The sequence below is a fragment of the Flavobacterium terrisoli genome (assembly GCF_030167905.1).
Lineage (GTDB): Bacteria > Bacteroidota > Bacteroidia > Flavobacteriales > Flavobacteriaceae > Flavobacterium > Flavobacterium terrisoli.
Genome location: NZ_JARGNA010000003.1, coordinates 1 through 115,343 on the forward strand (window position 1 = coordinate 1; position 115,343 = coordinate 115,343).

Genomic DNA, 115,343 nt, shown 5'->3' on the forward strand with positions numbered 1-115,343 from the left:
CAACCATTACTGACATGGGAGTTGCCAGACCCAGAGCACAAGGACAGGCTATGATTAATACAGCAATTGCATTTATAAAACCATAGACTAAGGCCGGTTCGGGACCAAATTTTGTCCAAACAAAAAAGGTTATTACTGATATGATAACCACAATTGGCACAAAGTATTTGGATATACTATCTGCTAACTTTTGAATTGGTGCTCTGGAACGTGAAGCATCATTAACCATTTGCACGATTTGAGAAAGCAGGGTTTCTGAACCCACTTTTTCGGCAACCATTACAAAAGATTTGTTTCCGTTTATTGTTCCGGAAATTACGTTATCGCCTTTCTTTTTATCAACCGGTATTGGCTCACCAGTAATCATGGCTTCATCTATACTGCTTTCCCCATCGGTTATTTTTCCGTCAACCGGAATTTTATCTCCGGGTTTTACCCTCAATAAATCGCCTTTTTTGATATCGTGGATAGAAATTACTTTATCGCCGCCATCAACTACTAAAGTAGCTTCGGTTGGTGCGAGTTTTAATAATTCTTTAATTGCGCCGCTCGTTTGACTGTGTGCCCTTGCTTCGAGTAATTGTCCTAACAAAACTAAAGTCAGAATAACTGTTGTAGCTTCGAAGTATAATAATACCGTTCCGTGTTCTGTTTTGAATTCACTTGGAAAAATATCCGGAAAAAACATTCCGACTAAACTAAATAGAAAAGCCACTCCTGTACCGATTCCGATAAGGGTAAACATATTCAAATTCCAAGTGATTATTGATTTCCAGGCGCGAACAAAGAATATCCAACAGGCATAAAAAACAACAGGAAGCGATAATAGTAATTGTACCCAATTCCATTTTGAAGCAGCCATTAATTGCAATAGAGGATTGTTGTGTGCCATTTCAATCATGGCAATGGCGAAAATGGGAACCGTGAACAACACTGCAATTTTCATTTTTTTTACCAAATCTTTATACGTTTTTTGGTCTTCGCTTTCGCTTGGTTCCATTGGTACTAAATCCATTCCACAAATAGGACATGAACCCGGAGTTTCGCTGATTACTTCGGGATGCATGGGACATGTATATAGAGTTTTAGCAGTAGTTAGCTCAGGTGCTTTGACTAAATCCATTCCACAAACGGGACAATCGCCTGCTTTATCATAAACTTTTTCACCTTCGCAATGCATTGGGCAATAGTATTTCCCTTGAGCATTACCTGGTATATTAGCCTCTTTTTTATGATCATGATTATGAGAGGAACAACATGACTTTACAGCGGATTCTTTAGTTGTAGTATCTATTATTGTTTTTCCATTACTCATTTCTATGGTATATTTTCCAACGGCGGTTAGTGCTTCCTGCAACTGTGTTGTTGGAACGTGCTTTTCCATAGTTATTGTGGCTATCGGTGGATTCAATGAAACTTTTGCCTCAATACCTTCAATAGTATTCAATGCTTTTTCGACTTTAGAGCGACAACCATCGCAAGTCATTCCGGTAATGCTGTAAGTATGTATCATCTTTTATATTATTTTAATACAAATTTCTATCATAACTGTTTTATGCATTTGCACAATTTTGGGTTTGATTTGCAAGATTTATAGATCTTCAATTTGCTTTCGTTTGATGGTTTTTATGTTCTTGAAGTGAGTTGGTGAAAAGCCGGTCACTTTTTTGAATTGGTTACTTAAATGCGATACGCTACTATAATTTAATGAATAGGCTATTTGACTCAGCGATAATTCATCATACATAATCAACTCTTTTACTTTTTCAATTTTTTGATTGATGAAGTATTTTTCAATTGTTGTGTTTTCTACTTCGGAAAAGAGATTGCTTAGGGTATTATAATCTTGATGAAGATGTTGGAACAGAAACTCTGACAGGTTCGTTTTTAAATCATTATTTTTATTTTGGACCAAATCAATAATCAATGTTTTAATCTTATCGATTGTTTTACTTTTCCTGTCATCAATCAAATCAAAGCCAACAGCACGAAGATTTTTTAGCAATTCGTTTTTTTGACTTTCATCAATATCATTTTTCAATTCGACTTCACCCAATTCAACTGCAATAGGATTAATGCCCATATTTTCAAATACAGATTTCACTACCATCTTGCAGCGGCTGCATACCATATTTTTAATGTGTAGCTTCATCATTGAGTTATTAAATTGTTTTTGCTATTTTATCCATGATCGAATGGTCTGTACCGAATTTGCAAATTGCATCACAATTGGCCCTTAATTCTGAAAAAAGGATGTACTTAATATTCATTTTTGAATTTTTTATAACAGGTCTGTTAAGTTGTTGAATAACATCTTTTTCGCGATTGTCAGGGATTATGATATAAAAAACTTCATCACCATCAGAAATACTGAAATAAAGGTCGGAAAGGCGTAAAATACCTGAGTAAATACTGGTGCTTTTTTCAACTTCAAATGCCCCAATAATATTGTTTGTTCCTTTTTCAAACCATAATACATCTATGAGTTTAATGGTGTTTTGCGTGTCTTTATCACAGGGCAATTCAGGAAATTTATTTATAGCCATAAAAGAAAAACTTTGACCATTGAAGGCTTTGCTTTTATCATTACTTGCCGGGGTAACATCGAATCCTAATGACGCTCCAATTTTCAATAAATGGTATTGCATCTCACTATGCAGATTATCTTCCTTTTTTTCTTCTATAATTTCTTTTTGGCGTTTTACTATGTTTTTTTCAAATTTATAACGCTCTTCTTCACTCAAATAGTCATCATTTCCTATGAGCATTTTTTGAGTGCCAATTTCAAAACACAAGCCTGCGATTGCACCTAAATCATTGGACAGTTCCGATTTGAATTTGGAATTTGTTTCCAGTAATGTCTCTCTAATTTTTAAGTATTCACTCCAGCTTCCGAGTTTTTTTTTGTCCTTGAACAAGAAATTAAAACCGTTTACAATTGCCGTGTTGAAAGGCGGAAACCAGGTTGGGTGCAAGAAATACAAAATACTGGCAACGGCCGGACCAAGTCCCTTAATTTTAAGTTCGTCGAGTTTTACAATTTCCCTAAGCACCTGTTCTTCGTTTTTTGCATTAATGCAATTTTCCAAGAATTGGCCAAAAGCAATTTTATTGGTTTGATTTTCATAGATGTCAGGAATTCGGAGTTTTGGTTTCCAATAAAAAGGATGTGAAACCCCTACAAATACCTGTTTTTGCTCGGCAATACAATTGAGCACAAATTCTAAGCTGCTGTTTTTAAAATCATTTGGAAATGATTTGTTTTTTATATCTTCAACAACCTGAATAATGCCTCGACGGATAGTTCTGAACGCTTTTAACCGTTGGTCATTATCCACAAACCAAGTATTATAAACACTTTCTGAATCGTTTTTGTATTGCTGTATTATTTGATTAAAATTGTTCATCCTTACTGTTTAAATTACATTTTCATGCCTTCCATCGGGTCGCTGCCTTTGCGGAATTTATATTCGCTATTGATGGCATAGGCTCCTGTTATCACTACTTTTTGACCATTGGCAATTTTTGTTTTGATTTCTATCAGTCCATTAGTTTCAATTCCTGTTTCTACCATTAGATTTTCATAAACTCCCGGTTTTTTTTCTACCCAGATGTAGGATGCGTTTTCTTCTCTAATTACTGCATCGGTAGGAATGTAGATTCCTTTACCGCCGGAAATCATCAATTTTGCAATGGCCTGCATTCCCGGTTTTAAGATTAGATTTTGATTTGGGACTTCAAATCGAATCAATAGTAAACGGGTTTCCGGGTTTATTTCGGGATTGATAAATGAGACTTTAGCACTTATAGATTTATCGGGAAAATCGGCAAAAGTTATGGTAGCATTTTGACCTATTTTAAGACTATTGAAATAGTTGATATTTACTTGTGTTTCGAGCCAAAGTTTACTTAAATCGGTTACTTTAATTATTGGAGTTCCTTCCATGACATAACTCCCTTCAACGGCAGTTATTTCAGAAATTGTACCACCGACAGTGCTGTAAAATGTGGTATAGGGCGAAACATCTTTGTTGCTTTTTATATTCTCAATTTGAGTGTTGGACAAACCATAGAAGAGAAGCTTTTGTTTGGCCGCATTCATTATGCTTTTTGCATTTTTTCCAAAATCACCGGGCATCTCCAATTGTTTAAAGGCAGTATAATAGTCTTGTTTTGCTATTGCAATATCTTCACTGTACAATTGATATATTGGCTTGTTCTTGGATAGGTAATCACCCGTTGATTTGAAATACAATTTTTCAATTCTGCCCATTGCTTTTGAAGAAATGGTTTTTGATTCTTCCTGATTGAATGTTAAAACACCGGTGTACTTTTGTTCTACATTATTTTGGGTTTGTTCGATAACCTGAGTTGTGATATTACCAAGTTTAATTTGCTGTTTGCTCAAACTTATTTGATTAACCTCATTATCATCCTGTTTTATGGGTGTTAACTCCATGTGGCAAATAGGACATTTCCCGGGTTTGTCTTCTTTTACTTGAGGATCCATAGAACAGGTATAAAAAGTTGTTTCTTTCTTATCATGTTGTGAGTGGTCTTCTTCTTTTTTACCATGCTGAGAATGGTCTTCTTTTTTAGGAGAATTACAAGCGGTAAGTACCATGACAAGCAATAAAAAGAAGCCTATTTGATTTAATTTTTTCATACTTACTCGGTTTTAATAAAGCTTTCGCTATCGATTAAATATTGGGCATTTTTTGCAATGGTGTCTCTAACTGAAATACCTTCAATGATTTGAATATAGCCGTTCATTTCAAATCCTGTTTTTACCGGTATTGCTTTAAAGCCATTTTGAGATTTGATAAAAGCGATTTTTTTATTACCAGTGCTTACCAATGCGTCTTTTTGAACCCAAATGCCGCGTATAGACTGCGTTTTTATAATACCCTGCAATCTCAATCCTATTGGCAATTTGAGTGTGCTATTGTTTAAATAAACCCTAATTCTATTGGTTTTGTCGGCGGCATTAAATTGTGTTTCAATAAAATTGATTTTGGCCTCTATTGATTCCTCCTCATTGAGTTCAGACGTTATTTTAATGGCTTGGTTAACTTTAATCAGACTGCTGCTTTCTTGTGTTATGTTGAATATTCCCCAAACTTTATCGGTATTTACTAATTTAAAGATAACTTCTCCTTTTTTGACATAGCTGCCTTCTTTTAAGTCAAGCTTTTCAGTACTGCTGTTTATACTTTGCATCCCGGAGTTTGATGATGTATCCATTGTTTCTGTTCCCATGACAATCCCATTGGAAGGACTATAGACAGTTATTTTAGGGTTGGCCTTTTTTGAACTAACCAGAGCGCTTATTTGATTTTGAGTCATACCGTAAAGCAACAGCTTTTGTTTTGAGGCCTCAATAATTGAACGGTTATCACTATCATTTGAAACTAAATAAATAAAGTTTTCCTGCTCTGTTAAAAGTTCAGGGCTGTATAAATCAAATAATTTTTGCCCTTTGTTAATTCGTTGGTATTTAAAATTCACATATATCTTTTCTATTCGGCCACTTATTTTTGCCGCAATATTTACAGCTGAATTTGGGTCATAAGCAACAATGCCTGGAAGATTGATTTCACCGCTTAAAGTTGAGTCTACTGCTGTTGTAGTTTGAAACTTGCCCACGATAAAGTTATCTGTTGGTTTGATGACATTATCAATATTATGGTCTTCATTGGCATGATTGTCTGTTATTTTTTTTACTAAAGTCATTCCGCAAATAGGGCAGTTTCCCGGTTTATCCCTAATAATTTGGGGATGCATGGAGCAGGTATAGACAACTGCCTGATGAGAACCTGCTGAATGATCTTCATATTTAACTACAAAGAAATAAATAGCAGAACCAATTATGGCTGTTACGCCTAAAATCAAACCATATTTTATATACTTATTCATAGTTGCTTAATTTCGAGTTGTTTTTCGATTTCTACCTGAGTGCTAAGTATGGACTGCAATTTGTTGAGCGCATCCATTTGGGCCATGTTCAAAGCTTCCCAAGCATCTAAGACCAGGAATAAATCACCGGTATTGTTTTGCCATGCCAATACTGAGGTATCATAATTTTTACGCAATGAAGGAATAATACTTTTTTCGGAGATGGTGTATTGTTTTTTGAGGTTTGAAAGTTCTGTATTCATGCCCGAAATCATCCCAACGGTTTCATTTAAAATCATTTGTTTTTGCCAATTCAGGCTTTCGTTTTTAATTTGAAAACTACTGATGTTGGCTTTGTTCATTTTAGTTGACCAAGGCATAGGTATAGTCATCATACCCATTAGTGAGAATTGCTGTGGCTGTTGTCCAAAAGCAAACATGTGGTCATATTTAACTCCAAATTCGGGTAGAAATTTTGATTTTTCTGCATCAATTTTCAGTTGGTTTACTTCCATGGTTCTTTTGATGGCATTTATATCACTTCTGTTTTTGGAAATTGATGAGGTGTCCAATAGTTGTGAATTGTATTCCTTTAGTTCGAATGCTTCTTCAATTTCAAACACCATATTTTTATCTCTTGACATTAGAGTGTTGAGCATAATTCTTTTTTGTGAAATATCATTCTGAAGCATTATAATCATACTTTCTAACTCATTATATTGAGATTTTGCTTTATAATAAGTGGGGAGTTTATCCATATTGTACTGGTATCTTATTTCCATGCTTTTTATCATGTATTTTAAGAGTAGTAAGTTATCATTGGCCACTTTGACTTTTTTGTTTAGTACAAGCCATTGATAATAATTTGTCTTGGCTATAGCATAAAGCTGATTTAAAGTGTAATTTTTGTTTTCTTTTTCAACAGATGACATTGCGTTCATATACTTGTATTCGGCATTTTGTTTTTTTGAATTGGGAATCATTTGTGAGACTCCAATCATATAACTGCCCATGCCAGGACTCATATCATCTGCTTTCCACATTTTGGTATTGTAGGGCGTCATAAAAAAACCGGTTTCTACTTGAGGTGCCATCCAGCTTTTAGCCCCTTTTGCAGCAGCATCCATACTTTGGATATCGGCATCATACATTTTTAGCTGCGGATTATCGGTTTTGATTGTGCTCAAGATATTATCCAGTGAAACAATCTGTGCATTAGCAATTGTAAAGCTTAAAATCAAAAAGCTTATAACGATATAATATTTATTCTTTAACATCTATAAGTTCTATTTTGCCTTTAGTTTTTAATTCGTGAAGTTTCACCATTTCAAAAACAATAGGAGTTACTAATAATACATAAATTGTAGAAGTAATTGTCCCACCAATAAGCGGAACTGTGATAGGTAGCATCACATCGGCACCAGTCCCCGTTGCCCAAAGTATTGGGATAAGACCAAACAAAGAAACCGAAACCGTCATTAATTTTGGTCTTAACCTTTTGGCTGAGCCATCGACAATATATTGTTTTAATATGTCTTCAGTAATAGTTTGTGAACTGTTCCCATGTTTTTCGACCATTTTGTTCATCGATTCATTTAAATAGATAGTCATTAACATGGCTGTTTCAATGGCCATTCCGAAGAGGGCAATAAAACCAACTGCAACTGCAACAGATAAATTAATTCCATAAAAGTAGACCATAAAAACACCACCAATTAAAGCAAAAGGTACTGTTATCATAGTAATTAGAGATTCTTTCATGGAGTGGTAAGTAAAATATAAAATAAGGAAGATAATTATCACCACAATTGGTAGTATGATGCTTAGCGTTTTATTGGCTCTCAACTGATTTTCCCACTGGCCACTCCATTCAATGTAATATCCTTTTGGCATTTTAGACATCATTGAATTTAATTTTTTCTGAGCTTCTTTCACAGTACTACCTAAATCTCGATCACGTACATTAAACAGCACACTTCCCCGAAGCATGGCATTTTCGCTATTTATCATAGGCGGCCCATCGCTTATTTTTACCTCTGCAATGGTTTCTAAAGGAATTGGGCCATATTGCATCGTTTGGACTTGCAATTTTTTCAGTGCATCAATACTGTTTCTATATTCTTGTGCATATCTGGCATTTACAGAGAAGCGTTGTCGTCCTTCAATTGTAGTTGTCAGTTTCATTCCTCCGATAGCTGCTTCAACAACTGCATTAATATCGTCAATTGAAAGGCCGTATCGTCCCAACATTTCCCTTTTGGCTTCAATATCGATGTATCTTCCGCCGGTAATTGGCTCTGCATATAAATCTTTTACACCCGAAGTACCTTCGAGTGCTTTTTTGATTTTTTGAGATAGTGCATTAATAGTATCTAAACTTTCTCCGTAAACCTTAATCCCAACATCGGTTCGGATACCGGTAGAAAGCATGTTTATTCTGTTAATGATAGGTTGTGTAAAGCCGTTGGTTACTCCAGGAATTTGAAGTTTATTGTTTATTTCGGTAATGATGTCATTCTTCGTTTTTCCTTCTCTCCATTCACTTTGAGGTTTTAATAAAATGATGGTTTCAATCATGCTGATAGGGCTGTTATCTGTAGCTGTATTTGCTCTACCGGCTTTTCCTAACACATGGTCTACTTCGGGAATTGATTTTATGAGTTTGTCTTGAACCTGCAATATTCTTTTTACTTCCGAGTTGGAAACATCGGGCAAAGTAACCGGCATGAAAAGTACAGAGCCTTCATCCAACGGTGGCATAAACTCGGAACCTAAGCGAGTAAACATCACTAAACCAATTAGTAAAGCGACTATATTAATTCCTAAAACCGTTTTCCTCCATTTCAAACAAAAAACTAAAATTGGAGTATATATACTTTCCAGTTTTCTGTTGATTGGATTTTTATTCTCAGGGCGAAGTTTGCCTTTTAATAAAAAGCTTATAAGCACCGGTGTGAGTGTGATGGCTAAAAATGCATCAACGATAAGAATGAAAGATTTAGTCCAAGCCAAAGGGCTAAACAACTTTCCTTCCATACCTGTGAGTAAAAAAACCGGTAGAAAAGAAGCAATTACGATTAGTGTTGAGTAAAAAACACCCGGACCTACTAACTTTGATGACTTTTCAATTAGTTGAAGTTTTTCATCAGAGGATAAAGGGTCGTGTTCCTTTTTGAATAAATTTTTAATTTTTTCTATCATCATACCAATTTACTTGTTATCAATCATTTCTTCTTGTTTCTCTGAGATTGTCCTGTAGGCGTTTTCAACCATTACAATTCCATCATCCACAACAACTCCAATAGCGAGTGCAATACCGGTTAATGACATAATATTAGATGAAATACCAAATGCTTCAAGCAATATGAAGCCAATTGCTACGGATATAGGAAGTTGAATTAAGATTATAAGGGCGCTTCTCCAATGGAACAGAAAAATTAAGATAACGAGTGAAACTGCTATCATTTCTTCTATAAGTGTTCCCTTGACAGATTCAATAGCTTTTTCGATTAACTCGCTTCTGTCATAGGAAGTTTTAAATTTCACTCCTTCGGGCAATCCTTTTTCAACTTCTTTCATCTTTGCTTTAACCGCTTTGATGACTTCATCGGCATTTTCGCCATAACGCATTACTACTATGCCACCCACTACTTCGCCGGTTCCGTTTTGGTCAAAAATACCAAGTCGTAAGTCTCCGCCCATTTGGACAGAACCTATGTCTTTTACTTTTACCGGAATAGAATTGTAATTTTTAATGGAAATATCCTCTACATCCTTACTGTTCTTTATGTAACCCAAACCTCTTATGATATATGACATATTACTCATTTCGAACTTTCGGCCGCCTACATCATTGTTATTAGCCTTAACCGCATTCATAACTTCCATCATACTGACGTTATAATATTGCATTTTTAGTGGGTCTAAAACCAATTGGTATTGCTTTTCAAAACCTCCGAATGAAGCAACTTCTGCTACACCGGGAACTGTTTGCAGTGCAAATTTCACATACCAGTCCTGTAAGGCTCTTTGCTCTCCCAAGTCCATTCCATTGGCTTCTAAATGATACCAAAAAATGTGGCCTACTCCTGTACCATCAGGACCTAAGGTTGGAACAACATTTTGTGGAAGTAAACGTTGGGCATAATTTAATCGTTCCAACACACGGGTTCTTGCCCAGTAGGTATCTACATTGTCTTCAAAAATGATATAGACAAAGCTCATCCCAAACATGGAGGCTCCCCGTATATTTTTAACTTTTGGTATCCCTTGAAGATTAGAAACCAAAGGATAAGTTACTTGCGCTTCGATTACCTGTGGGCTTCTACCCATCCACTCGGTAAATACAATAACCTGATTTTCTGATAAATCAGGGATAGCATCTATAGGATTTTGTTTCACGCTATAGATTCCCCACACAAATAAACAAGCCGAAACCAGTAGCACAATTGCTCTGTTTCTAAGTGAGAATGTAATTAGTTTTTCTACCATTTTTGTCTTTTTTCTTCCTTTTAAATAAAATTAATCAATTGAGTCCTTTTACATTATGATATATATCACATATTCAAAATATAGGAGAGCACTTAATTTTCCGACAAACTGTTGTTTTCATTTATTGAATTAATCCAGGTAATTATTTCCTGTTTTTGCGCCTCATTAAGTATTGCATCATGATGTAATAGCGTGTAGGAACTTAAAGGCATATCACCCGATTTAATTTGTTTGCTTATTGCTTCTAACTCACTTTGCTGCTTTCGATTTGAATAACTGCCAAACTCATTAAAATTTAACTCTTTTTTCCCATCAGTAATATGTGTTTCTACAAACATTCTAGCTGGTTGAATGTAATCATACCAGAGATACTGGGTGTTATTACTATGGCAATCGTAACAAGATGTCTTTATTAGTTTTGAAATATTTGTTGGTGCATCGGTCGTGACCAGAAAATCATTTGTATAATCCTGCCCTGGATTTTGATTCAGGGCAGGCTGATAGAATTGTATTGCTATCAATACCAAAAAAAGTACTATACCTACTTTCTTTAATCTTCTTTTCATTTTATAACGTTTTTTTCAAACTACCACAAGTAAGCATCTTAGAGCCATAATATGGATTTTTGATTTCTTTGGATTCGCTGATCCAAATAGCGCCTTTACCGTCGTCATACATTGGACAATGGTCCTGATATAATTTTTTATTTGAACCCAAAAGTTTTATTAAATCATTGATGTCCTTACTTAGTATGGCAAAATGTTCTCTTTGATGGTCAATTTTACCTGCATTGTCGCCAATATGCTCTGCGTGTTCTTTAGCATCATCAGCAATGTCTAAGTACTCTTTTTTCTGATTTGCAGTAAGCGTATTGGTGTCGAATTGGTTGAATGATACCAATAATGCTTTTCCTTTATCTGCAGCACCTTTAGAATCATCGCTTACCAGTTTGTTTTTTAGGTTTATATAACTAATAATAATATCATTAACATAATCTGATGTAGCCACCGGAGAATCAGTGTCAAGGACTCCGACTTTTTCCGATGGATTATTCTGACTTGGTTCTTGGGTATTTTTATCAGGTTTAGATTGAGCGACAGGTTCTGTTAATTCCATACCACACTTGGAGCATTTTTCTCCTTTTTTTCCTGTTACTTCCGGATGCATTGGACAGGCGAATAATTCATTAGAACTTTCTTTGTTCTCTGTTGAGTTGGTTTCTGTTTCTTTAGCCTTGTTGTTACATGATACTATTGTTATCGCTAAAAAAGCTGTTAAAAAAAGTGTTTTCATAATATATTATTTTTAGTTATTAATTAATTTTCTCTGCTTTATAGTAAGAATAAGTGCCTATTGATGTATTGATATAGTCTACTTCCTGAACGTTTTTGAATCCTGCATCAGTAATGTATTTTATCATTAATCCATTTACATTATCAGTAGTAGTTTTGAAACCGTCTAATAATTGAACTAAGTAAAAAGAAAACCGCATCCATTTTGTTTTTGCTTTACCCCAATCTCCAATGATTAATTCTCCATTTGATTTTAGTATCCTATTGATCTCAAGCAAGCATTTTAATTTTGTAATCCTATCTAACTGATGAAAAACAAGAGAACTATAAATCTTGTCAAATGAGTTGTCTTCAAAGGGTAACTTATCTCCATCATATAAAAAAAGTGACGCTTCAATTCCTGCCTTATTTAATTTGTATTCAGCAATGGTTTTAATCTTGGGGTCGATGTCAATTCCTTGTATGTTACAATCAGGAAAGCGCTGTTTTAGAATGATGATGTTTTGCGCGGTTCCAAAACCAAACTCTAGTATTTTCTCGTTCTCTCGAGGATTGACAAAATCTACCAGCTTGTTTCTGAATTTTTTCTCAGGCATAGTTAATTTGATTGCCAAATCGTAGTAATCACTCAAAAAATCATAACCCAATGCCGGAATAAATTTTGTTGTACTCATCTTGGTTTTATTTTGTTAAATCGAAAAAAGTATAGTACAGATTGAAATAAAAACCGTTTGGTGCTGAACGTACCATTGAACTAATTAGTTCTTGACGGTATGCTAAATCTAATCGCGCCTGACTGTTGAAAATAAATTGTATTGCCGGCACAACGTCTAGATATGACTTCCCATTTTCATTGATAGTTTGCCCAACAAATTCCACCATTAGATTAATATTAGTTTGTTTGAAACTGGTATATTTTTTTGGATACATCAATTTGCCAAATGATAAGGTGTAATTTGTAGCATTGTCGCCCATATTATCGGGAAACGGATAATCGGGTTTGTTGTCGAAGGCTTTTTCAAAACTTACAGATGAACTTATTGCCAGTTTTTTAATCAACTTAGTGGCTACAAATCCTCCTTCAAAACCTGTGTTGTGTCCTAAGATTTCTATTTGTTCCTGGTGAATGTCAGCATTATTGAAACTATATCTTCCAAATGCTGCCATCCGGAAGTGACTGTTCAAATCATCGGAGGAATAAAAACGATACTTTGTATAAAAACTGCCTCCCTCAGTAACGAGGTTATTACTACGGTTACTTATAAAGGCAGAAGCCCGGAACATGATGTTCTTGTTAAGTCCATAAGTTACTTCGGGCATGAAATGGTAATTATAGCCTGATTTCATTTCCTCTTTGAAAAGCGACTGCATCACATTAACTGCCAAAGAATTTGCCGGAACATTACTGGCCGGATCAGTTACCACGAATAACTCCTGACTAGTAATGTTTTGGCTGCTTATTGCAATTAAAAATAAAATAATCTTTCTCATTAATTCAGAATTTTAATGTGGAAATCATCTTCATTGTTTGAAGCATACGTTTCAACATTCTTGTATGATTTGGATAATTTTTTGAATTCCTTTTCAGTCACATAGCCTTTGTCAACTACCTGAAATTGTATTTCGGAGCCTTTGGCTGTGCTGTCATTAACCAAGATGTAAGGACTTTGGGTTATGGTTTCAGGTTTTGCTGTTAATACCAATGTCCCGATAAAAAAACCTGCTTTTTCCACTTTCTCCTTAAATACTTTTGGGGTTAATGTATTGCCTTCAGTCAGCGTTACCGTAAACGTATTGGTGTTTAAATCGGTCTCTACTTTAACTACTTCCGGAAGTGTTTTTAACTGTTTGTTTATGGCATTGGAGCACATAGAACAAGTTAAACCAGTAGCCCTGATTTCGGCTTTCACAATTTGGGCGTTACTCTTTATTGAGAACATCAAAACGATTGATGCTACAATTACACGCACTTTATTTATTTTATTTATTTTATTCATCTGTATTTAATATTTGTTTTTTAATTGAAGATGGAACGCCTACTAAATCTCCTTTATATCTAAATAATGTTAATGGGCGTTTCATTTTACTCTTTTATTAATTTCATTATTTCTTCTTCTGTTGGATTCTTCGCTATTAGGACACCTTCGGGATTAAATAGGTATTTTGACGGTAATTCATCTACTCCGAAAACTAAGGCTGCATTAGCATCAAATCCCTTTGGGTCTATCAATTGAGTGAATTTGATTTTATCTTTTTCAATTGCTTTTAGCCATTTATTGACATCTATGTCGATTGATATTCCAATTATTTCTATTTTATCAGGGCTAACCTCATTATGAAGCTTTACTAATTTTTTATTACCCAATCGGCAAGGCGCACACCAAGATGCCCAAAAATCGACAAGCACATATTTTCCTTTAAAAGATGAGGTGATTACCTCGCTGTTAGTATTGCTTTTTAGTGTAATTGATGGTATAGAATCACCCACTTTAATCTGTGCTTTCGTTGAAAACGTGAAGATTATAAATAGTGTGATGAAGTATTTTACTTGATTTTTGATTAACATAATAGTACCATTGTTTTTTATAAAACTAAGCCCTATGCCGACATAAGGCCTAGTCTGTTAAAGTGTTACATTTTTATAACAATCCCGTTTGGCTTTCTTCCAACGTTGATTGTTTTTGCTACTGAATGATTGGTGGTGTTGACTACTGAAACTGTATTAGCCGTTTGATTAGTCACATAAGCAGTGTTACCGTCTGTTGTGAATGCTATTGCATGTGCACCGGCACCCGTATTAAAAGAACTTCCATGCATCCACATATTCATTCCTGCATCCCAAGTCCAATAATGCACTTTTCCAGCCATTGGATCTGAAACCCATAATTCATTTTTAGGACCGTTATATGATGCTATTCCCGGCATGAAACCTAAAGTAATTGTTTCATCTACTGAGTTTGTTGCTACATCAATTACAGAAATAGTTTGTCCGTCTTCATTGTCTACATACATTTTACCATTGCTTCCAGTCCAAGCACCAACTGGGTTATCTCCAACGGCAATAGTTGTGATTATCGCTTTGGTTGCCGTGTTTATTACTGTTATGCTATCATCATCACCATTTGCCACATAGGCTTTTGTGCCATCTGAAGAAAATGTTAGTTCAGCTGCCATCATTCCGACATCGATTGTATTTAATAGGGCATTGGTAGTAGCATCATATACTAAGACTTTACTATTCATTTCATCCATTTGAGGCACCCAAATTTCATTTCCGTTAGGTGAATAAATAGAATTATGGTTCATTAATGGCAGGTTGATGTTCTTTACAATTGAACCATTCATAGCATCAATTACTAACAATTTTCCTGTCATCCCTGCTGTCATTAATCCTGAATGTCCTGCACTCAAATCCATTCCCGGAACACCAATAGCTAAATGATTTTGATGTGATGAAATGTGATGTGGCCACATAATCATATCTGAACCGCTTCCCATTAATTCTATGGTTCCGGTTACTTCATTATTACTTAACTTGACTACTGAAACTGAGCCGTCTTCTCCGTTTACAATGTATGCCGCAGGATAATCGACATTTAATGTCATATCCATGTTGTCATCGTTGTTATTACAAGAGGTTAAAAATATTGCTCCAATAAATGAAGCTATCATTGATAAATTTTTCATTTCTATTTTTTTTAGGTTATTTAATAGTTTCTACTGTTTTTCCACAGTTTAACATCATTGACCCATAGTATGGGTTCTTTACTGCATTTTCTTTGCTCAACCAATTAGCGCCTTTACCATCGTTGTACATTGGACAGAATTGAAAGTAAACTGGTACTTCGTATTTTGCTGTTTTAATTAATGTGTATATGTCTTTTGACAATGAGGTAAAGTGATCACGTTGGTGTTTTACATCTTTTGTATCAGCTATGTGTTCTGCATCTTCTTTAATTGGGTTTACAACTTTCATCCAAACCATGTGCACTTCCATATCAAGCTTGTCCATTTTGACGTTATTTACAGCTGTTAAAAGTTCTTTTGAAGCTGCTGCAGCTTTTGTCCCATCAGAAGTAATCAAAGCATCTTTCAATGAGAAATAATTATCAAATACTGCTTTTAATTGATTTTCATTTTGAATTACGGCAGTAGTTGTTTGAGAATGGTTCCCGTGATTGGAATGTCCATCGTTGCCGGCAGTAGTTGTGTTTTCTTCTTTTACTGGAACTTTTGCTACTCTATCGTATTGACAACAGCCGTGAAGATTGTTGTAAACCTCATCAGGGGCAAGAAATTTATCACTGTCGTAGCCTGCTAACGCAATTCTTTTAAGTATTTCATCCTGATTTGTTACACTAGCATCATAAGTTAATGTTGCCATTTGGGTTTCCTGGTTCCAATCTACTTTAGCAATTTTTTTAATACTTCCTGCTTTTTCGATTGTAGTTTCGCACATTCCACAGTTACCATAGACTTTAACTGTTTCGGTTTTTGCATTTTTTATTTGTGCGTTGATAGAAGTTGATAGCAACATTACAGCTGCTACCATTATTTTTATAAATGAGCTTTTCATTTTAAATACTGTTTAAGTAATCAAAGTAGCTTACCTTGATTGATTTGATAAAATAATTTTGAATAAATAACAGTTGTGAAAGAAATGGTATTACAACCCAAATAATGGTGTAGCAAAAGGTATTCTAAAACTGTTGTGAATTGGATAGCAAAACGCTATGGATTTGACACACTTATGGCTGTCAAAAATTGGATTTAGCTTATTTTAGGGATTAGCCAAATGGAATAAAAACCATCGGAGATTGATGGTGTAGTATATAAAAAATTGATTTTTTCGAATAGAGGAAAGTTAAAGGCAGTCAGCTGAAAACTAATTTCGGGTACGAAGCTTACCAATGAAGTGGGGCAAGTTGATGAACAACCGCAACCGGAATGCCCGCATTTGCCGCCACAACCCTTGTTGTCTTTATCTTTTGTATTTTCATCAGCGCAACAGCTCTTTTTTTCTGCTTTATTGGATGAAATTTCTTTTTTGCAAGAACGCTTTTCTGAACCTTTACCACATGCAAAAGCATTATTAGGCATGAGGAACATGCCTAGTAAAACTACAAGTATGATGTGGTATCTATTCATATAAATATTAAAACAATACAAAACTAACTAAAAATTATTGCTTTATGTTAAAATTGATGTTAAAAATAGTTAAGTCAATAAGGCCATTCAACATGTGTAGAGAATTGTAGTTTATTGTATTTGAACCGAATATAGTATTTTTATTAGTATCCTCTTGATTGGTTGTCTTGAATTTAATTAGAAACTCTACAGAGTTAGAGAAGTCTGTTTGAATGATTGCAAATAGTTATTAACTAAAAAAAAATGCAGTAACCAAGAAAGCTTACTGCAATTTATATAGCCCTGATGGGAGTGGCACGAAGTAGAACGGACAGCAGGAATATGGATTCCTGATATAGCCCGAGCCATTCGCTCATAATAAAAAAAACTACGCTGTAGATTGTAGAATAGTAATTGTGCTATAGTTGTATTCTGGATTAGGTTCCGGTTCTGCATCTGTGGTCAATTTTATTCTTGTAAATTCGTCGAGAAATTCAGATTCACCTTTTGGCATTAATTGTAGTGCGAGTTCTATAATGTTTGCGAAATCAATATTAGGATTACCTACTGTATCTGAAAGATAGGGTTCTTCTGTTTGCCAAGCCACACAACATAATTTCATTAGGTCTGAAACTGTAGCATATAGCGACGAGTAACTTGAAAAGTTAACCGTAATTTGCCAGATATCGTCTCGCTTAGGATGTTGCTTCATGGAATTCAACAACCAATCAGAATTTTTAAGGAGTTTTTCAAATTCAGCTTTCATATGTTTAGATTTTAAATTGCTATTAGCAGTTTGCTAACTGTGAAGGAAGAGATAGATAAATGTTCTCCTCGATAAAATCCGATGGGATTGAACTTGCTTCCACCGGTTGTAATACTGATTCTCTAATGTAATCCAATAAATCAGCTTCTTCGTAAGGTATAAGGTCTAATATAACACCTAAGACACCTGCTATATTGGTTGAAGGTTCCGGTATGTGTGCGGTGCCTCCATGTTCGCCAGCTTCTAAAGCTAAAATTGAAACTTTAACTATATCGGCAATAAGAAACATTACATCTGAATAGCCAGACAGGTTCAATTGAATAGTATCCCGTTTCTTTTTTACATTTTGAGATTCTAAAAGGACAAAGTACTTCGCTGCTAAATCACGCAAGTCAGGCGGCAGTGTTGAGAATTTTGTTGTCATAGTATAATAGTTTTAGTGTTTTCTAATCGTTCAAGTTCTTGGATTGCTATAGTAGTGGCTTGTTTGTAAAAATTTTGGCAAGCATTAAGAATCCACAAAAAATCTTCTTCCTCAGCATTGAGCCGGTACCAATATCTTAGCATGGATGGTGGAGCACATAACATTTTATATCGCTTTATTTCAAGTTCAGATTGATTAGAAAAGATTTCGGAAGGCAACTTTGTAAAATGGCCACATAATAGAAGAAGATATTTTAAACTAAACTCATTTGGCGTATATCCCATAAAAACACGGATTAACCCAAGTGCTAGTTCCTCAATAGCAATGTGAAGATTTGCAATATTGCAAAGTGCTATTTCTGGGTTGGTGGATACGGAACCTGATTGTATATAATAGTCAGCTACGGCGTTACATTTATGCCAGTAATCTCTATCTATGTTTATATCCCGATAAAGAATACCATTAGACTTAATATAAGGAGGAGCCGAAGGATCAATACAAAGGCGCTGCCCTTTTCTGAATACTTTATCAAAAAACAGTTGTTGATTTAATTGATTAGAAGCTAAAACAGCAGCCTTATGTATCAGTAGTGATACTGAAATAGTTTTTGCTGAACGTTCTGCTATTAAATTAGCTATATCATTAGCACAGTTAGGGTATGCGTTTTCTGAAATAATTACTATATCAAAATGATGATTGGCCGAACTACCTTCTATTTGAGATTGAAGAATTGTATTAGCTGCCGTTGTACTATTTCTATAACCAAAAACAAATACTGTACAAAGATTTAGTCTTTTGGTAATTAAATCCAGGACTAACTGGATTTCGGTGGGAGGTAAAATCGTTGTTTCCATCTTGCATGTAATTTTCATGCAAGTTAGTGACGCTCAAAAGGGTATTAAACAAAATAGATTTGTATATGACAAATTATAATTGTTAATTACAAAACATAATTTAATGAGTTTTAAAACTATTCCATTTAGACTTTAATTTACCGGCAATATAAACTTCCATGAAATACAAATCGTAGTCTAGTTCTTCCGGGATTACAATTACTCTGTAATCTTTAATTTTCACCTGTTGAATTTTTAATAATTCAGGTGGTAATTCATTTCGTAAACCTTTATGACCTGAAAAATGTTTTGCTTTTAAATATGAAAAACTAGTTTCATTGTGTTTAGTACCCCAAGCATGTTGATATAATCTTCTAAATACTGTTCGAGAGATACCAACATAAATTGGAACTATAATATTGTTTTCCTGTAATTCACCAAATACATACAGACCTTTTAGTTCATCTAGTTTATTACTTTTTTTACCTAGTTTAGAATTACAAGTTACTTGAAGTTTAGTTAGGAAGTCCTTTTGTTTATGACCTTTTTCGCTATGGTAAAGTTCTTTTACAGATAGACAATCTAGATTAGAAAAATGAGTATTAATGTTTTCGATTACCCTTTCACATTTCATAATTAAGTGTGCAAAATCATCAGGAAACTTCTCTTTGTTGTAATTCATTACTCGACAATCTTAGAGTCTATTTTATTTACGATAGTATCAAAGCTTTTGAAACTTTCACTTTTTGTATCAAAATATTCAACAAAATAATGTTTTATATTGTCTGCATACTGAATAGAATACATTTCTATTTCATATATTTTCTTTCTAATATCTGACGCTATTACAACTAAATTTTCACTACCATATTCATCAAATCCTTCTTTTTCTCTTATTACCATTGCAATTTTTAAAAATGTCAAAAAGAAATTATCTGAGAGGAATCTAAAATCTGTTTGCTTTTGTTGTGTTGCGCATTCATCTGCGTAAGTATAATAAGCGGGAACAAAGTCATTATATGCATTTGGCCAACTATGGTTTAAATAGTTATCTGGACCGAACTTACTTCTGTATTTTTCCATCAACTCCCCACCAATTTTCAAGAACTCTCTACATAATTCACTAACTTCTTTTTGCCTAGCAACTTTATCTTCAATATGGCCTTGATATTTAACTTTATGCTCATCTAACGAAGCTGAATAAAAATCAACATAATTATACATGTTGATATACATTTTCTCCCAGTCAGCATCATCTTTAAAAAAATGTTCAATTGTTTTATAGTTTATAAGACTGTCCAACTCTAAAATCCTTTTAAAACTATTATTTGCTGAAAAATAAGTAACATTAGATTGTGCAGGATTTTTAAGTTCAGCAGTGTAAAATATTTCCATGCGCTCACCTTGAAGTTTTATTTCAGCAAGCATATTGATTAAAAGACTTTTTATTAATTTTAATCTACTATTGTATTCCTGAAATGTTATTAATTTTTGTTCTTCCTTTTCATCTTTGAGTTGTTCTCTTTGATCTGCTAAACTAAAAATTACAAATAGTATTGCTAAAAAAGAAAGTAATCCACTTATTAACGTTCCATAATTTGATACTTTTTGATTATCAAAATCTATATCAAACCAAGCCCAATTTGGTTCGTCATTAATGATATCACAAGTAAATATTATCAGCAAGATTAAAGAAACAATACTTACTACTATAACAGCCCATTTTATAACTTTATACTTATCTATTACCATTGCTAATACTTGTGCATTTATATAAAAATTATTTTAAAATAATATCTTGTAATTTAGAGTCATAACGATAATTTACAATCGACTCAACTATAATTAAATCAATTACTTTGTTAATAATGGGAAGCGGGACAACAAACCATTCCCGAGGTGTGATTCGTCTACCATTATCATCATGGATATCTACATTTAAACATACCTCAGCAAAAAAACGATGTAACAATTGCTCAAATTTATGTGGATTAATGTTATAGCATTTAATTGCTGAAACAATATGTACATCTGCCATGAGATAGGTTGGCTCTTTTTTGGCATTCTTTACTCTCTCTTTGACATCTACTTTAGAGAAACCAATTTTATAGAGGTCTTTTATTGCCGCAATTTCTTTATGTGTAGACTTCGATTTAAGAATATATATCCATCCTGTTTCCGTATCGTCTTCGTTTACAATATTTGCGTTCTTGAATAATTCATTTTCTACATTGCTATCAGTTTCAGTAACAATTTTACCATTGTTCAATAGTTGTTTACCCAACGAACGGTAAAGCATATTACTTTCGGTTCCATTTTCAAAAATAATCCTTGTTCTACCATCTTTTCTAATTCTATTTCCGGATGGAATAACTCTTTCTTTTTCTTCAATTTCAACTTTTTCAAGAAGTAACAAAATGCCGTCTAAAATATAATATTTACCTTCTTCTAAATTAGTCTCAGTACTATCAAAGGATCTTAGTTTTCTTTTTCCTTCTCTAATTTCCTGATGAACTTTTTTGAATAATGGTTCATAATTTATAAAGTCTTTTTCTTTGATTGGCTTTCTTCTCGCTACAAAGTCAGCCTCCTCTCTGTCTTTTGAACTAGGAACATTTTTGAGTTTGAATATTTCAAGAGTATCAGTCGTATCAAGTAATCCAAAATCATCATCGTTCATTATATCTTCGATAGAATTAATTTCAACAACATTACTACCAAGTAGATTATGAATATCGTATGGTTTTAAAATTTCACTATTTTTTTTATTCGTTCTAAGTTCTTTAAGTCGCACACCTAAAGTCCTTTCAGAAACAACATATACATCCGGCTTTGGTTCTCTTTTATTTTTTTCAAAAAAGGCATTGATTTCCTGAAATGAATCGATTAAACGATCATCCTCAGACTTGATGTTTGATACTTTAGGTTTTGAATCTAAAATACCAAATTCATCATCGTTAAAAATGTCCTCTAATGTTTTCTTCTTATTCATTTGCCATTGCTTTACGCTTTTGCTCTCGTAAAAATATAATTGCTTCTGCTAACCTTTTTTCTTGTGGGTCAAATGACTGTAAACTTGGTTCGACACCCGTTCTAATTTTCCAGTTCTTAATTTTAGGCCATAAAAGAATTGCTTCTTCTTCCGTCATTTGAATGCGGGTGGCATCTATAGTTTCTTGAATTGCTTTGAACACTGATGCAGTAACTGATTTAGATAATATTTCAAAAGCCTTTTGGAAAGGATTAATTGTATCTATCAAATCAATATTTATATCATCAATATTTACAAAACTGTCAGCCATTCTGATAAATCGCTTATCACCCTGCGTTTCAATATGACCATTCTTTATTACGGAATCCACAACTACATGCTGACGAACTTCTTCAACTTCCTCTTCTGTTAAGTCAGGATAGGTTTCTCTAATGATTTTAGGAATAAGTACTTTGTTTATTACTTCCGGGTCCACATTACCGGGTAAAGCTTTTATCATTACATCATCCTGTAAGATATTAGCTTTTAAGTCATTGATGTCGGATTCAATTATATCCTTAACTCTTGTTGATGATGGTTTTTTGAATCCATTAATTCGAATGGTATTTTCATCATCTTCACTATCATCCTCTGGAAATTTAGGTTTGAATTTGAAGTTTGGCGCTAATACTTGTTCCATTAACAATGAAGCTGTAATAGCTTTTAGCATATTGTTTACTGATAATTTAACTTCACCATCTTCGGCATCAGGTTGGGCAATTAAGTTTGTAAATTGCGCATGTGTTTTATTTTCACTATCCCTAGTACAACGTCCAATGATTTGAATAATTTCGGTTAGTGAGCCACGATAACCAACCGTTAATGCATGTTCACAATATGGCCAATCAAATCCTTCTTTAGCCATACCTAATGCAATTATAATATCAATATCGTCTGGATTATTTGAAACTCTTAAATACTCTTGAATTCTATCTCTATCCTTTTGATTGTCATGAACTAAATCGGCAACTTTTAAAAGATTACCAGTTTTTTTACTTCGAACGAATAGTACACCGGTATCAGGGTCTTGATATTCTAATTCTCCTAAACTGTCAATAATTTTGTTGACTTCTTCGTATTTTTCTTTGGTAGATTCTCCTGAATTTACACTTGGAATATGGACAATAGTTTTCTTGGTTTCATCTAAAATTTCGTCAATTGCTGAGGTATATCTTCCTTGATAAAAATGATAACCAATACCTAATGATTTTAAGTGTTCGTAACCATTTAACTGCTCGTAATAATTGTAAGTTACTTTAATAAATTGTTGTTCTGATTCAGGTAATAATACCGGTACACTATCACCTCTGAAATAGGAACCTGTCATAGCTACTATGTGTGCAGTAGATTTTGCCATAATTGACCTTAGCACTTCACCCAATCTATTGTTTCCATCTGCAGAAACATGATGGAATTCATCGATAGCAATAACCACTTCATTAAATGCTTTTTCATCAATTCCTTCACATGCAAAGCGTAAAGTGGCATGTGTACATATTAAGAGCTTTTCATCATTAGCCAAGAAATTATTAAATGCTTTTACCTTACTTGAATCTCCTCCTGGTGTACATAAATTGTAAATTGGATTAGGTTCCCAATCAGCAAAAAAACCATACTTGGTAAGTGCTGTTTTCCCAAAAGAACTTCCGATAGAACGTTCCGGGACTGCAACAATAACTTTTTTTAATCCTTGATTGATTAATTTATCTAAACCAATAAACATTAAAGCACGAGATTTACCGGATGCCGGAGGTGCTTTAATTAGTAAATACTGAGCCGAACGAGCCTCAAAAGCACGTTCCTGCATTTCTCTCATGCCTAACTCGTTAGTACTTTTACTTTTGCCGGTTTGACCGTACTCTACGTGGACTATATCTGGCATACTTTATTTTAATTTATTTTAAACCAAAAAAATAAAAAACACTTATAAACAAAGGGATTACATCTTTTATTTCTCGTTTTATTTTTAATTTATTTTTTTTTAGAAATCATATAAGTTCTATTCTTTTTTGCACCCTCAGGAATGATATCATTATTATTGACCATTTTGTAAATCAACTTTTTTATATCTTCTTTTGGGACTTCTGGCAATCTTTTCTGAATATCAGATAATTTACATCTGCCATTATGCCTTAAATCTTCCATGATTAGCAATTCTAATTTATATGGTTCTAATGTTTTTAATGAAGGCTTAATCCCTAATTTAGCTTGAGAAAACAGTTCAGGGTTTAACAAAAATTCTCTAGCTTTTTTTTCCCCTCTAGTTATTAATATTTCTCTTTCAACTAATGTTCCAATCCATGACGCTGTTTTATCTTCTTGGCTTAATTGCAATTTTAGGGCTAATTGAGTTGATAAGATTTTCTTTTCAGAGGCTACAATTCCTAAAGTGATATATTCTTTTTGCGTTAGTTGAAAATGATTGTCAATGTAATCTAAAATAGAAATCACTTCTTCATCAACAGCTCCCGAGAAAACAGTAACTGATACTTTTGTAAAATCATTATTGATTACCGGGAGCGGTTTAGCATCGCGAACTAGTTTCTCATAAATCAAATCAAACCCAGAACCTTCGCCTTCCATCAATTTTAAATCACTTAAGGTTTGTATCAAATGAGGGTTGCGTCTGTGTCTTTCATGTAAAATATTATCTTTTGTTATGCCTAGAGGTAAACTACCAGGATTAGTAATTACCATTCTGTCTACAAAAACTTCAATAAAAATATCTCCTGAAATTGTATATTTTTTATGTGCTACAGCATTAATTAATAATTCCCTTATCACTTCTCTAGGATATTGCCTAACTGTTTTTCTGAACAAACCATCGGGTAACTCTGTGCTGTATGTTAGCTCAACAGCTTCTTTTTCTATATCTTGAACTAACTCTTTTGGACTTTGTAAATGAAAATGCCATTCCTTTTTTCGAATTTTTTCTTCTCGCTCATTATAAACTATATATTGAACGGTTATAGGATAGCTTAATCTAGCCCTTTGTGCAGGTGTTCCGAGCCAAAGAACACCCAAATTAGTTAAATAGTTTTCTGGACTTATCATTTGATAAAATGACAATATTTCTATATCATCACGCTGTTTTATAAATTCAGATACTTTGTCTGACTTCTTTATGTCCTCAATAAATTGAATTACTTGTTTTGTGTCTGCTTGCTCTAAAGTAATCTTTTGTGGAGCAATTATTTCCCATTGAAAAGCAGTTTTTTCAGCTGCTAGATTAGTTAACTCTGTACTGTCAACAGGAAAGCAATTATCTGAAATTCTTATCAATACTTTACCAGATGAAGTAGTTGCAATAACTCTTGTAGATGGCAGCACTCTTACTATAAAATACTCACCTCCATTTTCATGAGTAATAATTTCAGGATTAACTAAACCCACACCATCAGTTAAGCTTCGGAGTCTTTTTACGACTTCATTCATGTCCGTAACAGAAACTTTTTGGGTAGTAGGAGGTAATTTATCTTTATCTTCAATTCCAATTATTAATTGTCCTCCCTGAGCATTTGCAAAGCAAACGCAAGTTTCAGCTAATGACGCTAAATCAGATTTTGAACCAATAGCTTTTTTTAAACTTTTGTAATCTTTATTTTTATCTTCGACATTCATTTTTAGCTATTTTTATTTTTTGCTTTCTTTTCCTTTTGAAACAAATTATTTTTTACGGTCATTTCTTCGTACATCTTAAATAAATACTCTAATCTCTCTGTATCGCTTTCAAAAGGCTTTAAACGGTAACATCTTTCAATAGCTAAATCTAACTGGTGATGTGCTTCTTTCAATCCTTTTGGCATTTTATCAGGATCATATAATTGTGCTAAAGTTTTTTCAGGATATTTTGCTCTTTCATCTAATACTTCAAACACATGTAAAGTAATTTGCTCTTTTTGTTTATCAGTTATTTTTGGGAAAGGAAATGTATTGTAACACAAACCAGCAGAATATCTATAATCAGTTTTTAATTTACCACCTACGGCACTAACCCAAACCATATGTATTGCAGAGGAAATTACGCCAAATATCCATGGATGAACATTATAAATTGCAAGAGCTGAATCAGATATAATATAATTTTCATCAAGAAAGTCAACTGGTATATATTTTCTGTTTTCAGATGATACCCTCGGTACTATTATTGAATTTGTTTCTTGATGTCTTATTTCAGCAAATTTATGAGGAATTGATGCTAATTCACGCGTTGACTCTCTCTTACTTTTATTCCTAATATTAAAAGTTTCATTGATGCGTTTTTTTATATCGGGAATAGAATAAGCTAGTTCTTTGTTATCATCTGTTATCCAAAGGCAATATCTTTCTTTTCCTCTTATTAATTCTAATGATCCAATAAGGTTTTTAATCAAAGGTAAAGCTTCAGGATTTTTTAATATAATTTTCTCTCTATCCTCTTTTGATAAAATCAAATAACCACCATCATTTGCCATGCTACCAAAATTTATCTCAGGTAAATTTGAAATACTTTTACTTTTTTTGGAGATAATTAATGGATTTCCTTCAACAAGATATGGGCTAATATTATCAACTTTCTTTTCAAAATTATCTATATAAATATACTTCTGTTTATTTGATACATTTCTAAGACAAACTATAATAACATATACACCTGCATTACCTTTTGCATTATTAGTCCATTTAAATGATTGAACAGCGAATCCAATTTCAATAGTTTCGGATATAATGTTTGGCCATATTAAGGCAACTTGTTCACCTTGACAAATTGAGTTGGTAGAAACGAATGCACATTTAGCATTATTACCATCTATAAACTTCTTTCCTAGATAAAACCAACAGGCAATGTAGTCCATGTTGTTGTAGCCATTTATATTGTTAAAAACAATACTCATGTCTTTCTTTTGCTCTTCATCTTGAAGTCTTGCCCCGAGGTAAGGTGGATTTCCCAAAATGTAAATCTCATCATTACTATCCTTCACTGGGCAAACCAAATTCCAGTCTACTCTTGTAGCATTACCTTGTTTGATATGTCCAGCTTCCTTAAGTGGTAGAATCGGTCTAGCTCTACCAAAATCAAATAATTCATCAATAAATACCTTATTCATTTGATGCTCAGCTAACCAAAGCGACAAAATTGCCATTTCATGGGCAAAATCATCTAACTCAATACCATAGAATTGAGAAAGTTTTATTTCGGTGTAAACTGTTTCTGTTTGATACGGAAGTTTACTTTCTTGTTTCAGTAAATCAATCTGTTTCCAAATTTCAATCTCAAGTTTACGTAACTCTTTGTATGCAATAATTAAAAAATTACCGCTACCACATGCCGGGTCAAATATCTTTATTTTAGATAGTCTAAAAATTAGTTTTCTTAGTTTATTGGAATTGTCTTTGCTTTTTTCGAACTCTTCATATAAATCATTTAGAAACAATGGCTCGATAACTTTCATAATATTTGGCACTGAGGTGTAGTGCATTCCTAATCCGCTGCGGTATTCTTCGTTTACAACAGCTTGTATCATGGAACCAAAAATATCCGGATTGATTTCACTCCAGTTTAAATTACCACATTCCAATATAATCTTACGTGCTTTAGAGGAAAATTTTGGAGAATGAATAGTATCACGGAATAAGCCACCGTTAACATAAGGGAAAGCTTTTAAATAATCAGGTTCCGAACTATTATCTTTAGTATTTAATATTTTGAAAAGTCTGTCTAAGAAAGTATGTACATCACTGCCATCTAATTTTGTATGCTGTGCCAATGTATTAGTGAAGATTCCTTCTTCTTCAAAAATTCCAGTATCCTCGGCAAAAAAGCAAAATAAAATTCTGGATAAAAAGATATTTAGATTGTGACCTCCATCATCGTAGATATTTGGATTTTCATGAACCAATATATCATATAATTTGGCCATTTCATATGAAGCATCTCTGTCAGCTTGATTGTCATTTTTTTGTAGATACTTTTCTTGTCCCGCCCATGGCAAAAAGAAATCGAACCTTTTATTGATTTCTGTTATCTGCGTGTCAAGGGTAAAACCTGTCCTAGTATCTTTTGCTAATAAAGTTTTATAATCGGTCACTATTACAAAACGAGGGTTGTGTTTTAAATCCTCTTCGCTTTTAGATAAATAATCAATAGTAGTAAGTAATTTATCTGAGGCAACTTCTTTGAAAAGCACCTTCTTTTTGTATAATACCTCGCCTTCTTTTTTAGAAAAATTAAAATCACCTTTTTTTAATCGTGTAATAGAAGTTTTTGATATTCCATATGCCATTAAAAGATCATAGATAAAATTCTCTTTATCAATTGATTTTACAAGTTCATTGAGGTTTTTTTCTATTTCAGAAGTCTTCATTTTTTATCAAAATCAAATTTCTCAAACTTAGTAATAATCTTCCAAATAGGCATTCATTATTATGGCAATTTTGATTAAATGAGTATAAAATTAAATAGACTAGTAATTAATAAAAAAACCTCCGTTATAGGAGGTTTTTATACAAACTGATAAAAATTTAATTGTGGTATCTATTTGTTATTCAGTAGTTTTTCTAGATAGGCAACTTTATCTTTTTCTGCCTGGAGCAAGCGCTCATAAAGTTGTTTGTTTTCTTCGTAGGATTCTATTAGTTTATCCAACGGATTGAAAGTACAATTATTGTTTATACTAGGTCCAGAATTTATGACTGCTCCTTCATAGTTATTTTGAATGTTATTAAAAACAGCTTCATCACTATAATTTTTAATAGCTTCGACACTAACACCCAACTCTTTTGCAATTAAATTCAATCTTTCTTCATCAACTGTTTCACTTCCTTCTAAATTTGAGATTGTTTGCTGAGTAACACCAATAGCAATAGCTAAAGCTTCTTGTTTCATGCCACGAAGCTCGCGGATTCTACTGATGTTGCGTCCTATATGTTTTGGTTTTGTTGTAGTATTCATATTTCAAAAGTAGTAAATTTTTATATACAATGTATTTGTAAAGTACCGGTTGATTAATAAATGTGCTGCATGGAATAGGATATCTAAATTTTAGTTACTGATTTCGATTTATAATGTCAAAATTTAATTGTCTCCTAGTAACATTTGGATCAACTGTTGATTTAATAGTTTCCAGTTGATTTATATAATCTAGAGGCAACTGTTCTTTAATTGCACCGGTTAAGATGAATTCGCGATACCAATCATAGGGGAGTAATTGATTGTTGAGATATTTATCATCAGTTGCTATGTATACATGAGCATTATGCGAATGACCTGTAGTGTCAACAAAAGTAAGTACCTTTTCATCATAACCTTTTCCGAGTCCTTCTAGTTTGTCTAAATCGGTTTTCTGTAAATCATCAATTACAAATAACACACCCCAAACAATATCATCATCAGTACCTGTTTCAATTATATTTGCTTTGGCAGACCCATCTTTACTACTTATTTTATTGCAAATTAGTTGATACCCTTTCAAAAAGGCTGTGGATAATTTTGATGCGGATGGAACCCTCTCCTGTAATCTGTTTATGTTCATATTTGAACCATATGCGAATATTAGCATTTCATTTTTTTGATTAATAATTATGTGACCATAAATATATTGGATTTATTTTAATGATTATATTTGTACTTCCCTTGAAATTAAAATTCAGGTTGTTTGGGTTCTTATGAATCACTGCATTTGCATGAAGTGCTTGTTGTTCTTCTGTCAGAAATCGTTTTTAGTAACCTTATTAAATCAGAGAGTATGAAAGAGTTCACTTTAAAAGTCACTATACACTTATTTTTGTCGTTTATTTTAACACAATTAGAATGTTTAGCCTTTCTCGTTGTCGGACAGACCATCACCATCGACAGATTCTTGTGCAACTTGGTATAAATGCTGTAGTAAAACAAATGGCCACTCTGGGATGGCGGGGTTCGAATCCCTGGTCTGTCACAAAAACCGCATTAATGCGGTTTTTTTTTATTTATTGCGAGAGCTTTCATTATTAATTTCATCTAAGTATAACTGCAAATCATACAAGTAAATCAATTCATCATCTTCTTGTTCTGGCAGTTGCGCTAACTCTACAAAGTTGATGTTCTGATGTAATAGTTTTTCACCAATTATATCTTGCATGATGATGTAAATCACTTGAAGTAAATTTTGATTGTGGGATAGGACGGTAAAGTTTTTTAGGTATACAATCATGTCGATTTTAATTTCATTTTCATATTGGAATGGCATGAATTTGAGTTCGCTAGCTTTGAGTGTGATGTCCTTGAAAACATAAGGTTTGTCTAGTCCGGCTTCCATTTCCTCGATGTTTTCCGAAGGTTGGATAAAAGCAATGAATTTCCACTTTTTTAATGTTGGAGCTGCTTCAACTAAAGTGGTTACTTTATTAAAATATTCCGGGTCGCCATTGGCAGAAATAACGAGCTGCACAGGTTCGTTTTCATTAACCGGAAACATCAGAATGCTTTCTAGATTTTCGCAGTAGTTATGTAAATGTCTGTCGAGCCAAAAAAGAAACATCTTTTGGACTTTAGGTTTTTCGTTTCTTAGGTTCCTTAATGTTTGTTCGTTGTATTGGATCCATTCCCAAAATAAAGTTATTCTTCTCATGATGTAATTATTAGCGTTTATCAATAGTGTTTTTGTCATAGGTGATTAAGTTGACCATTTGACGGAGTCGGCTTCTTACGCGTAAACCGTAATGGGTTTCGATTTCAGAAGCCGAAAGATTTGTTGTTAAGTGTGTTGGGATTCTCTTGCTGATGAAAATATCATAACGACTCAGTAATATTTCTGCCATCACGTTACATTCATTGCCAAAATACTTGAGGTTGTTTTCGGTACCTAAATCGTCAAAGCATATTATTTTAGGGTCTGCATGATATAATTTGCCATTGCTGTATTTATGAATGGTTTGATATCCATCCTGGATAAATTCGAAACTAATATCGCGACATGGTTTTACATAGTATTTGTGTTCTGTTTTTGAAATGAACTTCATTAAATTCATTATTGCTGTTTTACCACAACCAATAGGACCGGAAAGCAAAATACCTTTATTGATATCAACCCCAAAGTTTGAGCATGCTTGTTCGTCTCGGAGGTAATAGGCAATTAGCTTATAAATCACCGGATAGTCTATTTCATGAATTTTGAAATTGGACCAATATATTTCGCGACCTTTTATTTCTAACCAATTGATTACTTCTTCATAACTATAAAGGCTCTGAATAGTCTTTTCCTGCGGTGGTGTCGAATTGTTTTGTACTGTCGGCTCTTCCATGGGTTATGAATTTAGGTGCGTTTAACATCCAGTTTTTTGCTGCAGCTTGCCAATCAGCCATTGGAGTTTTACCGCCAATTAACCAACCGTTGCTTTTGAAATAGTTGTAAAACTTATTTGCTTCGAGTTCCGGAAAACTATGCTCTGAAAAAAAGGATATAATTTCTTCAAGTTGTGGAATCTTTTCTTTTTCTTTTTTCGCGGAACTTTTTTCTTTTTCTTCTTCAAAATCACTTTTAAAAAAATGAATTTTATTTTCATTTTTTTCTGTGAGCTCGCTCAAGTTTTCACTGTTTAAATCGTCTTTATTGTTTATACTGTTTGTATTGTTTATATAAGGTACTAATGCTATTTCATTAACCTGTTCATTACCTGTTTCAGAACCAGTATGAGACTTGTTTAGTACTTGTTCATTAGCTTGATTAAAAATTGGTTTTGTTTTAGCTTCCTTAGGCGTTGGTTTTAGGTCGTCTGAAAAATTAAATAAGTACACATGACTGCCTTTATACGGATTAAAGGAAGGCTCATATTTTATGTAGCCAAGGGCATGTAAATTCTTTAGGCATTTATGGTAAGTGGCCATAGAACTGATTTTGCTGATACGCATTATTTCGTCTCTGGAAATGCTTATTGGATTTCGGAACCGGTTTATGTTCCAAAACTGGAACAAAGCGATGTACAAACTTACATGCGTTGGATTGAGCATTTTATCCTTGGCCACTTTATCAAAGAAGCCAGTGAGGTGTTTGATGTAATTCATGATGCGAATTACTTGGCATTAAACAAATTTTGCTCGGAGTTGACCTTGTTTCTTTCTAACACTTTTTCTATATCCTGAAAGGCATAGTAAATAGTGCCTCCAATTTTGGTATAGGAGAGTGTTTTGTTGATTCGCAATGTTTGTAAAGTGCCGGGAGAAATGTTCAGTAGTTTTCTAACCTCTGCAGATTTTAACCATTGTTTGGTTTGCTGAGGTTTTAATAACAACACTTCTTTAAGTTCTTTAAGCAATAAAACTCTGAACTCATTAAGATCATCTTTTGTAATAACTTCAATAGCCATAATGTGAGGTTTTAAATTGTTATGGCACAAAATTGTTGCTATTGACTTACTTTATTACAGAAGTTGAATTGAAGTTCAGGATTATTTTTTTTGAAAAAGGAACAATTTACTGTTTGGAATCCTGCTTTTTTAATTCCTTGATAAAGTACAAAGGTGTTAAGTCTGTTGCCTTAGTAAAGGCTTCTTTAAATTTTTGAGGTGATTTGAAACCGGCTTCCTCAGTTAATGCTTTGATAGTATAGTTTCTGTACTTAGAATCATTTTTCAACTTCTCAATGATAAACTCAATTCGTAAATCATCAACATATTCAATATACTTTTTATTCCGGGTTTCGGATATTATCCTTGATGTATAACGTGTATTGCAATCCACAAAGGCTGCCATTTTACTGAGATTAAAATCTTTGTCGAGATAGAGATTACTTTCTTCAAATTTTTCTAATTTTTTGGAGACTGCAGAGATAATTTCGGGCTTGATAATTTGTTCCCCATCAATGATTTTGTCTTTAACTTCAATGGATTTATTCCTCTTTTCTTTTTGTGCAATCAGTTTCTTAAAACGCTGTTTTCGCAATTTACGGCGCTGGTATTGTTTGCAAAAGATGTATGTAAATATTGCAGTAATTAAAAGAAATATGATGCCGAAAATTATATCCATTTTATTTCTAAAGAAAAGGTGGCTTTTTAATTCTTCGGTTTCATCAGCAATTTTTTTGAGGTCATAATCCCTGTACATGTTTTTAGAAAGGTATCTGTAGTTTTTACTAACAAAAGTCTCGGCTTCTAAAAGACCGTGTAAATATTTAAGTTGCTCAGTTGTATCTCCTCTAGATTCGTAATACTGAGCCAATAGGTAATAAGCTTCAATCAAATCTTCTTTCATGAACTTATCTTTTTTGAAAGTTTCATCCACCTTCTTGAAGTATGGTACAGCTTTTTCTTTATTGCCTAATTCCCAATAACTTCGACCTAAATACAAGTTTGTAGTTGAGGTATTTGCTATATCATTACTTTGAATGAAATGAGGTAATGATTTATTTAATTTGGAGATTGCATTTTTATAGTTTTTCTTGAAAAATTCGTTTCTTCCCTCGGCATTAGTAAAATATGGGATAATAGTTAGTTCGTCAAGGTTAATGGCTTCACGGTACCCTAAGTCAATTGTAGCTGCAGCCAAGTTGTATTGTTTGGTTTTTATATAACATAAGCTAAGTAAATGGAGTGAAAGTAACCTTGGATTACAAGGTTCATGAACCCTAAAATATTCTTCGCATTCTTTTAATAGAGAAATAGATTCATCGTAGAAACCGAGATAATATTTTATTGAGGCAATAGAATATTTGGTTTTGTGAATCAAATATTGATTGTGAGTTTTAGAAATGAATTGGTCCGCAAGGATGTAATTATCCAAAGCTTTTGATTCCTGCTTGAAATGATAGTAAACAATACCCTTTGTTAAATAGGCTGAACCAATTAGTTCGTTATTCCTTGATTTTACAGCTACTGACATTATACTGTCACAGTAATTTAACCACGTCTTCTTATTAGATTTATACATTACAATTTTGTATGCTTCAATCACTTTTTCCGGATTATTATCGGCTTTAGCTTTTGACAATATCGAATGACCATAAATTGAATCCAATTTCTGAGAATCACTATCATTTGAAAGGCGCTCTTTTAAATACTCAATATTTTTACTTTTAAGTGAATCCGGGATAATGAATTGATTTTTTTGAGCAAAACATTTACTAGTTAAAAAGAATACTACTGCAACTGTAATTTGTAAGATTTTCATTTTTAGTTATGTAGGTTAGTAGCTGATTAAAATGAGTGAATATTAAGCATTGTTTATTGAGATTAGAAAAATAGCAAATTAAAGACGAGTGTCAAATAGAAAAATAACCCTACAATGTTAAATGTTTAGATTTCAAGCGTAAGAGATTTAACAACAGTGATTTGTGTACGTTTTTGTAATGAATGATTAATTAATCCTTTCGTTGTTTATCATTTAACATTGTTGAATGGTTGTAACATAGAGTTGGAAATCAGAAGTTCTGATTTTAGATTTGGTTTGAACAAATTGGATTAAATTATTAACCGCTATTAATGACAATACCCGGATGAAGGAAACTGCTCTAAGATTACTGGAAGATTTAGAAATCCAATTAAAAGAAATAGAATTGGCCAAAAAAGAAACTATTGAGCATGTTGAGGATTCAATCCGCAAAACTATAAGTGTACTTGAAACTTTAAAAACCAATTTTGTAAAGTATAAGTTTGAAAGTAAGAAAGATGAAATTTCCTTTTTCAGGGACATTAAGCCACAGTTTGTATGCAAGTTGATCTATTACAACGAGATTTATAATATCATAACTAATAAACCCTTTGGCGGTAACAAGGCACTAAAAAAATACTATACCGGTGAACTTGCTAAACTGAAAAGCTTTTACACTGAAAATGTGGAGTTTTTTAAATATTACCGGAATGGAAACACTTATCTTGACAATAAATACTTTGTCCGGGGTAGGTATGATATCAAGTTAACCTTGGATAGTTTTTATTTTCAAGCTGACAGCAGGTTCTCAACTTCCCACGATTTTAAAGTGGCCAAGATAATGGCGAATGATTTAATACAAAATTATTTGGAAAGTGAAATTGCCAAAATAGAAAACAAGGCTCCGTTATTTAATCTAACTGAACGGCAAGTACAGAAATGGACCGGAACAAAAATTGCGCTTATTGAGTTAGTATATGCGCTGCATGCCGAAGGCGTTTTTAATAATGGCGCCAGCGACTTGAAAGAAACGGCAAAATTCTTTGAAGAAGTTTTTGATGTTGATTTGGGACAGTTTCACAGAACCTTCTTCGAAATGAGAGCACGTAAGGCTGATAGGACTAAGTTTTTGAATTCACTTCGCGATACATTGGTGCGGAGGATGGATGAGGTGGATGAATAATAAAAGTTGGCTGCATTATGCAGCCAACTTATTTTTAAAATCAAAATATTAGCTATTTGCTTGAAGCAGGGTTGAAGGTTGAGAAAATTTGAGCCTTAATACTTGCATATCCTCACTTACTTTCTTGTCTAGAACTCTAGCGTAATGCTGTGTTGTTTGGATGTTTTTGTGGCCTAGCATTTTGCTTACGCTTTCAATTGGAACTCCATTAGATAAAGTTACGGATGTTGCGAATGTGTGTCTGGCCATGTGGAAAGTTATTTCTTTTGTAATTTCACACAAGTCGCCAATTTCTTTTAAGTATCCGTTCATTTTTTGATTACTAAGAACCGGTAATACACTTTCTTCATTCAAACATTTGGGATTGTTTGCATACTTCTTAATTATCTCCTCGGCAATCGGTAGTAAAGGTATCTTAGATTTTGTATCAGTCTTTTGACGATTTTTGAAAATCCATTTTTGGCCATCGATGCCAATGCCAATATGATCATGTTTCAATCCTTTTACATCTACATAAGCTAATCCGGTAAAACAGCAGAAGATGAATATGTCTCGAACTAATTCTAATCTCTGCGTTCTGAATACTTTGTTATAGATACTTTGAATTTCTTCCTCAGTTAAGAATTCTGTTTCTACTTCTTTCATTTTACCATCATATTTTACGAAAGGGTCTTTTTCGAGCCAGTCATTACTTAGACAGATCTTAATAATCTTCCGGAAATTACGAACATATTTTACTGCAGTATTGTTGCTGCAGTTTTTTACACTTCTCAGGTAAAATTCAAAATCAGTAATCAAAGCAAAGTCGACTCTGTCAATAGCAATATCCTTAACTCCAAGTTTCCAAACTAGAAACTCTTCTAGATGTTTCAATGAAATTTTAAAACGCTCTAAAGTGCCGAAAGCATATCCATTGCCTAAAAGACTTTCAATTCTATTGTTATGGTCTTTATAAATAGGAATCAACATTCTTTGACTGTCGTTTTCTCCAAATAAGCGTTTTCTGAAACTCGCTATATTGATAGGTTCTTTTTTATGAGCAAGAGATAATTGTATGTCAATAATATCAGATTTTACAGAATCCAGATAGTTATTAATTGAACGGGCTTCCTCTGAGTTGCCTTTCATTTTGGATAGATCATCGGACCATTTTGATTTTTCGATAAACTTTTTAGAGCTATATTCTAAACGTTCACCATTTATGGTAAGTCGAATATACAATGGTAATAGTCCGGTGGAAATGGCTTTTTTACTTCTCAAGTAAAAATGCAAAGTGATTTTTTCTTTCATGGTGGTGACCTTTAAATTATTATTCAATTTATAATTCTCAACAAAGTCAAACAAGATGTACAAAATTTAATCAAGCTATTGAATAGGTTGTTAGTACGGTCTGTTTGCGCGGTCTTATGAAATTTTGCGATGCCCTTTTTCTTGATTTTTAGCAGGGCATCGCTTTTGTTTCCTAAGATTTGAGATTGAATGAATAATTTGGTACACGTATAAAAGCAAGAAACCCACAAATCCTGAGATTTGTGGGTTTTTAAAACTGATTGTAATCAATTTGGTGGGCGATGAGGGATTCGAACCCCCGACCCTCTCGGTGTAAACGAGATGCTCTGAACCAACTGAGCTAATCGCCCGTCTTGCGCTTGATTGCGAGTGCAAATATAGACCGTTTTTTTGATTCTGCAAATTAAAATGAAAAAAAATTACAAAATTTCTGCAACGACAAAAGTACTTCCGCCTACGTAAATGAAGTCTTTCGACGCTGCATTTTTTGTAGCAGTCGCATAAGCATTTGAAACAGAATTATATATTTGACCATTAAGTCCGAACTGAGCGGCTTTTTCCTTTAGAATTTCAGCCTCCAATCCGCGTGGGATATTGGGTTTGCAAAAATAATATTTGGCGTTTTTTGGAAACAATGGCAGGATTTCCTCCAAATTTTTGTCATTTACAACTCCCAAAACAATATGAAGATTATCAAATTTTTCCTTTTTCAACTGATTTAGGACAATCGATAAGCCATGCGCATTGTGAGCGGTGTCACAAATTATTTTTGGAGATGAACCTAATTGCTGCCAACGACCTTGAAGATTGGTGTTTGTAACCACATTCAAAAAACCTCTTTTGATAGCATCCTCAGAAACGGAAAGCAGTTGTTTTTCCTGCAATACTTTTAAGGTTTGTAAAACGGTTTTTTTATTATGAAACTGATAATCTCCCAGCAAGGCTGATGGATAATCTTCCTGAACCAAATCTGAGGCAAAATAAATTTCAGAATGAGTTTCCCGGGCTTTGGCTTCAAAAACCGGTTTGGTTTCGGCTACATATTCGCCAATCACTACCGGAATATTGGGCTTGATGATGCCGGCTTTTTCAAAAGCAATGGCTCCCAGAGTTTCTCCTAAGAACTGTGTATGGTCTAAACCTATATTGGTAATCACGGAAATCAATGGCGTGATGATGTTGGTGGAATCCAATCTTCCGCCCATCCCAACTTCAATGATATTAATATCAGTCTTTTCTCTGACAAAATAGTCAAAAGCCAATCCGACACTCATTTCAAAAAAACTCAACTGATTCTCTTCGAAAAAAGGTTTGTTCTTGTTGATAAAGTCACAAACATACGCTTCCGATATGGGTTTTCCATTGATGCTGATTCGTTCGCGATAATCTTTTAGATGAGGCGAAGTGTACAACCCAACTGTATAACCCGCTTCCTGTAAAACCGAAGCAAGAAGGTGAGAAGTTGAACCTTTTCCGTTGGTTCCCGCGACATGGATGCATTTTAAATGCTTTTCGGGATTGCCTAAATGATTGGCTAACAAAACCGTATTGGTGATGTCTTTTCGGTAAGCCGTGGCACCTTGCGTTTGGTACATTGGCAATTTGTTAAACATCCAATCCAGCGTTTCTTTGTAGTTCATAATTTTAGGAAAAAATAAGTTTTGATATACTTTTTTAATTTTTTTTTCGTTGTATATTGTGATGCCTATTAGGTCAATACAAATTTGAAATTATTTTCAGAATTAATAGCCCAAAAAATTAATAAATATGATTAGTACATTTTTACAGTTACAAGCTGATACCTTAGCGCAAGCTATTCCAACCGCCGACACGGCCAATGCAGCTTTAACCAATGAAGTTTCTGTTTTAGAGTTTATTTTTAAAGGAGGACTTTTTTTAATACCAATTGCCATTTTGCTTTTTTATACTTTATACCTCATTTTTGAGCGCTATCTGTATATTCATAAAGCAGCTAAAATTGACAATCGCCTGATGTCTGATGTACGCAATCATTTGAACAATGCGAATATTGACATGGCAGTAATGGCAGCGGAAAGACCAGGAACATCACAAGGTAATATTTTAAAAGAAGGTGTGCTTACCATAGGAAGACACATCAACGAGATAGAATCGAATATGGAACGCGCAGCCAATATCGAAATTGGTTATATGGAGAAAAAGTTAGGTCAACTGGGATTGATTGCCGGTATTGCACCAACACTCGGATTTATCGGAACGATTTCTGGGGTAATTAAAATTTTCTACAGCATTTCTGTAACCGAAGACATCAGTATCGGGAATATATCCGGAGGTTTATATGAAAAAATGATCAGTAGTGGTGCCGGACTTATTGTTGGTATTATTGCTTATAGTGCCTATCACTTGTTCAATGGGAAAATTGATAACTTCTCCTTGAATATCCAAAAACAAGTATTAGAATTTGTAAATATCATTCAAAGACCAAGTCATGGCAATAAAGCGAAATAAACGATTTCATGCAGAAGTCGCCACTTCCTCTTTGAGCGACATTATGTTTTTCTTATTGTTGTTTTTCTTAATCATCTCGACTTTGGCGAATCCCAATGTTATCCGAATGACATTGCCGAAATCCAAGACGAATGAAAAGACCAACAAGCAATTGATCACGCTTTCCGTGACCGAAGACAAACGCTTCTTTGTAGATAAGGAAGAAGTTGATTTTGGGCAGTTGGAAGACCGATTATTGTCACAAATTGACCCTACAAAGCAACAAACCGTTGTGATTAGAATTCCGTTTAACTTACAAGTCCAGGACTTAGTCGATGTATTGCAAATAGGCGTAAAGAACAAACTTAAGTTCGTTATCGCCACGAGTCCCAAGTAAAAATTAAATGATTTAAAATGAAAGCAAAAGCGTTACTGTTGATGGCATTTATATCAGCCTCAACATTTGCCCAAGACACCCAATTCAAGTTTTCCAAAGAAGGTTTAACCGACTATATCGTTACGACCTATGAAGGTTCGGCTAAGGATACCTATAATTTGGCATTAGCATGGGTAAAAGAAAATAGCAAAAAAGGTTATAAAATCGTTTCTTCAGTAGAAGGAGAAAAAATGACCGTTGAAGGCGGAAAAGAAAATTTCCTTTGTAGTAAAGCCGGTGGAACAAATGTTTGTACCTATGGTACTTTTACCATTGAAATTAGTTTTAAGGAAGGCAAATTCAAGTTTGAAGCTGTTGGTTTGAGCGAGAAGCCAAACAATGCAACAACCGTTGTAACTCACGACCTAAATGACTTTTCCGAATATTATAACAAAGACGGAAGTTTGAAAAAATACAAAGACGATGTTCCTGCTGCTTATGAAACACTGTTTAATGAGCTAAACAAAAGTTTGGTGACTTTTATGGATAAGAAAAAGAAAGCAGACGGTTGGTAAAATCATTAACAGCATAAAATAAAAAATCCCATTCATTCGAATGGGATTTTTTTATGTTTAGTTCAAACTGAAAGTATAAATAATCTTTCCGACTTGTTTTTCAGGCGCATTACTGTCTGCTTGCCATTTGGTGTTTTGGGCTGCAATCCTGGCCTGGTCGAGTAAACATTTGGCTGTATTGGTTGTGCCCTGAACTCCTGCGGTTACGCTTACGGTATTTCCATTTCGGTCAACCGTAACCTGAACAGCCACTCTTCCTTGTTCCTGGCAGGTATAATCCGGTTGTGGTTTGCTCAAAGCTTTTCGGTTTCCTAAAGAATAACCCGAACCACTTCCGTTGCCACCACCGCTTCCGCTTCCTGATCCGCCACCGGTTCCCGAACCTGAACCAATTCCGGTTCCTGATCCGTTTCCGCCGCCGGTACCTGTTCCGCTTCCGCTTCCATAGTAACCACCGGAATTTAAATTCCCGTTAGGTCCGCCTTTATTACCTCCTTTTTTATCATCACCATCGCCACCTTTGTTTCCTAAGATACTTGACAAAGCGTCATTGGCATTTTTAGAAACTTTTGGTTTTTCCGGAGCCGGTTTTGGTGGGTCTTTTTTCGGAATTACCGGAGTTGGTGTTTTTTTGATGTCTTTCTTCGGGATAGCCACATTGGTTTCGTCATCGTCATTGTCATCCGAAATCACATTGTCTTCAGGAGTAGAAGCTGTAGGTGCTACTTTGGCTTGGTCCTTTACATTCAGGACTTCACTTTTGTAATTGTCACCCATACCATAATCGCTGTCGCCAAAGTTCATTTCGATGCCGCCACCACCGCCGCCGCCCATGATTTTCATGTCATGCGGAGGCCAAAAACGCAATAAGAAAAGTAAAAGAATCAGCAAAGCATACACTACAGTAGTGATGCCTAAAGATTTTTTGTCGTCATCTGATAGTTCAAAACTCATAACTATTCTTTTGTTCGTTTAACTTTATAACGCTTAAAAGTAATAAATATTGTGTAAACCCGGCTGTTAATTATTTACTAAACTAATTGTTTCAGAGCAATTTCAAAGGCTGTAGCGCTAATATTCTTCTTGTCAGAATGCAAAGCGTGTGCTTTATCCAATGCTTTTTTAATGGTTTCCGAAATATCATAGAAGATCGCTTCGTCTGTCATTTGCACTTTTTTCTCCATGAAATAAGCAAATACTCTTGCCATACCACAATTCGAAATAAAATCCGGAATCAAACTTACTTTACTGTCTGTCTCCTCCATAATCGAGCCAAAAAATATTTCCTTGTCGGCAAACGGTACATTCGCACCACAAGAAATCACATCCAGTCCGTTAGCAATTAAGTTGTCGATTTGGTCTTTGGTTACCAATCTTGAAGCCGCACATGGTGCAAAAATATCAGCACCTAAGGTCCAGATTCTTTCGTTGATTTCGGCAAACGGAATCATGTTTTGGGCCACTAATTTGTTGCCGTCTTTATTTAAAAATAATCTTCTGATTTCGTCAAAAGAAAAACCTTCTTCATTAATCACACCACCATCGCGGTCAATAATACCAACCACTTTGGCGCCCATTTCTGCCAAATAAAAAGCAGCAGCTGAACCTACATTTCCAAATCCCTGAACAATGGCTTTTTTGCCAACCACATCGCCACCATAAATATTATAGTAATGACGCACGGCTTCGGCAACACCAAAACCGGTAATCATATCGGCAACGGTATATTTGCGCAATACATCCGGAGAGAATTTAGGGTTTTCGATTACTTTGATAACACCTTGGCGCAATTGCCCAATTCTGTTGATTTTATCGGCTTCTGTCGGTTTGAAATGTCCGTTGAAAACACCTTCCTGCGGATGCCAAACACCACATTCTTCCGTAAACGGGATTACTTCATGGATTTCGTCGACATTCAAATCGCCACCAGTGCCGTAATAACTTTTTAATAAAGGAGAAACCGCTTTGTACCAACGTTGCAAAACACCTTTTTTGCGTGGATCATTTGGGTCAAAGTTGATTCCTGATTTGGCACCACCGATTGCCGGACCGGAAACAGAGAATTTTACTTCCATCGTTTTGGCCAAAGACAATACTTCATTCATGTCTAATCCTTTTCTCATTCGGGTTCCACCACCGGCAGCACCGCCGCGAAGTGAATTAATTACTGTCCATCCTTCAGCATCAGTTTCGTTATCTTTCCAGTGAAATACGATTTCAGGTTGTTTGTTTTCGAATTTTTTTAATAAGTCTTTCATTGTTTTGTTTAATCTGTTCCGAACGTTCGGAATATTTCAGATTCTGTTTTAGTTAGATTCTATTTTAGTTTGTGGTGCAAATATAGTAATTATGAACTATGAGTTAGAAGTTATGAGTTGGGAATTATTCATAAAAACGTACAAAGGATTGTTTAATCAACCAGATATAAAAATGTGTAAGTTTGTTATTCATCAAATAAATTTAAATGGATTTAAAAATCGACATAAAACTGTTAATCTATTTGATACTGGGATTTATTTTGGCCACTGTCATCGGTACTGTTTCCCATGAGTACGGTCATTATTTTGTTGCCAAAGCTTATGGATTGGATGCTGAGATTCATTATGGTTATGCGACTTGGCACAGACCCGAATCGATGCCGCCTTTGACTACTGTAAAGCGTTTTTGGATTGTCTTTGGCGGTCCGTTGCAGACAATTCTGGTTGGAATTATAGGTTTGTTTTTGATTTATAAATTAAGAGCCTCATTTCAAAATGCGACTTCACTTACCTTAAAACAATGGGTTGTGATTTTTCTTTCGTTGTTTTGGCTACGGTTTTCGTTCAATTTTCTACAATCCGTTCCGCGTTGGATTCAAAAAGGGAAATTAACCGGAAGAAGTGATGAAATCAGAATGGCCCGATTTTTAGAGTGGCCGACTTGGTCGGTGACTTTATTTTTTGCCACCATAGGATTCTTGGTTTTAGCATTTGTAATTTACCGGATTGTTCCTAAAAAGCAAAGGCTCACTTTTATACTCTCGGGTTTAATCGGAGGCATTTCAGGATTTATTTTTTGGTTGGATTGGTTTGGCAAAATTGTGATGCCTTAGTCATATCAGGTTGTAATGATTGTCTTTACAAATTCGCGAAATCGTGTATCAAGAAAGTGATTTGCGTTCGGTGAATTGGTTTAAATGCTTTATTTTTGTTACTTATCCCGTATTATGCAAAAGCTTTCAGTTTTTATTATGGTTTTTCTACTCAGTTCAACCCTTTTGTTTTCACAAAAAGGGGAAGAAACTAATGAATTGATTCAGAAGGCAAAAAAGGAATTATTTGTAAATCCGGAACAGAGCTTAAAAATTACAGAATACATTCTTCGCAATTATAATTCCAATGCGGTTTTGGTTCAATCCAATTCGATATTGGCTAACTATTACTTCATTACAGGAAAGTACCCGCAAGCTGTCGATAATATTATGCTCGCCATAAAACGGTTACCACAAATTGAAGACAAAACCATTCAGGTTGAAACATTACTCCAGGCTGTTGAGATTTTTAATTTTTTAAATTTATATGAAGCTTCCCGTGAATATCTCAACATGGCTAAAAGAGCCGCTATAGGCAATATGGGATTGGAAAATAAACTTAAAAATCACGAACTTCTATATTCGAAAAAAACTCCGGACTTTGACAACTTCAGAAGGATATTAAAAGAAATCGCTCCAAATAAACTAAGCGAATATGCGTCCTTAACAAAAGGAACCGTAGCCACCCAAATGACCCAGAAATTTCTTGATGAGGAAGTGTTGGACTCAGCTTCTTTTTATGCTGCTAAAAATATCTCCGATCTTGAACATAATGATTCTGGTGTTTATTGGCGAATGATTGCCGAAATACAATATGCTGAAATCTATTTTAAAAACAAGGATTATCAGAATGCCACTAAAATATTGGATATTGCACTCGAAAAAGAAAATCTATTTAAAAGCGCTTATTTTCAAGGAATAATTTACGAAAGGCTGGCCAGGAATCATCTGGTGCTTAAAAACAAGGAAAAGTACCGTGAGTTCAGCCAAATGTCTTCAGCTGCCGCTAATGTATTAAACATTGAAAAAACCTTAGCGGTCAATAGTGCTTTTGACAAATTTCAAAATCAGAAAACTTCAACTGTAACAGCATTACAGGAAAAAGAAAATCGTTTGCTGTGGATTTTGGGAATCGTGGCTTTGGCAATAGCCGGGATAGGGTTGTTTGTCAGATGGTACTACAATACGCGAATTGAATATGCTTCTAACATTGTCAATTATATTAAGCTGATTAAAAAAGCAGAGCTTAAACCGGAAACGCCGGCCAAACTTATTTTAAAAAGTAATCAGAGACCTAAAGAAACTGACGAATTGCTGCTGAGTAAATTGGCCGAATTTGAAAACGGGAATACCTATTTAAGCAACGATATTTCGTTGGCACAATTGGCGTTCCAATTGGATACCAATACCAAATACCTTTCGGAAGTCATCAACCAATATAAAGAGAAGAATTTCAATGTTTATATCAACGAATTGCGTATTCATTACATTGTAAACAAACTCAAAACAGATCCAATTTATCTTTCCTATAAAGTGAGTTATCTGGCGGAAGAATGTGGTTTTTCAACACACAGTAGCTTTTCGGCAGTATTCAAAAACATTACCGGAATCACCCCAAATGTCTTTATTCAGTTTTTGACAAAGGACAAAATTGAAGAGGAAAATCTCATGAGCCTAAATTAAGCGATATGAAAAGTAAAATAAATAACCATCTTCTTTTCTTGCTGATATTTTTTAGCCTGTCCGGTCATGCCCAGAAGGAAATTGACAGCCTGTTGGAAATAGTTACCTATGACTTATATAGAAACCCTGACAAAGTTATAACCCAGTCAGAGAAAATTATCCAACGTGACAATATTACCATAGAGAACAAAATACAATTCTCAATACTGATTTCTACGGCCTATTCCTCAAAAAGGAATTATACCAAATCACTCTATTATGCTACCGATGCATTGAAATTACTGCCTAAAGTAAAAGATGATTTCTTTAAGATAAGGATATATAATCGCGTCGGTTTGCAGTACCAACAACTAAAATTATATGATAAGTCATTGACTTATCTCGATAAAGGATTGCAAATCGCTACCAAATCCAAACAAAAGAAATCCTTTGATAAATTACTCGGATTCAATTATGCCTCAAGGGCTTTTATTTATCGGGAGCAAATGAGTTGTGATATTGCGCAGGATTATTTCAATAAGGCGCTTTATTATTATAAGAAAACACAGGATGATCCTTTAATTAATGCCAATCTGAGTGTCATCTGTAGCAATAAGGCCAATTGTTTTGCCAATTCCGCTCAGTTGGATTCCGCAAGAATATGTTACAATCAAGCTATTACGTATGGTAAAATAATTGACGCCAAAACCTGTATAGCCTATGCCTATAAAGGACTGGCCGAAGTCAATATACTCGAAGGCAACTATGATGCTTCCATCGCTCAACTGAATGAAGCTTTGAAAACTTCCGCCAATAGCAATGACCTGTTTTTGAATCAGGGCATTTATCAGGGATTGTCCGATATTTATTTGGCACAAAACAACAGTGAAAAGCATAGTTTGTATACGGCCAAATATCAGGAAACGAGTAACGCCATTAAGACAAACGAGAGTCAATCGGTAAATAATTTGCTTTCCCAAATCAAAAAAGATGAAGAGACGGCAATGGATCAAATAATGAAAAAGGCAATTTATTATAAAATTGCATTTATAGGACTCATATTATTGCTTCTTTCAGTCCTGTTTTTTAAAACCAGAACCCTTCATTTTAAACTCAGAAAACTCAAAATTGAGAAGAAAGAGCTGGAGCATATTGAGGAGTAATCTCTTTTTCTTAAAATCAGAGAATCAATTAATAGTTTGATTTTAAGGCTCTACCATTTTTTTATACTGTCGGATTTCGTGAATTTGAACAGACTTGCCCTTTTTTTGAAGTGTTATATAAGATAAGTTTGTGGCACAAATTTACCATTAACACAACCATGAAAAAAATTACTTTTATTACCCTTTTAGGTGCTTTCCTTTTCACCAATTGTTTGTCTGCCCAATGGCAGAGAAATGTCTTATCCAGTTATCAATATATCTTTAGAGGTATGGCTTTTCCAGATAACCAAAACCTGATTGGATTTGCTGCCGGTGAACAATATACTTATAACGGAAACGGTATTGTCCTCAAAACTGTTGACGGTGGAACTACCTGGACGCAGATTTGGTCAGACACTACGCACAGAGGCATTGAAGCGATGAGTTTTGTCAATTCTGCTACAGGTTATGTTTGTGGCTGGAATCAGTATTGTGCCAAAACCACCGATGCGGGCGTGACCTGGACTACTTTGGATCCGGGAGGCAATAATCCCGTTTACATTTACACCAGCATAGATTTTATAGACGAAAACCACGGAGTGGTTGGCGCGCAGTTAGATGAGACTACAGCGATTTATGTAACAGCCGATGGCGGAGCAACATGGACTGCCGCCACAGGAGTAACAGATATTCCATATAAAATTACCCACACTGCAAATGGTATGTATTATGCGATTTCAAATGGTGGAAAAATCATGAAATCAACTGATGCTGGATTGACATGGACAACCATTTATAACAGTCCGGCTAATTTATTGGTAGGCATCAATTTTTATGATAACATGACGGGTATTGTAACCTGTGAAACCAATATCCTTAAAACAACTGACGGTGGTGTAACATGGACATCATCAAGTGTATCGCCAGTCGCTGAAGGCGCTATTTGGAGAGATGTTGTTTGGACATCTGCCAACAATCTTGTGATTGTAGGTACGCCCGATTTAATATTTGAATCAAATGATGGCGGTGCAACCTGGAGTTGGGGCAATGAATCACTATTTAACGGAGAACCTGCATTGTATGATGCAGTAGTTGCTGGTTCAAAAATCCATGTTTGTGGTTCTCAGGGTAATTTTTATACAAAAACAATTGCGTTAGGCATAAACAATCCTACAGCAGCACAGGTCAATGTGTATCCAAATCCTGTTCAGGATATTTTAAACTTGTCTTCTGTTGAACCAATTATTTCGGTCGCGGTTTATGCGATAAGTGGTCAGTTGGTTTTTACTGAAAAATCAGAAAACATTCAACAAATAGATATGTCAACATTAAGCAGTGGTGTTTATTTTGTAAAAGCATCGACTGCAGATGGAGATAAGACAATAAAGTTAGTAAAGGGTGATTAAGATTGGATTTTTTTTAAGATTGGGAACTCTGAAGTTATGCTTCGGAGTTCTCTTTTTTTAAGCGAAACCCAAAACAAATTTAATTTGACTTGCGAAAATGTTTTGCAACCGCCCAAATAAAGAAACTTACGCCCAGAACCAATGTGGTGTAATATAATGGTGTATTCTTTTCGACAGTAGTTGAAATGCCACTGAAGATGCCTGAGATGATGTACAAATAAACGGGTTTGATGTTTTTCATATTTGGTTTTGTTGAATTAAATGTTGAATATCACTCCTGAAGAATGGTCTTTTTTGGCACCGGTAACACTACTCAATACATTGATTTCCTTGCGCAATTTTAATACGCCAAGCAAGGCGAAAATCAACGCTTCCTTGTATTCCAGCGTTTTGGCATCTGGAACCACAAGTGATAGCTCGGGTAAATAATTCTGCATGCTTTCCAGTAAAAAAGTATTATAGGCACCGCCGCCGGTCACAAGCATATCGCCTCGTCTGTCGGGTAATGCAAAAGCTGTTTGCTTCGCAATGTGTTTGATAAAAGTGTGCATTTTGTCTTCAATACTGAGGTCATAGCTTTCCATCAACGGCAGGACAACGGTTTTGACAAATTCAAAGCCTAAAGATTTTGGATAGGGTTTTTGATAATAAGACAAGCTGTCCAATTCTTCCAATAAAGTCATATCAGTTTCGCCCGAGCGAGCGATATTGCCTTTGTCGTCATAAGCTAGGCCCAATTTGTTAGCATAAAAATTCAAAACGGTGTTCACCGGCGAAATGTCAAACGCAATTCGTTTGCCTTCGTGCTCAAATGACACATTCGAAAAGCCACCCAGATTCAAGCAGTAATCATAATCGGAAAACAGGATTCGGTCGCCAATCGGTACCAATGGAGCGCCTTGACCGCCATACTTCACATCCTGAACCCGAAAATCACAAACGATGGTTTCGCCAACAATGGTAGCAATTTCCTTCAGGTTTCCAATCTGCAACGTAAAACCGTTTTGCGGTTGGTGTAAAATCGTATGGCCATGGCTGCAAACGGCATCCAGTTTTTTGATTTTGTGTTTTTTGATAAAGGTTTTGATGATATTGCCCAAAAGAGCCGTATAGTCTTTATTGAGTTGGGTCAATTCTGCCTTCGAAAAATCAACCGCTGTTTGCAATTTGTTTAACCAATCGGCGTTATAAGAAACAGTCTCACTTTCAAGGATTTCGTATTGCCATTTGCCTTCAATTACCCTAAAATGAATATGTGCCAAATCAACGCCGTCCAACGATGTGCCCGACATGACGCCGATAACGGTATAACTTTCTTTCAACATTGGCTAAATTTACGAAAACGTTTGAAATTTTAACTTTTAAATCCTATTTTTGCACACCAAAATTAAAGAAACAACAAACATAATCGTTACAATTTATGGATTTTAATTTAACCGAAGAACAGTTAATGATTCAACAAGCAGCGAGAGATTTTGCTCAAGCGGAATTGTTGCCTGGCGTAATAGAAAGAGACGAACACTCAAAGTTTCCAACCGAGCAAGTCAAAATGATGGCGGAATTGGGATTCTTGGGAATGATGGTAGATCCAAAATATGGTGGCGCCGGATTAGACAGTGTTTCTTATGTTTTGGCGATGACCGAAATCGCAAAAGTTGACGCGTCTGCAGCGGTAATCATGTCAGTGAACAACTCACTAGTGTGTGCCGGAATGGAAAAATACTGTTCGGAAGAACAAAAAATGAAATATTTAGTGCCTTTGGCCAAAGGTGAAGTGATCGGTGCTTTCTGTTTGTCAGAACCGGAAGCCGGAAGTGATGCTTCTTCGCAAAAAACAACTGCCAAAGACATGGGCGATTACTATTTGTTAAACGGTACTAAAAACTGGATCACCAATGGTGGAACCGCTTCAACTTATCTTGTAATGGCACAAACCGATGTGGAAAAAGGACACAAAGGCATCAATGCTTTTATTGTGGAAAAAGGTTGGGCTGGTTTTGAAATCGGGCCAAAAGAAAAGAAAATGGGCATCCGCGGAAGCGATACACATTCGTTGATGTTTAGCGATGTAAAGGTTCCAAAAGAAAACAGAATCGGCGCTGACGGTTTCGGATTCAACTTTGCGATGAACGTTTTGAACGGCGGAAGAATCGGGATTGCGTCTCAGGCTTTGGGAATTGCCACCGGTGCTTACGAATTGGCGTTGAAATATTCACACGACCGTAAAGCTTTTGGCAAAGAAATCTTCAAACACCAGGCGATTGCGTTCAAATTGGCCGATATGTTTGTGAAAATCACGGCAGCCAAATTGTTAATCATGAAAGCTGCTGCTGAAAAAGACGAAGGAAAAGACATTGCGCATTCTGGTGCCATGGCCAAATTATATGCTTCCGAAATCGCTTTGGAAGTGGCCAATGAAGCAGTTCAAATCCACGGTGGAAACGGTTATGTAGCCGAATACCATGTAGAACGTATGATGCGTGATTCAAAAATCACCCAGATTTACGAAGGAACTTCAGAAATCCAACGAATTGTAATTTCAAGAGGTTTGGTTTCATAGAAATGCATCGTCACTTCGAGTGTCACGATCTAATCGGGATGTATAGAGAAGTCGTTTATAACCAAAAAGCCCTTTCAGCAACGAAAGGGTTTTTTATTGGATAAAATGTATACTTTTACAATATGTATGAAGAATTAAAATATTGGTACCTACGCGATCACAAGTTGTTTTGGACATTGAGCATGAACCAAATCAAGCAGTTGTGTATCATCACTGGTTTTAAGAAAGCCAAAAAAGGCGACATCATTTATTTTTCTTCTTCAGATTTACCACGTGTTTTTTTACTCAAAAAAGGGAATATCAAGATTGTCTCAGTCGATGAAGAAGGTAACGAAACCATCAAGGACATTATCGAAAAAGGTGATTTGTTTGGCGAACTCGAACTCGACAGTGACCGAAATTCCAATGAATATGCCAAAGCCTTAACCGATGACATCATCATCTGCAGTTTTCTCTTATCCGATTTTGAGGATTTGTTGTTGCGCAATCCAAGCCTGGCGCTGTCCTATACCAAGTTTGTCGGGCTCAAATTAAAGCGCATCAAAAACAATTATGCCAACCTGGTTTCCAAAGATGCCAAGACTCGATTGCTCACGTTTATCAAGGATTGGGCAGCACGTGATGGTAAAAGGGAAGGCAACAGGGTTACCATTCAAAACTACCTGACGCAAAACGACATTGCCCAAATCATCTGTACCTCACGCCAAACCGCTACGGTTTTACTCAATGAACTGGAAGAAAACGGCCTGATGTATTATGGCAGGAAAGAGATTATTATTGAGGATATTTCGAAGCTTTAGAATTATTTCACCCCAATTGTAAACTACCCGACAAAACTACTTTTCATTGCGCTTTACTTTTGCTTTATCAAATCAGATAATTTAAAAACTAAACATCATGAACAAGCAAATTTTAATCCTGTTAATCGCTTTTATTTCAGCAACAGGTTTCGCTCAAACTTCAAGAGCAGCTCATTTCAATCTGGACAAAAAAGTAGCCATTCAGGGTTATGATCCTGTGGCCTATTTTACGCAGAAAAAAGCTGTAAAAGGCAAAAAAGAAATTGCGTCAACCTATGAAGGCGTAACCTATTATTTTTCTTCTCAAGCCAACAAAGATGCTTTTGCCAAAAATCCTTTGGGCTACGAACCACAATATGGAGGTTGGTGTGCTTATGCCATGGGCGCCAACGGCGAAAAAGTAGAAATCAACCCGGAAACGTTCAAAGTTTTAGACGGCAAACTCTATTTGTTTTACAACGCCTATTTCAACAATACCTTGAAAAGTTGGAACAAAGACGAATCCAATCTGAAGAAAAAAGCCGATGCCAACTGGAAGAAAATCAGCGCAAAGTAATTATTCCAAGAAGTCTAACGATCTAAAAATCTAGAATGAAAAACCCAATTATACTCTGGATTGTCAAGCTGGTAGCTGTGGTAATCCTAGTCCAAACTTTATATTTCAAATTCACCGGTGCCGAGGAAAGTGTGTATATTTTCCAAACTTTAGGCATTGAACCTTTTGGCCGAATTGGCTCAGGCGTGGTCGAATTAATCGCTTCCATTTTGATTTTAATTCCGAGAACAACACTGCTTGGCGCACTTTTAGGAATGGGTACGATGTTAGGTGCGATTTTTTCTCATATATTTGTGTTAGGAATCGAAGTGCAAAATGATGGTGGAACGTTATTTATTTTGGCTGTAATCACTTTGGCAAGCTGTTTGCTGCTGGTGTTTGCGGAACGAAATAGAATTCCGGATTTATTGCGATTTAAACTGTAGAAAACTGTTTTCTGGCAGAAATCGTAACTATAACAATAAACAAACAGAACTATATATGCTCATTCCGGCCATTCACAAAACCCTCAACGAGTTATCCGATTTAGTATCGAAACTCTCCGATGACGACTATTGTTGTCCCTGTCACGACTTGAGTAATGCCACTATCGGCGAACATACCCGACACATTATTGAGATGTTTCAATGTCTCGAAAATCAGTATGAAAATGGCGTGGTCAATTATGACAACCGCAAACGGGATTATGCGATTCAGACCAATACGGCTTTCGCCAAAGAATGTATCGATACCATCATGAGCCAGGTAGACAAACCCAATAAAAATCTGCAATTGCAACAAATTGTCGATGGCGAAGAATTGCTGATTGAAAGCAATTACCACCGTGAGTTGTTGTACAATCTGGAACATTGCATCCACCATCAGGCGTTGATCAAAGTGGCGATTATCCAATCCAAAACGATTGATGTTGATGCCGATTTTGGCGTGGCGCGTTCTACCATAGAATACCGAAAACAATGTGCACAGTAAGTTTTGTCAATGCCAATGGTAAAATCATCATTACGTCCAATCGTGATGAAAAGATTTTAAGACCTAATGCTATTGAGCCTAAAAATTATCTCATCAATAACAAGAAAGTCATTTTTCCCAAAGACAACAAAGCCGGTGGCACTTGGTATGCCATCGACGAACATTCCAATGTTTTAGTCTTATTAAATGGTGCCGAAGAAAAACATGTCTTAAAAGACGGTTACCGAAAAAGCCGCGGTTTGATTGTGCTTGATTTAATCAGCAGCGAATCACCATTTCAGGCTTGGCAGGAAACTGATTTAAGCGATATCGAACCGTTTACTTTAGTGTTATTCGAAAACCAAAAACTCTATCAGCTGCGCTGGAATGAATTGGAGAAAAGTACTTTGGAATTGAATACCAATGAAAGTCATATTTGGTCGTCATCGACTTTATATCCGGCGGCAATCAGAGAAAAAAGAGCCAACTGGTTTTATACTTTTCTCGATACCAAGCCCGAAGTCAATGAAGAAGAATTGTTCAATTTTCACCGCTATACCGAAGAAGGCAACACCGAACATGGTTTGGTTATCAACCGAAATGATATTTTAAAAACACTGAGTATCACGCAAACGGTCATCGAAATGAATAAAGTTACCATTCATTACAATGATTTGATTGCCGAACGGGATTTTTCCAATATCTTTATTTCGGTATAACAACTTTTAACTCATCATTCTTGAGACTATTTTTCCACAAATTATTCCACTGGGAATATTGGCCATTCCAGATTGTATATATTCCTATTTATTTCCTGTGGGCGTATTATGCGTTGAAAGCAAGAACGATTTTCTTTTTCAATGCCTGTAATCCAACGATGCGCAACGGCGGATTCATCATGGACAGCAAAATTGAAATCTATGATTTGATTCCGCAGCATTTTTATCCCAAAACCAAATTTGTCAAAGAGAAACAGCCTTTTGAAGAGGTTGAAAATATACTCAATAATTCTAAAATCGATTTTCCGTTTATCGCGAAGCCCGATATCGGCCTGCGTGGTTCGGCAGTCAAAAAAATCAATAATCTTGACGATTTAAAAAGCTATCACAGCAAAGCCAATTTCGATTATTTAGTGCAGGATTTGATTCCGTTTCCCAATGAAGTCGGGATTTTTTATGTGCGTTATCCTCATGAAAAGCACGGCAGGATTACCGGAATTGTAGCCAAAGAATTCCTGATTGTTGAAGGCGATGGTTGTTCAACTGTTGAGGAATTATTGAAGGCCAATCCGCGTTATGAGTTTCAGTTGAAAGCGTTGCAAAGAGAATATGGTAATAAGCTCAAGGATATTTTAGCCAAAGGCGAAAAACGCAATTTGGTTCCCTATGGCAATCATGCGCGTGGCGCCAAATTTTTGGATTACAGCCATTTGATTTCGCCACAATTGACCAAAATCATTGACGATATGTGCTTGCAAATCGATGAGTTTTATTTTGGGAGAATGGATTTGATGTACAATACCTGGGAAGAATTGGAACAAGGGAAAAACTTCTCGGTTGTTGAATTGAATGGTGCAGCGAGTGAACCAACGCACATTTACGATCCAAAACATTCACTCTTTTTTGCGTGGAAGGAATTGGCACGGCATATTACTTATATGTTCGAAATCAGTGTGGCCAACCACAAACGCGGATTTGCTTATTTGCCACATAAAATCGGGATGGAACAATACAACCTGCATTTGGAGCAATCCAACAAAATAGTCCACTTTTGATGCAAAATCTCAAAAACATAGTCGTTGGTTTTCTGGTGAGTTTCATCGGGTCGATTCCTTTGGGCTATTTGAATGTCGTTGGTTTTCAGGTGTATCAAAAGTCGGGTTTAATGCCCACGATGTTGTATTTATTGGGCGTTATCCTCATTGAGTTTTTTGTGATTTATTTCACCTTGATTTTTGCCAATAAACTGGCGGCCAATGTAAAACTGACCAAGTACATCGAAGGTTTTTCCATTGTGTTTATGTTTTTGTTGGCGTATGTTTTTTATTCGAGTGCCAAATCCAAAAGTGATTTTACCACTTCATTTGATTATGTACCATTTGTTTTGGGAATCGTATTGAGCTGCCTCAATTTTATCCAGATTCCGTTTTGGACCGGTTGGAATCTGTATTTGCTGAATGGAAAACACATAGAGATTTCAGGCGCGAGAAAATATGTTTTTGTCGTTGGAACCATAGCCGGTACTTTTTGTGGCATGCTGACGCTGATTTTGGCATTGCATTATTTCTCCTCGAATGTTGATTTTTTGGCCAAATATTTAATGCAAATCATTATTCCGCTGGTGTTTGTGGGATTTGGAATTCTGCAATCGATAAAGTTTTACCGAAAGCATATCAACTGATTTCATTTCCTAAGTTTTGCTATATTTACCATATAAAAACACACAATGAAGAACATTATTATTACTGGAACTTCAAGAGGAATTGGTTACGAATTGGCGTTGCAATTTGCCAAAGCCGGACACCAAGTCTTAGCCATTTCCAGAAAAACACCTCAAGCCCTAATTGAAAACGAAAACATCACTTGTCTTTCCGTTGATTTGGGTAAAGAAGAAGAATTAGCCGAAGTCGAAAAATTTCTTTCCAGTGCTTGGAAACATGTCGATATCATCATTCACAACGCCGGAAGTTTGGTGAACAGACCTTTTTCGCAAACTTCACAATCTGATTTTGAAAGTGTTTACCGGGTTAATGTTTTTGGTGTGGCCAATTTGACGCGTGTTTGCTTGCCGTATTTGGAAAAAGGGAGCCATGTGGTTTCCATCAGTTCGATGGGCGGCATTCAGGGCAGCATGAAATTCGCCGGATTGGCAGCGTACAGTTCGAGCAAAGGTGCCGTGATTACGCTTTCAGAATTGTTGGCGGAAGAATACAAAGAGCAAGGCATTGCGTTTAATGTTTTGGCACTAGGCGCGGTAAATACCGAAATGCTTCAGGAAGCTTTTCCGGGATATGAAGCCCAGATTTCGGCAGCAGAAATGGCCGATTATATTTTTAATTTTGCTCTGACAGGAAACAAATACCACAATGGGAAAGTAATCCAAGTTTCATCATCAACGCCATAACTCATAATTTATAACTCATAATTCTTTGAGCGAAGTCCTTCAAAAATACCTTCCCGAACATTCTGTTCAGCCTTGCTTTGAGTTAATCAAAAGCAACAATGTGCATTTGAAAATCGTCAACGAGCGCCAAACGCGTCATGGTGATTATCGCAGAGCCGTAGGAGGAAAGCATGAAATTACGGTGAATGCCAATTTGAATAAATACCGATTTTTAATCACATTGGTACACGAAATTGCCCATTTGGTAGCGTATGAAAAATTCGGAAGATTGATCAAACCGCATGGCAATGAATGGAAGCATACGTTTCAAAAATTGATGCTGCCGTTTATTCGGCCGGAGATTTTTCCACATTCGGTGTTGCCTTTGGTAGCCAATCATTTTAGGAATCCAACGGCGAGTAGTGATACCGATGCCCGATTGGCTTTTGCCCTAAAACAATTTGACGAGCGCAAACCCGATATCCATTTTGTACACGAAGTGCCCAGCGGTAGCTATTTCCGAATCAAAAATGGCAGGATTTTCCAGAAAAAAGGCTTGCGTGTTAAGCGCTATGAATGCTTGGAAGTCAAAACCGGAAGACTGTATTTGTTTAATGCCAACGCTGAAGTTGAACTCATTCCGGGATAATATGATCAAGAGAAAGCCTTATTTGCTGTTGTTTACAGAAGTATTAGTATTGTTGAGTTATTTTATTGTCGGTAATAATGATGATGATAATTTTGCTGTAAATGTTCATGATACTTATTTTGTAATGTCAAAAAATGACATGATTTTGTTTTTGATTGTTCTTTTATCCTTTTCGGGGATTATTTATTGGATGATGACCAAATTTAAAGTTGCAGTCAATATGGTTTTAGCTAACAGTCATATTTTCGGAACACTTTTTTTGACTGCATTACTATTCTATTTTAACTATCAGGATTCATTACAATTGTTTACTAATGTGAATAATATTGATGATTTGTTGAATCCTACAGATTATAATTTCTATATCATTATAACATTGATGTTGATTGCATTGCTTCAAGTCTTGTTTATTATAAATATATTTGTAGCCATAATCAAAAAACTTTGCAACTCTGCTACTAAGTAACTTTGCAACTCAAAAGAAATGAACAACAATTATTACGCAATATTAATGGCCGGCGGTGTTGGTTCCCGATTTTGGCCGGTAAGTACCACTGATTTTCCAAAACAGTTTCACGACATGTTGGGCTCGGGAGAAACCTTGATTCAAAAAACCTTTAGTCGTTTGTCGAAGTTGATTCCGGTGGAAAATATACTTATTCTAACCAACGAGCGCTACAATGATTTGGTTTTGGAACAATTGCCTATGGTAAAACAGGAGCAGGTTTTATTGGAACCAGCCATGCGTAATACGGCGCCGTGTATTTTATATGCTTCGCTAAAAATTCAAAAACAAAATCCCAATGCGGTAATGGTAGTCGCGCCAAGCGATCACTGGATAGAAGATGAAGATGAGTTTGCCAATAATCTACAGCAGTGTTTTGATTTTTGCCAAAAAGAAAATGCCTTGATGACTTTGGGAATCCAACCGACCTTCCCGAATACCGGTTTTGGTTATATAGAATTTGATAAAAATGACAATAACCCAATCAAAAAAGTAAACCAGTTCCGTGAAAAACCCGATTATGAAACTGCGAAAGCATTTTTGGAAGCCGGAAATTTCCTTTGGAATGGTGGTATTTTTATCTGGAGCGTCAAGTCGGTGACCGAAGCTTTTGAAAAATTCCAGCCACAGATGAATGCTTTGTTCCAACAAGGTTTAGAAAGCTATAATACTTCAGGCGAAAATGAATTCATTCATGACAATTATGCAAAAGCGGAAAATATTTCCATCGATTATGCTGTGATGGAAAAAGCCAATAACGTTTATGTTTTGCCGGCTACTTTTGATTGGAACGATTTAGGAACCTGGGGTTCGCTTCACGAGAAACTCGATAAAGATGATCAGAACAATGCGGTAGTCAATGCCACTGTGATTTTGGAAAATGCTTCCAATAATATCATTCGCTCTGATGCTAAAAAACTAGTGGTCATTGATGGTTTAGATGATTACATCATTGTAGATAATGAGAATGTACTGATGATTTATCCTAAAAGTAAGGAGCAGGACATCAAGAAAATTACAGAGCAGGCCAACAAATTATAGTTGAAAAGTATCGTTTACTCATTCAAAAGCATCGTTTACTCATCTTTCAAAATCAGAAACTAAGAATTTACGCAACCTATGGCATTTTGTCGTATCTTCCGCTTAAGAATTTAAGTTTAAGATAAGATATAGATGGACCATGTAAAGTTGAAGTTTACCTTTGTTTTGTTGCTTTTCACCCAGTTGATTTTTAGTCAATTATCGAATTTCACCCTAACAGTTACCAGAACCAATGAAACCTGTACGGCCAACGGAACGCTGACATTTAATGTGTCTAACACAACAACAGGCTCAACGATTTTATACTCCATTTACCGACTTCCCAATCTGGCTACGCCAATTTCGGTGCAATCAACCAATACTTTGACCGGATTGATTGCTGGAACTTATCGTGTGATAGCCACACAATCATTAGGTGCCGACAGCGGAACCCAGCAACAGGATATTGTTATAGATGATTTGGTTGTACCATTGACCTATCAGGTGAGCGGCATTCGTGAAATTTGTGGCAATGATGGTGTGATAACGATTAATGTGTTGACAGGAACTGCTGTGAATTATGAAATTTTTTCCGGTCCGATGATTCGACCATTGCAGGCCTCTAATATTTTTACCGGCATGACGGCCGGCGTATATCAGATAAGGGTTTTTGACAATTGTGGTGAAGGTGTAGTGCAAACCTTTACTTTACTGGAGTCCGATCCCGCTTTGACTTTTGAATTAAATCCTCCGGCATTGGCCAGTTGTACTACCGTTAGCATTGGCGCTGATTTTGAATCTGTTTTGGCTCCGCCAAACGGGGTTGTAAAATATCCGTTGCAGGTTGTGACAACCCTTTATCCGCCAACAGGACCACCAGTTACTTATACGCAAACCGTAACCAACTTTTTTTCCTTTTCACAAATTGTTCCTTTGTATCCGGGACAAACTTATAATTACACCTTTGCCATTACGGATGGATGTGGTGTGGTTTATACGTTAAATGGAGTTATTGATAATCTGGATGTTTCGGCCTCATATATGGTATTGCCTCAGGATTGTACCCATCAGCAAATCACTTTCTTTAATGTGAGTGCTGTCACTCTGGTTTCAGCACCTTCAGGTTTTACGACTTCGCTGCCACAGAGTTATACCGGGCAAATCAATAATAATTCGGTAACGATTGGTGGTTTAATTGAAGGAACTTATGTGTTTAACACCATAGATGTTTGTGGAAACCCGGAAACTTTTACAGTTGATATAATCATTCCCGAAGTAGCACCGCCATTTGTTTTTATATACAATGTGAATTGTGTTACCGGTTCAGTAATCATCAATGGAATTTTGGGACTGGTATTGATTTCTGCTCCACCGGCGTATGATGATTTTCCTTTGCCGCATGATTATACCAGTTTGATAAATTCTGCCAATTACATCACTTTCGAGAATATACCGGTTGGAACGTATACATTTGATGCGCTTGATTTATGTGGTCAACCGCAACCTGTTGTAGTGGTCATTGCGCCAGCGCCACAGATTCCGGTTTTGACTGTGTCAGAAGGATGTCAGGATGGTTTTGGTTCATTTAAGCTGGCAGGACAATTTAATATGATAACCATGACATCTGCTCCGGCAGCTTATGGAGCTACTTTGCCACTTAATCTGACTGGGAGTTTGGTTGCAAACGGAGCAACCATGGCACTGGTTTTAGATATGCTTCCTCCAGGAACTTATGTGATACAATCTTTGGATCTTTGTAATAATATCTATAACACTACTGTGACGATACAAGGTCATCAGGATAATACCAATGTTATCATTACGCCAAATTGTGGTTCGTTTAATCTGGATTTAAACAATACGAGTAACAGTACTATAGAAACTACTTCTTATTGGTTGCAAAAACTCGACACCCTAACCAACACTTGGGGTCATCCCTTAACCGGTGTGGTTTATATTAACGGAACATATCCGAGTCCGCTCAATTCAGTGCCGTTGAACAATAACAGCATCAATTATAATTTAGCCTACCAAGGACATTTCAGGATATTAAAGGTATTCGAGAGTTTTGAGGCGAACAATCCTGTTCTTGTCGATTGTTTTAAAACCATTCACGAATTTGACTTTAACGGACTGCCGCGTATTAATGATGTGTATTCTGTTTCCTGTGGCACTACCTTTGAAGTGATTGTTCTGGCAGAAGGGTTTAACCCGTTGTTGTATAGAATTACCACCAGAAACGGAGATCCTTTTTTAGTTGAAAACGGGAATTCAAATATTTTTACCGGTTTGCAACCTGCGACATACAACTTTCAGGTTGAAGATGCCTGTGGGAATTTACTAAACAGCGCTTTTGAGATTTTGAGCCCTAATCCATTGGCAATCCAGGCGAATGCGATAACCTGTGATGGAGAAAACCTGACTTTAACCGTACCCGATTTTGCCTTTTTTCAATATGAATGGTGGAAAGACAATAATACAACGACTATCCTGAGTACTTCAAGTTCCCTGACGTTCACACCTTTTAATTCGGTGGTTCATAACGGAACTTACCATGTTAGGATAACCTATATCAATAATCCGGGTTCTTGTTTGAATCAAGTGTTGGATTATACCATTAACATCAGTAATATACCTCCTAATGCCGGAAACGGGGGTTCTTTTGACTATTGCGGAAGCCAGGGTAACATTAATTTATTTACGCTTTTACAAGGCAGCTATGATACGGATGGAACTTGGTCTGAAATGACATCTAGCGGAACGCTCAGCAATAATATTTGGAATTCAACGACAGTGCCTTACGGTAGTTATGAATTCAGATACCATGTTGATGGCACTTGTGGTGTTTTTGAAGAATCCTTTATTAATATTACGATTAATGAGATACCGCAAATTCCAACTGCGACCGCAGGAGCTTTGGCTTGTGAAGGCGCAAGTTTAAACCTTTATGCAACCAATATTCCCAATGCAACCTACCAATGGACTGGTCCGAATGGATTTACTTCATCCGATCAAAACCCTTTAATCAATAATCTGACGGTGGCGAATAACGGAACGTATTCGGTTACGGCAACGCAAAACAGCTGTTTGTCGGGAAGTTCAAGTGTTGAAGTTTTCGTAAATCCTTTGCCGGAATTTGAATTGAGCCAGGATTGTATAGAAAATGAGTATGTGGTTACGGCGACGCCAATTAACAACTCGTTTGATGCTTTAACGGCCAATTATGCCTGGACAGGACCTAATAATTTTACCGATAACCAAAATCCGATTTTAATTACCGGAGAAGAAACCGGTTTGTACAATCTGACGATTACCGTTGACGGATGTTCGGCAACCCAATCGATTGATGTGGTGCGAACCATTTGTTATATTCCGAATGTGATTACGCCGAATGATGATGCGACCAATGACAGTTTTAACCTCTCAGGTTTTGAAGTCGACCGAATTGAAATCTACAACCGCTGGGGCAGAAAAGTATACGAGAAAAACAACTACATTGATGAGTGGCATGGCCAAAACATGAAAGGCGAAAGATTGCCCGATTCGACTTATTACTACATTCTCAGTTTAAGAACCGGAGAAAATAAAGTAGGCTGGGTTTTTGTCAGTGATAATCGATAACTTATAAATCTTCCCTGTTCTGTGCCTTTCTGATTTTCTTGAAAAGATTGGAAGAATACACAAAATCGGTAATGGCTTCATTATCGGTTTTGAAGATTTCTTTTTTGGTTCCTTCCCAGGCCAAAACACCTTCTTTGAGGAAAATAATCTTATCACCGATTTCCATCACCGAGTTCATATCGTGCGTATTGATGACAGTCGTGATGTTGTATTCCAAGGTGATTTCGTGAATCAAATTATCAATAACTATAGCTGTTTTTGGATCAAGTCCCGAGTTTGGTTCGTCACAAAAAAGATACTTTGGATTGTTTACAATAGCTCTGGCAATCGCCACACGTTTTTGCATACCGCCCGAAATTTCAGAAGGTTTTTTATGATTGGCATTAATCAAATTCACACGGTTGATAACAAAATCCACGCGCTCCTTGATTTCAGCAGCCGTTTTATTGGTAAACATTTTCAATGGAAAACCTACATTTTCTTCCACCGTCATACTGTCAAAAAGCGCACTTCCCTGAAATACCATTCCAATTTCGGTACGCAAAGTTCTCTTTTCATCCGGCGTTAAATCAGAATAAATCCTGCCGTCAAAAGCAATCGTGCCTTTATCAGGTGAATGAATTCCAAGCAAACTCTTGAGCAATACTGTTTTTCCCGAGCCACTTTGGCCAATGATCAAATTGGTTTTTCCGGTATCAAAAACGGTCGAAATCCCTTTTAATACCTTGCTGTCTCCAAATGACTTTTCGATGTTTTTTACTTCTATCATTAGGTCAAAAGTAATTGCGTTAATATATAATTGGCCAAAATAATAGTCACTGAGGTCCATACAAAGGAAACCGTACTGGCTTTACCAACTTCCAGAGCGCCGCCTTTCATATAATAGCCGTGAAACGATGGAATCGTGGCCAATATCATAGCAAAGACAAAGGTTTTGATAAAGGCATAGGCAATATGAAACGGAATAAATTCCTGTTGTATTCCGGTAACGAATTCATTACTCGAAGCAAATCCGCCATAAACACAGGCAATCCAACCGCCGAAAACGCCGAGGAACATTGCAATTCCAATCACAAACGGATAGAGTAACAGCGCTATTATTTTGGGGAAAACCAAATAGTTTAGTGAATTCACACCCATTACTTCCAAAGCGTCAATTTGCTCCGTAACTCGCATTGTTCCTATGCTTGAGGTGATAAATGAACCCATTTTTCCCGCCATAATGATGGAAATGAATGTTGGGGCAAATTCTAAGATTACCGATTGTCTGGTTGCAAAACCGATGAGGTATTTCGGAATTAACGGATTGGTTAGGTTCAATGCCGTCTGGATGGAAACTACGCCACCAACAAAGAACGAAATGAAACAAACAATCCCAAGCGAATCAATGATTAAATCATCAATTTCCTTAAAAATTAATTGCCTCATGGCCGACCATTTCGTGGGTTTGTTGAATACTTCTTTCAACATCAAGAAATATTTTCCTATTTGCGACAAATAGCGGACTAACATCATAGAATTAAAATATTGTCAAAAATAGTGATAATTAATTTGAAAATGTACCAATTTGAAAATTTGAAAATCCTTTCACTTCAAGATTACTCGATTTTCAAATCTTCAAATCTTCAAATCCTCAAATCAACTTTTCTTTCATCTTTTTCCAACGATAACTGCGGATGAATTGCGCTTGTTCTTTGGTCACCAATAACGGTTTATTAGCCGATTTGGCTTTCCAAAACCCCTTGATATAATCTAAGAACAATAATGGTTTTCCTTTTCGCATCGCGAGTTTGAGTGAGGCAATGGATGTAATGACAAATCCATAACCCAAAGAATAAAAAGCTTCACCTTGTTTGTAACGCGCTGTTTTATTGTAATTGGCTCCGGTAGGTTTGAGGTGTTTTACTTTTAAGGTTTCATCGGTTACGACTTTCCAGTCGTAGAATTTGCAGAGGAGTTCGTCAACGGTGTCCCAACCCATGGCCGGTTTTAATCCGCCGATTTGCTCGAAAGTTTCCTTTCGATAGGCTTTAAATGCACCGCGGATGTGGTCTTTGTCGGTTAGGTTTTCAAGTATCCAGTCGCCATTTTTTTCGATGTAGGCAAAGCCGCCAACCATTCCGATTTTGTCATCTGATTGGAAATGTTTGATAATCGTTTCAAAATAGTTTGGAGGAAAAATCAAATCGGCATCAGCTTTGACAATCAAATCATAATTGTTATCTAAAGTTTCCAATCCTTTTTGAAACGCCTGAATCACTTTGCTTCCGGGCAAATGGATCGTGTCGGAAGTTTTATTGACCAAAGAAATCCACGGCTGTTTTTCGGCGAAAGCCAAAACAATTTCAGCAGTTTTATCAGTAGAATTATCATTCACAATCACGGCTTTGGCTGGCAAAACAGTTTGTTCCACCAATGACTGCAAAGTCAAAGCCATAAAAGCTTCTTCGTTGTGCGCCGGAATGACAATGTAGTAGTTCATTATTTTTCCTTTTCAGCGTAAACCAAATAATACCTTGGCGTAATCCATCGTAGTAATGGACGGAAACCCAATTTCTTCACCGGATGGGTGAACTTCACGCGGTCCACAATTTTAAAACCAGCCTTTTCCAAAAGCCAGTCGAGCTGCCAATCTTCAAATTCGTGGTAATGCCTGTCCCACATGTCGGTTTTGCTTCGGTAAGCCGGAGAAAACCACAAGCGTAACGGAATCGAGATAAGAACTTTGTCGGCTTTTACGTTTTGTAAAACGGTATAGGGATTGAGTAAATGTTCGAAGATTTCAAATGCGGTAAACACTTCGTAGCTTTCACTTTGCAACGCCGATTGGTCATTGTCAACATCTTCGCCTTTGGTATTTTTAACGGTATAGCCATTGTCTTCCATGATTTTGGAAAACGGATTGGGCACACCTAAATCCAAAATAGTTTCAGAAGTAGTGATGTGTTTTTTTAAAAACTGTAAGGTAATGTTAAAGCGCTTACTCGGGTATGTCTTCTCGTACATTGGTTAGGTTTGCAAAGTTTATGGTTGCAAAGTTAACAAAGTTAATTACATTCTGTAGACTATCGCATTCACATTCATTCCCGCGCCAACCGAAGCAAAAAGTATCACATCGCCTTTATTCAACTGCTGATTTTCTATTTTGCCTTTTACTAAAGAATCGTATAAGGTTGGAACCGTGGCCACACTCGAATTACCCAATTTATGGATACTCATCGGCATGATGCCTTCGGGAGCGGTTTGGCCGAACAGTTTGTAGAATCGTTGGATAATAGCTTCATCCATTTTTTCATTGGCCTGATGGATCAATACTTTTTTGATGTTACCGATATCAATACCGCTGGCTTCCACACATTCTTTCATGGCTTTTGGTACCTGACTCAAAGCGAACTCATATATTTTTCTACCGTGCATTTTGATGTAACGCACATCGGGATCATGGGTTTTATTAAAGGAATTGCCAAAGAACAAATAATAGGCTTCGTCATAAGTGAAAGTCGCCGAAGCATGGGCTAAAATACCACCTTCTTCATCAGTAGCTTCTATGATGGTTGCACCGGCACCGTCAGAATAAATCATGCTGTCTCGGTCGTGCATGTCAACCACTCTTGATAAGGTTTCGGCTCCGATAACCAAACATTTTTTAGCCATTCCGGCTTTGATAAAGGCTTGTGCCTGAATGACACCTTCCACCCAACCCGGGCAACCGAAGAGCATGTCGTAGCAAACACATTTTGGGTTTTTGATGCGCAAATCATATTTGACTCTGGTGGCCAAACTAGGTAATAAATCGGTTTGGATGGCGCCTTTTTTTACGTTCCCGAAATTGTGCGCAAAGATGATATAATCCAAGGTTTCAGGATCAATTCCTGAATCTTCAATCGCTTTTCGGGCGGCGATGGTAGCAATGTCGGAAGTCTGAAGATCATCTGTTACATATCGGCGTTCTTCAATCCCAGTGATATCGTAGAATTTTTCGGTAATGACTTCATTGGGAAGTGGAAATGGTGTTCCGTCATCATTAAGGAAAACGTGTTTGGTAAAATCTTTATTGGTAACTATTTCAGTGGGAATGTAACTTCCGGAACCGGTTATTTTGATATTCATTATTTTGCGTATTTCATTACGAAATTATCAATAAAATTATTTATAGATTGTAAAGTTTTTAAATAATTTAAAACTTTTATGAATAATTTAAAAAACAGACTTGATTATTAACGAACTGACAATTATTTTTCTTTTTGCTGGATAATTTTAATCTGCATGATGGTGGCAATGCTCAAGGCTTGCGTCTTAATTTGCTCGGCTTTTTCACCTTTGAAGTGCTCGTCAACGGTGTTGTAAAAATGATTCAACCATATTTTAAACAGCTCCGGTGTCAAATGTTCCTTGGCATTGATGTCCAAATGGATTTGGGTCAAATTCTTGGTGTAACCACCGGTTCCCAAAATGGCCTGTGACCAAAAAGTAACCAATATCGGTAAATGTTCCTCGATTTTTATTTTGACTACATCGGTGAAAATATAGCTGATAGTATCATCAGCCAATAGTTTTTTGTAGAACTCATCAACGAGTAGGTAAAGGTCGTCTTGGTTTTGGATGTCAGTCATTTTGAGTTTATGAGTTTTTAATTATGAGTTGGGATAGATTTGTGAGTGCAAAGATAATCCTCAGCGGTGAGTTTTCTTTGAAGGTATAGTATTCAAATCCGTTTTGCTTAGGCTAATCATAATTTGGAGTGAAATGTATTTCTTCTTTTTTTTGGGTCTTTATCGAAACCCTAATCTCTTTTAAACAAGTTCCTTTTTGATCTTTGGACACACAGGATACTGAAATTCCGTCAACAAGAGTATCACTTTTGTCTTTAATTACAATTTTAGAGAGTTCTTTGTTAGTATAATGAAAATACTGTGTGTGGAAATTTGTAAAATTATCTACTATTTTATCTATAGTTCCATCTTTATTATAATGATAAATGGCTTCATTCTCTTTGTATTGTTTTTGAGTGTAGCAGCTGATACGTTCGCGTTGTTTGGGTTTCCAACGTGTTTTACAGTAATAAGGTTCCCTATCCGGATAGGATTCCTTTACAAACCATAATCTCTTTTCGGTTTCCTGAATTGTATTGCCGGCAGCATCAACTGTTTTGGAGTATTTAATGCGGCCATTTTTAGTAAAGACCATTTCCTTTTTATACAATAGCTTTTTTTGATTGTCTACTATTGTAAATGTTTCTTCGGTTGCAGATTTTATTCCTTCAGGCAATAGTCGTTTTTGGGTATACTTTTTTGTAGCACACGATTGTAATGTTAAGAGTAGGATTAAAAACAAAACTCTCATAATCGTAAAGTTTAATGATGTACTAAGTTACGAATTTTTAAACGATTTATAATTTTAAAAGAAAATTCAGCGGAACCGCAAGCTTCGCAGTTGTTGCAAACTGCTGTTATATGCCGTTGCTTTTATTCACTTATTTTATTTTTTGGCGATATTTCCACTATAGTAAAACCCAATTTTTTTGAAAGAGATTCATTGTCAAAATACAATGTTACTTTATTTTCTTTATTGCTAAAAAGACCATTTCCAATTATTCTATTTTTGTTATCTAAAATTTCAAATTTTAAATAGCTTTCAGAGTAAAAATTATTTGTAAATATATATATCTTATTTTTCGTAAACACTTTAAAACTCCCTTCATTAAATGCAATAAGTGTTTTTGTTTCTTCAATATAATGGATGTTATAGTTAGAACTATTTTTTCTAATAAAACTATTTTCTGATTCATTGAATGAAAATTGCTTGCTTTGAGCTGATAGCTGAAAAATTGAAAAGAAGAAAATAATAAAAATGTTTTTCATAGTATGGTTTTGCAATGGCATATAACTAGCAGATTGTCGCAAGCCATCTATCAAATATAAATCTTTTCTGAATAAACCGCACAAAAAAAAGCGGCTCTTTTGAACCGCTTTATCTCTTAAAACTAAAAATGTATTACATATAAGCTTCAATTGGCGCACAAGAACAAACCAAATTTCGGTCTCCATAAGCATCATCTACACGGCGAACGCTTGGCCAGAATTTGTTTTCGTGGATGTACTCCAACGGATAAGCTGCTTGCTCACGGGTGTATGGGTAAACCCACGTATCCGCCGTTAACATGGCTAAAGTATGTGGTGCATTTTTCAATACGTTATTGGTGTCCTCGGCTGAAGCCGCTTCAATTTCTTTTCTGATGGAAATCATCGCATCACAAAAACGGTCTAATTCGGCTAAATCTTCAGATTCTGTTGGTTCAACCATCAAGGTTCCGGCCACCGGGAAAGAAACCGTTGGCGCGTGGAAGCCGTAATCCATCAAACGCTTGGCGATATCCGTTACTTCGATACCGTTTTGTTTGAAAGAACGACAATCCAAAATCATTTCGTGTGCCGCGCGTCCCATTTCTCCTGAGTATAAAACCGGATAATGTTCTTCCAAACGGGCTTTCATATAATTGGCATTCAAAATCGCGTGTTCGGTTGAGCTTTTCAAGCCTTCAGCACCTAGCATCGTGATATAACCATAAGAAATCAAACACACCAAGGCCGAACCATAAGGTGCAGAGGAAATCGCGGTAATCGCATTGTTTCCACCAACCGGAATGATTGGGTTGGTTGGTAAGAAAGGCACCAGTTTTTCGTTGACACAAATTGGGCCAACACCAGGTCCGCCACCGCCGTGAGGAATTGCGAATGTTTTGTGTAAGTTCAAGTGACAAACGTCAGCACCAATGGTTGCTGGGTTTGTTAAACCAACCTGCGCATTCATATTGGCACCATCCATATAAACCAAACCACCATTGTCGTGGATGATTTTCGTGATTTCGCAAATAGCACTTTCAAAAACCCCGTGCGTCGATGGATAAGTCACCATCAAACATGATAAGTCGGCTGCGTGCTCAATCGCTCTTGCTCTCAAATCTTCCACGTCGATGTTACCGTTTTCCATGGTTTTGGTCACGATAATTTTCATTCCTGCCATCGCTGCCGAAGCCGGATTGGTTCCGTGCGCCGATGATGGAATCAAACACACATTTCTGTGGTTGTCACCTCGTGACTGGTGGTAAGCGCGAATCGCCATTAAACCGGCGTATTCACCTTGTGCCCCAGAGTTGGGTTGTAATGTAGTACCAGCAAAACCGGTTACTACGTTCAACTGTTGCTCTAATTTTTTAAGCATCGTGATATAACCTTCTGCCTGTTCGATAGGCGCGAATGGGTGAATGCTGTTCCAGTTGGCCATAGACAATGGCAACATTTCAGCGGCTGCATTTAGCTTCATCGTACAAGAACCCAACGAAATCATTGAGTGGTTTAGCGATAAATCTTTGCGTTCTAATTTTTTGATATAACGCATCAACTGAGATTCAGAATGATGGTTGTTGAATACTTCGTGTTGTAAAAACGATGACGTTCTTTCCAATGAAGCTGGGATATTATTGTTTGAACTTAGTTCAGAAACCTTGAATGTTTCTTTGCCTGTTGCTTCTGCAAAAATGGCGATGATTTGGTTCAAATCATTCAACGAAGTCGTTTCGTTTAATGAGATCGAAATCGTTTCAACATCTACATAGAAGAAGTTTACTTCGTTTTTCTCTGCAATCGCTTTTACTTTAGCAGCATCCGCTTTTACCGAAATCGTATCAAAGAAAGCCGTATTGGTTTGGTAAACGCCTAATTTGTTTAAGGCATCCGCCAAAGTCACCGCCGAAGCATGTACTTTATTGGCAATGTATTGTAACCCTTTTGGTCCGTGATATACGGCGTACATTCCGGCCATAACGGCTAGTAAAACTTGCGCCGTACAGATATTGGAAGTGGCTTTTTCGCGTTTGATGTGTTGCTCGCGGGTTCCCAAAGCCATACGCAACGCGCGTTTTCCGTTAGCATCAATTGAAACTCCGATGATTCTTCCCGGCATGGAACGTTTGTATTCTTCTTTGGTAGCAAAGTAAGCAGCGTGTGGTCCACCATAACCCATTGGAATTCCAAAACGTTGTGTAGTTCCAACTACTACGGCAGCGCCCATTTCTCCCGGTGAAGTCAAGGTCGCCAAAGATAAAATATCGGCAGCCACAGCTACTTTAATTTCGTTTTCATTGGCTTTCGCGATAAACGCACTGTAGTCATTTACCTGACCGTGTTTGCCCGGATATTGTAAAATCGCTCCGAAGAAATCAGATGAGAAATCAAATGTTTCGTGGTTTCCGATTACCAATTCTACTCCGATTGGTGTTGAACGGGTTTGTAAAACCGATAAGGTTTGTGGTAATATTTCTTCTGAAACGAAGAATTTATGAGTGTTGTTTTTCTTTTGGTCACGAGAACGAACGTCGAACAATAACGCCATGGCTTCTGCCGCAGCGGTACCTTCGTCTAACAAAGAAGCATTGGCAATTTCCATTCCGGTTAACTCAATCACCATCGTTTGGAAATTCAAAATTGCTTCTAAACGGCCTTGTGCAATTTCTGCCTGGTAAGGTGTGTAAGCGGTGTACCAACCCGGATTTTCAAAAACATTTCTCTGGATTACCGGCGGAACAATCGTTGGGTGATAACCCAAACCGATATACGATTTGAATACTTTGTTCTTTTTACCCAATTCCTGAATATGTGTTAAATACTCATATTCGGTCATCGCAGGATCTAACTGCAAATCATTTTTCAAACGAATATCGTCCGGTATGGTTTCGTAGATTAATTGGTCAAAAGTGTCAACTCCGATAGTTTTGAACATGTGGTTTAGGTCGCTCTCACGTGGACCTATGTGGCGTAATGCAAATGCGTCTGTTCTCATTAAATAGTAAGTTCTATAAGTGTGTTTCGTTGTGCTTGTTTCGTTAGAAAACGAGATTGTTTTTTAACGCCAACAAAAGTAATTATTAAAGTCTAAATTTTTGGTTAAAAGAGTGTCAAATTTCGAGAATTTTTGAACTAAAACGGGTTGTTATTAACAGTTTGCCTATTTTTGAAGTATGCGGTATTTAAAACAGCTTCTCGACTTTTACATCAACAGCAGTATTCATATAGGTTTGGCGCTTTTTAGCCTGACTTATGTTACAACGCTTTCCAATGATTTGTGCAAGCATATTACTTATCCGTGTTGTGTGTTTTTCGGGACTATAATCGGGTATAATTTTTTGAAATATTTCGAAGTGTTTCAGAAAGGCAATTTTAGCCTGAAAAAGTATTTTTGGATTTTGGTTGTTACACTTTTGGCAGTGTTTGGCTATTTGTTTTTTGTTATTCGAATGGTTGATTCGATAAAAATCCAACTGTTAATCGCTGCCGGAATGGTATTGGTTTATCCTTTTCTGAGAAAATTTGGCGTGATAAAAATGTTTTGGGTAAGCTTTGTGATTGCTTATTTAACTGCATTTGTATTTATCAACGCATTACCCGGTTTTGAAGGTAATATTGGACTTGAGTTTTTTAAACGATTTGTTTTTGTGAGCGCACTGATGATCCCTTTTGAAATTTATGACAGCCAGCACGACGACAAAACACTGAATACTTTGCCCCAGAAATTGGGAATCGCCAATGCTAAAAAAGTGGGCTATTTATTGTTGTTGTTGTTTGTTGTTTTAGAGATTCTCAATTTTAATAGCAATGACAATGACAAGATCCAGTATTTGGTTATTGCTATTGTGATTGCGATTTTTGTTGCCATTGCCCTTCGTTTTTCGACTTTGGAACGAAGCAAATATTACACTTCCTTTTGGGCTGAAAGCATCCCGATTTTGTGGTTTGCCTTACTGTTGGCTTTCAGCTAATTCTTTTAGCATTTCATTTCTTTTCAGGAGAAAATTGGTTAGGTGTTTTTTGAGGAATAGCTTGTTGAAGAATTTACTCAGAATGCCAAATGGCGCTTTGTATTGCAGAAAATCAATCATTACGGTATGGCCGTTTTGGGTAACAAATGTGTGCTCGTGATGGAAATATTTAAAATGACCATTAATCATTTCATCCACAAAATAATTGGGGTTTTCCATTTCGGTGATTTGGCTTTGGTGTTTGAGATAGAAGCCAAAATGTTTTCCGCGGAAAGTCACCGTTTCTCCCAGTTCAATCAGCCCGGAAGTTCTTCCGGCAATCGCTTTTTCGTTGGATTGCGCGGTTGACTGCTGGTGAATGTCGATGTTTCGGGCCAAATCAAAAACGGTTTGAATCGGTGCGTTTATTTTGGTGATGAGACGAATGGTGGTCATGATTTTTTATTTAAGCAATGGCATTTTGCTGGGTTTGATTTTCTCTGGCTTTTCTTTTTCCTCTAAAGAAAAAATACAGATTCAGGAACAGCATCACACCAAGATAAATAGTAAAGCCACCAATTTTATAGCTGAGTTGTTCTATCAACGACTGGTAACTATCTCTGTAAAGATTCAGTTCCAGAATCATCAGGGCAAAACCAAGATTCAGTAAATAAAATCCGGTTTCAAACAATTTGTTGGTCGCATTGGCAATTTCTTCGCGGCCTTTAAAAATATCCAATATGTATATTTTGCTGTTTTTGAAAAGTGTTCTAGAAACATAATAGGTGAGGAACAAAGCTATTGGTAAATAGATGGCATAACCGATTAAAATTTTTGTAGTTTCCATGATAATAAATATTTAAATTAATTTTTGAATGTATTTGGTAAGAACGTAAATGTTGATGTAATGCATCAGGGCAATGGCTCCGATGATGATAGCCGATTTGAAGGCAATGACTTCAATGAGTTGGTTGAACGTGAGTATCTTTTCCCAGGAAATCAAGGTCATGGCGCAATAACCGATATTCATCAGGTAATAACCCAATAGCAAAACCTGATTGGCTTTATGACACAAATCCATATGATCCGGAATGAGCTGGGACACATAAATGTTGCCGTTTCGGTAGCAGATTCTACCGACTTTGACAATGATTAAAATGGTAATCAAAAGGTAAATGGCGTAACCAAGGATATTGAGGTTCATTACAATTACAATTTATAATGTCCGATTACATTGTGAATGAAAAGCAACGTGTTTACCACTGCAAAGAGCACAAATAGGGCATTCATGCCATAGCTTCCAATTTTGAAAATCGTTTTCTGCGGAATCTGATACATCGGATAATAGGCAATTTGAGTTGCGACTTTTCCAACCCAATACATCGCAATCAAACCGGTTAGCGCAACCGCCAAAGCAGATTGTTCTTTTAATTCGTTGGTAAACAAAATCGCAATCAGGCCAAAAGAAAAATTCAATCCCTGAATGTATCGGCCATAGGTTTTGGCAATTTCCTGGTTGAGCGGCTTGAGTTGTTTGACATCGTTGTACCAGTCAAATACCTTATGACGGATATAAGGATAAATCAGTGCGGTGAAAATTTGGCCACAACCACTGAGGATGATGAGCCAGTTTGGGATAGTGAAGTTCATAAAAGGTATATTTCTTTGTTTATCTTGATAATTAATAGATGAAAGGCAAAGGCAATCAACATGGGTAGAATGAATGTGAAAAACATGCCTGGGAATTCAAATATATTTCCTGAGCAGTAAGCGGCAATAAGATCAAAAATGACAACAAGCCAATAAACTTTTAAAAGATTTTTAAATTTTTGGGTCAGAAAAGGATAACATCTTAAAGTAATAGCGATGGCAATGATCAGCTGAGTAAAGCCAAGTAAAAATTGAAGCATCATGGCAAATGTAACGCCAACAATTGTCAAATAGGCAATTACTGTAGGATACAGAATCAGTTTGTTAGCGTTAATCAGGAAATCTAAATTTTTCATAATCTTGTAAATTTTAAACTTTCAGAAAAAAATGAAAGTTATTATTAAATTTTTTTACCTCATGATTTTGATGACCAATCTTCCCAACCAGTTGTCTTTGAGTTCGGTTACTTTGTCCAGCATATTATCGGCTTGTAAAACGAAGTCATATAATTTGGTGGTTTGCTCCACAAAATGTCTTTCCTGAGCCGTTCCGTCAGCTTCGATTGAAGAAACTTCCTTGAGTACTTTCAATGCGGGTTTGATTTCTCTTTTGCTGCGTTCCTTGGAGATTTTTACGGCCAATTCATCTAAGTCTTTCTCGGCGGTGAAATATTCTCTGCGTTCGCCGGTTTTGTATTCTTTGTATACAATGCCCCAATCCATCAACGCGCGTAAATTCATGCTGGCATTCCCACGTGAAATTTGCAATTCTTCCATAATGTCTTCCATTGAAACGGCTTCGTTTGAGACCATTAACAAGGCATGAATTTGTGCCATGGTTTTGTTGATTCCCCATTGTGAACCCAACGCGCCCCAGGTTTGAACGAACTTATTTTTTGCTTCTTTGAATTTCATTTGTCGCTTTTATTGATTTTTTAAAGGTCAAATGCAAATCGCATTAGAAATGCTCATTGTCATACACCAAAGGTAAATAAAAGTTTTTAAACTTTCAATAAAAAATGAAACTTATTTTTAATTTGTTGGGCGTTCCCTTTCAGGTCAGGCTGTCCCCGCTACATGGTAGCCAGCTTCCATCCTTAACACAAACGTCTGTGCATAAAAAAACCGAAGCTTTCACTCCGGTTTCTAAATATCTAATAATCTAACTATCTAAATCAATCCCGCTCTTTTCAGTAAAGCTTCCGGTTTCGGTTCCTGTCCGCGGAAGCGCTTGTACAATTCCATCGGCAATTCGGTTCCGCCTTTGGAAAGCACATTGTCTTTGAATTTCGTCGCGACTTCTTTGTTGAAAATGCCGTTTTCCTGGAAATAGGCAAACGCATCGGCATCCAATACTTCCGCCCATTTATAGCTATAGTAACCCGAAGAATAACCACCTTGGAAAATATGCGAAAACGAAACACTCATGCAATTTTCGGCCACGTCAGGATATAGGGTTGTATGGTCCATCGCGGCTTTTTCAAACGCTTTTACGTTGTCAATGGTTTGTGGTTTCGCATGATAAGCCATATCCAAAAGACCAAAACTCAATTGGCGTAAAGTCGCCATACCTTCTAAGAAACTCGCACTTTCCTTAATTTTATCTACGTATTGTTGTGGAATGATTTCGCCGGTTTCATAATGCTTGGCAAACAACGCCAACGCTTCCGGTTCGTAACACCAGTTTTCCATCACCTGACTTGGCAATTCGACAAAATCCCAATACACCGATGTTCCTGATAAACTCGGATAGGTCGTGTTGGCCAACATACCGTGTAACGCGTGTCCAAATTCATGGAACAAAGTCGTTACCTCGTTAAAGGTTAGGAGTGAAGGTTTGGTCTCCGTTGGCGGTGTAAAGTTGCATACGATAGAGACGTGTGGTCTTTCGTTGACGCCTTCCTTAATATATTGTGGTTTGAATGATGTCATCCAGGCGCCGTTGCGTTTCCCTTTTCTTGGGAAAAAGTCGGAGTAGAAGATGGCAACGAGTTGGCCTTCGAAATCTAAGACTTCAAATGTCTGAACATCGTCATGGTATTTTTCGATGTCAAATACTTCTTTAAAGGTAATACCGAATAATTTTTCGGCTACGGTAAACGCGCCGTTTAAAACGTTTTCCAATTTGAAATAAGGCTTTAAAATTTCGTCATCCAAACTGAATAATTTTTGTTTTAATTTTTCCGAATAGTATGCGCCGTCCCATTTTTCAAGGCTTTCCAATCCGTCCAACTCTTTGGCGAATGCGGTCAGTTCGGCGAATTCTTTTTTGGCTGCCGGTTTGGCTTTCTCCAGTAAATCATTCAAAAACGATTGTACTTTCTCCGGGTTTTGGGCCATGCGCTCTTCCAAAACGAAGTGTGAATGTGAGTTGTAACCCAGTAATTGTGCTCTTTCGTGACGCAAAGCCACTATTTTTTTGACATTCTCCTGATTGTCATATTCGTTATTTTGAAATGATTTTTTACCCGCGGCGATAGCCATTTCCTTGCGCATTTCCCGATTGTCCACATAAGTCACAAACGGTAAATAGCTAGGAAAATCTAAGGTAAAAATCCAGCCTTCCAATTCTTTTGATTTGGCTAAGGAACGCGCCATTTCTTTGGCGCCATCAGGCAAACCTTGTAAATCGGCTTCGTTGGTGATGTGCAATTGGTAGTTGTTGGTTTCCGCCAATACGTTTTCACCAAAGGTTAGTTTGAATTTGGCCAAATCAGCGTCAATTTCACGCAAACGCGTTTTCTTATCATCTGAAAGTAAGGCACCGTTTCGGGCAAAACTTTTGTATTTTTTGTCTAATAAAGTCGCTTGTTCCGGTGTTAACGTCAGGCTGTCCTTTTGATCGTGAACGGCTTTGACACGTTTGAACAAATCCTCATTCAACGCAATGTCGTTGCCAAAGGCAGTTAGTAAAGGCGAAACATCCTGCGCGATTTTCTGCATTTCGTCACAGGTTTCTGCCGAATTCAGGTTGAAGAAAAGCGAAGACAATCGGTCTAGTTCCTGACCGGAGAAGTCTAAAGCTTCAATAGTGTTTTCAAATGTTGGCGCTTCTGTATTGTTGGTTATGGCATCAATTTCGGTTCTGGCTTTGGCGATGTTCGCTTCAAATGCCGGTTGATAATCCTCAATTTTGATTTGCGAAAAAGGTGCTGTATTGTGTTTGGTTTGAAATTTTTCTGTTAAGATTTTCATGTGTTTTTATGCTGAAATTATAGCCTCGATAGTAGTGGAAATCCTTTTTATTGCTTTTAGAAAGGCCCTTCGACTGCGCTCAGGGAGACAAAAGCTATAAAAAGATTGGAACGTATAGCGGGAAAAAGCTCCTAAAAAATACTGTTTTTAAGTTCGTTTGACGACTTGTTCACGGCTTCTTTAAGGCTTTCTTTGTATAAAATAATTTTGTCAAGTACGATTTTGTCGTGGCTTCCGATGATTTGCGCTGCCAATATCCCGGCATTTTTGGCGCCATTTAGCGCCACTGTAGCGACAGGAACACCGCCCGGCATTTGCAGGATTGATAGTATAGAATCCCAGCCGTCGATTGAATTACTTGATTTCACCGGAACGCCAATCACGGGCAAGGGCGACATCGAAGCGACCATGCCTGGTAAATGGGCAGCACCGCCGGCACCGGCAATAATGACCGAAATACCACGGTTATGGGCGTTTTTACTGAATTCAAATAGTTTTTCAGGTGTTCTGTGTGCCGAAACGATATCGACTTCAGTTTGTATGTCAAATCCTTTTAGGATGTCGATGGCTTCCTGCATTACGGGTAAATCCGATTTGGAACCCATGATTATGGCTACTTTGCTCATGATTTATTTTGAATTTTAAATTTTAAATTTTAAATGATTCTAGTTTTGTTCATTCAAAATTTATAATTCATCATTTATAATAATTTTTAACTGATTACTCTAATCGAGTTCTTTACTTCTTCGGCAATTTTTCTGGCTTTGGCCATATCTTCATTAACAATCGTTACATGTCCCATTTTTCTAAACGGACGGGTTTCGCGTTTGCCATAAATATGTGGCGTAACGCCATCAATGGCCATGATCTTTTCGATGTTTTCATAAACTACTTGTCCTGAATAACCTTCTTCGCCTACCAAATTTACCATAATTCCGGCAACTTTGCTAGCAGTATTTCCCAAAGGTAGATTCAATATCGCACGCAAGTGGTTTTCAAACTGTGAGGTGTAACTGGCTTCGATGCTGTAATGTCCCGAATTGTGTGGTCTTGGTGCCACTTCGTTTACCAAAATTTCATCGCCAGCGGTTTGGAACATTTCTACGGCCAACAAACCAACATGGTTAAAAGCCTGTGAAACCTGTAAGGCAACTTCAGTAGCTTTTTGAGCGACTTTGTCGTCAATACGCGCCGGGCAAATAACATATTCCACCTGATTGGCTTCGGGATGGAATTCCATTTCGACCACCGGATAGGTTTTTACTTCGCCTGAAACCGAACGGGCCACAATGACTGCCAGCTCATTTTTGAACGGCATCATTTGTTCGGAAATGCATTCCACATCAGGTAAGTTCACTAAATCCATAGCCGAACGCACAATCTTTACACCGTTACCATCATAACCAAATTGGGCACATTTCCATACAAAAGGAAACGTTAATTCGCCTTTTTCGATTGCTTTTTTCAAATGGCTGAGGTCCAAAAAACGGTGATGTGGTGCGGTAGGAATGTTATTTTCAACGTAGAAATCCTTTTGTTTTCCTTTGTTTTGAATCATTCGTAGCGTCTTTGGTGATGGAAAAACCGGTAAGCCTTCGGCTTCCAGCCTGTCTAAAGCATCCAGATTCACATTCTCGATTTCGATGGTCAAAAGATTGGTCATTTTTCCAAATTGGTATACCGTATCATAATCCATCAAATCGCCGATAAAAAATTTGGAAGCGCCAAATTGAGATGGAGCTTCTTCGCTTGAATCCAGGATAAAAGTTTTGATATCGAATTTTCGGGTTTCGGCTAAAAGCATTTTGCCTAATTGTCCGCCGCCGAGAATTCCCAGTTTAAAATCGGAAGAGAAATAGTTCATTCGTCGTAGTTATTTGTTTTCAACGGTCTCATGCAGTCGCTTCGCTCGTGCCATTCGTCGTAGTGTTGTTGTGTTGTTGGCACAAAGATACTATTTCAAATCCAAAAATCATTTCTAAATCTTTTTCAAAACTTCTTTGGCCGCCGCTTTATAGCCAGCGGATTGCGCATAGAAATCCTTGTTGATGATATTTTTGAGTTCTTCTTTGAGCCAATCTTCCTTTTGGGCATAATGACACAGCGTATACATAGCATAGGCTTTTGGGGCTACTTTGGCATCACCAATCAGCCAATCCAGGCAGATTTCAATGAGTTTTTCTTTTTGGTTTTCAGTCAGTGTAATGATTTTAGAAGTACTTAGAAAAAAAGCGGTTCTCGACATACCGCGAATGGACGATTCGTGTTTGTAATGGGCAATGGTATCACAGATTTGGTCAATAAACGGCACGAGCATTTGGGTATGGGTTTCGGCCAGCATTTCGATAATCCAAACGGCTTTGTATTGGTTTTTATTGGTCAAATCAGTCGCGAAAGCTATAAGTTCCAATAAATGTTCGGGATTTTCAACCACAAAATCGCGGATGCCATTGCGACAATCGGTGCTGGCATTGCTTTTGGCAATTCGGTCGAAAAAAATCGTATTCATTTGGTAAATATATCAAATTTGCCAAAAAACAGATTTTAGTTTTTTCACTCATTTTTTTCACAAAGTATTAAAGATTAGAGAAATTGTATATATTTGGCGCCTCAAAAAAATCTTAAAATAATTATTATCACTATGTTAAAAAACAAAATCTATTATTCATTATTTACATTAGCAGCTTTGCTAATGGTTTCATGTTCCGCTGAAGAAGGCGCTTCATGCAAAAAAGTTAAAGACACAACTTTTTCTCCTAGTTCTACCGTAATCGATCTGTATTATTATAGTCCCGGAGATGCCAATTCGTTTTTGATTGAGTATGGACCAACAGGCTTTACTCAAGGAACTGGAACCACAGTAACCACTTCAAATGATTATGTAGGTTTATGGAATTTAACACCAAGTACAACTTATGATGCTTACATCACCAGTATTTGTAGTGCTGAGGACAGAAGTGCAGCCGTAAAAATTTCGAGCATGACGACAGGACCGTCTCAATGTAACGGTTCAGCATCGGCAACCATTTACCAATCCAGTGTTAATGAAGTAGAACTTTATCTTGATTATACCGATTCTTCACCAGACCATTATGAAGTACAATATGGCCTTAACGGATTTGCATTAGGAAGCGGTACGACGGTTGCAACAACAGGGACAAGCGATATACTTACTATTAGTGGAGTTTCGCCTGATACCGCTTATGATTTCTATGTAAGAGCCGTGTGTTATCAAACTGATGCTTCAGCTTGGGTAAAATATGATTATACTACGTTAACCACCTGTCCTAAGCCACAGAATCTAAATTCGTATTATATTTCAGGTTCTTGTACTTCAATTACAGAAACAAGAGGTTTCCAATGGAGCTATCCTTTTGCGTCACCAGCCAGTTATACCATTTCTGTGGTAACAACACCTAATGTGAATAATCCAGCTGCCGGCATTCAGTTTACAACTTCAAATACGGCCATCAACTTGAACAATATGTCTTGCTCTTATGATGCCTTTTATGTGAAGGCAAACTGTTCGGGTGGTTCTTCGAGCCAATGGGCCGGACCATTTTATTGGTAATAAGAGACTTTACATACCTTTATATTATCGCCATTTCTGTTCAAAAGAAATGGCGATTTTTTTTATGCCATGTTTGTAATTTTGCAAACTGAGGTTGATTCCTAAATCAAATTTGTAAAAAAGTGAAAATACTTGCTACTTGATACTCAATACTTGTGTAAATTTGCACCTTATTTTAAATCCAAAAAAAAATGATACATCTACACGATAAAACATTCGAGCCGTTTATTTCTTCAGAAGAAATTGATTTTGCAATTGCAAACATGGCCAAACAAATGGATGATGATTTTTTTGATGATGTGCCTGTTTTTGTTGGTGTTTTGAATGGAGCCTTTATGGTTTTAAGCGATCTGATGAAAAAATACAGAGGCATGTGTGAAGTGAGTTTTGTAAAAATGGCTTCGTATGAAGGAATACAAACCACTAATGAAGTAAAAAAACTGATTGGTTTGAACCAGAATTTAGAAGGCAGAACTGTCGTGATTGTAGAAGATATCGTGGATACCGGAAATACAATCGAAGAATTGAAAGCGATTTTTAAGGAGAAAAAAGTAAAGCATTTGAAAATTGCAACCTTATTTTTCAAACCGGAAGCGTATAAAAAAGACATCAAAATTGATTACGTTGGCATCCGAATCCCAAATAAATTTATCGTAGGTTATGGTTTAGACTACGATGGTTTGGGAAGAAACTTATCTGACGTTTACCAACTCGCACAATAATTAACTCATAATTTATAACTCATAACTACTAAAATGATTAACATCGTTCTTTTCGGAAAACCAGGTGCAGGAAAAGGCACACAAGCTGAATTTTTAAAAGGAAAATACAATTTGACACATCTTTCAACCGGAGATATTTTCAGATACAATATTAAAAATGATACGGAATTAGGGCAATTGGCCAAAACTTTTATGGACAAAGGCGATTTGGTTCCCGATGAAGTAACGATTCAAATGCTGCAAAGCGAAGTGGATAAAAACCCACAGTCAGCCGGTTTTTTATTTGATGGTTTCCCAAGAACCATTGCTCAGGCTGAAGCTTTGGATCAATTTTTAGAATCAAAAGGACAAAACATTACGGCTACAGTGGCTTTGGAGGCAGATGATAATATTTTGGTAGCACGTTTGCTGGAAAGAGGAAAAACTTCCGGCAGACCTGATGATCAGGACGAAGAGAAAATCCGCAACCGATATCAGGAATACAACGAAAAAACCGCACCTTTGATGCATTATTACGAAGCTCAGGGTAAATTTCATGCGGTAAACGGAATTGGTTCTATCGAAGAAGTAACCGAAAGATTAAGCAAAGTAATAGACAATTTATAATTGAAATTTTTGGTTAGCTGTTGTATTTCATGACGCATAACTATAACGCATAACTCAAAATGGAGATACTTATCATTCTTTTTTTAATACTGTTAAACGGTGTTTTTTCGATGTCGGAAATCGCTTTGATTTCGGCACGTAAAAACCGCTTGGAAACCGCAGCCAAAAAAGGAAATACCAATGCCAAAGTCGCTTTAGACCTGGCGAATTCACCAAACAAATTTTTATCAACCGTACAAATCGGGATTACCTTAATCGGGATCCTGACGGGTATTTATTCGGGAGATAAGATTACGGCTGATGTAAAACTTTTTGTGGAAAGTTATGAAACGTTGAAACCTTATGCACACAGCATTTCTGTTGGAATTGTGGTTGTGGTTTTGACTTTTTTCTCTTTGGTTTTAGGCGAATTATTACCCAAAAGAATCGGTTTGAATTACCCCGAAGCGATTGCGAAAGCCGTTGCGGTTCCGATGAAAATGGTTTCGATTGTCACTATGCCTTTTATTTGGTTACTGACGATTTCTACCGAAGGAATTTTAAAAGTCCTGAAGATAAGACCAACAGCTGATGGTAAAGTAACCGAGGAAGAAATCAAAGCGATTATCAAAGAAGGAACCGAAGGTGGTGAAGTACAGGAAATCGAACAAGATATTGTGGAGCGTGTGTTCCATATTGGCGACAGAAAAGTAAACTCATTGATGACGCACCGAAAATCAATCGTGTATCTGTCTTATGAAGATACGATTGAAGAATTGAAAGCAAAAGTATTGGATGAATTGCACTCTGTATATCCGGTTTGCAATGAGAATTTGGACGATGTGGTTGGAATTGTTTTACTAAAAGATTTGTTTGCCAGTTTTGAAAAAGAAGGCAAATTCAATTTAAAAACCATTACCAAAGATCCGGTGTATCTGATTGAACATACTTCAGCCTATAAGGCGTTGGAGAATTTCAAAAAATCAAAAGTGCATTATGCCCTGGTAACTGATGAATACGGTGTCTTTCAGGGAATCATTACTTTGAATGACATCCTGGAAGCTTTGGTTGGTGATGCTGCCGATTTTTATGAAGATGAATTCAAATTGATTGCCCGAGAAGACGGAACCTGGTTGGTTGACGGACATTATTCGTTACACGACTTCCTTACGTATTTTGATATGGATGATTTGATAAACGATTATGATGTAACGACGCTAAGTGGTTTGATCATGACCGAATTAGGCAATATTCCAAAAACAGGAGAAAAATTGATTTGGAACAGATTTGAATTGGAAGTGATTGATATGGATGGCGTGAAGATTGATAAAGTGCTTGTGAAAGCGATTAAAGAGTAAAATAGAACGCAGAACACAGAACGCAGATTTTAGAATTTCTGCTTTCTGCTTTTTGCCTTCTGCAATCTAAAGGAATTATGACAGAGGATTTGATATTAAGAGGAGAATGTCCAGTGGACATTCGGTTTAATTGTCGTCTTTGTTTAATATAATTAAAAAAGAAAAGAAAGAATGACTGAAGGCAACTTTGTAGACTACGTAAAAATTTATGTTTCTTCCGGAAAAGGAGGAAAAGGTTCTTCGCATCTGCACAGAGAGAAATTTATTGAAAAAGGCGGACCCGATGGTGGCGATGGAGGTCGCGGTGGCCATATTATATTGAAAGGAAATAAAAGTCTTTGGACCTTGTTTCATTTGAAATTTGCGCGTCACGTCAAAGCCGGACATGGTGGCGATGGAGGAAGTTCACGTAGTACCGGTCATGACGGAGAAGATAAAGTAATCGAAGTGCCTTTGGGAACAGTAGTTCGTGATAAAGAAACCGATGAAATTTTATTCGAAATCACCGAGCACGGAGAAGAAAGAATTTTAATCAAAGGCGGAAAAGGTGGTTTAGGGAACTGGCACTTTAGAAGTTCTACGAATCAAACGCCAAGATATGCCCAACCGGGTATGCCGGCAGAAGAACTGGATGTGATTTTGGAGTTGAAAGTGTTGGCCGATGTTGGTTTAGTTGGTTTCCCAAATGCCGGAAAATCAACTTTATTATCGGTACTGACTTCTGCCAAACCAAAGATTGCCGATTATCCGTTTACGACCTTGAAACCAAATTTGGGAATTGTGGCTTACCGAGAATTCAAATCTTTTGTGATGGCTGATATTCCGGGAATTATTGAAGGTGCAGCCGAAGGAAAAGGTTTAGGGCATTACTTTTTGAGACATATTGAGCGCAATTCAACGCTGTTGTTTCTGGTTCCGGCGGATGCGGATGATATCAAAAAAGAGTATGAAATCCTGTTGGATGAATTGCGTCGTTACAACCCTGAAATGCTCGACAAAGACCGCTTGATTGTGGTTTCCAAAAGCGATATGCTTGATGATGAATTGAAAGCCGAAATGGCTCAACAATTAGACAAAGAGTTCAAAGGCATTCCGTATCTATTTATTTCTTCTGTTGCCAATCAAGGGTTGACGGAGTTGAAAGACAAACTCTGGGAAATGCTGAACGTCGATACCGAAGAACCGGAAAACAGTCATGGTATATAAAACAAAATCCCGCTTTAATGGCGGGATTTTTTAATATTATTTCTCGTTTTCATCTTGGCCGAAATAGGCAGCGCCCATCCAGATAAGTCCAAATCCTATTCCTGCTGATGCGGCAAGCTGAAGCATATTAAAGATAAATCCTATAGCAAATCCCAGAATTGCACAGATAAAAAATATCAGTAATGCCTTTCTAAATGCGGGTTTCTTAGTTTCCTTTTTTACAAATGCTAAAAAACCTTTTGCTTCTGTTTGATTAGACTCCATAACAATACAGTTTAAATTTTTGACAACTTTTTTTTAATTTATTATATGTTTTTTTGTTGTAACAAAATGATTATTTGATAAATATAAAAAAATAATTGAAACTATGCTCCGAACTGAAAGACAAACTTTGGGAAATGTTAAACCTCGATACCGAAGAACCGGAAAACAGTCAGGGGATTTAAAGATAAAAGATACATTTTAGAAAGCTATTCATTTGAATGGCTTTTTAATTTCTAAAAATTAAGTTAAAATTTACTATAACGATATAGTTTTGTTGGAAGTTTTTATCCTTCAATTAACAAAAAAAAGTATCTTCGCACACGTTTTTAGATTATTTGATATAACAATTATTTTTTCAGATAGACTATTAACATTCAAACTATTAACATTTATAACATAACAATGAAGAAAATTATTTTATCGTTGATTGCTGCTATAATGCTTGTTCCAACAAGTGTAAAAGCTGACGAAGGAATGTGGTTTTTGATGTTTATCGAAAGACTGAACCACAGAGACATGCAAAAAATGGGCTTGCAATTGACAGCCGAAGAAATTTACAGTATCAACAACCACAGTTTGAAAGATGCTATTGTTCAGTTCAACGGAGGTTGTACGGCGGAAATCATTTCTAAAGACGGTTTGGTTTTAACCAATCACCACTGTGGATATGATGCGATTGCCGAACTTTCAACTGCTGAGAAAAACTTGTTGAAAGACGGTTTTTGGGCAGAAAACAGAAAAGCAGAAATTAAACCATCGAGTTTGTTTGTGCGTTTCTTCGTGAGAATGGATGATTGTACCAAAAGAATTTTGGCAAAAGTAAATCCTTCAATGACCGAAGCAGAAAGAGAAAAAGCAATCAATGCTGAAATTGCAGCGATTGAAAAAGAAAACAACGAAGGTGGAAAATACACTGTTTCTGTTCGTCCTTTCTTCCAAGGAAATGAATTCTATTATTTTGTTTACCAAGACTACAAAGATGTTCGTTTAGTAGGAACACCACCGGAAAGTTTAGGAAAATTTGGTGGAGATACAGACAACTGGGAATGGCCACGTCACACAGCAGATTTCTCTATGTTCAGAGTATATGCTGATAAAAATGGTAATCCTGCTGATTATTCAGAAAACAATGTACCATTGCAGCCAAAACATTATTTACCGGTTAACATCAATGGTGTAAAAGAAAATGACTTTGCTATGATTTTGGGTTATCCTGGTAGAACCAACCGTTGGATGCCTGCCGGCGGAATTGAGCAAAACGTAAAATTTGCTTATCCTGCTTGGGTTGAAGGAGCAAAAACAGGAATGGACAACATGAAGAAATACATGGATCAAAGTGCGGCTTTGAACTTGGTATATGCTTCTAAATATGCTTCTACAGCTAACTACTGGAAAAACCGTCAGGGAATGATTGATGCGTTGACCAAATTTGGTACCGCTAAAACTAAGGCTGCACAAGAGGCTAAGTTCAATACTTGGGCTAACAAACCGGCTAACAAAGCTAAATATGGTAACGTAATTGCCAATATCAATAAGTTTTATGCTTTGACCAATGAAAAGTCAAGACATGATAACTATATGACTCAATTGTTCAGAACGACTTCTTTTGGAACTATCGGAAGAACTTTAGGAAAACAATTGGATACTTATGTAAAAGCTGATGCTGTAAAACGCGCTCAAATGGCTCCGGCTATTGAAGAAATGGCTACTGAAATGTACAAAGAGTTACACATTCCGGCAGAGAAAGATCTTTTGGCTGCTCAGTTGAAAGTGTATGCGACTAAATCAACCGGTTACGCGATTGCACCATCTGTGAAAAAGATTGCAGATGAAAACAAAGGTGATTTTACCAAATATGTAAATGCTGCTTTTGACATGAGTATTTTCACTTCATTGGACAGAATCAAAGCTTTCCTGGTAATTCCAAGTCAGGGCGCATTGGATAACGATCCATTGTATGTATTGTCAAATGATATGTTGACGCATTTCTCTTCAAAATCTGATGAGATTGCTAAAGCTCAAAACGATTACAGCGCTTCTTTCCGTTTATTGGTGGAAGGTTTGAGAGAATCAAAAATCGGTTCTATCAAATATCCTGATGCTAACTCTACGTTGCGTTTGACTTACGGAAAAGTGCGTTCGTTGCCAGCTGACAAACGTAATGATGCTAAAATCAACAACTACACAACCCTTGATGGTCAGGTGAAAAAATACAAAAAAGGTGACCAGGAGTTTGATTTGCCTTCAAAAGTTCTTGAAATGAACAAGGCTAAAAACTACGGTAGATTTGCAGACAAAGACGGAAGTCTTCACGTAAACTTCCTTACTGATAATGATATTACAGGTGGAAATTCGGGTTCGCCGGTATTGAACGGAAAAGGAGAATTAATCGGTTTGGCTTTTGATGGTAACATCGAAGCAATGGCTGGTGACGTTATCTTTGACAGCAAATTACAAAGAACCATCAATGTTGATATTCGTTATGTATTGTGGGTAATTGAGAACTTCTCAGGGGCGAAACACATTGTTGACGAAATGACATTGGTAAAATAATCTCATCTTATTATATATAAAAAAAGTCCCGAGCAATCGGGACTTTTTTTATTCGGCAACACTGATTCTGATGCCCTTGGTATGGCTGGTGTATTCGGGAGCATACATGCTTTCAATGGTTGTTATTCCGTTGGAGAAATCACCTTTGTTGTTCACCCGGATGTCATATTCAATCACATAAGTTCCTTTGTTTAACCGGTCAAAGAAAAGATGGGTTGCAGCGTCTTTGGTGCTCATGTAATAACCGGTTCCATCTTTCCAGAAGTATCGGGAAAGTACATCAACCGGTTCAAAACAAGAAGCTCTCATGTCTTTTAAATGGATGTATTCCATATCTTCACGGGTTGTGATGATTAATCTAACGGTTACCAAATCACCAATTTTCAGCGGGTTTTTTGAAGTGATTTTTTCCAACTGTTCGCCATCATTTTTTTGTCGTTTGAGATACAATTCCTTTTTAACAGACATAAGGCTTTTGTCACTCGATTTGATTTTGTCTGAATCTTCAAAATATTGCCAGTAAATACCACCATAACTTGGTACGTTCGATTTGTTTTCAATAGAAACATTGGCCATGTCATTACTGATTTCATCGGCTTTCCAGTTCATTTTGATATAACCGGTTTCGGCTTCTTTTTCATTTTCAGTCAATTTTTTTGTCAGGATTTTGTTGTCCCCAATTTTTATTTTGGCATTGTCTTTTACCGATAACCAATTACTTCCCTGATAAATCAGAGCGTAAATAGCTTCTGTCGTGGCCTTAGTTGTTCCCCAGCTTTTGGCTTGCTTGTTTTTCAAAAGCCATACTTTCATCGCATCAACCGATTTGTTGTCCTTATCAATTTCGGCGAATGCTTCTATCAGCAAAGCCTGGGTTTCTATGGGTGATTGGTACCAATACCAACCGGCTTTGTTTTCTATCCAATACATGCCCCAATCGTCATTGCTGGCCGAAGTTTCTTTTAAGCTTTCAATGATTTTTTTGGCGGTGGTTTTATCTCCAAAGCGATACAGAACAATAGCCGCTAATCCTTTGCTGTAAAGAGAATAGGTGAGCCATTCTGTTTTTATTGCTTGCAATTGTTTTGCAGTAATGGCTTTTATTTCTTCTGACATTGGATAGGTTTCCAAATAAAAGCTTCTCATATAAAGGAAATGCAAATCGGCATATTGTGTATACCAAATCCTGTAATCTTTGGTATTGGCATTATGTTCTGAATATTTGGCATCAAGATAAGGAATCGCGCGTTTTGTAATGTCAGTGAAACTGTCTGAGATTTCCTTTTTGACTTTCAGTTTTTGAAGATGTCCCAATCCGCTAACGATATGCCGGGTGATGTATTCGTTTTCATTTCCACCTTCAAACCAGGCAAAACCACCCGAATATTTTTGTTTTTCCTTTAATTTTTTGAAAATGTTATCGGTACTTGATTTTGTTTTTTCCAAATCAAATAATAACGCCAGGCTTTTTTTCTTTTCTTCTTCGCTTTGAGTATCATTTATCCAAGGTGTTTCAGCGAGAAGCAAAGATTTTAGCTCTTCATTTTGCTCCAATTTTGAAATAGGTTTCCCCGATTTTCTCCATTGGTCAAACACTTCGGCAATTTTAGGATTGCTGGTGATAATCTCTGATGCCAATAGGTTTGAATAGTATTTGGAAAATAACTGCTCTGCACAATCATGCTCATATTCCATCAGATACGGCAATGACTGTATGGCAATCCAAGTTGGGTTGCTCGTGTATTCCAAAGTAAACAAATGATGACGCAGTGTAGTGGAAGTGTTGTTTTTCAAATTGCTGAGAACATATTCTTTCTTGCTGTTTTCCCTTACCCAAACCGGAATGGTTTCGGTAACCAAAATATCATTCGTCAACACTGGAAGAACACTTTCTTCTCCATCAGAATAATCGCCGGCTTTGGCAATGACTTTGTATTGTAATCCCTGTAATCCTTTAGGAATCCTGATTTTCCAACTCACAACACTATTCCCCGAAGGTGCAATGGTAAAGTTGCGAACCGCATTGGCATTCATTGCTTTGGCGTCGATGTTTTCCATGGTTGTCGCATCAAAAAGCTGTAAAATAGCCATTCCGTTTTTGAGTTCAGAAGTCAGATTAGCCACTTTTGCGGCTATAACGATGGTGTCATTTTCCCTGAAAAAACGTGGCATATTTGGGAAAACCATCAATTCTTTTTGGGTGACCACACTTTTCTCTAAATAACCACTAACGGCTTTTTTATTGTGCGAGAATAAGCGAAATTTCCATGCTGTCAATTCTTCGGGAGAGTTGAATTTGAAATTGATTCTTCCTTCTTTATCGGTTCTCAACTGCGGGAAAAAGAAAGCCGTTTCGTTTCGGTTGGTGCGGGTTTTCACCTTGGTCAAATCTTCCAGCGCTTTTTTGCTGCTGATGATAATCACACCATTGCGGGCTCTGTCGCCATAGATAGCTGTTGCAGCGGCATCTTTCAATACTTTGGCTTCCGCAATATCATTTGGATTCAATTTCAAAAAAGCTTCTCTTGAAATAGTTGTTCCGTCAAGAATGTATAATGGTTCTCCACTGGCACTAAGCGAACTGAGACCTCTTATTTTAGCACTTCCTGGTGAACCTGAACTGGTTGATATTTGTAATCCGGGCACTTGCGCTTGAAGAGATTTTAAAAAAAAGCCTGCTGAGTTGTAAACACCATTATCTTCTTCTATAACTGTAGTATTTGAAACGATAGTGGTTTGCGCCAATGCTGATTTTGATTTGGAGGTAGTTCTATATCCATCAATCACAACTTCCTTCAATTCTAATTGGCTATCGTCCAGTACAATTTTGAACTCATGATTGTTTATGGTCACTTTTTGATTCTCATACCCTGTAAAAGAGACAATCAACACTTCACCATAGGCCGCTTCAATTTCGAAGTAACCATCAAAATCAGTCTGAGCGTTTCTGCTGGTTCCTCTGATTACGATATTGGCTCCGGGTAAAGGACCAGTTCTGTCAGAAACAGTTCCGGTAACGAGTCTGGAATTGGCGGGTTTTTTGGCCTTTTTGTTGAGCTGTTTTTTATAATCCTTGAGGATGCTTGGGTTATTGGTATCGTTAATGTCAAATCCAAACCACATCAATCGGGTGTATTCGTTTTGGAATTCAATTTTGGGAAGTTTAGGAGTATAACTTAAATTGAAATTTTGAAGACTAAAACCCATTTGTGATTTGCCATAATACTGGTTATAAGTTCTTCGATAATTATTCAAGCCATACCAATAGTCCTTTCTAAATTGGTCCAAAGAGGCATCATACATAGAAGCCAAGACTTCGGCCTCTGCATTTTGATCGTTTTCTTTGATTCTGAACGACCAGTTCTCTTCTTTTCCGGGTTCGAGTTTGTTCCTAAAACTCTCTACTTCAAACTTAACTTTTGTGACTTCTTCTTTTAAAATGACTTCATCATTAAAATTATAATACTGGTTTTCAAATACGGTTTCTACAGTAAATCCAAATTTTCCCTGGATGCTTTTTGACAGCGGAAATTTAATTTCCTGTTGGTTGTTTTTTACAGAAATATTACCCTGATAGAATACGCGGTCGTTAAAATTGGCTGTATAGAAAAGTTCTAATTCCGGTATGGTGGATTGAATCAGAATTCGGGCATATCCGTCTTTTACAGGATCTTCGTTGAGTTGTTTGATTGAAATTAAACTGTTTTGGGGAAGTTTATTTTTGGCTTTCTGATACAATTCAAAAGAAGCACTTGCTTCAATCGGATAGTTGAATTTGTCATTAGCGGAAAAGACAATTTTGTAATAACCGGATTTGTAATTTTTGGCAAAATCCAAGCCTATAATTTTATCCGTTTCAGTATTAACCTTTTTGGTGTAAACCAAAGTCCCTTTTTCTTCAGGATTTATTTCGGTTTCATTATTCTCATAAGGAAACAATTGTTCAAATTGGGCGTCTGAAATGGTTTGGATATCCGGTTTTTGAAAAACCCTTCTTTTGAATTTATTTTTGAATTCTCTCAGGTAGTATACTTTTATTTCTCCTTCGGTCTGCACAAACTGATTGTTCAGATTAGTGCTGTTGAGGTTGATGTTTTTCATTTCTTCAACAGCGACTACATTCGGAACATTTATCGATAATTTTAAAGCGTGATAGCCCACATTTACTGTTGTGTTTGCCGAATGTGTTTCTCCGTTGTTATCTGTTATGTCGGCTCTAATTATATAACTAAAAACCGGAAGGTTTTCTTTTGCAAATCCTTCCGCCGGAATGGCATCAAATTCTATTTTAAATTTGCCGTCAGCATCGGTTTTTGTTTCTGAAAAAATAATAGTTTTTGAATTGTCTTGCCCATAATTTCTCCAACTGTAATAGGAATTTCTTTCCACCCGGGACACTACTTTGGCATCAGAAATTTTACTGCCCGCAAAAGCTTTCGCATTACCGTTGACTGTTACTTTTTGGTTTACACCATAAGATTCTGTTACTCGTTCAAAATTCGCTTCAAATTTTGGTCTTTTATATTCTTCTACACTAAAATTGATTACAGATCTATCAAAATCACCATTGTCCCAAATAGGATGTTCGTCATTTTTTTGGTCATACAGCGCATCTTTTTCATAGTCATCAGGTTCTTCAATATTTATGCTATACAGCCCGGTTAAACCGTTTTTTGGCAATACAAATTCACCGGCAAATGAGCCAAAATCATTAGTGGTAACTTCAAACGACTTTAGATCATCATAATCGGGGTTTTTAATGGTAACGTGTAATAAAAAATTTGGAATTATTTTTTGTTTTCCTTCAAATGTTTGCGTGGCAATGCCTTTGTAATAAACGGTTTGTCCCGGACGATAAATTGCCCTGTCGAGGTATAAGTTTACTTTGGCTTTGATTTCTGGCTCGTCCTCACTGTGATAGGAATTATTGTATACACCTTTTAGATGAATGGTGTCGTTCTCTTGAATTGCTATTACTGTTTTATTATAAAAATCATATCTGTTTTTAGGGACAGTATCAAAGATTGCAATTCCCTTATCATTGGTTTTTAAGTTGAAATCTTCAGATTTTAGTTGGCAATCGGGAATTGGTTTGCCTGTTTTTCTATCAAGCGTTTGAAAAATCATTTTGTCGTCTTTCTCCTCGAATAAGATCATGATTTTGGAAACGGTAATGTCTCTGCAAACCCATTTTTTTTCACTGGCGGTATTGCCTATATCTTCAATAAAAACAATATAATGACCTTTTTCAAGCTCGGGTAAAAGGACTTCTGTGCTGTAACTAAAGTAATTTTTTGGGTTTTTCAGATGGTATTTTTGACTCCTGTAAACTTTGTTTTTAAGCTTGAAGTCATTCTCTATGCTATCGTTTAAAATTGCAGAACTCATTGTTTTGCTGTTCACTTTATAAAATGAAATCTGAATAGAGTCAACATTGGTAAAACGGACTAATGCTCTTGTTTTTTCTTTTTCATAGCTGTATTGAAGCATATTGACATTAAGTTCTCTTGCCTCAAATTTGGTTCTTTCAACCTTTGCCTTTTTAAAAGTATTTGACTTATTTTGAACCGAAAGGATGCTGTCAAGAATGGTAACCGCTTTGGTTTTATAATCTTTAAATTTCTCTTTTGAAGCCAGCTTGTCATAAAGCATTGCTTTCTCGAATTGGATTCTTTGTGTTAAATAGGCATCTTTTGACTTTTGCTGTAAGCTGTTTAAGCGCTTTAAGAGTAAATCATTTTGTTTAATGATATACCGGTTGCAATAAACAAGTCGGTCAAATTCCATTTCGGTTGGAGAAGTTTTCAGGGCTGCTTTTTGGTATAAGTTGAGCACTTTCAGTATTTCTAAATCTTTAATGCTGTCTAATTCGGAAGCATTGAATTCCTCATTACTACCCAAAAGCACTTTGATCAAATTTTCATCCTTGAAATTTCGAATGTCCCATTCTTTGGGCTTTTGAGAGAAATAATCTATATTGGCCTGAATCAGATAATCGTATAAAGTTGAACTGTTGAATTTTTCAACAAGGAAAAAATCAAAGATTGGTTCGTACTTGTTGATTGGTGTTTTCTTTAAAGCATCTTCGTTCTCTAAGGTTTTGTTATAGGTTTCATCTATTTGTTTTTCGAAATCCATAATGCTCCACGTAATGAAATCTTTTTCATCAATGGAGTCAAGTTTGGTTCGGGTGTAAATTTTGCTTCTATTGCCCTCCAAATAGGATTTCAGGCAACGGGCATAAATCAAGTTCAGAATCGCCTTTGATGCTGTGGGTGCTTTGACAATCCTTTTTTGGAGATTAGTTATGATTTTTCGTTGTGCGTCTTCTTCGAGAGTCAATAGGTATTTTGATTGGTAGAAAAACGTTTTGATAAGCTGCACTTCATTTTGTGAGTTTGAGGCTTTCGCATGGATTTTTTGTACAATTTGGTTAGCAGACTTTATTTTTCCTTCATTTTCAAGTTGGATTACTTTGTCCCAATTTTTATCAAAGTCCTGAGAAAAACCAAATGAAAATACGGCGAGTAAAATGGCGGTGTAGATGTGTTTCATAAAGTATGTGTTTCTCTATATAGAGTTTGAAAATGTTAAAAAGGTTGGGAAGCCTTTAAAGAATTTCTAAAGTAGTATTTTTTTTAATATCATGTTTGGATTGCATTGGTATTTTAAAACAAAAAATCCCGAGCAATCGGGATTTTTTTGTTTGACTAATTGATTTTTTAATGAATCAGTTTCTTTTTGACGACAATACCATTTTCCAGTGTGATTTCGGCAATATAGATACCGTTTGGATAGTTGAAGCTGTCTGAGAGTTGTTTCGAGGCATTCGCCAAATTGTAACGGTTAATCAGTTTGCCTGAAATCTCATAGATGTTAACCGATTTGATAAACTCACTTGATTCGATTTTGATAATATTATTATGGATGGTTGCAAAGGTGTTAATGTTACCAGGGTCATTTACGCCTAAAGCGTTGGTCACATACACAATTTCAAAACGGTTGTCAAACGAACCTGATTCGGTTGAGAAACTATAAGCACCTTGTTTTAGGTTGTAATCGATAGAAAGCAATTTGTCTCTCAAATAAATATTTTGGTCTTCGGCAAACAATCCTTCTAATTCATCAATCGCAATCGAATAAATACCACCAGTGGTCACACGGTAACCCAAAGGCACTACGTCATTTTCATCAAACGGCAAACTTCTACCCTGAATGACTAAGTTCCTGTCGTCTAATATAGAATAAAGGTTAATTTCATTATTGGTAAAGCTTGGTCCGTCATAGAATTTATCAAAGCCATTTGTCGCTTCTGCTTTATAGTTAACCAACATTTGTCTGAAAGTGTTATCGCTGTAAAGATTGAGCCAAATTCTATTGTCATCAGAAACACTGGTGCTGCTGTTTGCGGTCCTGAAGAATTGGGTGTTAAAATCGGCAGCACGCATGCTGTTGTTGAACGAAACACTTCCGTCAGCAAAAACCTGCGCAAAGAATCCTTGTCCGGCGGCAATTTTTCCATTTGGTTTCAAGCCAACGTTGGTTGGGTCACTTGCCGGTGCGGTTCCACCCGAAAGATTCCAGCTACCATAGTCAGCAGTGCTGTAATTTCCGGTTCCGCTATAGGTTGTAAAGGAAGTCCAGAAAAATAATGTACCGCCTAATTCGGTGTTACCCGTATTGGTTAAGAACGAAGCAGCATCAACGGCGCTCGGATACGGATTAGCTAAAAGCACAGTGTTACCGGCTGAAGTTAGGGTAGAAGAGTCAAAGCTATCTACAGGAACACTCACTACACCATTTCCGGGAGTCCCAATAAAGGAGAAATTTATAGTTCCGGTTCCCGTACTGAAAGGTGCAATATCACTCACTCTGGCAATAAATCCTTGTCCTTGTGAAATAGAAGATAAAAGTTGCCAAGCTCCCGTTGAAGTTCCTGATTGCCATCTGAATTTATAATCAAATTCACTTGGTATCTGACTGTATGCATCCTCAACAATTGGTGAGCCCCAATATACATAAGCCCAGCGTGTCATCGGACGACTTGTTCGGGTCATTTTGATGCTTCCGGAATTCACAGAGGCATCGTTAGTCTGTATCAAACTGGCGCTGTTTTTTATTTCAAATAAGGCACCTGATTTTACCGTTACTTCATCGGTTATGGTAATATTGTTTGCAGGTTCCACTGTAAGGTTTCCGCCGGATTTAATGGTGATGTTTTTCCCGAAAGCGTCATAGCTTGTTCCTGATATGATTGGGTCTATGGCAGTATCCGGAATTACGATACAGCTGCTGGCTGTTGGTTTTCCTAAAGGTTTCCAGTTTTCATCATCGTCCCAATTGGAATCTGTTCCGTTCCAAATTTTTGTATTATTTGTTACCGTAATAACTTTTGAGGTAACGCAACCATTGTCTAACACGGCATTTACGGTAAAATTAAAACTCGAAACTTCTAATTGTGCTAATGTTGGTTGGACATAAATAATGGCAGCCGTTGTTAATGGGTCATAAGGAATTGTACAGGCTGCATCTGTAAATGCAGGAATTGTGGTTGTCCAATTCAGGTTGACATTAGGTTTGTTACCATACAATTCAACATCGTCAATCGCTATTCCGTCACACCAGTTGTTGTTGTAATATCTTACCCTTACTTTAAATTGGCTCACACCAACATAAGAAGATAGATCATAGGAAAGGGTTTCAAATTTTGTTCCAATCCCAACATCTTCAGTGAAACGTTTTATTTCTATCCAGTTGGCACCATTATTTGTCGAAACATCAATGGTTACATATTCTTCGGCAGGATAAGCACCATCGATAAAATATCTCGAATAGAATAATCTCAGGCTCAGCGTTAAACTGGTGAAGTTTACGGTACTTACCGTTGAGGATGCAATTTGATTCTGAACATAAGGGAAAGCATCCGCAAAATCAGAAGTCGCCATCGCAAAACTATTGCCACTTATTCCTGATGACACCGCCGGATACCAGGTATTGGTTCCTGAAATTGCTGTTGGAATATAAGTGCTGGTTCTGTTTTGCCATTGTGTATCGGCATTGCGCACACTCGAGGTGATATTGGTATTGGTAAACGTTCCCAATCCGCTGTTAAATTCTTCATTGATTAGGTGAACTTCTTCTACGTCGCCGGTGGCTGATAATTCAACCCCAACATTTTCTCGACAAGATACAGGAGCTGCCGGTAAGTAGGTAAGATTAGGAATCGGACTTACAATAGCCGAAATCTCGGTTCTGGTTAATGATTCACAACCATTGTAGGCTGTTACATAGTAATTGGTTGTAGTGTTGATTGAAGGTGTAGTCCACTCTCCGGTTGAGGTTGTGCCAACAAGCGTTGATCCGGTTGGAGTAGTGTACCATCTGTATTGCGTTATTGCCGGAACAACTACTGCGCCGGTAGCTTCAAGATCAACTGTTCCGGTTCCGCAGGTTCTGCCTTCTGTAATGCCTGTGATTACAGCGGTACAATTGGCCACAACTGTAAATAAATAATCTTCGGTTTCACCACCGTTGTTGAGGTTTCCACAAGAGGTAAACGTTGTAGAACCACCTCCACCGTTTAAGTCGACACGAATTCTCATTCTATAGTTTCCTAATGCCTGAGCAGAAGGTATAATAAAACCAAAAGTTGTAGAACCGGTTGATATGGTTCCTGAATTATAAACGATTTCGGTAGTGTTGTCAAAAGTACCATCCTTGTTCCAGTCAACCCAAGCTTTCATGAATGAAGAGAATGTGGCTTGTACAGAAACATTTACACCGTATCCTTGAGCTTGTCGTGACAAGTTGGCTAAACCGGTAAAATCCTGATAACCTAAAGGACTTGAAGAATAGGTTGAATAATTGGAAACATCATTTAATGTTCCAACAAAACTTACCTCTGTCAGGTAATTATCATCTTCTCTTCCGGTAGTTACAGATGGAACGCAATAGTTTGAGGTTATGGTTGCCACGTTGCCTGTTAATGGACTAACCAGATTATACGTTGGACCACCGGTACAAATTGAATTATAAGAGAATACAAAGAAATAATAAGTGGTCAATGTAGTTAAGGAAGTAGCGGTAAACGATGTGTTTGAATCAATATCAACTACTGTTCCTCCTGTGATGGCTCCACCTACAGTATATGTTGTTGTGTTTACAGGCGTAGGCGTTGTTCCGGTTGTGTTCATCACCACCAAATAGTTATTTGGAATTGGATTGGCTGCGGTAAAACTTCCTGATACCGTTGTTCCTGTAGAACTCAAAATTAAGGCTGTCGGTTGTGCTGTCGGAGCAGAACAAACAACAGAGTTGGCAATGGTTACAGTATAATCTTCCGTTTCACCAAAACTTCCGGTCATGGTACAGCTCATAGCAGAAGTCACAGTTACCTTTTGGGCATAACGAACTCTCATTCGGGTTTGCCCTAATGTTGCTCCGGCCGGAATGGCCACTGCAATGGTATTGGTTGAATTGGCAATAATATTATTTCCGATTAGGAAGTATTCACCTGCATCGGTAAAGACCCCATTTTGATTAAAATCAATCCAAACTGCAGCGCCGTGTTTTTTATTTCCAGGTCCGGTTCCAATGCTCAAATTGAAAGTATTTCCTCTGATTAAAGTCGTGGTTTGACCTCCGGTAGCGGCATAATTGATATAACCACCCGGAGCACAAGTACTGCTGTTATTTATGGTATTGAAAGTAACATTGGCAATATAATCGCCATTAGTGGTACAGTCCAAACTTCCGGTTGGAATACAATAACTGGTTGCTAAAGTTGTTGTATTTCCGGTCAAAGGTCCGGTTGTAAAATATTGGGAAAGACCGGTACATATTGAATTGTATGAGAAAACAAAAATATAATATGTGGTAGAAACCGTCAATCCGGTGGCTACAAAACTGGTATTGGAATCAATATCAACCACTGTTCCTCCTGTGATGGCGCCACCTACAGTGTAAGTTGTTCCATTGGTTGGTGTAGGTGTTGTTCCTGTTGTGTTGATGACTACCAGGTAATTATTTGGTGCAGGCGATGCTGCTGTAAAACTTCCGGCCAAAGATGTTCCACTCGGAGACAAAACCAATGCTGTTGGTTGGGCTGTTGGTGCAGTACATGCCGGAGGTGAAACGATGTTCAGTGTATAATCTTCTATTTGACCATAAGTAATGGTTCCGCATGCCGGTGCGTAACCGGTTAAAATCCTATTGATTACTCTCATTCTGGTTGAGCCAATTACCGCGGTAAGTGGAACAGTAACCGTAGTGGTAAAAGCATAGGTTCCGGTTGAATAAGTGCCTAATTGACTTTCCTCACCGGCATCAAATGTTCCGCTGTTGTTCCAGTCAAACCAAACGCTTGTATAGGCTGGATTACCATTAGCTCCAATGACATTTACAGAGATGGTATAAGTATACCCGGCAGTTAAAGTGGTTGAAATGGAAGTGAAATTTTCATATCCTGTAGTGCCGGTAAAGGCATTGTTTATAGTGTTGAAACTTACGGATGATACTGCATAAACGTTGGTTGCACTCGCGGTACAATAAGACCAACAACCTACTCCAAGAGGTGTTGAGATTACTACATCATCAAAAGTACTTCCACACACCCCATTGCTAATGGTCCAACGCAAGGTAGCTGAACCTCCGGCAACCAAACCGGTTATGCCTGATGTTGGGGAGTTAGGGGAAGTTATCGTTGCAGTTCCCGACTGAACGGTCCAGGTTCCTGTACCATAAGTTGGTGTGTTTCCGGCTAGAGTTGCAGTGGTTGCACAAGCCAATGACTGGTCTGGTCCTGCTGCTGCAGTGGTATTTGTCGGACAGGTAAAAGTGATTTTTATATATCCACCAGCTCCGGCACCACCAATTTTATTTTTATTTCCGCCACCACCGGCTCCACCATAATTGACACCGGGACATCCTTCACCACCAGGTCCACTACCACAACCACCGCCATTACCCCCGGTTCCGGTTCCCCCGGCTCCGGCAGCTCCACCTGTTGCTGATGTTGCAGTTACACCATTAGCCGTTGAGCCTGCGCTTCCGCCGCCGCCGCCGCCAGTAGTGATTGTTCCTGTAAATCCGTTACCACCATTAAAAGTTCCGATTCCGCCAATTCCTCCGGTTGGAGCAGTGGCTGTTGTTTGTGTTTGTCCACCACCACCGCCATTGGCAGTTAATAAAGTGGAAGCACCAAGCATAAAAGTTGAATTTCCTCCTGCGCCACCATTTACACTGATGGTACCGGCAGTACCGCCGCTACCTATGGTTACGGTATAGGTTTGTCCAGGTGTTACAGCGAGTGATGTTGCTTTTTGATAAGCACCACCACCACCACCAGCTCCTCTGTAGTTGGTTGCATTTGCAGCGCCACCGCCACCGCCACCACCGCCCCAGGCTTCTACCTGGATGCTGGTTACACCTTGTGGGCAAACCCATGTTCCTGAAGTTGCATAGGTCGATGTGGTCTGTGCCTGTAAAGAGGATATGCCGCTAATTAATAATAAAGCTGTTATTATTAATTTGGGATTTAAAAAGGACGTACTTTTTGTTTTGTAATTGTTTTCCATAAACAAGTTCAATTTTCATTTAACAATTTAATTTTGACTATCAAATATAATAAATTAACGTGTAAATCGTTGGTTTATAGTTAATTTGTTGGTAAATTAATAGGTTTTAAACAATTTTATTAAATTGTCATAATTGGTGGTATTAATCTGCTTTTTTTTAAATAATTATCAGATATGCTTTATGTTTTACAATAATTTCAGAAAGTAAAAGCGCCTTTAGAAAGCGCTTTTATAGACATTCATGGTTTTTTATATGATGTTACTTAATTTTTTATAATTTTTTGACTGAAACTTTGATTTGTATCAGTAGCTATTTTCACAATATAAGTACCGCTGGCGATATTCAGAACAGGGATTTTTATATCCTGTTGGTTTGTGTTTTCAAGACTGTAAGTTGAAATTTGTTGGCCTAAAAGATTAAACAAGGTTACCGATTTTAAGTTCAAATTCAAGTTGGTATTTTTGATATTCAAACTGTTGTCAATATTTGTGAAATAAACAATCGGGTCATTTTCATTGGGTGTGTTTACACCTAAAGCCTGTCCGGCAAATCGCAATGAAAATCTATTGTTGTACTCGCCAATTGGTAATGAAATACTAAAATCACTATTTCTGATATTGTGGTCAACACCGCTTTCATTGTCGTGAATGTAAATATCTGTTGATTCTGAAATGTTTTCTAAAGCCGCAATTTTTACTGTAGTTAATCCTTCAACAGAGGTTGTAATTCCAATTGGGATAATTTGATCTGAGTTGAAATTTGAAACCGCTTGAATAGCAAATTTAGCATCACTGATATTCCAATATAAATCATCGGCATTAAGATCAATCATCGGCGCATCATAACCAATATCGAACGAATTTGTGGCATTTTCATCAACACCAACTAATATCTGTCTGTAGGATTGATTTGGTGATTCAAATACCAATCTGATTTTTTGTCTGTCATCATTTACAGTGTCCTCATTTTGCGAACCGTTTTGAGTTCTGAAAAATTGTGAGTCTGTAGCAGATTCTGCTTTGAAAACACGTTGGGTATTTTTAAAAGTCACTGTTCCTCCGGTAACCGGTGTGCTTAAGCCGGGATTATTGCCGGTTAAATCAGTCGTTGGCCCGGTTCCGATAAAGAAACCTTGTGCTACAGGAATGTATCTTTTAGGGGTTTTTGTTCCCGCACTTCCGTTATTGGCTGTTAATGGATCGTTTGACAAGGCTACTACACCACCCATCAAACTGTAAGTCGCATAACCGCCCACATATTGGTTAAGGATATGTGTTTGTCCTCCAAAGTGATCCCAGAAATACAATGCTCCATTGAAGATGTTTGTCGCAGCTCTTCCTGCACCGTCTTTGATGTTGTCTTTGATAAATTCATCCGCGTCTAAAGCAGATGGATATGGATTTCCAACCAGATAAGACTGATTTGGACTTATGTTTAATCCAATAGTTCCGTTGTTTGGTTTACCCACAAAAACATAGTTTTGTTGAGCCGTAGCAGACCCTGTGCCTGTTGTTCCTTTCATAGTGAAACCTTCACCAATATTCACAGTTCCTGTATCTCCAATGTATTGCCATCCGGCATAATCAACACTTACACTAGTAAATTTAAACATCCAGCCACTGCTCAAGTTTGCAGGGAAAGTCAATGCTCCATCTGCAAAATTAACATCGCTGTTGAAGTTCAAAGCACTTGGGGTAAAAGGATTTGCAGAGGAATCGGCACCATCTCTCAATACACCACCAATAGTATAATTAATTCCATTGGTTGAAACCGGCGATGACCAGTAATTATAATGATAGCTGCTTTGTGTTCCTTGTTGGTCTTTTAAGATTCTTCCGGTTCCGGTTGATGGATTAGCACCAGTTCCGCTTTGTACGATTTGTGCTTCGCCAACCAAACGTAAATCACCACTTTGAAGATGTAAATTATTGGCAACAGTCAATTCAAAATTAGTAACTACGCTTATTCCTCTGGCACTGTTTGAAGTGTTTAAAGTGAAATTATAGAAGTTCTCACTGGTTTTGATGCCTGCATTAATGGTTTGAATCTGATTCACAGTCGAACCGTTAAAAGTTACAGTTCCGGTTCCAGGGGTAAAGTTTCCGCTGTTTCTCCAATCTCTGCTCACATACAAATCTGAATTACCCGAAGCTGCCATAGTCAAGGTTGCCCCATTCGCAATAATGATATCACGTGCTCTGGCAATGTTACTATAAAAAGCAGCAAAACTTGAAGTTGCCGGGTCAATTAAAGGCATTCTAACGGCTCCGGCCGGAATTTGGGCATCAATGGTAGCTGAAGGCATTCCGCCAGCCCAGTTTTTACAATCAAACCAATCAGTACTCACAGCTCCGGTCCATAATCCAGGTGTTCCGTTTAAAACAGTTACCACGGCCGAACCTGATAAATCTGATGGATTTGATGTACATCTTGAATCACTCAAAGCAGTGATGGTAAATGTTCTGTTGGTAGTAATTCCGTTAACATTAAACACATACGGATTAGTCGTGATGTTATTTACAGTTGTTGTTGTAGAACCATTGCTATATGTAATGCTCCAAGGCGCTGTACCGGTTAATGCCACGCTAAAAGTAGCCGGACTTCCTAAACAAATGGTTTGATTCGGACCGATATTCGCAGTTGGTCTTGGATTAACAGTAACTGTAATATAAGTTGTTCCTTCAGGACCATAGCTTGTACAGCCATTCAAATAGGAAGTTACCGCATAAGTTGTAGTTACAGGCGGAGTTACCGTTACTGAAGCCGTATTACTGATTACTTGACCTGTAATGGAATCAACCCATTGTGTGGTTAAGTTGGAAGGTGTTTCCGGAATCATGATGTTATCAATAGCCCATGAACTATTAACCGTTCCATTGTATACAAATCGGATTCTTAAATTAGGTTGTCCAATATAGGCGCTTAAATCAATAGTTTGATTCGGGAATGCATTGTATGGACTTCTGGTAGCAGGACCAGTATAGGAAGCCAGAACAACGCTATATGTCGTTCCGCCATCTAATGACAATTGAATAGATACAGAAGCTCCTGCTTGTAAATTGAAAGCATGGTTAAAGCTCAAGCTTGCAGATGTCAAACCAAAAGTATTGAAAATAGGCGTTTGCATAATCGAATTGAAATTTCCATTCGCTATGGCAAATTTTCCTATTGAAGCATAATTGATGCCGGAATAAGTACCACCATTCGTAGCACTTAATCTGAATGGACCTTCAGTAGTGTTACTTCCTCCTGCATTCAGACAGTTTCCACAACCATCAACCAACCAGTTGTCTGGATTGGCATTACTAAATGTTCCGCCATTGGCCAAATAAGAACTGGTTGAAAATCCGCTTTCAGAATATAAAACTGAAGAACCACCAACACAAATAGTTTGTGGTGTTGCCGTTACCGGCGAAGGTTTGATATTTGGAATAACATCAATTAAGGCAATATAAGAATAAGCCAAATTACAAGAGGCTCCATTTTGAACTACAGCTCTGAAAAAGGTAGTTTGAGTAATATTGCTGTAAGTGTGTGATGTAGTTGTATTGGCTATTGGTGTCCAAGTTGTACCACCATTGGTAGTAGATTCCCATCTTACTACAGTTCCGGTATGACCGCTCAAATAAATGGTTCCTGAACCAAAATGACATACTGTAGTTGTTCTTACCACTGGTGTCACATTAGGTTGAGAAATGGAAGCTGTTCCTCCATCTGAAGGCACATTTAATACAACAGTTGAAGTTATTGGGCTACCTGAACAGCCATTACTTGATACCGGTGTAAATGTATAAATCACAGTTTGTGCCGTGGTTGTGTTATTGGTCAAAATCTGAGATAAAGAGAAAGGGTTTCCAATAGCAATTGCTCCGGAAGTTCCACTGGCTGTTCCAAAAACATTAGTGGTGTTATCTCTTGTCCAATTGTAGGTTACTGCTTGACTGTTAGTGTTTGAAACAACTATTGGTGAAAACAATACATCCGAACAAGCTGTTTGTGAAACCGGGCTTATAGAACTCACAGGTCTTGGATTAACCGTTACCGTCAAAGTAAAATTACCACCAGAACAAGTTGCTGAATCCGGAGTTATGGTATAGGTAACTGTTTGTGGCACATTGGTAGGATTGCTTAAAGTTTGACTGATAGAAGTTTGCCCGCTTTCAGCAGTTCCGCCGGTAACTCCACCGGTTACAACCGGAGCCGACCAGGAATAGGTAGTTCCGTTTGGAATAATGTTTCCACCACCATTGGCGGGTGTAATGTTTATAGTGCCATCTGTACATACCGAAGTGGTGATGTTTTGAATGGTAGCACTTGGCTTAACTGTAACCGTAACCGTAAAGGCAGCACCACTACAAGCAGGAGAAGTTCCTGTTGTAGGCGTTACAGTATAAGTAGCAGTTTGATTTGTATTGGTTGGATTGTTTAATGTTCCGCTGATAGATGTTTGCCCACTTTGAGCAGTTCCACCGGTAATTCCACCGGTTACAATTGGAGCTGACCAGGAATAAGTGGTGTTGGCAGGAACGACAGTTTCGGCATTTGGCACACCATTAACAGGAGTTAAAGAAAAAGCGTTGTCATCACACACCGTAATAGTTTGTGCAGGGATATAAGCTTTTGGACTAACAATAATTTCTGCATTATTTGAAGTATCGCCGCTTGAACAGCCATTGCTTACAATACAGTTATAATCACTTGCCGCATCACTCAAAGCAATAGGATTGATAGTCAAAGTTGCGGTATTGGCGCCAGAAATATTTCCACCATTGCTAAGTAAGGTAGCACCTTTATACCATTGGTAAACCAAACTTCCACCGATAGCCGAAACCGAAATGCTCACAGAACCATTTTCACAAATATTTTGAGACGCTTGTGGTTGACTGGTAATTGAAGCACTTTGATTTACGATTAAAGTAGCGTTTGCTGAATTCACAGCACTACAAGGATTAGTTCCGGTTACCAAACAGTGGTAATTAGCAGAAGCATCTCCTGAAGTTAATGAGCTTAAAGTTAAAGTGTCTGTAGTTGCACCCGAAATGGTTGCACTGTCAACCAAAGCCGAAGCGCCATTATACCATTGGTATGTTAAACCTGATCCGGTGGCAGCTACTGAAAACACAGCAGTTTCTCCGGTACAAAAAGTTTGAGAAGCTGTGGGTTGTAAAGTGATAGTCACTTTTTCAATTACAATGATTTCAGCATTATTTGAAGCAACACTTGGAGTACAAGTTCCGCTCACCACACAGTGGTAATCTGTACTGGCATCACTCAAGGCAATTGGGTTTATAGTCAAAGTAGCACTTGTTGCACCAGAGATAGAACCACCATTTGATAATGGATTTGCACCATTATACCATTGGTAAGTCAAACCGGCACCTGAAGCACCAACACTCAAACTCACTGAACTTGCTGAACAAATGGTTTGTGAAGCAGCCGGATGAGACGTGATGGCAGGCAAAGCCAAAACAGAAAGTGCTGAAGTAGTATTGCTGCAAGTTGTTGTACTGTTGGTAAAAGTAAAAGTTACATTTCCGGTAGCAATAGCAGTTACCAATCCTGAATTGTCAACTGTTGCTTTAGATAAGTCGTTGCTTATCCAGGTTCCGCCTGAATTTGGCGTTAATTGAGCGGTGTCACCCAAACAAACACTGGCTGGTGCGGAAACAACAGGCAATGCATCAACAGTTACTGTTGTGTTTACGCTATTGGTACATCCATTTCCGTTGGTATAGGTATAAGTGATTAGTGAAGTTCCCGCAGCAACTCCGCTTACAATTCCTGAAGCAGGATTTACAGTGGCCACTAAAGGCGAAGCGCTTGACCAGGTTCCACCAGCAGTTGAATTTGATAATGTTGTAGTTGAACCAACACAAACAGAAGTCGTTCCGGTGATGGCAGCCAATACCGGTAAAGGATTAACCGTAAAGTTAGTCGTTGTAGTTCCGGTTCCCTGAGGCGTTGTTAAGGAAATAGTTCCTGTTGTTGCTCCGGCAGGTAAAGTCGCGGTAACTTGTGTGTTGCTGTTTTGAACAAAAGCAGCTGCAGTTCCGTTAAAGCTAACAGCTGTGGTTCCGGCGATATAGTTTCCTGTGATTACAATAGAAGCACCAGATCCGATACAAGCACTTGAAGGAGAAAATCCTAAAGTGGTGTAATGAACCGTAATTCTGATATAATCAACGGTAGCCGTTAAACTATTGTTGGCATTTACAGAAAGAACTGCTCCAAAATTAGTAGCATTAATATCTGTTGGTGTCCAGGTTGTTCCCCAGGTATCCGTTGATGAACCATAAGTAGCCGTTGCAAAAGTTGTAGTATAAGCAGTAGCGGTAGCTTTGTTGTTACCGGTAACCGTCCCGCCTTTTACAAGGCTTACCAAATTGTCTCTGGTAATTCTGCCGGCGTTTACAGCACTCGTTCTTCTGTTAATGGTAACCACAATCCCGTTTATGATGGCACCACTAGGGATGGCAAAACCATAATTGGTTCCTTGGAGGTTATCTGTATTTCCGGCCGCACCAAAAACAGCAGTAGCATAATTGGCATCAGCTGTATTTGTAATGTTTCCGGGATTCGTCCAATCAAGGTTGGCACCTGCAATAAAATTACCTGTAGTAGGATTGTTTGGACCAGCAGTTTGTGCTGACGAAGATTTGCTTATTAGTAGGATAAGCACAACTAGAACTAAGATGTATTTTTTTGAAAAAAATAATTCTGGTTTCTGTTTTTTCTCTGATAGTAAGTAGTTTTTTTTCATAGGGCGATGAATTTTAAACTCTGTTAATACTTCTACAAATTTATAGTGGGTGCCTGTAGATGGTGTACTTTTTAGATGTTCTACCTCAAAAATCGATTAAGTGCAGTTTTTTGTATGTTTTTTGCCATTTTTTTAGTCGATTTTAGAAATGTTTGAAATATAAGTGCTTTAATAACAGTGGTTTACAATTTCTTAACAATGTATTTCAACGATAGTTTTTTACCGTTTACAGATGTTTTTTTTATTGATAAATCAATGTTGTTGTAAATAAAAGATGATTTAAATGAGTGTATTTATCTCAAAATTGACTTTTGAAACTATTCGGATAGATACGATAAAATACATATATTTGTTTCTCATCCAAACGACAGGAAAACACTATGAAATTGATTTTTCAAATCATCGTTTTATTTCCATTAATGATTTTTTCGCAAACTGATTTTGAAAAGGCGGAGAAATTGTTTTTGCAGAAGAATTATGTTTTGGCGAAACCGATTTTGATGGATTTCATAAAAGAAAACCCGAATCATGTCAAAGGATTGGAATATTTAGGGGAGATTGAAGGTGCTAATAAATCTTGGACTAAAGCCATGGCTTACTTTCTTAGATTACAAAAACTGAAACCAACCGAAGCCAATTATTATTATAAATATGGTGGCTGTCTCGGAATGAAGGCAAAAGAATCTGGCAAACTCAAAGCCTTAGGAATGATTGATGAAATCAAAGTTTCCTTTGAAAAGGCAATCCAACTCAAACCCAATCATGTAGAAGCGCGTTGGGCACTGATCGAATTGTATATTCAATTGCCGGGAATTGTAGGCGGAAGCGAAAAAAAAGCCCAGGAGTATTCGGGACAACTATTAAAAATATCACCTGTTGACGGTTATTTGTCCAAAGGAAGAATTGCAGAATATTTTGAACGATACAAAGAAGCGGAAAAGAATTATAAATTAGCCATCGAGGTCGGCGGTTCTAAAATCACCTATCAAAAATTGGCTAATTTGTACAAATACAAAATGAATCAGCCCGAAAAAGCCAAATTAGTCTTAGAAACCTATCAAGAAAAAAACAAGTCATAAAACATGCGAACACATTTTATAGCCATTGGTGGTGCAGCCATGCACAATTTAGCTTTGGCTTTACACAATAAAGGGTATCAGGTAACCGGAAGCGATGATGCTATTTTTGAGCCTTCAAAATCAAGATTAGAAAAGAAAGGTTTATTGCCTTCAGAAATGGGTTGGTTTCCCGAAAAAATTACTGCCGACATTGAAGCGATTATCCTCGGAATGCATGCTAAAGCCGATAATCCTGAATTGTTGAAAGCACAAGAACTCGGACTCAAAATTTATTCCTATCCCGAATTTTTATACGAACAATCCAAAAATAAAACCCGCGTAGTCATTGGCGGTTCTCATGGGAAAACGACTATTACTTCGATGATTTTGCACGTAATGCATTTCCACAATATCGAAGTGGATTATATGGTTGGTGCCCAATTGGAAGGTTTTGAAACCATGGTGCATTTAACGCATGAGAACGATTTTATCGTTTTGGAAGGCGATGAATATTTGTCTTCACCCATTGACCGCAGACCGAAATTTCATTTGTACCAACCCAATATAGCGTTGCTTTCCGGGATTGCCTGGGATCATATCAATGTGTTTCCAACGTTTGAAAACTATGTAGAGCAGTTTGAAATTTTTGTCAACCAAATTACCAAAGGCGGTATTCTTGTTTATAATGAAGAAGACGAAACCGTTAAAAAAGTAGCTGAAGAATCTACCAACACGATTAGAAGATTACCATACAAAACGCCTAGTTATTCGGTAAAAGACGGAACAACATTGCTTGATACACCCGAAGGTCCTATGCCTATTGAGGTTTTTGGCGCACACAATTTGAATAATTTGGCCGGAGCCAAATGGATTTGCCAAAATATGGGTGTTGATGAAGCCGATTTCTACGAAGCCATTGCGAGTTTTAAAGGTGCGTCCAAGCGTTTGGAAAAAATAGCCGAAGGCAAAGGCAAAGTCGCCTATAAGGATTTTGCACATTCACCAAGTAAGGTATCGGCAACCACCAAAGCCGTTAAGTCACAATACCCGGACAGAAAATTAGTGGCGTGCTTGGAATTGCATACTTACAGCAGTCTGAATGCAGAATTCCTAAAAGAATACGAAGGCGCATTGGATGCTGCCGATGTGGCTGTGGTTTTCTATTCACCTGACGCGGTTAAGATCAAACAGCTTGAGGAAGTAACCTATGACCAAATTGCGCAATCGTTTAAACGCGATGATTTGATTATTTATACCAATCCAGCGGAGTTTAAGGACTTTTTATTCTCTTATGATTTGAATAATTCCGCTTTGCTTTTAATGAGTTCAGGTAATTATGGCGGATTGAACTTTGATGAGGTGAAGAATTTAATTTCTTAATTTGTAAATTTGAGGATTTGAAGATATTTATTTCATTTTCAAATCTTCAAATTGACTAATATTCAAATTACTTCTCATACTTAAAATGCCCAACAATCTCATAGCTGAACAGGCAATCTTCTAAAACCTGTCCACCGCCCACATTATGTACAATCATCGGATTACCGTCCGGTGATTTTTTATTGGTGATTATGCCAATGTGCGGCAGTTTTCCGTTAATCATCCAAGTCACAATTTCGCCGGTTTTATAGTCCTTTGCTTTATCACTAACGGTTAATTTCTGTCCTTTTCGGGTAAAGAAAACTTCCAGATTGGGTACTCTTCTGTGGTCAATATTGGTATCGGGTTTTTTCAATCCCCACTTTTTAAGGTTCGGATATTTGGAAAAATTGGCTTTTAAATCTTCATGGACTTTTTTCTGCAAATCAATGCCTAGTTTTCTGTAGGCACGAATCACTACATCTGTGCAAACACCGGTTTTGGTCGGTACATCACCATTTGGATATTTGATGGAAACATAACTGGACGTATATCTAACACTTGGGTCAACAATCGAAATCGCAGCAGCTGAAAGTTTGTCCTGGAAAGTATTGGTTGTTGGCTCAATTATTTCCTCATTACTTTTTTGGCTACAAGTAAAAAATGTAAGTAAAATTAGCGAAAAATAAAAAACTTTCATATTTTTAGGGTTTAAATAACTAACGATAAATCTTTCATTTTAGTATTTATTTTGGAACAAAATTTTTCCATAAAGAATTGGGCAGAAGACGATAAGCCACGCGAAAAGCTTATGCTGAAAGGCAAAGCGGTATTGAGCGATGCCGAATTGGTCGCTATTCTCATTGGTTCCGGAAGCCGTAATGAAAGTGCGGTGTCTTTGAGCAAAAGGATTTTATCCAGTGTAAATAATAACCTGAATGCTTTGGGAAAATTGTCGCTAAAGCAATTGATGGAATTCAAAGGAGTAGGCGAGGCCAAAGCGGTTTCCATAGCAGCCGCTTTAGAATTGGGCAGAAGACGTAGGGCTGAAGAAAGCGTTGAACTGCAAAAAATCACTTCGAGCAAAGCGGTTTTTGAAATCATGCAGCCGATAATCGGTGAATTGCTGCACGAAGAGTTTTGGGTTTTGTATCTGAACAATTCCAATAAGGTGCTTTACAAGGCACAATTGTCCAAAGGCGGCATCACCGGAACCGTGGTGGATGTTCGCCTGATATTCAAAATGGCTTTGGAACACAATGCGACTTCCATTATTTTAAGCCATAATCATCCTTCGGGTAAATTATTGGCCAGCGATGCTGACAAGGATATTACTAAAAAACTTAAATTTGCCGGAGAGCAATTGGACATCAAAGTGCTCGACCATATTATTATCACCGAGAATGGCTATTTGAGCTTTCAGGACGAAGGCATTTTTTAAAATGAAAAACATCACCGACATCTTTTTTGACCTTGATCATACGCTTTGGGATTTTGACCGAAACTCTGTTTTGGCTTTTGATAAAATCTTTAAAGCGCACCATCCGACAATCAATACGGAACAGTTTATTGAAATTTACGCACCTATAAATCAAGCGTGCTGGAAGTTGTATCAGGTCGATAAAATGACCCATCAGGAATTGCGGTACCAGCGTTTGCGTCAGTCGTTTGATGCTATGGATTATGAGATTTCCGATGAAGCCATTGACAAAATATCACATGATTATATCGAATTTTTACCCGATAACAATCAGTTGTTTGATGGAGCGATTGAAGTCTTGGAGTATTTGTCACCCAAATACAATCTGCATATCATTACCAATGGTTTTGCCGAAGTGCAGTACAAAAAAATCAACAATTCGGGTTTGGGGAATTATTTCAAAACAGTGACCAATTCAGAAATGGCCGGAGTCAAAAAACCGCACCGCAATATATTTGAATTTGCCTTATCTTTGGCTAAAACCAACAAGGAGAATGCCATTATGATTGGCGACTGTATCGATGCCGATGTCAACGGCGCGATTGATTTTGGGATGAAAGCCATTTTGTTTGATGAGAAAAACAGTTATGATTTGCCCAATGTAACGACTATAAATCGTTTGGTAGAACTAAAAAATATATTGTAAAATGAAAAAAGTATTGCTGTTCTTTATTTTGTTGTTGTCATTTACTTCTTTTTCGCAAAGTATCAATGATTACCAATATGTGATTGTCCCGATAAAATTTGGCTTTCTCAAAGAAAATGATAAGTACCGATTGAATACTACGACCAAAATGCTATTGCAGAAATATGGTTTTAAATCTTATTTGAGTACAGATGACATGCCTAACGAAGCAGCAAACAACAAATGCAAGGTCTTATATGCTACTGTAGAAAAGAAAAATGATGTTTTGATGACCAAAATTAAGGTTGTCCTAAAAGATTGCAAGGAAAAGATTGTTTTTGAAACGGCCTATGGCACCAGCAGATTAAAAGATTTGGCTCCGGCATATAACGAAGCCATCAGGGAAGCCTTTAAATCCTTCGAAAAATTAAAATACAAGTATAGTGAACAAAATGAGGTCGTGGTTGAAGCGATTGCTCCGGCTCAACCGGAATCAATAAAATTAGAAGAAAATGTGCCAAATCAAGCGCCTGAAACTTCTGAAACACCTGAAGTTTTCTTCTTTGCCCAACCAACAGCCAATGGATATCAGGTGGTTGACAATGAACCAAAAGTCATTATGCGTTTGTACAATACTTCCCAAAAAAATGTTTTTATCGCCGATAAAAAAGGGATTAATGGAACGGTTTTGATTAAGGAAGGCCAATGGGTTTTTGAATATTACGACAATGGAAAGTTGGTTTCGGAACCGATTAATCTGAAATTCTAATAGCCATACTTGTCTTTCCAACGATTCTTCAGGAAAGTACGCATCTCATTTTCACGGGCATTGTTTCCCGGTTTGTATAAATCGGTATTCCTGATTTCATCCGGTAAGTATTCCTGTTCCGAAAAATTATTGGCATAATTATGCGAATATTGGTATTCTTCACCATAACCCAATTCCTTCATTAATTTGGTCGGCGCATTGCGCAAATGAATGGGTACCGATAAATCACCGGTTTGTTTCACCAATGCCTGGGCTTCACCAATGGCCATATAACTGGCATTGCTTTTGGGTGATGTCGCCAAATAAATGGCACACTGACTCAATATAATCCGGCTCTCGGGATAACCAATCGTAGAAACTGCCTGAAACGTATTATTGGCCATGATAAAAGCCGTCGGATTGGCATTGCCGATATCTTCGCTCGACAAAATCAGCATACGTCGGGCGATAAATTTCACATCTTCGCCACCTTCAATCATTCGGGCCAACCAATAGACAGCACCATTTGGATCGCTTCCGCGAATGGATTTGATAAAAGCCGAAACGATATCATAATGTTGTTCTCCGGTTTTGTCATAAAGCACGGTGTTTTGCTGAACGAGTTCCAACACTTTGTCATTGGTAATCGTAATTTGGCCTTCAGGGCTGGCGTTTACGACGAGTTCAAAAATATTCAATAGCTTTCGCCCATCGCCACCGGAAAGTCGCAGCAGCGCTTCGGTTTCCTTTAGTTTTATTTTTTTGGACGAAATGATTTTGTCTTCCTTCATGGCACGGTCGAGCAAAGCCAATAAATCTTCTTTGGAAAACGGATTCAGGATATACACCTGACAACGTGACAACAAAGCGGGAATGACTTCAAAACTCGGATTTTCAGTGGTTGCACCGATTAGCGTTACCCAACCTTTTTCGACAGCTGCCAATAAGGAATCCTGTTGCGATTTGCTAAAGCGATGGATCTCATCGATAAACAAAATCGGGTTTTTGGCAGTGAATAATCCGCCACTGGTTTTCGCCTTTTCAATCACGTCACGGATGTCTTTTACACCACTGTTGATAGCGCTCAACTCATAAAACGGGCGATTGCTTTGTTTGGCGATAATCTGTGCCAAAGTTGTTTTTCCGGTTCCCGGTGAACCCCAAAAAATCATGGATGGAATGACGCCACGGGCAATCTGTTGGGTCAATGAACCATTGTCGCCAACGAGATGCAATTGGCTGATATAATCCTCTAAACGTTGTGGTCTGATGCGTTCGGCAAGTGGTGCTTCCATGTTGTAAAAGTAAAGATTTCTGCCAAAATAGCATTAAATAAAATTTGGCTTTATCTTTGAAATAACCTGAGTAATTTTAAGCCATAACATGAACGATTATCATCATTTTAAATTTTCACCATCAGTTTGGCTGGTGCCATCTTTGCTGTTGGTTTTTATATGGGCCATTTTCTTATTTGAAAATATTTTCAATATCGATTTGACTTCTCACGGGATTTTGCCCAGAACGGTTTCGGGTTTGCAAGGCGTTATTTTCAGTCCGTTTTTGCATGGTGATTTGAATCATATTGCCAATAACTCTATTCCATTGTTTGTGCTCACTACAGCGCTTATTTATTTCTACAGGCCAATTTCTTTAAAGGTCATGTTTTACGGGATTATATTATCCGGTTTAATCACTTGGGTTATCGGACGTAATTCCTTTCACGTCGGTGCGAGCAGTTTGATTTATGTTTTGGTGTCTTTTATCTTTTTTAAGGGAATGATGTCGCAGTATTTTAGATTGATGGCATTATCGTTAGCAGTCGTGATGTTTTATGGCGGAATGATTTGGTATGTTTTCCCGCAGGTAGACAATCAAATCTCCTGGGAAGGGCATTTGGCCGGTTTGATTACGGGTTTTTTGTTTGCCAAATGGTTTCAGACACCCGATTACAAAAAGGCAATTCAGTTTGAATGGGAGAAACCCGATTTCAATCCGGAAGAGGATAATTTCATGAAACACTTTGATGAAAACGGCAACTTTGTCAATACGCCAAAACCTGAAGAAGAATCAACAGAGGACAACACTTCAATACTCAGTTATTTTTACACTTTCAAAGAGAATAAAGACAAGCCTGCAGATGAATAAATTAACTTCTCTGCCTTACGGTTTCGTATAAAAAAGCACCACAGGCTACAGAAACGTTCAAAGAACCAATGGTTCCGAACATTGGTAGTTTGGCTTTCTCATCTACAATTTTCAGCACGGAAGGATTGATTCCTCGATCTTCGCTTCCCATTATGATAGCCACGGGTTCGTTAAGTGATATGTTGTAAATGCTGTCTTCTGTTTTTTCGGTAGCGGCCACAGTTTTGATGCCGCTTCCCTGTAAATAAAATATAGCATCTTTGATATGGTCAACTTTACAAATTGGCACATTGAACACCGCTCCGGCAGAAGTTTTTACGGTATCGCCATTGACAGGAGCAGAGCCTGTTTTTTGAACAATGATTCCATCAACACCGGTACATTCGGCGGTTCTGATGATGGCGCCAAAATTTCGGGCATCGCTCAATTGGTCAAGGATTAGAAATAGTGGCGTTTTGCCACTTTCTATTACGCTGTCGACCAATGTCTCCAATTTCACGAATGAGATAGGCGCAATGCTGGCTACAGCACCCTGGTGGTTATTTGGCGTTAACCGGTTTAGTTTTTCAACGGGAACATAGGAGAAATTAACGCTGTATTTTTTCATCACTTTCATTAATTCCTGCATCAAATCACTTTGCGCATCGCTTTGAATAAATACTTTATCTATTTCTTTACCGGCACTTATCGCTTCTATTATCGCTCTGATTCCGAAGATTTGGTTTTCTTTTTCCATGGCGCAAAGATATAAAAAAACCACCAGTGAAAACTGGTGGTTTTGAGTATGTGTTATTTATTTGGAATTAGAATATATCCCAGAATAATTTTGTGTCCATTGCATTTCCGCCAATCGCAGTAGAAGCTGCTTCGTTATTGACAGAATTCAATGTTTCTTCTCTGGCCGGGTAGGTGTATCTTGTTGGTACCGTACCGATTTCAGCATCTGGAGGCGCAACTAGGGTTGGGAAGTCTAATCTTCTGTAAGAAGTCCAGGCTTCAAAACCTCTGTTGTAAAGTGCAATATAAGCCTGCTCACCAATTTTTTGTCTCCATGTTCCTGTTGCAGTTGCGTAAGCTACACTTGGTTGTGCTAAATAAGTAGCAGTATCCAATGCAGAAGCACCCCAAAAGTCCATAGAAGCAGCTATAGCAGCAGTGTAGTGAGCATCAGCTGTACCACCGACAGCAATTCCTCTTTCAACAGCTTCTGCTAAAAGGAATTCAACTTCAGCATAGTCAAAGATTGTACCTTCAAATGTTGGTTGCAATATCATTGGACCGATGTGAGAGAAGTTGGCAAAGTTATTACTTGCACCTGGCTCACCACCTTCATAGATACCTCCAACTAAAGTAAAGTATGCCGATCTTCTTGGGTCATTTAGAGTATTCATTTGGTTAATGATTGTGCTCGTTGGAACAAAATCATCTCTTCCGCTCGCTACTACATCAACATAGATTGGGTTAGTGTTTGGCTGAGCAGACAAATAAGTCATAGAAGCATTTTCGCTGTTGCCAGAGATTAGACCATCAGTAACTGCAGCTAAAGCCTCTGCTGAAGCATAAGTGTGATCGATATCATCTAGGTTGATTGCCATTTTAAGGCGAAGTGAATTAGCGAATTTTTTCCAAAGTCCTACATCACCATCGTAGATTAAGTCCTGACCACCAAAACTTCCATAAGCCGTATCTAATCCATCAGAAGCAGTGTTTAACTTGGTAATCAAGTTTCTGTAGATAGTCTCAGCATCATCATAAGCCGGTAGCGGATGATTCTCTACATCTAACGCTTCAGTATAAGGAATATCGCCAAAAGTATCCACCAAAACATAATATGCATAAGCACTCATAATATCGATAACGTGTCCTTTGTTTACTCTTTCAGCTTCTCTAGTTGCGATATCAGATGCAGAACCGGTATATACCTCTTCTGCCAATACTATTCTGGCCTCTTTTAAGTCTCTTAATACATTTCTGTAAATAGCCTGCCAGTGGTTGTCAGGAATAGTTCTGGTAGTAAGATCATAATTGCTTTCGTCAGTATAAGTTGTTTCAGTCCATTGTTGAACAAAAAGCCTGAATACATTTTGGTTTACACTGGTACTAACCATTTGGTCCACCATGTTTTTCTGAGCATTTGTAAACAAAAACTCAGCAGGAACTTCGGTTGGATTAACCGTGTCCTGGTTTAAGTCTGTTATGTCATCTGAACAAGAAAAGAGCCCGGTTAAGACAAACATTAATAAAAATATCTTTTTCATAAATTAAAATTTAAATGTTAGATTACATCCAATATTTCTAGTAGTAGGTAAAGAACCTACAGAGTATCCAGAAGATAAATTACCTGAACCTAAACCACTTTCCGGGTCAGCATCTGGTAAGTTTTTGTGAATGATCCACAAATTCGTAGCTACAATGCTAAATTTCATGTCTTGGATGTACATTTTGTCAATCCATTTTTTAGGCAAGGTATAAGAAAGAGAAACTTCTCTTAATTTCACATAAGAAGCGTCATAAACGAAAGCTCTGTTTGGTTGTCTTCTGTATCCGAATGAGTTTCCGAAAAATTCCGGACCAGGAGCTCTAACGGTATTTGGTGTTCCGTCTGCCTGAACTCCAGGAAGAATGATACCTCCACCATCAGCAATAGCATCTCTGATTGGGTTTCCTAGGTCATTATTTCCTGCAGTTTCATCAGGTAAACCTGTAGCCAAACCATAAGATCTGTCTAATGAGAAGATGTCACCACCTTTTTGCACATCGATCAAGAAACTGAAAGCAAAATCTTTATAAGTCAATTTGTTTCTAA

At 37.0% G+C, this 115,343-nt stretch carries 99 protein-coding genes, 1 tRNA gene and 1 pseudogene (1 of these 101 running past the window's edge); 34 read left to right on the plus strand and 67 right to left on the minus strand.

Features of this window, described 5'->3' with window-relative positions; genetic code table 11:
• The 32 genes and pseudogenes from P1K33_RS04110 to P1K33_RS04270 form a co-directional block, all read right to left on the minus strand.
• Positions 1 to 1,513 (minus strand): HAD-IC family P-type ATPase (locus tag P1K33_RS04110; protein WP_284651621.1); only part of this gene is annotated, 1,513 nt, incomplete at its 3' end.
• A 78-nt stretch (positions 1,514 to 1,591) separates the two neighbouring features.
• Complete coding sequence (locus tag P1K33_RS04115; RefSeq protein ID WP_284651971.1) at positions 1,592 to 2,152, minus strand: helix-turn-helix domain-containing protein; 561 nt, start codon at positions 2,150 to 2,152, stop codon at positions 1,592 to 1,594.
• Positions 2,153 to 2,162: 10 nt separating this feature from the next.
• Positions 2,163 to 3,407 carry a type II restriction enzyme NmeDI-related protein gene (locus tag P1K33_RS04120; RefSeq protein WP_284651622.1) on the minus strand — a complete coding sequence of 415 codons (1,245 nt, stop codon included), beginning with the start codon at positions 3,405 to 3,407 and terminating at the stop codon, positions 2,163 to 2,165.
• A gap of 14 nt (positions 3,408 to 3,421) precedes the next feature.
• Positions 3,422 to 4,666: an efflux RND transporter periplasmic adaptor subunit gene (locus tag P1K33_RS04125; protein WP_284651623.1), complete on the minus strand. Its 1,245-nt coding sequence runs from the start codon at positions 4,664 to 4,666 to the stop codon at positions 3,422 to 3,424.
• Positions 4,667 to 4,668: 2 nt separating this feature from the next.
• On the minus strand, positions 4,669 to 5,916 hold the full coding sequence (locus P1K33_RS04130) for a heavy metal-binding domain-containing protein (protein ID WP_284651624.1): 1,248 nt from the start codon (positions 5,914 to 5,916) through the stop codon (positions 4,669 to 4,671).
• Complete coding sequence (locus P1K33_RS04135; RefSeq protein WP_284651625.1) at positions 5,913 to 7,172, minus strand: TolC family protein; 1,260 nt, start codon at positions 7,170 to 7,172, stop codon at positions 5,913 to 5,915. Before P1K33_RS04135 ends, P1K33_RS04130 begins: the two co-directional genes overlap by 4 nt.
• Positions 7,159 to 10,386 (minus strand): annotated as a pseudogene (locus tag P1K33_RS15355) (efflux RND transporter permease subunit). The gene P1K33_RS04135 and the pseudogene P1K33_RS15355 overlap by 14 nt, the downstream one beginning before the upstream one ends.
• Positions 10,387 to 10,478: 92 nt before the next feature.
• Positions 10,479 to 10,952 (minus strand): heme-binding domain-containing protein, encoded by a 474-nt coding sequence (locus P1K33_RS04150; protein WP_026726774.1) that lies wholly within the window; start codon positions 10,950 to 10,952, stop codon positions 10,479 to 10,481.
• 1 nt (position 10,953) lies between these two features.
• Positions 10,954 to 11,679 carry a DUF3347 domain-containing protein gene (locus P1K33_RS04155; RefSeq protein ID WP_084329804.1) on the minus strand — a complete coding sequence of 242 codons (726 nt, stop codon included), beginning with the start codon at positions 11,677 to 11,679 and terminating at the stop codon, positions 10,954 to 10,956.
• A 19-nt stretch (positions 11,680 to 11,698) separates the two neighbouring features.
• A complete protein-coding gene (locus P1K33_RS04160; RefSeq protein WP_284651628.1) occupies positions 11,699 to 12,352 on the minus strand; it encodes a class I SAM-dependent methyltransferase in 654 nt (217 codons plus the stop codon).
• 7 nt (positions 12,353 to 12,359) lie between these two features.
• Positions 12,360 to 13,169 carry a hypothetical protein gene (locus P1K33_RS04165; protein ID WP_284651629.1) on the minus strand — a complete coding sequence of 270 codons (810 nt, stop codon included), beginning with the start codon at positions 13,167 to 13,169 and terminating at the stop codon, positions 12,360 to 12,362.
• Positions 13,169 to 13,675, minus strand: coding sequence for a heavy-metal-associated domain-containing protein (locus P1K33_RS04170; protein WP_284651630.1), 507 nt, complete (start codon positions 13,673 to 13,675; stop codon positions 13,169 to 13,171). Before P1K33_RS04170 ends, P1K33_RS04165 begins: the two co-directional genes overlap by 1 nt.
• Before the next feature lie 86 nt (positions 13,676 to 13,761).
• Positions 13,762 to 14,244 carry a TlpA family protein disulfide reductase gene (locus P1K33_RS04175; RefSeq protein ID WP_284651631.1) on the minus strand — a complete coding sequence of 161 codons (483 nt, stop codon included), beginning with the start codon at positions 14,242 to 14,244 and terminating at the stop codon, positions 13,762 to 13,764.
• 65 nt (positions 14,245 to 14,309) lie between these two features.
• A complete protein-coding gene (locus tag P1K33_RS04180) occupies positions 14,310 to 15,365 on the minus strand; it encodes a YncE family protein (RefSeq protein WP_284651632.1) in 1,056 nt (351 codons plus the stop codon).
• Between the two features lie 16 nt (positions 15,366 to 15,381).
• Positions 15,382 to 16,254, minus strand: a complete 873-nt coding sequence (locus P1K33_RS04185) for a DUF3347 domain-containing protein (RefSeq protein WP_284651633.1) — start codon at positions 16,252 to 16,254, stop codon at positions 15,382 to 15,384.
• Positions 16,255 to 16,448: 194 nt separating this feature from the next.
• Entirely contained in the window at positions 16,449 to 16,826 is a 378-nt protein-coding gene (locus P1K33_RS04190) for a hypothetical protein (protein ID WP_284651634.1), read from the minus strand.
• 367 nt (positions 16,827 to 17,193) lie between these two features.
• Positions 17,194 to 17,571: a hypothetical protein gene (locus P1K33_RS04195; RefSeq protein WP_284651635.1), complete on the minus strand. Its 378-nt coding sequence runs from the start codon at positions 17,569 to 17,571 to the stop codon at positions 17,194 to 17,196.
• A gap of 22 nt (positions 17,572 to 17,593) precedes the next feature.
• Positions 17,594 to 17,995 (minus strand): hypothetical protein, encoded by a 402-nt coding sequence (locus tag P1K33_RS04200; protein WP_284651636.1) that lies wholly within the window; start codon positions 17,993 to 17,995, stop codon positions 17,594 to 17,596.
• The gene (locus P1K33_RS04205; RefSeq protein ID WP_284651637.1) at positions 17,992 to 18,849 is read right to left on the minus strand and encodes a hypothetical protein; all 858 of its coding nucleotides are present in this window, start codon (positions 18,847 to 18,849) and stop codon (positions 17,992 to 17,994) included. The genes P1K33_RS04200 and P1K33_RS04205 overlap by 4 nt, the downstream gene beginning before the upstream one ends.
• A gap of 100 nt (positions 18,850 to 18,949) precedes the next feature.
• Complete coding sequence (locus tag P1K33_RS04210; RefSeq protein ID WP_284651638.1) at positions 18,950 to 19,510, minus strand: hypothetical protein; 561 nt, start codon at positions 19,508 to 19,510, stop codon at positions 18,950 to 18,952.
• A complete protein-coding gene (locus P1K33_RS04215) occupies positions 19,510 to 20,580 on the minus strand; it encodes a hypothetical protein (protein WP_284651639.1) in 1,071 nt (356 codons plus the stop codon). Before P1K33_RS04215 ends, P1K33_RS04210 begins: the two co-directional genes overlap by 1 nt.
• 28 nt (positions 20,581 to 20,608) lie before the next feature.
• A complete protein-coding gene (locus P1K33_RS04220) occupies positions 20,609 to 21,820 on the minus strand; it encodes a GIY-YIG nuclease family protein (RefSeq protein WP_284651640.1) in 1,212 nt (403 codons plus the stop codon).
• Positions 21,813 to 23,741 (minus strand): DEAD/DEAH box helicase, encoded by a 1,929-nt coding sequence (locus tag P1K33_RS04225; RefSeq protein ID WP_284651641.1) that lies wholly within the window; start codon positions 23,739 to 23,741, stop codon positions 21,813 to 21,815. The genes P1K33_RS04220 and P1K33_RS04225 overlap by 8 nt, the downstream gene beginning before the upstream one ends.
• A gap of 89 nt (positions 23,742 to 23,830) precedes the next feature.
• On the minus strand, positions 23,831 to 25,480 hold the full coding sequence (locus tag P1K33_RS04230; RefSeq protein ID WP_284651642.1) for an ATP-binding protein: 1,650 nt from the start codon (positions 25,478 to 25,480) through the stop codon (positions 23,831 to 23,833).
• Between the two features lie 2 nt (positions 25,481 to 25,482).
• Entirely contained in the window at positions 25,483 to 28,203 is a 2,721-nt protein-coding gene (locus tag P1K33_RS04235; protein ID WP_284651643.1) for a class I SAM-dependent DNA methyltransferase, read from the minus strand.
• A gap of 170 nt (positions 28,204 to 28,373) precedes the next feature.
• Complete coding sequence (locus P1K33_RS04240) at positions 28,374 to 28,790, minus strand: helix-turn-helix domain-containing protein (RefSeq protein ID WP_284651644.1); 417 nt, start codon at positions 28,788 to 28,790, stop codon at positions 28,374 to 28,376.
• A 94-nt stretch (positions 28,791 to 28,884) separates the two neighbouring features.
• Positions 28,885 to 29,397, minus strand: coding sequence for a gamma-glutamylcyclotransferase family protein (locus P1K33_RS04245; RefSeq protein WP_284651645.1), 513 nt, complete (start codon positions 29,395 to 29,397; stop codon positions 28,885 to 28,887).
• A gap of 405 nt (positions 29,398 to 29,802) precedes the next feature.
• Complete coding sequence (locus tag P1K33_RS04250) at positions 29,803 to 30,447, minus strand: hypothetical protein (protein ID WP_284651646.1); 645 nt, start codon at positions 30,445 to 30,447, stop codon at positions 29,803 to 29,805.
• A gap of 10 nt (positions 30,448 to 30,457) precedes the next feature.
• Positions 30,458 to 31,120 (minus strand): P-loop NTPase family protein, encoded by a 663-nt coding sequence (locus P1K33_RS04255; protein ID WP_284651647.1) that lies wholly within the window; start codon positions 31,118 to 31,120, stop codon positions 30,458 to 30,460.
• Positions 31,053 to 31,703, minus strand: a complete 651-nt coding sequence (locus P1K33_RS04260) for a transcriptional regulator (protein WP_284651648.1) — start codon at positions 31,701 to 31,703, stop codon at positions 31,053 to 31,055. The genes P1K33_RS04255 and P1K33_RS04260 overlap by 68 nt, the downstream gene beginning before the upstream one ends.
• A 185-nt stretch (positions 31,704 to 31,888) precedes the next feature.
• Entirely contained in the window at positions 31,889 to 32,182 is a 294-nt protein-coding gene (locus tag P1K33_RS04265) for a helix-turn-helix domain-containing protein (protein ID WP_284651649.1), read from the minus strand.
• A 106-nt stretch (positions 32,183 to 32,288) separates the two neighbouring features.
• On the minus strand, positions 32,289 to 33,980 hold the full coding sequence (locus P1K33_RS04270; protein WP_284651650.1) for a helix-turn-helix transcriptional regulator: 1,692 nt from the start codon (positions 33,978 to 33,980) through the stop codon (positions 32,289 to 32,291).
• 385 nt (positions 33,981 to 34,365) lie between these two features.
• Here P1K33_RS04270 and P1K33_RS04275 point away from each other — a divergent pair, with 385 nt between their 5' ends.
• Positions 34,366 to 35,142 carry an RteC domain-containing protein gene (locus tag P1K33_RS04275; protein ID WP_284651651.1) on the plus strand — a complete coding sequence of 259 codons (777 nt, stop codon included), beginning with the start codon at positions 34,366 to 34,368 and terminating at the stop codon, positions 35,140 to 35,142.
• A gap of 48 nt (positions 35,143 to 35,190) precedes the next feature.
• On the opposite strand, the gene P1K33_RS04280 is transcribed toward P1K33_RS04275, so the two are convergent.
• The 3 genes from P1K33_RS04280 to P1K33_RS04290 form a co-directional block, all read right to left on the minus strand.
• Positions 35,191 to 36,432 (minus strand): site-specific integrase, encoded by a 1,242-nt coding sequence (locus P1K33_RS04280; RefSeq protein ID WP_284651652.1) that lies wholly within the window; start codon positions 36,430 to 36,432, stop codon positions 35,191 to 35,193.
• A gap of 272 nt (positions 36,433 to 36,704) precedes the next feature.
• Positions 36,705 to 36,782 (minus strand) — tRNA-Val (locus tag P1K33_RS04285).
• A 69-nt stretch (positions 36,783 to 36,851) separates the two neighbouring features.
• Positions 36,852 to 38,072, minus strand: a complete 1,221-nt coding sequence (locus P1K33_RS04290; protein WP_284651653.1) for a bifunctional folylpolyglutamate synthase/dihydrofolate synthase — start codon at positions 38,070 to 38,072, stop codon at positions 36,852 to 36,854.
• A gap of 130 nt (positions 38,073 to 38,202) precedes the next feature.
• Here P1K33_RS04290 and P1K33_RS04295 point away from each other — a divergent pair, with 130 nt between their 5' ends.
• Genes P1K33_RS04295 through P1K33_RS04305 form a run of 3 tightly spaced genes read left to right on the plus strand, consistent with a single transcriptional unit; the run spans position 38,203 to position 39,849 of the window.
• Positions 38,203 to 38,919 (plus strand): MotA/TolQ/ExbB proton channel family protein, encoded by a 717-nt coding sequence (locus P1K33_RS04295; protein ID WP_284651972.1) that lies wholly within the window; start codon positions 38,203 to 38,205, stop codon positions 38,917 to 38,919.
• Positions 38,900 to 39,295, plus strand: coding sequence for an ExbD/TolR family protein (locus P1K33_RS04300; protein ID WP_284651654.1), 396 nt, complete (start codon positions 38,900 to 38,902; stop codon positions 39,293 to 39,295). The genes P1K33_RS04295 and P1K33_RS04300 overlap by 20 nt, the downstream gene beginning before the upstream one ends.
• A 17-nt stretch (positions 39,296 to 39,312) precedes the next feature.
• Positions 39,313 to 39,849 (plus strand): hypothetical protein, encoded by a 537-nt coding sequence (locus P1K33_RS04305; RefSeq protein WP_284651655.1) that lies wholly within the window; start codon positions 39,313 to 39,315, stop codon positions 39,847 to 39,849.
• A gap of 57 nt (positions 39,850 to 39,906) precedes the next feature.
• On the opposite strand, the gene P1K33_RS04310 is transcribed toward P1K33_RS04305, so the two are convergent.
• Both P1K33_RS04310 and P1K33_RS04315 read right to left on the minus strand, forming a co-directional pair.
• Positions 39,907 to 40,803, minus strand: coding sequence for an energy transducer TonB (locus tag P1K33_RS04310; RefSeq protein ID WP_284651656.1), 897 nt, complete (start codon positions 40,801 to 40,803; stop codon positions 39,907 to 39,909).
• 77 nt (positions 40,804 to 40,880) lie between these two features.
• On the minus strand, positions 40,881 to 42,107 hold the full coding sequence (locus tag P1K33_RS04315; RefSeq protein WP_284651657.1) for a Glu/Leu/Phe/Val dehydrogenase dimerization domain-containing protein: 1,227 nt from the start codon (positions 42,105 to 42,107) through the stop codon (positions 40,881 to 40,883).
• Positions 42,108 to 42,313: 206 nt separating this feature from the next.
• Between P1K33_RS04315 and P1K33_RS04320 the strand changes: the two genes are divergently transcribed.
• From P1K33_RS04320 to P1K33_RS04335, 4 genes are all read left to right on the plus strand, one after another.
• Entirely contained in the window at positions 42,314 to 42,940 is a 627-nt protein-coding gene (locus P1K33_RS04320) for a M50 family metallopeptidase (protein ID WP_284651658.1), read from the plus strand.
• Positions 42,941 to 43,078: 138 nt separating this feature from the next.
• On the plus strand, positions 43,079 to 44,602 hold the full coding sequence (locus P1K33_RS04325) for a helix-turn-helix domain-containing protein (RefSeq protein ID WP_284651659.1): 1,524 nt from the start codon (positions 43,079 to 43,081) through the stop codon (positions 44,600 to 44,602).
• 5 nt (positions 44,603 to 44,607) lie between these two features.
• Positions 44,608 to 45,744 (plus strand): tetratricopeptide repeat protein, encoded by a 1,137-nt coding sequence (locus P1K33_RS04330; protein WP_284651660.1) that lies wholly within the window; start codon positions 44,608 to 44,610, stop codon positions 45,742 to 45,744.
• 158 nt (positions 45,745 to 45,902) lie between these two features.
• On the plus strand, positions 45,903 to 47,129 hold the full coding sequence (locus tag P1K33_RS04335) for a YCF48-related protein (RefSeq protein WP_284651661.1): 1,227 nt from the start codon (positions 45,903 to 45,905) through the stop codon (positions 47,127 to 47,129).
• A 79-nt stretch (positions 47,130 to 47,208) separates the two neighbouring features.
• Here the strand turns inward: P1K33_RS04335 and P1K33_RS04340 are convergent, their stop codons facing one another.
• On the minus strand, positions 47,209 to 47,370 hold the full coding sequence (locus P1K33_RS04340; protein WP_284651662.1) for a hypothetical protein: 162 nt from the start codon (positions 47,368 to 47,370) through the stop codon (positions 47,209 to 47,211).
• A 16-nt stretch (positions 47,371 to 47,386) separates the two neighbouring features.
• Positions 47,387 to 48,454 carry an anhydro-N-acetylmuramic acid kinase gene (locus P1K33_RS04345; RefSeq protein WP_284651663.1) on the minus strand — a complete coding sequence of 356 codons (1,068 nt, stop codon included), beginning with the start codon at positions 48,452 to 48,454 and terminating at the stop codon, positions 47,387 to 47,389.
• A gap of 95 nt (positions 48,455 to 48,549) precedes the next feature.
• On the opposite strand from P1K33_RS04345, the gene P1K33_RS04350 reads away from it, so the two are divergent.
• From P1K33_RS04350 to P1K33_RS04410, 13 genes are all read left to right on the plus strand, one after another.
• A complete protein-coding gene (locus P1K33_RS04350; RefSeq protein ID WP_284651664.1) occupies positions 48,550 to 49,689 on the plus strand; it encodes an acyl-CoA dehydrogenase family protein in 1,140 nt (379 codons plus the stop codon).
• A 122-nt stretch (positions 49,690 to 49,811) separates the two neighbouring features.
• Positions 49,812 to 50,489: a Crp/Fnr family transcriptional regulator gene (locus P1K33_RS04355; RefSeq protein WP_284651665.1), complete on the plus strand. Its 678-nt coding sequence runs from the start codon at positions 49,812 to 49,814 to the stop codon at positions 50,487 to 50,489.
• A 97-nt stretch (positions 50,490 to 50,586) separates the two neighbouring features.
• Entirely contained in the window at positions 50,587 to 51,045 is a 459-nt protein-coding gene (locus tag P1K33_RS04360) for a YHS domain-containing (seleno)protein (RefSeq protein WP_284651666.1), read from the plus strand.
• Positions 51,046 to 51,080: 35 nt separating this feature from the next.
• Entirely contained in the window at positions 51,081 to 51,470 is a 390-nt protein-coding gene (locus P1K33_RS04365) for a DoxX family membrane protein (protein ID WP_284651667.1), read from the plus strand.
• A gap of 55 nt (positions 51,471 to 51,525) precedes the next feature.
• A complete protein-coding gene (locus tag P1K33_RS04370; protein ID WP_284651668.1) occupies positions 51,526 to 52,014 on the plus strand; it encodes a DinB family protein in 489 nt (162 codons plus the stop codon).
• On the plus strand, positions 52,002 to 52,712 hold the full coding sequence (locus tag P1K33_RS04375; protein WP_284651669.1) for an NRDE family protein: 711 nt from the start codon (positions 52,002 to 52,004) through the stop codon (positions 52,710 to 52,712). The genes P1K33_RS04370 and P1K33_RS04375 overlap by 13 nt, the downstream gene beginning before the upstream one ends.
• Before the next feature lie 20 nt (positions 52,713 to 52,732).
• On the plus strand, positions 52,733 to 53,767 hold the full coding sequence (locus tag P1K33_RS04380) for an ATP-grasp domain-containing protein (RefSeq protein ID WP_284651670.1): 1,035 nt from the start codon (positions 52,733 to 52,735) through the stop codon (positions 53,765 to 53,767).
• Positions 53,767 to 54,393 (plus strand): hypothetical protein, encoded by a 627-nt coding sequence (locus P1K33_RS04385; RefSeq protein ID WP_284651671.1) that lies wholly within the window; start codon positions 53,767 to 53,769, stop codon positions 54,391 to 54,393. Before P1K33_RS04380 ends, P1K33_RS04385 begins: the two co-directional genes overlap by 1 nt.
• A 45-nt stretch (positions 54,394 to 54,438) precedes the next feature.
• On the plus strand, positions 54,439 to 55,116 hold the full coding sequence (locus P1K33_RS04390; protein WP_284651672.1) for an SDR family NAD(P)-dependent oxidoreductase: 678 nt from the start codon (positions 54,439 to 54,441) through the stop codon (positions 55,114 to 55,116).
• A gap of 25 nt (positions 55,117 to 55,141) precedes the next feature.
• Positions 55,142 to 55,744 (plus strand): SprT-like domain-containing protein, encoded by a 603-nt coding sequence (locus P1K33_RS04395; RefSeq protein WP_284651673.1) that lies wholly within the window; start codon positions 55,142 to 55,144, stop codon positions 55,742 to 55,744.
• Between the two features lies 1 nt (position 55,745).
• A complete protein-coding gene (locus P1K33_RS04400) occupies positions 55,746 to 56,210 on the plus strand; it encodes a hypothetical protein (protein ID WP_284651674.1) in 465 nt (154 codons plus the stop codon).
• A gap of 18 nt (positions 56,211 to 56,228) precedes the next feature.
• Complete coding sequence (locus P1K33_RS04405) at positions 56,229 to 57,290, plus strand: mannose-1-phosphate guanylyltransferase (RefSeq protein WP_284651675.1); 1,062 nt, start codon at positions 56,229 to 56,231, stop codon at positions 57,288 to 57,290.
• Positions 57,291 to 57,422: 132 nt separating this feature from the next.
• A complete protein-coding gene (locus P1K33_RS04410) occupies positions 57,423 to 60,890 on the plus strand; it encodes a T9SS type B sorting domain-containing protein (protein WP_284651676.1) in 3,468 nt (1,155 codons plus the stop codon).
• A 1-nt stretch (position 60,891) separates the two neighbouring features.
• Here P1K33_RS04410 and P1K33_RS04415 read toward each other — a convergent pair whose 3' ends face one another.
• The 9 genes from P1K33_RS04415 to gcvP all read right to left on the minus strand — a co-directional run bounded on the left by P1K33_RS04415 (position 60,892) and on the right by gcvP (position 69,728).
• Positions 60,892 to 61,659, minus strand: a complete 768-nt coding sequence (locus tag P1K33_RS04415; protein ID WP_284651677.1) for an ABC transporter ATP-binding protein — start codon at positions 61,657 to 61,659, stop codon at positions 60,892 to 60,894.
• The gene (locus P1K33_RS04420; protein ID WP_284651678.1) at positions 61,659 to 62,405 is read right to left on the minus strand and encodes an MlaE family ABC transporter permease; all 747 of its coding nucleotides are present in this window, start codon (positions 62,403 to 62,405) and stop codon (positions 61,659 to 61,661) included. The genes P1K33_RS04415 and P1K33_RS04420 overlap by 1 nt, the downstream gene beginning before the upstream one ends.
• Positions 62,406 to 62,523: 118 nt before the next feature.
• Positions 62,524 to 63,372 (minus strand): glycosyltransferase family 2 protein, encoded by an 849-nt coding sequence (locus P1K33_RS04425; protein WP_284651680.1) that lies wholly within the window; start codon positions 63,370 to 63,372, stop codon positions 62,524 to 62,526.
• Entirely contained in the window at positions 63,372 to 63,896 is a 525-nt protein-coding gene (locus P1K33_RS04430; protein WP_284651682.1) for a class I SAM-dependent methyltransferase, read from the minus strand. The genes P1K33_RS04425 and P1K33_RS04430 overlap by 1 nt, the downstream gene beginning before the upstream one ends.
• Positions 63,897 to 63,941: 45 nt before the next feature.
• Positions 63,942 to 65,000: a 3-oxoacyl-ACP synthase III family protein gene (locus tag P1K33_RS04435; RefSeq protein WP_284651683.1), complete on the minus strand. Its 1,059-nt coding sequence runs from the start codon at positions 64,998 to 65,000 to the stop codon at positions 63,942 to 63,944.
• 122 nt (positions 65,001 to 65,122) lie between these two features.
• Positions 65,123 to 65,503 (minus strand): group III truncated hemoglobin, encoded by a 381-nt coding sequence (locus P1K33_RS04440; protein ID WP_284651684.1) that lies wholly within the window; start codon positions 65,501 to 65,503, stop codon positions 65,123 to 65,125.
• 112 nt (positions 65,504 to 65,615) lie between these two features.
• Positions 65,616 to 66,233: a hypothetical protein gene (locus P1K33_RS04445; RefSeq protein ID WP_284651685.1), complete on the minus strand. Its 618-nt coding sequence runs from the start codon at positions 66,231 to 66,233 to the stop codon at positions 65,616 to 65,618.
• 122 nt (positions 66,234 to 66,355) lie between these two features.
• A complete protein-coding gene (locus P1K33_RS04450; RefSeq protein WP_284651976.1) occupies positions 66,356 to 66,937 on the minus strand; it encodes a hypothetical protein in 582 nt (193 codons plus the stop codon).
• Entirely contained in the window at positions 66,885 to 69,728 is a 2,844-nt protein-coding gene (gene gcvP / locus P1K33_RS04455; RefSeq protein ID WP_284651686.1) for an aminomethyl-transferring glycine dehydrogenase, read from the minus strand. The genes P1K33_RS04450 and gcvP overlap by 53 nt, the downstream gene beginning before the upstream one ends.
• A 178-nt stretch (positions 69,729 to 69,906) precedes the next feature.
• On the opposite strand from gcvP, the gene P1K33_RS04460 reads away from it, so the two are divergent.
• Complete coding sequence (locus P1K33_RS04460; RefSeq protein ID WP_284651687.1) at positions 69,907 to 70,704, plus strand: hypothetical protein; 798 nt, start codon at positions 69,907 to 69,909, stop codon at positions 70,702 to 70,704.
• Here the strand turns inward: P1K33_RS04460 and P1K33_RS04465 are convergent.
• The 10 genes from P1K33_RS04465 to P1K33_RS04510 all read right to left on the minus strand — a co-directional run bounded on the left by P1K33_RS04465 (position 70,684) and on the right by P1K33_RS04510 (position 78,036).
• Complete coding sequence (locus tag P1K33_RS04465; protein WP_284651688.1) at positions 70,684 to 71,139, minus strand: SRPBCC family protein; 456 nt, start codon at positions 71,137 to 71,139, stop codon at positions 70,684 to 70,686. The genes P1K33_RS04460 and P1K33_RS04465 overlap by 21 nt on opposite strands.
• Positions 71,140 to 71,149: 10 nt before the next feature.
• Positions 71,150 to 71,530: a hypothetical protein gene (locus P1K33_RS04470; RefSeq protein ID WP_284651690.1), complete on the minus strand. Its 381-nt coding sequence runs from the start codon at positions 71,528 to 71,530 to the stop codon at positions 71,150 to 71,152.
• 12 nt (positions 71,531 to 71,542) lie between these two features.
• The gene (locus P1K33_RS04475; RefSeq protein ID WP_284651691.1) at positions 71,543 to 71,887 is read right to left on the minus strand and encodes a hypothetical protein; all 345 of its coding nucleotides are present in this window, start codon (positions 71,885 to 71,887) and stop codon (positions 71,543 to 71,545) included.
• A 5-nt stretch (positions 71,888 to 71,892) separates the two neighbouring features.
• On the minus strand, positions 71,893 to 72,333 hold the full coding sequence (locus P1K33_RS04480; protein WP_284651692.1) for a hypothetical protein: 441 nt from the start codon (positions 72,331 to 72,333) through the stop codon (positions 71,893 to 71,895).
• Positions 72,330 to 72,689, minus strand: a complete 360-nt coding sequence (locus P1K33_RS04485; protein WP_284651693.1) for a hypothetical protein — start codon at positions 72,687 to 72,689, stop codon at positions 72,330 to 72,332. The genes P1K33_RS04480 and P1K33_RS04485 overlap by 4 nt, the downstream gene beginning before the upstream one ends.
• Positions 72,690 to 72,743: 54 nt before the next feature.
• On the minus strand, positions 72,744 to 73,247 hold the full coding sequence (locus tag P1K33_RS04490; protein ID WP_284651694.1) for a GbsR/MarR family transcriptional regulator: 504 nt from the start codon (positions 73,245 to 73,247) through the stop codon (positions 72,744 to 72,746).
• 255 nt (positions 73,248 to 73,502) lie between these two features.
• A complete protein-coding gene (locus tag P1K33_RS04495; RefSeq protein ID WP_284651695.1) occupies positions 73,503 to 75,527 on the minus strand; it encodes a M3 family metallopeptidase in 2,025 nt (674 codons plus the stop codon).
• 131 nt (positions 75,528 to 75,658) lie between these two features.
• Entirely contained in the window at positions 75,659 to 76,153 is a 495-nt protein-coding gene (gene purE, locus P1K33_RS04500) for a 5-(carboxyamino)imidazole ribonucleotide mutase (protein ID WP_284651696.1), read from the minus strand.
• 86 nt (positions 76,154 to 76,239) lie between these two features.
• Positions 76,240 to 77,391: a 5-(carboxyamino)imidazole ribonucleotide synthase gene (locus P1K33_RS04505; protein WP_284651697.1), complete on the minus strand. Its 1,152-nt coding sequence runs from the start codon at positions 77,389 to 77,391 to the stop codon at positions 76,240 to 76,242.
• A gap of 114 nt (positions 77,392 to 77,505) precedes the next feature.
• Positions 77,506 to 78,036, minus strand: coding sequence for a HEAT-like fold family protein (locus P1K33_RS04510; RefSeq protein WP_284651698.1), 531 nt, complete (start codon positions 78,034 to 78,036; stop codon positions 77,506 to 77,508).
• Between the two features lie 132 nt (positions 78,037 to 78,168).
• Here P1K33_RS04510 and P1K33_RS04515 point away from each other — a divergent pair, with 132 nt between their 5' ends.
• From P1K33_RS04515 to obgE, 5 genes are all read left to right on the plus strand, one after another.
• Positions 78,169 to 79,098, plus strand: coding sequence for a hypothetical protein (locus P1K33_RS04515; RefSeq protein WP_284651699.1), 930 nt, complete (start codon positions 78,169 to 78,171; stop codon positions 79,096 to 79,098).
• Positions 79,099 to 79,289: 191 nt separating this feature from the next.
• Positions 79,290 to 79,820, plus strand: a complete 531-nt coding sequence (gene hpt / locus P1K33_RS04520; RefSeq protein WP_284651700.1) for a hypoxanthine phosphoribosyltransferase — start codon at positions 79,290 to 79,292, stop codon at positions 79,818 to 79,820.
• Positions 79,821 to 79,853: 33 nt separating this feature from the next.
• Entirely contained in the window at positions 79,854 to 80,426 is a 573-nt protein-coding gene (locus tag P1K33_RS04525) for an adenylate kinase (protein ID WP_284651702.1), read from the plus strand.
• Between the two features lie 110 nt (positions 80,427 to 80,536).
• Positions 80,537 to 81,763 (plus strand): hemolysin family protein, encoded by a 1,227-nt coding sequence (locus P1K33_RS04530; RefSeq protein ID WP_372508205.1) that lies wholly within the window; start codon positions 80,537 to 80,539, stop codon positions 81,761 to 81,763.
• 171 nt (positions 81,764 to 81,934) lie between these two features.
• Positions 81,935 to 82,969 carry a GTPase ObgE gene (gene obgE / locus P1K33_RS04535; protein ID WP_284651704.1) on the plus strand — a complete coding sequence of 345 codons (1,035 nt, stop codon included), beginning with the start codon at positions 81,935 to 81,937 and terminating at the stop codon, positions 82,967 to 82,969.
• Positions 82,970 to 83,005: 36 nt separating this feature from the next.
• Here obgE and P1K33_RS04540 read toward each other — a convergent pair whose 3' ends face one another.
• The gene (locus P1K33_RS04540; RefSeq protein ID WP_284651705.1) at positions 83,006 to 83,233 is read right to left on the minus strand and encodes a hypothetical protein; all 228 of its coding nucleotides are present in this window, start codon (positions 83,231 to 83,233) and stop codon (positions 83,006 to 83,008) included.
• A 402-nt stretch (positions 83,234 to 83,635) separates the two neighbouring features.
• Between P1K33_RS04540 and P1K33_RS04545 the strand changes: the two genes are divergently transcribed.
• Positions 83,636 to 85,786, plus strand: coding sequence for a S46 family peptidase (locus P1K33_RS04545; RefSeq protein WP_284651706.1), 2,151 nt, complete (start codon positions 83,636 to 83,638; stop codon positions 85,784 to 85,786).
• Between the two features lie 48 nt (positions 85,787 to 85,834).
• On the opposite strand, the gene P1K33_RS04550 is transcribed toward P1K33_RS04545, so the two are convergent.
• The 3 genes from P1K33_RS04550 to P1K33_RS04560 form a co-directional block, all read right to left on the minus strand.
• Positions 85,835 to 92,341 (minus strand): alpha-2-macroglobulin family protein, encoded by a 6,507-nt coding sequence (locus tag P1K33_RS04550; protein WP_284651707.1) that lies wholly within the window; start codon positions 92,339 to 92,341, stop codon positions 85,835 to 85,837.
• Between the two features lie 167 nt (positions 92,342 to 92,508).
• Positions 92,509 to 98,361: a RemA C-terminal-like gliding motility protein gene (locus P1K33_RS04555; protein WP_284651708.1), complete on the minus strand. Its 5,853-nt coding sequence runs from the start codon at positions 98,359 to 98,361 to the stop codon at positions 92,509 to 92,511.
• A gap of 263 nt (positions 98,362 to 98,624) precedes the next feature.
• The gene (locus P1K33_RS04560; protein ID WP_284651709.1) at positions 98,625 to 105,122 is read right to left on the minus strand and encodes a RemA C-terminal-like gliding motility protein; all 6,498 of its coding nucleotides are present in this window, start codon (positions 105,120 to 105,122) and stop codon (positions 98,625 to 98,627) included.
• Between the two features lie 380 nt (positions 105,123 to 105,502).
• On the opposite strand from P1K33_RS04560, the gene P1K33_RS04565 reads away from it, so the two are divergent.
• Both P1K33_RS04565 and P1K33_RS04570 read left to right on the plus strand, forming a co-directional pair.
• Positions 105,503 to 106,201 carry a tetratricopeptide repeat protein gene (locus tag P1K33_RS04565; protein ID WP_284651711.1) on the plus strand — a complete coding sequence of 233 codons (699 nt, stop codon included), beginning with the start codon at positions 105,503 to 105,505 and terminating at the stop codon, positions 106,199 to 106,201.
• Positions 106,202 to 106,204: 3 nt separating this feature from the next.
• Complete coding sequence (locus tag P1K33_RS04570) at positions 106,205 to 107,560, plus strand: UDP-N-acetylmuramate--L-alanine ligase (RefSeq protein ID WP_284651712.1); 1,356 nt, start codon at positions 106,205 to 106,207, stop codon at positions 107,558 to 107,560.
• A 67-nt stretch (positions 107,561 to 107,627) separates the two neighbouring features.
• Here the strand turns inward: P1K33_RS04570 and P1K33_RS04575 are convergent, their stop codons facing one another.
• Positions 107,628 to 108,239 carry a DUF1287 domain-containing protein gene (locus P1K33_RS04575; RefSeq protein ID WP_284651713.1) on the minus strand — a complete coding sequence of 204 codons (612 nt, stop codon included), beginning with the start codon at positions 108,237 to 108,239 and terminating at the stop codon, positions 107,628 to 107,630.
• A gap of 51 nt (positions 108,240 to 108,290) precedes the next feature.
• Between P1K33_RS04575 and radC the strand changes: the two genes are divergently transcribed.
• Genes radC through P1K33_RS04590 form a run of 3 tightly spaced genes read left to right on the plus strand, consistent with a single transcriptional unit; the run spans position 108,291 to position 110,413 of the window.
• The gene (radC, locus tag P1K33_RS04580) at positions 108,291 to 108,980 is read left to right on the plus strand and encodes a RadC family protein (RefSeq protein ID WP_284651714.1); all 690 of its coding nucleotides are present in this window, start codon (positions 108,291 to 108,293) and stop codon (positions 108,978 to 108,980) included.
• Between the two features lies 1 nt (position 108,981).
• Complete coding sequence (locus tag P1K33_RS04585; protein ID WP_284651715.1) at positions 108,982 to 109,665, plus strand: YjjG family noncanonical pyrimidine nucleotidase; 684 nt, start codon at positions 108,982 to 108,984, stop codon at positions 109,663 to 109,665.
• Position 109,666: 1 nt separating this feature from the next.
• Positions 109,667 to 110,413: a hypothetical protein gene (locus P1K33_RS04590; protein ID WP_284651716.1), complete on the plus strand. Its 747-nt coding sequence runs from the start codon at positions 109,667 to 109,669 to the stop codon at positions 110,411 to 110,413.
• Here P1K33_RS04590 and P1K33_RS04595 read toward each other — a convergent pair.
• The gene (locus tag P1K33_RS04595; protein WP_284651717.1) at positions 110,410 to 111,687 is read right to left on the minus strand and encodes a replication-associated recombination protein A; all 1,278 of its coding nucleotides are present in this window, start codon (positions 111,685 to 111,687) and stop codon (positions 110,410 to 110,412) included. The genes P1K33_RS04590 and P1K33_RS04595 overlap by 4 nt on opposite strands.
• Positions 111,688 to 111,775: 88 nt before the next feature.
• Between P1K33_RS04595 and P1K33_RS04600 the strand changes: the two genes are divergently transcribed.
• Positions 111,776 to 112,537: a rhomboid family intramembrane serine protease gene (locus P1K33_RS04600; protein WP_284651718.1), complete on the plus strand. Its 762-nt coding sequence runs from the start codon at positions 111,776 to 111,778 to the stop codon at positions 112,535 to 112,537.
• A 1-nt stretch (position 112,538) separates the two neighbouring features.
• On the opposite strand, the gene rlmB is transcribed toward P1K33_RS04600, so the two are convergent.
• The 3 genes from rlmB to P1K33_RS04615 all read right to left on the minus strand — a co-directional run.
• Positions 112,539 to 113,273, minus strand: a complete 735-nt coding sequence (rlmB, locus tag P1K33_RS04605; RefSeq protein WP_284651719.1) for a 23S rRNA (guanosine(2251)-2'-O)-methyltransferase RlmB — start codon at positions 113,271 to 113,273, stop codon at positions 112,539 to 112,541.
• 67 nt (positions 113,274 to 113,340) lie between these two features.
• The gene (locus tag P1K33_RS04610; protein WP_284651720.1) at positions 113,341 to 114,795 is read right to left on the minus strand and encodes a SusD/RagB family nutrient-binding outer membrane lipoprotein; all 1,455 of its coding nucleotides are present in this window, start codon (positions 114,793 to 114,795) and stop codon (positions 113,341 to 113,343) included.
• A 3-nt stretch (positions 114,796 to 114,798) separates the two neighbouring features.
• Positions 114,799 to 115,343, minus strand: the 3' end of a protein-coding gene (locus P1K33_RS04615; protein ID WP_284651722.1) for a SusC/RagA family TonB-linked outer membrane protein. The gene runs 2,722 nt beyond the window's last position; the window shows 545 of its 3,267 coding nt (coding positions 2,723-3,267); its start codon lies beyond the right edge, outside the window; the stop codon is at positions 114,799 to 114,801.

Coding starts and splice junctions, on each gene's coding strand:
- P1K33_RS04115 (WP_284651971.1), bottom strand. CDS start 2,152: ATGAAGCTACACATTAAAAATATGGTATGCAGCCGCTGCAAGATGGTA.
- P1K33_RS04120 (WP_284651622.1), bottom strand. CDS start 3,407: ATGAACAATTTTAATCAAATAATACAGCAATACAAAAACGATTCAGAA.
- P1K33_RS04125 (WP_284651623.1), bottom strand. CDS start 4,666: ATGAAAAAATTAAATCAAATAGGCTTCTTTTTATTGCTTGTCATGGTA.
- P1K33_RS04130 (WP_284651624.1), bottom strand. CDS start 5,916: ATGAATAAGTATATAAAATATGGTTTGATTTTAGGCGTAACAGCCATA.
- P1K33_RS04135 (WP_284651625.1), bottom strand. CDS start 7,172: ATGTTAAAGAATAAATATTATATCGTTATAAGCTTTTTGATTTTAAGC.
- P1K33_RS04150 (WP_026726774.1), bottom strand. CDS start 10,952: ATGAAAAGAAGATTAAAGAAAGTAGGTATAGTACTTTTTTTGGTATTG.
- P1K33_RS04155 (WP_084329804.1), bottom strand. CDS start 11,679: ATGAAAACACTTTTTTTAACAGCTTTTTTAGCGATAACAATAGTATCA.
- P1K33_RS04160 (WP_284651628.1), bottom strand. CDS start 12,352: ATGAGTACAACAAAATTTATTCCGGCATTGGGTTATGATTTTTTGAGT.
- P1K33_RS04165 (WP_284651629.1), bottom strand. CDS start 13,169: ATGAGAAAGATTATTTTATTTTTAATTGCAATAAGCAGCCAAAACATT.
- P1K33_RS04170 (WP_284651630.1), bottom strand. CDS start 13,675: ATGAATAAAATAAATAAAATAAATAAAGTGCGTGTAATTGTAGCATCA.
- P1K33_RS04175 (WP_284651631.1), bottom strand. CDS start 14,244: ATGTTAATCAAAAATCAAGTAAAATACTTCATCACACTATTTATAATC.
- P1K33_RS04180 (WP_284651632.1), bottom strand. CDS start 15,365: ATGAAAAATTTATCAATGATAGCTTCATTTATTGGAGCAATATTTTTA.
- P1K33_RS04185 (WP_284651633.1), bottom strand. CDS start 16,254: ATGAAAAGCTCATTTATAAAAATAATGGTAGCAGCTGTAATGTTGCTA.
- P1K33_RS04190 (WP_284651634.1), bottom strand. CDS start 16,826: ATGAATAGATACCACATCATACTTGTAGTTTTACTAGGCATGTTCCTC.
- P1K33_RS04195 (WP_284651635.1), bottom strand. CDS start 17,571: ATGAAAGCTGAATTTGAAAAACTCCTTAAAAATTCTGATTGGTTGTTG.
- P1K33_RS04200 (WP_284651636.1), bottom strand. CDS start 17,995: ATGACAACAAAATTCTCAACACTGCCGCCTGACTTGCGTGATTTAGCA.
- P1K33_RS04205 (WP_284651637.1), bottom strand. CDS start 18,849: ATGGAAACAACGATTTTACCTCCCACCGAAATCCAGTTAGTCCTGGAT.
- P1K33_RS04210 (WP_284651638.1), bottom strand. CDS start 19,510: ATGAATTACAACAAAGAGAAGTTTCCTGATGATTTTGCACACTTAATT.
- P1K33_RS04215 (WP_284651639.1), bottom strand. CDS start 20,580: ATGGTAATAGATAAGTATAAAGTTATAAAATGGGCTGTTATAGTAGTA.
- P1K33_RS04220 (WP_284651640.1), bottom strand. CDS start 21,820: ATGAATAAGAAGAAAACATTAGAGGACATTTTTAACGATGATGAATTT.
- P1K33_RS04225 (WP_284651641.1), bottom strand. CDS start 23,741: ATGCCAGATATAGTCCACGTAGAGTACGGTCAAACCGGCAAAAGTAAA.
- P1K33_RS04230 (WP_284651642.1), bottom strand. CDS start 25,480: ATGAATGTCGAAGATAAAAATAAAGATTACAAAAGTTTAAAAAAAGCT.
- P1K33_RS04235 (WP_284651643.1), bottom strand. CDS start 28,203: ATGAAGACTTCTGAAATAGAAAAAAACCTCAATGAACTTGTAAAATCA.
- P1K33_RS04240 (WP_284651644.1), bottom strand. CDS start 28,790: ATGAATACTACAACAAAACCAAAACATATAGGACGCAACATCAGTAGA.
- P1K33_RS04245 (WP_284651645.1), bottom strand. CDS start 29,397: ATGCTAATATTCGCATATGGTTCAAATATGAACATAAACAGATTACAG.
- P1K33_RS04250 (WP_284651646.1), bottom strand. CDS start 30,447: ATGAGAAGAATAACTTTATTTTGGGAATGGATCCAATACAACGAACAA.
- P1K33_RS04255 (WP_284651647.1), bottom strand. CDS start 31,120: ATGGAAGAGCCGACAGTACAAAACAATTCGACACCACCGCAGGAAAAG.
- P1K33_RS04260 (WP_284651648.1), bottom strand. CDS start 31,703: ATGGCCACTTACCATAAATGCCTAAAGAATTTACATGCCCTTGGCTAC.
- P1K33_RS04265 (WP_284651649.1), bottom strand. CDS start 32,182: ATGGCTATTGAAGTTATTACAAAAGATGATCTTAATGAGTTCAGAGTT.
- P1K33_RS04270 (WP_284651650.1), bottom strand. CDS start 33,980: ATGAAAATCTTACAAATTACAGTTGCAGTAGTATTCTTTTTAACTAGT.
- P1K33_RS04280 (WP_284651652.1), bottom strand. CDS start 36,432: ATGAAAGAAAAAATCACTTTGCATTTTTACTTGAGAAGTAAAAAAGCC.
- P1K33_RS04290 (WP_284651653.1), bottom strand. CDS start 38,072: ATGAACTACAAAGAAACGCTGGATTGGATGTTTAACAAATTGCCAATG.
- P1K33_RS04300 (WP_284651654.1), top strand. CDS start 38,900: ATGGCAATAAAGCGAAATAAACGATTTCATGCAGAAGTCGCCACTTCC.
- P1K33_RS04305 (WP_284651655.1), top strand. CDS start 39,313: ATGAAAGCAAAAGCGTTACTGTTGATGGCATTTATATCAGCCTCAACA.
- P1K33_RS04310 (WP_284651656.1), bottom strand. CDS start 40,803: ATGAGTTTTGAACTATCAGATGACGACAAAAAATCTTTAGGCATCACT.
- P1K33_RS04315 (WP_284651657.1), bottom strand. CDS start 42,107: ATGAAAGACTTATTAAAAAAATTCGAAAACAAACAACCTGAAATCGTA.
- P1K33_RS04320 (WP_284651658.1), top strand. CDS start 42,314: ATGGATTTAAAAATCGACATAAAACTGTTAATCTATTTGATACTGGGA.
- P1K33_RS04325 (WP_284651659.1), top strand. CDS start 43,079: ATGGTTTTTCTACTCAGTTCAACCCTTTTGTTTTCACAAAAAGGGGAA.
- P1K33_RS04330 (WP_284651660.1), top strand. CDS start 44,608: ATGAAAAGTAAAATAAATAACCATCTTCTTTTCTTGCTGATATTTTTT.
- P1K33_RS04335 (WP_284651661.1), top strand. CDS start 45,903: ATGAAAAAAATTACTTTTATTACCCTTTTAGGTGCTTTCCTTTTCACC.
- P1K33_RS04340 (WP_284651662.1), bottom strand. CDS start 47,370: ATGAAAAACATCAAACCCGTTTATTTGTACATCATCTCAGGCATCTTC.
- P1K33_RS04345 (WP_284651663.1), bottom strand. CDS start 48,454: ATGTTGAAAGAAAGTTATACCGTTATCGGCGTCATGTCGGGCACATCG.
- P1K33_RS04350 (WP_284651664.1), top strand. CDS start 48,550: ATGGATTTTAATTTAACCGAAGAACAGTTAATGATTCAACAAGCAGCG.
- P1K33_RS04355 (WP_284651665.1), top strand. CDS start 49,812: ATGTATGAAGAATTAAAATATTGGTACCTACGCGATCACAAGTTGTTT.
- P1K33_RS04360 (WP_284651666.1), top strand. CDS start 50,587: ATGAACAAGCAAATTTTAATCCTGTTAATCGCTTTTATTTCAGCAACA.
- P1K33_RS04365 (WP_284651667.1), top strand. CDS start 51,081: ATGAAAAACCCAATTATACTCTGGATTGTCAAGCTGGTAGCTGTGGTA.
- P1K33_RS04370 (WP_284651668.1), top strand. CDS start 51,526: ATGCTCATTCCGGCCATTCACAAAACCCTCAACGAGTTATCCGATTTA.
- P1K33_RS04375 (WP_284651669.1), top strand. CDS start 52,002: ATGTGCACAGTAAGTTTTGTCAATGCCAATGGTAAAATCATCATTACG.
- P1K33_RS04385 (WP_284651671.1), top strand. CDS start 53,767: ATGCAAAATCTCAAAAACATAGTCGTTGGTTTTCTGGTGAGTTTCATC.
- P1K33_RS04390 (WP_284651672.1), top strand. CDS start 54,439: ATGAAGAACATTATTATTACTGGAACTTCAAGAGGAATTGGTTACGAA.
- P1K33_RS04400 (WP_284651674.1), top strand. CDS start 55,746: ATGATCAAGAGAAAGCCTTATTTGCTGTTGTTTACAGAAGTATTAGTA.
- P1K33_RS04405 (WP_284651675.1), top strand. CDS start 56,229: ATGAACAACAATTATTACGCAATATTAATGGCCGGCGGTGTTGGTTCC.
- P1K33_RS04410 (WP_284651676.1), top strand. CDS start 57,423: ATGGACCATGTAAAGTTGAAGTTTACCTTTGTTTTGTTGCTTTTCACC.
- P1K33_RS04415 (WP_284651677.1), bottom strand. CDS start 61,659: ATGATAGAAGTAAAAAACATCGAAAAGTCATTTGGAGACAGCAAGGTA.
- P1K33_RS04420 (WP_284651678.1), bottom strand. CDS start 62,405: ATGATGTTAGTCCGCTATTTGTCGCAAATAGGAAAATATTTCTTGATG.
- P1K33_RS04425 (WP_284651680.1), bottom strand. CDS start 63,372: ATGAACTACTACATTGTCATTCCGGCGCACAACGAAGAAGCTTTTATG.
- P1K33_RS04430 (WP_284651682.1), bottom strand. CDS start 63,896: ATGTACGAGAAGACATACCCGAGTAAGCGCTTTAACATTACCTTACAG.
- P1K33_RS04435 (WP_284651683.1), bottom strand. CDS start 65,000: ATGAATATCAAAATAACCGGTTCCGGAAGTTACATTCCCACTGAAATA.
- P1K33_RS04440 (WP_284651684.1), bottom strand. CDS start 65,503: ATGACTGACATCCAAAACCAAGACGACCTTTACCTACTCGTTGATGAG.
- P1K33_RS04445 (WP_284651685.1), bottom strand. CDS start 66,233: ATGAGAGTTTTGTTTTTAATCCTACTCTTAACATTACAATCGTGTGCT.
- P1K33_RS04450 (WP_284651976.1), bottom strand. CDS start 66,937: ATGGAGACCGAAATTTGGTTTGTTCTTGTGCGCCAATTGAAGCTTATA.
- gcvP (WP_284651686.1), bottom strand. CDS start 69,728: ATGAGAACAGACGCATTTGCATTACGCCACATAGGTCCACGTGAGAGC.
- P1K33_RS04460 (WP_284651687.1), top strand. CDS start 69,907: ATGCGGTATTTAAAACAGCTTCTCGACTTTTACATCAACAGCAGTATT.
- P1K33_RS04465 (WP_284651688.1), bottom strand. CDS start 71,139: ATGACCACCATTCGTCTCATCACCAAAATAAACGCACCGATTCAAACC.
- P1K33_RS04470 (WP_284651690.1), bottom strand. CDS start 71,530: ATGGAAACTACAAAAATTTTAATCGGTTATGCCATCTATTTACCAATA.
- P1K33_RS04475 (WP_284651691.1), bottom strand. CDS start 71,887: ATGAACCTCAATATCCTTGGTTACGCCATTTACCTTTTGATTACCATT.
- P1K33_RS04480 (WP_284651692.1), bottom strand. CDS start 72,333: ATGAACTTCACTATCCCAAACTGGCTCATCATCCTCAGTGGTTGTGGC.
- P1K33_RS04485 (WP_284651693.1), bottom strand. CDS start 72,689: ATGAAAAATTTAGATTTCCTGATTAACGCTAACAAACTGATTCTGTAT.
- P1K33_RS04490 (WP_284651694.1), bottom strand. CDS start 73,247: ATGAAATTCAAAGAAGCAAAAAATAAGTTCGTTCAAACCTGGGGCGCG.
- P1K33_RS04495 (WP_284651695.1), bottom strand. CDS start 75,527: ATGAAAATCTTAACAGAAAAATTTCAAACCAAACACAATACAGCACCT.
- purE (WP_284651696.1), bottom strand. CDS start 76,153: ATGAGCAAAGTAGCCATAATCATGGGTTCCAAATCGGATTTACCCGTA.
- P1K33_RS04505 (WP_284651697.1), bottom strand. CDS start 77,391: ATGAACTATTTCTCTTCCGATTTTAAACTGGGAATTCTCGGCGGCGGA.
- P1K33_RS04510 (WP_284651698.1), bottom strand. CDS start 78,036: ATGAATACGATTTTTTTCGACCGAATTGCCAAAAGCAATGCCAGCACC.
- P1K33_RS04515 (WP_284651699.1), top strand. CDS start 78,169: ATGTTAAAAAACAAAATCTATTATTCATTATTTACATTAGCAGCTTTG.
- hpt (WP_284651700.1), top strand. CDS start 79,290: ATGATACATCTACACGATAAAACATTCGAGCCGTTTATTTCTTCAGAA.
- P1K33_RS04525 (WP_284651702.1), top strand. CDS start 79,854: ATGATTAACATCGTTCTTTTCGGAAAACCAGGTGCAGGAAAAGGCACA.
- P1K33_RS04530 (WP_372508205.1), top strand. CDS start 80,537: ATGTCGGAAATCGCTTTGATTTCGGCACGTAAAAACCGCTTGGAAACC.
- obgE (WP_284651704.1), top strand. CDS start 81,935: ATGACTGAAGGCAACTTTGTAGACTACGTAAAAATTTATGTTTCTTCC.
- P1K33_RS04540 (WP_284651705.1), bottom strand. CDS start 83,233: ATGGAGTCTAATCAAACAGAAGCAAAAGGTTTTTTAGCATTTGTAAAA.
- P1K33_RS04545 (WP_284651706.1), top strand. CDS start 83,636: ATGAAGAAAATTATTTTATCGTTGATTGCTGCTATAATGCTTGTTCCA.
- P1K33_RS04550 (WP_284651707.1), bottom strand. CDS start 92,341: ATGAAACACATCTACACCGCCATTTTACTCGCCGTATTTTCATTTGGT.
- P1K33_RS04555 (WP_284651708.1), bottom strand. CDS start 98,361: ATGGAAAACAATTACAAAACAAAAAGTACGTCCTTTTTAAATCCCAAA.
- P1K33_RS04560 (WP_284651709.1), bottom strand. CDS start 105,122: ATGAAAAAAAACTACTTACTATCAGAGAAAAAACAGAAACCAGAATTA.
- P1K33_RS04565 (WP_284651711.1), top strand. CDS start 105,503: ATGAAATTGATTTTTCAAATCATCGTTTTATTTCCATTAATGATTTTT.
- P1K33_RS04570 (WP_284651712.1), top strand. CDS start 106,205: ATGCGAACACATTTTATAGCCATTGGTGGTGCAGCCATGCACAATTTA.
- P1K33_RS04575 (WP_284651713.1), bottom strand. CDS start 108,239: ATGAAAGTTTTTTATTTTTCGCTAATTTTACTTACATTTTTTACTTGT.
- P1K33_RS04585 (WP_284651715.1), top strand. CDS start 108,982: ATGAAAAACATCACCGACATCTTTTTTGACCTTGATCATACGCTTTGG.
- P1K33_RS04590 (WP_284651716.1), top strand. CDS start 109,667: ATGAAAAAAGTATTGCTGTTCTTTATTTTGTTGTTGTCATTTACTTCT.
- P1K33_RS04595 (WP_284651717.1), bottom strand. CDS start 111,687: ATGGAAGCACCACTTGCCGAACGCATCAGACCACAACGTTTAGAGGAT.
- P1K33_RS04600 (WP_284651718.1), top strand. CDS start 111,776: ATGAACGATTATCATCATTTTAAATTTTCACCATCAGTTTGGCTGGTG.
- rlmB (WP_284651719.1), bottom strand. CDS start 113,273: ATGGAAAAAGAAAACCAAATCTTCGGAATCAGAGCGATAATAGAAGCG.
- P1K33_RS04610 (WP_284651720.1), bottom strand. CDS start 114,795: ATGAAAAAGATATTTTTATTAATGTTTGTCTTAACCGGGCTCTTTTCT.